Annotated in this window: 96 protein-coding genes, 1 tRNA gene and 1 pseudogene (1 of these 98 running past the window's edge); 45 read left to right on the top strand and 53 right to left on the bottom strand. The window is 62.7% G+C overall.

Going from position 1 to position 115,343, the window contains the following annotated elements:
• Positions 1-77: 77 nt before the first annotated feature.
• The 4 genes from IC762_RS09575 to IC762_RS09590 all read right to left on the bottom strand — a co-directional run bounded on the left by IC762_RS09575 (position 78) and on the right by IC762_RS09590 (position 3,963).
• Positions 78-329, bottom strand: a complete 252-nt coding sequence (locus IC762_RS09575; protein WP_195788558.1) for an exodeoxyribonuclease VII small subunit — start codon at positions 327-329, stop codon at positions 78-80.
• 129 nt (positions 330-458) lie between these two features.
• The gene (locus IC762_RS09580) at positions 459-1,385 is read right to left on the bottom strand and encodes a histone deacetylase family protein (protein WP_195788559.1); all 927 of its coding nucleotides are present in this window, start codon (positions 1,383-1,385) and stop codon (positions 459-461) included.
• Positions 1,386-1,466: 81 nt separating this feature from the next.
• A complete protein-coding gene (locus IC762_RS09585; protein WP_195788560.1) occupies positions 1,467-3,140 on the bottom strand; it encodes a bifunctional metallophosphatase/5'-nucleotidase in 1,674 nt (557 codons plus the stop codon).
• A 61-nt stretch (positions 3,141-3,201) separates the two neighbouring features.
• Entirely contained in the window at positions 3,202-3,963 is a 762-nt protein-coding gene (locus IC762_RS09590; protein ID WP_195790069.1) for an enoyl-CoA hydratase-related protein, read from the bottom strand.
• A gap of 459 nt (positions 3,964-4,422) precedes the next feature.
• Here IC762_RS09590 and paoA point away from each other — a divergent pair, with 459 nt between their 5' ends.
• The 4 genes from paoA to IC762_RS35575 all read left to right on the top strand — a co-directional run bounded on the left by paoA (position 4,423) and on the right by IC762_RS35575 (position 8,461).
• Positions 4,423-5,025 carry an aldehyde dehydrogenase iron-sulfur subunit PaoA gene (paoA, locus tag IC762_RS09595; protein WP_433995903.1) on the top strand — a complete coding sequence of 201 codons (603 nt, stop codon included), beginning with the start codon at positions 4,423-4,425 and terminating at the stop codon, positions 5,023-5,025.
• On the top strand, positions 5,022-5,972 hold the full coding sequence (locus IC762_RS09600) for an FAD binding domain-containing protein (RefSeq protein ID WP_195788562.1): 951 nt from the start codon (positions 5,022-5,024) through the stop codon (positions 5,970-5,972). Before paoA ends, IC762_RS09600 begins: the two co-directional genes overlap by 4 nt.
• A 3-nt stretch (positions 5,973-5,975) precedes the next feature.
• Positions 5,976-8,183, top strand: a complete 2,208-nt coding sequence (paoC, locus tag IC762_RS09605) for an aldehyde oxidoreductase molybdenum-binding subunit PaoC (protein ID WP_195788563.1) — start codon at positions 5,976-5,978, stop codon at positions 8,181-8,183.
• A gap of 146 nt (positions 8,184-8,329) precedes the next feature.
• Positions 8,330-8,461 (top strand): hypothetical protein, encoded by a 132-nt coding sequence (locus tag IC762_RS35575; RefSeq protein ID WP_283816354.1) that lies wholly within the window; start codon positions 8,330-8,332, stop codon positions 8,459-8,461.
• A 9-nt stretch (positions 8,462-8,470) separates the two neighbouring features.
• Here IC762_RS35575 and IC762_RS09610 read toward each other — a convergent pair whose 3' ends face one another.
• Positions 8,471-9,361 carry a LysR family transcriptional regulator gene (locus IC762_RS09610; RefSeq protein ID WP_195788564.1) on the bottom strand — a complete coding sequence of 297 codons (891 nt, stop codon included), beginning with the start codon at positions 9,359-9,361 and terminating at the stop codon, positions 8,471-8,473.
• A 174-nt stretch (positions 9,362-9,535) separates the two neighbouring features.
• Here IC762_RS09610 and IC762_RS09615 point away from each other — a divergent pair, with 174 nt between their 5' ends.
• Positions 9,536-10,201: a hypothetical protein gene (locus IC762_RS09615; protein WP_210338432.1), complete on the top strand. Its 666-nt coding sequence runs from the start codon at positions 9,536-9,538 to the stop codon at positions 10,199-10,201.
• A 113-nt stretch (positions 10,202-10,314) separates the two neighbouring features.
• Here IC762_RS09615 and bamA read toward each other — a convergent pair whose 3' ends face one another.
• Positions 10,315-12,750, bottom strand: coding sequence for an outer membrane protein assembly factor BamA (gene bamA, locus IC762_RS09620; protein WP_246801631.1), 2,436 nt, complete (start codon positions 12,748-12,750; stop codon positions 10,315-10,317).
• Positions 12,751-13,526: 776 nt separating this feature from the next.
• Here bamA and IC762_RS09625 point away from each other — a divergent pair.
• Both IC762_RS09625 and IC762_RS09630 read left to right on the top strand, forming a co-directional pair.
• Positions 13,527-14,234, top strand: a complete 708-nt coding sequence (locus IC762_RS09625) for a response regulator (protein ID WP_195790071.1) — start codon at positions 13,527-13,529, stop codon at positions 14,232-14,234.
• Positions 14,231-15,544 carry an ATP-binding protein gene (locus IC762_RS09630; RefSeq protein ID WP_246801500.1) on the top strand — a complete coding sequence of 438 codons (1,314 nt, stop codon included), beginning with the start codon at positions 14,231-14,233 and terminating at the stop codon, positions 15,542-15,544. Before IC762_RS09625 ends, IC762_RS09630 begins: the two co-directional genes overlap by 4 nt.
• A 231-nt stretch (positions 15,545-15,775) precedes the next feature.
• On the opposite strand, the gene IC762_RS09635 is transcribed toward IC762_RS09630, so the two are convergent.
• Complete coding sequence (locus IC762_RS09635) at positions 15,776-17,554, bottom strand: acyl-CoA dehydrogenase (protein ID WP_195788566.1); 1,779 nt, start codon at positions 17,552-17,554, stop codon at positions 15,776-15,778.
• 216 nt (positions 17,555-17,770) lie between these two features.
• On the opposite strand from IC762_RS09635, the gene IC762_RS09640 reads away from it, so the two are divergent.
• Positions 17,771-17,845, top strand: a tRNA-Gln gene (locus IC762_RS09640).
• 1,419 nt (positions 17,846-19,264) lie between these two features.
• Here the strand turns inward: IC762_RS09640 and IC762_RS09645 are convergent.
• Positions 19,265-19,540 (bottom strand): hypothetical protein, encoded by a 276-nt coding sequence (locus IC762_RS09645; RefSeq protein ID WP_195788567.1) that lies wholly within the window; start codon positions 19,538-19,540, stop codon positions 19,265-19,267.
• Between the two features lie 640 nt (positions 19,541-20,180).
• Here IC762_RS09645 and IC762_RS09650 point away from each other — a divergent pair.
• Positions 20,181-20,552 carry an H-NS family nucleoid-associated regulatory protein gene (locus IC762_RS09650; protein WP_195788568.1) on the top strand — a complete coding sequence of 124 codons (372 nt, stop codon included), beginning with the start codon at positions 20,181-20,183 and terminating at the stop codon, positions 20,550-20,552.
• Positions 20,553-20,632: 80 nt separating this feature from the next.
• On the opposite strand, the gene IC762_RS09655 is transcribed toward IC762_RS09650, so the two are convergent.
• From IC762_RS09655 to IC762_RS09670, 4 genes are all read right to left on the bottom strand, one after another.
• A complete protein-coding gene (locus IC762_RS09655; protein WP_195788569.1) occupies positions 20,633-21,184 on the bottom strand; it encodes an acyltransferase in 552 nt (183 codons plus the stop codon).
• A 552-nt stretch (positions 21,185-21,736) separates the two neighbouring features.
• On the bottom strand, positions 21,737-22,024 hold the full coding sequence (locus tag IC762_RS09660) for a hypothetical protein (protein ID WP_195788570.1): 288 nt from the start codon (positions 22,022-22,024) through the stop codon (positions 21,737-21,739).
• A gap of 354 nt (positions 22,025-22,378) precedes the next feature.
• A complete protein-coding gene (locus IC762_RS09665) occupies positions 22,379-23,725 on the bottom strand; it encodes an O-antigen ligase family protein (RefSeq protein ID WP_195788571.1) in 1,347 nt (448 codons plus the stop codon).
• 40 nt (positions 23,726-23,765) lie between these two features.
• A complete protein-coding gene (locus IC762_RS09670) occupies positions 23,766-24,857 on the bottom strand; it encodes an acyltransferase family protein (protein ID WP_195788572.1) in 1,092 nt (363 codons plus the stop codon).
• A gap of 138 nt (positions 24,858-24,995) precedes the next feature.
• Between IC762_RS09670 and IC762_RS09675 the strand changes: the two genes are divergently transcribed.
• The 4 genes from IC762_RS09675 (at position 24,996) to IC762_RS09690 (ending at position 33,669) form a co-directional block, all read left to right on the top strand.
• On the top strand, positions 24,996-26,339 hold the full coding sequence (locus IC762_RS09675) for a right-handed parallel beta-helix repeat-containing protein (protein WP_195788573.1): 1,344 nt from the start codon (positions 24,996-24,998) through the stop codon (positions 26,337-26,339).
• A 344-nt stretch (positions 26,340-26,683) separates the two neighbouring features.
• Positions 26,684-30,268 carry an Ig-like domain-containing protein gene (locus IC762_RS09680; protein WP_195788574.1) on the top strand — a complete coding sequence of 1,195 codons (3,585 nt, stop codon included), beginning with the start codon at positions 26,684-26,686 and terminating at the stop codon, positions 30,266-30,268.
• 324 nt (positions 30,269-30,592) lie between these two features.
• Positions 30,593-32,359 carry a type I secretion system permease/ATPase gene (locus IC762_RS09685; protein WP_195790073.1) on the top strand — a complete coding sequence of 589 codons (1,767 nt, stop codon included), beginning with the start codon at positions 30,593-30,595 and terminating at the stop codon, positions 32,357-32,359.
• The gene (locus tag IC762_RS09690; protein ID WP_195788575.1) at positions 32,356-33,669 is read left to right on the top strand and encodes an HlyD family type I secretion periplasmic adaptor subunit; all 1,314 of its coding nucleotides are present in this window, start codon (positions 32,356-32,358) and stop codon (positions 33,667-33,669) included. Before IC762_RS09685 ends, IC762_RS09690 begins: the two co-directional genes overlap by 4 nt.
• 7 nt (positions 33,670-33,676) lie before the next feature.
• On the opposite strand, the gene IC762_RS09695 is transcribed toward IC762_RS09690, so the two are convergent.
• Both IC762_RS09695 and IC762_RS09700 read right to left on the bottom strand, forming a co-directional pair.
• Positions 33,677-34,645 (bottom strand): nucleotidyltransferase family protein, encoded by a 969-nt coding sequence (locus IC762_RS09695; RefSeq protein ID WP_246801501.1) that lies wholly within the window; start codon positions 34,643-34,645, stop codon positions 33,677-33,679.
• Positions 34,646-34,880: 235 nt separating this feature from the next.
• Positions 34,881-36,062 (bottom strand): PqqD family peptide modification chaperone, encoded by a 1,182-nt coding sequence (locus tag IC762_RS09700; RefSeq protein WP_195788577.1) that lies wholly within the window; start codon positions 36,060-36,062, stop codon positions 34,881-34,883.
• Between the two features lie 125 nt (positions 36,063-36,187).
• On the opposite strand from IC762_RS09700, the gene IC762_RS09705 reads away from it, so the two are divergent.
• On the top strand, positions 36,188-36,424 hold the full coding sequence (locus IC762_RS09705; protein WP_195790447.1) for a hypothetical protein: 237 nt from the start codon (positions 36,188-36,190) through the stop codon (positions 36,422-36,424).
• Positions 36,425-36,487: 63 nt separating this feature from the next.
• On the opposite strand, the gene IC762_RS09710 is transcribed toward IC762_RS09705, so the two are convergent.
• Positions 36,488-37,006 carry a hypothetical protein gene (locus IC762_RS09710; protein ID WP_195788578.1) on the bottom strand — a complete coding sequence of 173 codons (519 nt, stop codon included), beginning with the start codon at positions 37,004-37,006 and terminating at the stop codon, positions 36,488-36,490.
• A 239-nt stretch (positions 37,007-37,245) separates the two neighbouring features.
• On the opposite strand from IC762_RS09710, the gene IC762_RS09715 reads away from it, so the two are divergent.
• Positions 37,246-37,608, top strand: a complete 363-nt coding sequence (locus tag IC762_RS09715) for an H-NS family nucleoid-associated regulatory protein (protein WP_195788579.1) — start codon at positions 37,246-37,248, stop codon at positions 37,606-37,608.
• Positions 37,609-37,773: 165 nt separating this feature from the next.
• Here the strand turns inward: IC762_RS09715 and IC762_RS09720 are convergent, their stop codons facing one another.
• Both IC762_RS09720 and IC762_RS09725 read right to left on the bottom strand, forming a co-directional pair.
• A complete protein-coding gene (locus IC762_RS09720; protein WP_195788580.1) occupies positions 37,774-39,240 on the bottom strand; it encodes an undecaprenyl-phosphate glucose phosphotransferase in 1,467 nt (488 codons plus the stop codon).
• Positions 39,241-39,506: 266 nt separating this feature from the next.
• Positions 39,507-41,855 (bottom strand): polysaccharide biosynthesis tyrosine autokinase, encoded by a 2,349-nt coding sequence (locus IC762_RS09725; protein ID WP_195788581.1) that lies wholly within the window; start codon positions 41,853-41,855, stop codon positions 39,507-39,509.
• 261 nt (positions 41,856-42,116) lie between these two features.
• Here IC762_RS09725 and rfbC point away from each other — a divergent pair, with 261 nt between their 5' ends.
• From rfbC to rfbA, 4 genes are read left to right on the top strand one after another with little or no spacing between them, the layout of a single operon-like run.
• Positions 42,117-42,677, top strand: a complete 561-nt coding sequence (gene rfbC, locus IC762_RS09730; RefSeq protein ID WP_195788582.1) for a dTDP-4-dehydrorhamnose 3,5-epimerase — start codon at positions 42,117-42,119, stop codon at positions 42,675-42,677.
• A 15-nt stretch (positions 42,678-42,692) separates the two neighbouring features.
• Positions 42,693-43,748, top strand: coding sequence for a dTDP-glucose 4,6-dehydratase (gene rfbB, locus IC762_RS09735; RefSeq protein ID WP_195788583.1), 1,056 nt, complete (start codon positions 42,693-42,695; stop codon positions 43,746-43,748).
• Positions 43,749-43,757: 9 nt separating this feature from the next.
• Positions 43,758-44,660, top strand: a complete 903-nt coding sequence (gene rfbD, locus IC762_RS09740) for a dTDP-4-dehydrorhamnose reductase (RefSeq protein WP_195788584.1) — start codon at positions 43,758-43,760, stop codon at positions 44,658-44,660.
• Positions 44,657-45,526: a glucose-1-phosphate thymidylyltransferase RfbA gene (gene rfbA / locus IC762_RS09745; RefSeq protein ID WP_195788585.1), complete on the top strand. Its 870-nt coding sequence runs from the start codon at positions 44,657-44,659 to the stop codon at positions 45,524-45,526. Before rfbD ends, rfbA begins: the two co-directional genes overlap by 4 nt.
• Before the next feature lie 148 nt (positions 45,527-45,674).
• Here rfbA and IC762_RS09750 read toward each other — a convergent pair whose 3' ends face one another.
• The 11 genes from IC762_RS09750 to IC762_RS09800 all read right to left on the bottom strand — a co-directional run bounded on the left by IC762_RS09750 (position 45,675) and on the right by IC762_RS09800 (position 57,881).
• The gene (locus IC762_RS09750) at positions 45,675-46,865 is read right to left on the bottom strand and encodes a DegT/DnrJ/EryC1/StrS family aminotransferase (RefSeq protein ID WP_195788586.1); all 1,191 of its coding nucleotides are present in this window, start codon (positions 46,863-46,865) and stop codon (positions 45,675-45,677) included.
• Entirely contained in the window at positions 46,862-47,854 is a 993-nt protein-coding gene (locus IC762_RS09755; RefSeq protein ID WP_195790074.1) for an NAD-dependent epimerase/dehydratase family protein, read from the bottom strand. The genes IC762_RS09750 and IC762_RS09755 overlap by 4 nt, the downstream gene beginning before the upstream one ends.
• Before the next feature lie 59 nt (positions 47,855-47,913).
• On the bottom strand, positions 47,914-49,023 hold the full coding sequence (locus tag IC762_RS09760; RefSeq protein WP_195788587.1) for a DegT/DnrJ/EryC1/StrS family aminotransferase: 1,110 nt from the start codon (positions 49,021-49,023) through the stop codon (positions 47,914-47,916).
• A 128-nt stretch (positions 49,024-49,151) separates the two neighbouring features.
• A complete protein-coding gene (locus tag IC762_RS09765) occupies positions 49,152-49,685 on the bottom strand; it encodes an acyltransferase (RefSeq protein ID WP_195788588.1) in 534 nt (177 codons plus the stop codon).
• A gap of 25 nt (positions 49,686-49,710) precedes the next feature.
• Positions 49,711-51,180, bottom strand: coding sequence for an oligosaccharide flippase family protein (locus IC762_RS09770; RefSeq protein ID WP_195788589.1), 1,470 nt, complete (start codon positions 51,178-51,180; stop codon positions 49,711-49,713).
• Positions 51,177-52,178: a glycosyltransferase family 2 protein gene (locus IC762_RS09775; protein ID WP_195788590.1), complete on the bottom strand. Its 1,002-nt coding sequence runs from the start codon at positions 52,176-52,178 to the stop codon at positions 51,177-51,179. Before IC762_RS09775 ends, IC762_RS09770 begins: the two co-directional genes overlap by 4 nt.
• A 139-nt stretch (positions 52,179-52,317) precedes the next feature.
• Positions 52,318-53,370 (bottom strand): Gfo/Idh/MocA family protein, encoded by a 1,053-nt coding sequence (locus tag IC762_RS09780; RefSeq protein ID WP_195790075.1) that lies wholly within the window; start codon positions 53,368-53,370, stop codon positions 52,318-52,320.
• Positions 53,371-53,477: 107 nt separating this feature from the next.
• Positions 53,478-54,650, bottom strand: coding sequence for an aminotransferase class V-fold PLP-dependent enzyme (locus tag IC762_RS09785; RefSeq protein WP_195788591.1), 1,173 nt, complete (start codon positions 54,648-54,650; stop codon positions 53,478-53,480).
• Positions 54,651-55,895, bottom strand: coding sequence for a GNAT family N-acetyltransferase (locus IC762_RS09790; RefSeq protein WP_195788592.1), 1,245 nt, complete (start codon positions 55,893-55,895; stop codon positions 54,651-54,653). It abuts the gene before it with no gap.
• Positions 55,892-56,830, bottom strand: a complete 939-nt coding sequence (locus IC762_RS09795) for a glycosyltransferase family 2 protein (RefSeq protein ID WP_195788593.1) — start codon at positions 56,828-56,830, stop codon at positions 55,892-55,894. Before IC762_RS09795 ends, IC762_RS09790 begins: the two co-directional genes overlap by 4 nt.
• 1 nt (position 56,831) lies before the next feature.
• Positions 56,832-57,881: a lipid II:glycine glycyltransferase FemX gene (locus IC762_RS09800; protein ID WP_195788594.1), complete on the bottom strand. Its 1,050-nt coding sequence runs from the start codon at positions 57,879-57,881 to the stop codon at positions 56,832-56,834.
• A gap of 208 nt (positions 57,882-58,089) precedes the next feature.
• Here IC762_RS09800 and IC762_RS09805 point away from each other — a divergent pair, with 208 nt between their 5' ends.
• Positions 58,090-58,833: a polysaccharide deacetylase family protein gene (locus IC762_RS09805; RefSeq protein WP_195788595.1), complete on the top strand. Its 744-nt coding sequence runs from the start codon at positions 58,090-58,092 to the stop codon at positions 58,831-58,833.
• Here IC762_RS09805 and IC762_RS09810 read toward each other — a convergent pair.
• Genes IC762_RS09810 through IC762_RS09825 form a run of 4 tightly spaced genes read right to left on the bottom strand, consistent with a single transcriptional unit; the run spans position 58,830 to position 62,117 of the window.
• A complete protein-coding gene (locus IC762_RS09810; RefSeq protein WP_195788596.1) occupies positions 58,830-59,669 on the bottom strand; it encodes a glycosyltransferase in 840 nt (279 codons plus the stop codon). The genes IC762_RS09805 and IC762_RS09810 overlap by 4 nt on opposite strands.
• A 58-nt stretch (positions 59,670-59,727) precedes the next feature.
• The gene (locus IC762_RS09815; RefSeq protein WP_195788597.1) at positions 59,728-60,978 is read right to left on the bottom strand and encodes a glycosyltransferase family 4 protein; all 1,251 of its coding nucleotides are present in this window, start codon (positions 60,976-60,978) and stop codon (positions 59,728-59,730) included.
• Between the two features lie 45 nt (positions 60,979-61,023).
• Complete coding sequence (locus IC762_RS09820; RefSeq protein ID WP_195788598.1) at positions 61,024-61,596, bottom strand: glycosyltransferase; 573 nt, start codon at positions 61,594-61,596, stop codon at positions 61,024-61,026.
• Positions 61,593-62,117, bottom strand: a complete 525-nt coding sequence (locus IC762_RS09825; protein WP_246801502.1) for a glycosyltransferase — start codon at positions 62,115-62,117, stop codon at positions 61,593-61,595. Before IC762_RS09825 ends, IC762_RS09820 begins: the two co-directional genes overlap by 4 nt.
• 148 nt (positions 62,118-62,265) lie before the next feature.
• Here IC762_RS09825 and IC762_RS09830 point away from each other — a divergent pair, with 148 nt between their 5' ends.
• From IC762_RS09830 to IC762_RS09840, 3 genes are all read left to right on the top strand, one after another.
• Entirely contained in the window at positions 62,266-63,699 is a 1,434-nt protein-coding gene (locus IC762_RS09830; protein WP_195788599.1) for a glycosyltransferase, read from the top strand.
• 75 nt (positions 63,700-63,774) lie between these two features.
• Positions 63,775-64,629: a hypothetical protein gene (locus IC762_RS09835; protein ID WP_195788600.1), complete on the top strand. Its 855-nt coding sequence runs from the start codon at positions 63,775-63,777 to the stop codon at positions 64,627-64,629.
• A 14-nt stretch (positions 64,630-64,643) separates the two neighbouring features.
• Entirely contained in the window at positions 64,644-65,090 is a 447-nt protein-coding gene (locus IC762_RS09840; protein WP_195788601.1) for a hypothetical protein, read from the top strand.
• 513 nt (positions 65,091-65,603) lie between these two features.
• On the opposite strand, the gene IC762_RS35225 is transcribed toward IC762_RS09840, so the two are convergent.
• Complete coding sequence (locus IC762_RS35225) at positions 65,604-65,855, bottom strand: hypothetical protein (RefSeq protein ID WP_246801504.1); 252 nt, start codon at positions 65,853-65,855, stop codon at positions 65,604-65,606.
• 277 nt (positions 65,856-66,132) lie between these two features.
• On the opposite strand from IC762_RS35225, the gene IC762_RS09845 reads away from it, so the two are divergent.
• From IC762_RS09845 to IC762_RS09865, 5 genes are all read left to right on the top strand, one after another.
• The gene (locus IC762_RS09845; protein ID WP_246801505.1) at positions 66,133-71,646 is read left to right on the top strand and encodes a DUF4082 domain-containing protein; all 5,514 of its coding nucleotides are present in this window, start codon (positions 66,133-66,135) and stop codon (positions 71,644-71,646) included.
• Between the two features lie 38 nt (positions 71,647-71,684).
• Positions 71,685-72,017, top strand: a complete 333-nt coding sequence (locus tag IC762_RS09850) for a hypothetical protein (protein ID WP_246801506.1) — start codon at positions 71,685-71,687, stop codon at positions 72,015-72,017.
• Positions 71,995-74,223 carry a peptidase domain-containing ABC transporter gene (locus IC762_RS09855; protein ID WP_195788603.1) on the top strand — a complete coding sequence of 743 codons (2,229 nt, stop codon included), beginning with the start codon at positions 71,995-71,997 and terminating at the stop codon, positions 74,221-74,223. Before IC762_RS09850 ends, IC762_RS09855 begins: the two co-directional genes overlap by 23 nt.
• The gene (locus IC762_RS09860; protein ID WP_195788604.1) at positions 74,220-75,644 is read left to right on the top strand and encodes an HlyD family type I secretion periplasmic adaptor subunit; all 1,425 of its coding nucleotides are present in this window, start codon (positions 74,220-74,222) and stop codon (positions 75,642-75,644) included. Before IC762_RS09855 ends, IC762_RS09860 begins: the two co-directional genes overlap by 4 nt.
• Before the next feature lie 885 nt (positions 75,645-76,529).
• Positions 76,530-78,110 carry a porin gene (locus IC762_RS09865; RefSeq protein ID WP_195788605.1) on the top strand — a complete coding sequence of 527 codons (1,581 nt, stop codon included), beginning with the start codon at positions 76,530-76,532 and terminating at the stop codon, positions 78,108-78,110.
• Between the two features lie 82 nt (positions 78,111-78,192).
• On the opposite strand, the gene IC762_RS09870 is transcribed toward IC762_RS09865, so the two are convergent.
• The 3 genes from IC762_RS09870 to IC762_RS09880 form a co-directional block, all read right to left on the bottom strand.
• On the bottom strand, positions 78,193-79,227 hold the full coding sequence (locus IC762_RS09870) for an LLM class flavin-dependent oxidoreductase (RefSeq protein WP_195788606.1): 1,035 nt from the start codon (positions 79,225-79,227) through the stop codon (positions 78,193-78,195).
• A gap of 222 nt (positions 79,228-79,449) precedes the next feature.
• Positions 79,450-80,208: an SDR family NAD(P)-dependent oxidoreductase gene (locus IC762_RS09875; protein WP_195788607.1), complete on the bottom strand. Its 759-nt coding sequence runs from the start codon at positions 80,206-80,208 to the stop codon at positions 79,450-79,452.
• Positions 80,209-80,251: 43 nt separating this feature from the next.
• Positions 80,252-80,821 (bottom strand): TetR/AcrR family transcriptional regulator, encoded by a 570-nt coding sequence (locus IC762_RS09880; RefSeq protein ID WP_195788608.1) that lies wholly within the window; start codon positions 80,819-80,821, stop codon positions 80,252-80,254.
• A gap of 101 nt (positions 80,822-80,922) precedes the next feature.
• Between IC762_RS09880 and IC762_RS09885 the strand changes: the two genes are divergently transcribed.
• Positions 80,923-81,711, top strand: coding sequence for a crotonase/enoyl-CoA hydratase family protein (locus tag IC762_RS09885; protein WP_195788609.1), 789 nt, complete (start codon positions 80,923-80,925; stop codon positions 81,709-81,711).
• A gap of 299 nt (positions 81,712-82,010) precedes the next feature.
• A complete protein-coding gene (locus IC762_RS09890) occupies positions 82,011-82,796 on the top strand; it encodes a division plane positioning ATPase MipZ (RefSeq protein WP_246801507.1) in 786 nt (261 codons plus the stop codon).
• A 12-nt stretch (positions 82,797-82,808) separates the two neighbouring features.
• Here IC762_RS09890 and IC762_RS09895 read toward each other — a convergent pair whose 3' ends face one another.
• The 3 genes from IC762_RS09895 to IC762_RS09905 all read right to left on the bottom strand — a co-directional run bounded on the left by IC762_RS09895 (position 82,809) and on the right by IC762_RS09905 (position 86,850).
• Positions 82,809-84,191 (bottom strand): hypothetical protein, encoded by a 1,383-nt coding sequence (locus IC762_RS09895; protein ID WP_246801508.1) that lies wholly within the window; start codon positions 84,189-84,191, stop codon positions 82,809-82,811.
• A gap of 308 nt (positions 84,192-84,499) precedes the next feature.
• Positions 84,500-85,840 (bottom strand): MFS transporter, encoded by a 1,341-nt coding sequence (locus IC762_RS09900; protein WP_195788612.1) that lies wholly within the window; start codon positions 85,838-85,840, stop codon positions 84,500-84,502.
• A gap of 137 nt (positions 85,841-85,977) precedes the next feature.
• Complete coding sequence (locus tag IC762_RS09905; protein WP_195788613.1) at positions 85,978-86,850, bottom strand: phytanoyl-CoA dioxygenase family protein; 873 nt, start codon at positions 86,848-86,850, stop codon at positions 85,978-85,980.
• A gap of 123 nt (positions 86,851-86,973) precedes the next feature.
• Here IC762_RS09905 and IC762_RS09910 point away from each other — a divergent pair, with 123 nt between their 5' ends.
• On the top strand, positions 86,974-87,972 hold the full coding sequence (locus tag IC762_RS09910; protein ID WP_195788614.1) for a LacI family DNA-binding transcriptional regulator: 999 nt from the start codon (positions 86,974-86,976) through the stop codon (positions 87,970-87,972).
• A gap of 133 nt (positions 87,973-88,105) precedes the next feature.
• On the opposite strand, the pseudogene IC762_RS09915 reads toward IC762_RS09910, so the two are convergent.
• The 3 genes and pseudogenes from IC762_RS09915 to IC762_RS09925 form a co-directional block, all read right to left on the bottom strand.
• A pseudogene (locus IC762_RS09915) lies at positions 88,106-89,347 on the bottom strand (SulP family inorganic anion transporter); the annotation flags it as partial.
• Positions 89,348-89,434: 87 nt separating this feature from the next.
• Complete coding sequence (locus IC762_RS09920) at positions 89,435-90,262, bottom strand: CHAD domain-containing protein (RefSeq protein WP_195788616.1); 828 nt, start codon at positions 90,260-90,262, stop codon at positions 89,435-89,437.
• Positions 90,263-90,589: 327 nt separating this feature from the next.
• Positions 90,590-91,348, bottom strand: coding sequence for a FadR/GntR family transcriptional regulator (locus IC762_RS09925; protein ID WP_195788617.1), 759 nt, complete (start codon positions 91,346-91,348; stop codon positions 90,590-90,592).
• A 156-nt stretch (positions 91,349-91,504) separates the two neighbouring features.
• Between IC762_RS09925 and IC762_RS09930 the strand changes: the two genes are divergently transcribed.
• Genes IC762_RS09930 through IC762_RS09945 form a run of 4 tightly spaced genes read left to right on the top strand, consistent with a single transcriptional unit; the run spans position 91,505 to position 95,480 of the window.
• Positions 91,505-92,863 carry an ABC transporter substrate-binding protein gene (locus IC762_RS09930; RefSeq protein WP_195788618.1) on the top strand — a complete coding sequence of 453 codons (1,359 nt, stop codon included), beginning with the start codon at positions 91,505-91,507 and terminating at the stop codon, positions 92,861-92,863.
• Positions 92,860-93,756: a carbohydrate ABC transporter permease gene (locus IC762_RS09935; protein WP_195788619.1), complete on the top strand. Its 897-nt coding sequence runs from the start codon at positions 92,860-92,862 to the stop codon at positions 93,754-93,756. The genes IC762_RS09930 and IC762_RS09935 overlap by 4 nt, the downstream gene beginning before the upstream one ends.
• Positions 93,753-94,580 carry a carbohydrate ABC transporter permease gene (locus IC762_RS09940; protein ID WP_195788620.1) on the top strand — a complete coding sequence of 276 codons (828 nt, stop codon included), beginning with the start codon at positions 93,753-93,755 and terminating at the stop codon, positions 94,578-94,580. Before IC762_RS09935 ends, IC762_RS09940 begins: the two co-directional genes overlap by 4 nt.
• A gap of 30 nt (positions 94,581-94,610) precedes the next feature.
• Positions 94,611-95,480, top strand: coding sequence for an aldose 1-epimerase family protein (locus IC762_RS09945; RefSeq protein WP_195788621.1), 870 nt, complete (start codon positions 94,611-94,613; stop codon positions 95,478-95,480).
• A 21-nt stretch (positions 95,481-95,501) separates the two neighbouring features.
• Here IC762_RS09945 and IC762_RS09950 read toward each other — a convergent pair whose 3' ends face one another.
• Together IC762_RS09950 and IC762_RS09955 are read right to left on the bottom strand one after the other, a co-directional pair.
• Positions 95,502-95,705, bottom strand: a complete 204-nt coding sequence (locus IC762_RS09950) for a hypothetical protein (protein ID WP_195788622.1) — start codon at positions 95,703-95,705, stop codon at positions 95,502-95,504.
• 105 nt (positions 95,706-95,810) lie between these two features.
• Positions 95,811-96,545, bottom strand: coding sequence for an SDR family NAD(P)-dependent oxidoreductase (locus IC762_RS09955; protein ID WP_195788623.1), 735 nt, complete (start codon positions 96,543-96,545; stop codon positions 95,811-95,813).
• Between the two features lie 203 nt (positions 96,546-96,748).
• On the opposite strand from IC762_RS09955, the gene IC762_RS09960 reads away from it, so the two are divergent.
• The 3 genes from IC762_RS09960 to IC762_RS09970 all read left to right on the top strand — a co-directional run bounded on the left by IC762_RS09960 (position 96,749) and on the right by IC762_RS09970 (position 99,378).
• Positions 96,749-97,162, top strand: a complete 414-nt coding sequence (locus tag IC762_RS09960) for a DUF3830 family protein (protein WP_195788624.1) — start codon at positions 96,749-96,751, stop codon at positions 97,160-97,162.
• Position 97,163: 1 nt separating this feature from the next.
• Positions 97,164-98,102, top strand: a complete 939-nt coding sequence (gene puuE / locus IC762_RS09965; protein ID WP_195788625.1) for an allantoinase PuuE — start codon at positions 97,164-97,166, stop codon at positions 98,100-98,102.
• Between the two features lie 133 nt (positions 98,103-98,235).
• Positions 98,236-99,378, top strand: a complete 1,143-nt coding sequence (locus tag IC762_RS09970) for a mechanosensitive ion channel family protein (RefSeq protein ID WP_195788626.1) — start codon at positions 98,236-98,238, stop codon at positions 99,376-99,378.
• A gap of 12 nt (positions 99,379-99,390) precedes the next feature.
• Here the strand turns inward: IC762_RS09970 and IC762_RS09975 are convergent, their stop codons facing one another.
• The 5 genes from IC762_RS09975 to IC762_RS09995 are packed head-to-tail and all read right to left on the bottom strand — an operon-like array spanning position 99,391 to position 104,763.
• Positions 99,391-100,923, bottom strand: coding sequence for an ABC transporter ATP-binding protein (locus IC762_RS09975; RefSeq protein WP_195788627.1), 1,533 nt, complete (start codon positions 100,921-100,923; stop codon positions 99,391-99,393).
• Positions 100,920-101,603, bottom strand: coding sequence for a biuret amidohydrolase (gene biuH, locus IC762_RS09980; RefSeq protein ID WP_195788628.1), 684 nt, complete (start codon positions 101,601-101,603; stop codon positions 100,920-100,922). The genes IC762_RS09975 and biuH overlap by 4 nt, the downstream gene beginning before the upstream one ends.
• Before the next feature lie 16 nt (positions 101,604-101,619).
• Positions 101,620-102,546, bottom strand: coding sequence for an ABC transporter permease (locus IC762_RS09985; RefSeq protein ID WP_195788629.1), 927 nt, complete (start codon positions 102,544-102,546; stop codon positions 101,620-101,622).
• Position 102,547: 1 nt separating this feature from the next.
• Positions 102,548-103,657, bottom strand: coding sequence for an ABC transporter permease (locus IC762_RS09990; protein WP_195788630.1), 1,110 nt, complete (start codon positions 103,655-103,657; stop codon positions 102,548-102,550).
• Positions 103,654-104,763 carry a BMP family ABC transporter substrate-binding protein gene (locus IC762_RS09995; protein ID WP_195788631.1) on the bottom strand — a complete coding sequence of 370 codons (1,110 nt, stop codon included), beginning with the start codon at positions 104,761-104,763 and terminating at the stop codon, positions 103,654-103,656. Before IC762_RS09995 ends, IC762_RS09990 begins: the two co-directional genes overlap by 4 nt.
• Positions 104,764-105,134: 371 nt before the next feature.
• Between IC762_RS09995 and IC762_RS10000 the strand changes: the two genes are divergently transcribed.
• Both IC762_RS10000 and IC762_RS10005 read left to right on the top strand, forming a co-directional pair.
• A complete protein-coding gene (locus tag IC762_RS10000; RefSeq protein WP_433995885.1) occupies positions 105,135-106,403 on the top strand; it encodes an allantoate amidohydrolase in 1,269 nt (422 codons plus the stop codon).
• A gap of 388 nt (positions 106,404-106,791) precedes the next feature.
• Positions 106,792-107,013, top strand: a complete 222-nt coding sequence (locus tag IC762_RS10005; protein WP_195788632.1) for a hypothetical protein — start codon at positions 106,792-106,794, stop codon at positions 107,011-107,013.
• Here the strand turns inward: IC762_RS10005 and IC762_RS10010 are convergent.
• Positions 106,961-107,914, bottom strand: a complete 954-nt coding sequence (locus IC762_RS10010; protein WP_195788633.1) for a LysR family transcriptional regulator — start codon at positions 107,912-107,914, stop codon at positions 106,961-106,963. The two genes, IC762_RS10005 and IC762_RS10010, sit on opposite strands and share 53 nt — an antisense overlap.
• 86 nt (positions 107,915-108,000) lie before the next feature.
• Between IC762_RS10010 and IC762_RS10015 the strand changes: the two genes are divergently transcribed.
• The 3 genes from IC762_RS10015 to IC762_RS10025 all read left to right on the top strand — a co-directional run bounded on the left by IC762_RS10015 (position 108,001) and on the right by IC762_RS10025 (position 111,375).
• Positions 108,001-109,071: a YeiH family protein gene (locus IC762_RS10015; RefSeq protein ID WP_433995886.1), complete on the top strand. Its 1,071-nt coding sequence runs from the start codon at positions 108,001-108,003 to the stop codon at positions 109,069-109,071.
• Between the two features lie 239 nt (positions 109,072-109,310).
• Positions 109,311-111,095 (top strand): CHAT domain-containing protein, encoded by a 1,785-nt coding sequence (locus IC762_RS10020; RefSeq protein ID WP_195788634.1) that lies wholly within the window; start codon positions 109,311-109,313, stop codon positions 111,093-111,095.
• Complete coding sequence (locus IC762_RS10025; protein WP_195788635.1) at positions 111,082-111,375, top strand: Pepco domain-containing protein; 294 nt, start codon at positions 111,082-111,084, stop codon at positions 111,373-111,375. Before IC762_RS10020 ends, IC762_RS10025 begins: the two co-directional genes overlap by 14 nt.
• A 45-nt stretch (positions 111,376-111,420) precedes the next feature.
• On the opposite strand, the gene IC762_RS10030 is transcribed toward IC762_RS10025, so the two are convergent.
• Positions 111,421-112,434 carry a formamidase gene (locus IC762_RS10030; protein ID WP_195788636.1) on the bottom strand — a complete coding sequence of 338 codons (1,014 nt, stop codon included), beginning with the start codon at positions 112,432-112,434 and terminating at the stop codon, positions 111,421-111,423.
• A 159-nt stretch (positions 112,435-112,593) separates the two neighbouring features.
• Between IC762_RS10030 and IC762_RS10035 the strand changes: the two genes are divergently transcribed.
• Positions 112,594-113,271, top strand: coding sequence for a cysteine hydrolase family protein (locus IC762_RS10035; protein ID WP_195788637.1), 678 nt, complete (start codon positions 112,594-112,596; stop codon positions 113,269-113,271).
• Between the two features lie 56 nt (positions 113,272-113,327).
• On the opposite strand, the gene IC762_RS10040 is transcribed toward IC762_RS10035, so the two are convergent.
• Together IC762_RS10040 and IC762_RS10045 are read right to left on the bottom strand one after the other, a co-directional pair.
• On the bottom strand, positions 113,328-113,855 hold the full coding sequence (locus IC762_RS10040; protein WP_195788638.1) for a hypothetical protein: 528 nt from the start codon (positions 113,853-113,855) through the stop codon (positions 113,328-113,330).
• 142 nt (positions 113,856-113,997) lie between these two features.
• On the bottom strand, positions 113,998-114,768 hold the full coding sequence (locus IC762_RS10045; protein ID WP_195788639.1) for an alpha/beta fold hydrolase: 771 nt from the start codon (positions 114,766-114,768) through the stop codon (positions 113,998-114,000).
• 214 nt (positions 114,769-114,982) lie between these two features.
• On the opposite strand from IC762_RS10045, the gene IC762_RS10050 reads away from it, so the two are divergent.
• Positions 114,983-115,343, top strand: the 5' portion of a protein-coding gene (locus IC762_RS10050) for an AraC family transcriptional regulator (RefSeq protein ID WP_195788640.1). 602 nt of this gene lie beyond the right edge of the window; 361 of the gene's 963 nt are visible here — the first part of the coding sequence; its start codon is at positions 114,983-114,985; its stop codon lies off the right edge, out of view.

The following is a 115,343-nucleotide window of genomic DNA, read 5'->3' on the forward strand; positions in this document are numbered from 1 at the left end:
CGATCGACACCGGTCCGCGTCTCCGGTGGAAACGCGCAGCAATAATTGCCGGCTTCGCGGCGGCCGCCGCGCCCTCGCTACTGCACGTCGAGCGGTTCGGTGCCGGTCGGCTGGCCGGAGGCGTCGGTGGTGATCTTGTCGACGCGGGCTTCGGCCTGACGCAGCAGTTCCTCGCAGCGCCGCTTCAAGGCTTCGCCGCGCTCATAGATCGTGACCGATTCCTCGAGCGGGACCTTGCCGTCCTCGAGCCGCTTGACGATCGATTCGAGTTCCTCGATCGCGCGCTCGAAGGAGAGTTTCTTGACGTCCGCTGCAGTGTTTTCGGCCATTCTTTGCGTTCCCGGTTGCGCCGATCAGATCGTGATCCGGTCTTGTCGTCCGCGCGCGGCCCGTCGCAGGCCCACGCTCGTCCCGGCGCAGAATCAATCGAAGTTTTGCGGGGGTATTGTGGCGGGGATTCAGGCGCCCATCAATGCGGTGACGTGGGAAGCCACCGACTCTTTCAGGCCCTGCAGGTCGTAGCCGCCCTCCAGCACCGAGACCACGCGGCCGCCGGCGCTCTTGTCGGCGAGATCCATCAGCTTCTGCGTCACCCAGCCGAAATCGTCGCCCGTCAGGTTGATCGAGGCCAGGGGATCGCGGTGATGCGCGTCGAAGCCGGCCGAGATGATGACGAGTTCCGGCGAGAACTTCGCGAGTTGCGGCAGGATCAGGTTCTCGAACGCGGAACGGAATTTGGCGCTGCCGTCGCCGGGGGCGAGCGGCGCGTTGACGACCGTGTCGTGCTCGCCGCGTTCGCTCATCGCGCCGGTGCCGGGAAACAGCGGCATCTGATGGGTCGAGCAGTACATCACGGTCGGATCGGCCCAGAAGATGTCCTGGGTGCCGTTGCCGTGATGGACGTCGAAATCGATTACTGCGGCGCGCTTGATGCCGTATTTGCGCTGCGCGTGGCGCGCGGCGATCGCGGCATTGTCGAAGAAGCAAAAGCCCATCGGCGTCGATTTCTCGGCGTGGTGGCCAGGCGGACGCACCGCGACGAAGGCGTTGTTGTGCTTGCCCTCCATCACCGCATCGGTCGCGGCCACCGCGCCGCCGACGCCGCGCATCACCGCTTCCCAGGTGCCGGGCGACATCGAGGTATCGCCGTCGATGTAGATCATGCCCGACGATGGCGCGATGTGGCGGAGCTCGCCGACATAATGCTCGCCGTGACACAGCATGACGCTCTCGAGGTCGCCTTCCGGCGCGAGATCGCGCGCCAGCGCCTTGAAGCGGTCCTCGCCCAGCACCTCGGCGACAGCGCGCAGCCGATCGGGGCGTTCGGGATGTCCGGGCGGGGTCAGATGGTCGAGGCAGGCGGAATGCGTCAGAAGCAGTGTCATGCGAATTCCCGGCGCAACGGATGCGCGTAACGAGGAGGGCTCAATCTAGGCCGTTACCCGCGGTCCGGAAAGGGCTGGCCCTCAATTCAGCCGCTCGATCCGCTTGCCGGCGGTTGGGCCGACCGGACTGTTGGCCTTGAAATAGGCGTAGAGCGCATCGACGTCGTAGGCGCCGAATTGCTGCGCCGTGCCGGCCTTGAACACGGTGAAGCCGTCGCCGCCGTCCGCAAGATAGTTGTTTACGGTGACGCGATAGCTCGCCGCCGGGTCGATCGGCTTGCCGTCGAGCGACATCCGCGCGGCGATGATGCGCGCACCGTCGGGCTTGCTGTTGTCCCACGCATAGGCAAACCCCTTGGAGACCTGCAGCGCGCGCGGCCGCTTCGGGTCGGCCCATTGCTGCTCGAGCACGTCCTTGAGCTGCTTGCCGGTCAACGTCATGGTCACGAGCTGGTTGCGGAACGGCTGGCTCGCGAAAATATCCGCATAGGACACCGCGCCGTCCTCGCGCTTGACGATGTCGGTGCGGACGCCGCCGGGATTGGTGAAGGCGATCACCGCGCCGCCATTCGGCTCCGCGGCGGTCGCGGCGAGCTGCGCGTCGGCGACAATGTCGCCAAGCACGCTTTCGCCGGTCTCGATCGGCGTGCGCGACAGCGTCTCGGTGACCGAGCCCGCGGCGCGGTTAGCGATCGGCGCGGCGAGGCGGTCATAGGCCTCGAGCAGCGCAGTTTGCTCGGGATCGCGATGATAGCTGCCGATCCGTACGATGGTGTTGTCGGCCTTGGCGCTGATCACGTCGTGGGTCTTCGGATCGAGCTGGAGGTCGATCGCGGTGATCAGCGTGCCGTATTTGTCGCCTGATGTGACGAGCCGTCCGTCGATCTCGCAGACATAAGCCTGGTGGGTGTGTCCGGAGATCACGACGTCGACCGCCTTGTCGAACTTCTTGACGATGTCGACGATTGGCCCGGAGATGCCGGGGCATTCATTATAGTCGCCGGTCGGGAAGCCGCCTTCGTGGATCAGCACCACGATCGCCGCGACGCCCTTCGCCTTCAACTCCGGCACCAGCGCGTTGACGGTGTCGGCTTCGTCGCGGAATTCCAGATTGGCGACGCCGGACGGCGACACCAGGTTCGGCGTGTTCTTCAGCGCCAGCCCGACGAAGGCGACCGGGATGCCGTCGAACTCCCTGATCTCGTAGGGCGGAAACACCGGCTTGCCGGTGGTCTTGTCGATCGTGCTGGCGGCGAGATAGTGGAACTTGGCGCCGGTGAACGGGTGCGGCCCCTGGCAATTGTCGACCGGATGGCAGCCGCCATTCTGCATCCGCAGCAGCTCGTCCTTGCCCTCGTCGAATTCGTGGTTGCCGACCGAGGAGATCGCAAGCCCCATCATCGACAGCGACTCGATGGTCGGCTCGTCGTGGAACATCGCCGACAGGAACGGGCTCGCGCCGATCAGGTCGCCGGCGGCGACGAAGATGTTGTTCTTGTGGCCTTCGCGCAACTGCTTGATCGCGGTCGACATCCGCTCGGCGCCGCCGGCTCCCACCATGATCTTCTTGGTCGGATCGGCCGGATCGGTGATGCGGATGCCGCCGGGCGGCGGCCTGAGATAGCCGTGGAAGTCGTTGATGGCGAGAATGCGCAAATCCACCGGCGCTGCGCTCTGCGCGAGGCAGGGGCCGGCTGCGCCAACGGCAAGCGCGAGAAGCGCGGAGGTGAGGGGCGAAAAGGGGAAGCGTCTCATGACCCGTCCATGGAGCACGCGATCATGACGCGGCGCCACTACAATTTTGCGACGAGGTCGTTCAATCCTTCGTGCGCCCGATGAATGCCTCGAAGGCGGCGACGGCTTCCTTCGAGCGCATGCGCTCGGTGAACAGATGGTTTTCCTGATCAATCCGGCGGGTGACGTCCTCCGGCGGCAGGCGGATCAGCCGCCGCGAAATCGCCACCGCCTCGGCCGGCAACGCGCAGATCTCGCGCGCCACCTTGTGCGCCTCGACCTCGGCGTGGCCGGGCGCCACCACGATGTTGACGAAGCCGGCGACGCGCGCGTCGTCGGCGGTCATGGTGCGCCCCATCACCAGCATCGCGAACGCCCGATGATGGCCCATGCTGCGCGGCATCAGCAGGCTGGAGGCGCCCTCCGGCACCAGGCCGAAACTCGAGAATGGGGTCGAGAACAGCGCGGACTTGCTGGCCAGCACATAGTCGCAGTGGAACAGCATGGTGGTGCCGATGCCCATCGCAACGCCGTCGACCGCGGCGATGATCGGCTTGACGTTGTGGGCCAGTGAATACAGGAACTTGACCAGGTTGGAGGCCACCGGGGGATCGGAATTCGCGGTGCCCTGGTTCAACAGGTCCTCGATGTCGTTGCCCGCGGTGAACACGCCGGAGCCGCCTGTGATGATCAGGCAGCGGATCTTCGGATTGTTCTGCGCCTTGTCGATGGCGTCGCTGACCGCGCGAAACATGTCCTGGGTCATCGCGTTCTTCTTCTCGGGCCGACGCAGCTTGATCAGGCGCGTAGCGCCTTCGTCGGTCACGATCACATGCGCGGTCATCACGCGGTCCCTTGCATCGGTGGGCAGCGCCATCGCCGCCGCGCGGTCCTGCCCATCGCCAGTCCTTACACAGACCTTACACGATCCGCTGTGGGCCCCAAGGGCTCTCAAGCGTTTCCGCGCGCTTTTCCCCGCTGCGCGAGCATGAGGCTGGCGCAATGCAGTTAACCGGAATTCACCATGCAGGAGCCAGGCTGCGCCGCGGGTCCGACGGACGACGCCGGCTGCATACCTGACGTCGCATCGTTCGGTCCGGCGGGCGCCGGCGGAGTACGCACCGCGCTCGCGACGCATTTAGCCGTCGTCGGCCAGAAACATTCCGCCACCCGACGCATTCACTCTCCTGCAGTCGACAGACGCGGCCCGAAGGAGTTCGGTTCCGCTGCCTGTGTGGCTGAGCGCGAGGAGAGTGACGTGCAAATCTCCGGCCGATTGGAACTATCGCGGCGCCATTTGTTGATTGCCGGAGCTGCCTCGCTGGCGGCCTCCTCCACGGCGTTGCCCACGCCTTCGGCAGCGGCGCCGCGAATTCCCCCGACAGGAGCACCTGTGATGACACGCGTGGCCTTTGACGTGAACGGCGAAACCCATCAGCTCGAGCTCGATACCAGGACCACGCTGCTCGATGCGTTGCGCGAGCATCTGCATCTGACGGGCACCAAGAAGGGTTGCGACCACGGCCAGTGCGGTGCCTGCACGGTGATCGTCGACGGACGGCGCATCAACTCCTGCCTGACGCTCGCGGTGATGCATGAGGGCGACGAGATCACGACGATCGAGGGGCTGGGCACGCCGGACGGGCTGCATCCGATGCAGGCGGCGTTTGTCAAGCACGACGGCTATCAATGCGGTTACTGCACGCCGGGACAGATCTGCTCGGCGGTCGCCGTGCTCGCCGAGATCAGGGCCGGCGTTCCGAGCCACGTCACGGACGATCTCAACGCGCCGATGCGGCTGAGCAATGCCGAGCTGCGCGAGCGGATGAGTGGCAACATCTGCCGCTGCGGTGCCTATTCCAACATTGCGGAAGCGATCGAAGAGGTCGCCGGGAGGAGCGCATGAGAGCCTTCAGTTACGAGCGGGCTCATTCGCCCGCGGAGGCGGCGAGCGCGGCGGCGCGCACGACGAATGCAAAATTCATCGCCGGCGGCACCAATCTGCTCGACCTGATGAAACTCGAGATCGAGACGCCGGCGCATCTGATCGACGTCAACGGCCTGGCGCTGGACAAGATCAAGCCGACCGGGCAAGGCGGCCTGTGGATCGGCGCGCTGGTGCGCAATACCGATCTCGCGGCCGATACGCGCATTCGGCGAGACTACGGCGTGCTGTCCCGTGCGCTACTCGCCGGCGCCTCCGGCCAGTTGCGCAACAAGGCGACGACCGCCGGCAATCTCTTGCAGCGAACCCGCTGTCCTTATTTCTACGACACCAATTTGCCCTGCAACAAACGCAAGCCCGGCAGCGGCTGTGCCGCGATTGGCGGCTTCAGCCGACAGCATGCGGTGGTCGGCGCGAGCGAGGCCTGTATCGCGACCCATCCGAGCGACATGGCAGTGGCGATGCGCGCGCTCGACGCGGTGGTCGAGACCGTGCGGCCCGACGGCACCACGCGATCGATCCCGATCGCCGAGTTGCATCGACTGCCCGGCGACAGCCCCGAGCTCGAGACCACGCTCGCGTCCGGCGAACTGATCACCGCGGTGACGTTACCGAAGCCGGTCGGTGGCACCCAGGCCTATCGAAAAGTCCGTGATCGCGCCTCCTATGCGTTTGCTCTCGTGTCGGTCGCCGCGATCGTGCAGCGCGACGGCACCGGCCGCGTCGCGCTCGGCGGCGTGGCGCACAAACCCTGGCGGGTCGAGACGGCGGAGGCGGAACTGCCTGATGGCGCCAAGGCCGTCGCTGCGCGCCTGTTCGCCGATGCGCGGCCGACAAAAGACAACGCATTCAAGCTGCCGCTCGCCGAGCGAACGCTCGCAGCGGTGCTGCGCGAGGCAAGGGTCTAGATCATGCGATTTGAACATCCCGCGACCTTCAATCCGATCGACCAGCTCAAGGTGGTCGGCCGTCCGACCAGCCGGATCGAAGGTCCGTTGAAGACGACGGGCACTGCGCCCTACGCCTATGAGCGGCACGATGTGGTGGCGAACCAGGCCTATGGCTATGTGGTTGGGGCCGCGGTCGGCAAGGGACGGATCGACGCCATCGAGCTCGCTGCCGCGAAGGCGGCGCCCGGCGTGCTTGCCATCGTCACCGCGGAGAATGCGGGAAAGCTCGGCAAGGGCGCGCTCAATATCGCGCCGCTGCTCGGCGGCCCGGAGATCGCTCATTATCATCAGGCCGTCGCCGTTGTGGTTGCCGAGACGTTCGAGCAGGCGCGCGCTGCCGCGCAGCTGGTTCGGATCGACTACGCCCAACAGGACGGCCGCTTCGATCTTGCTGCGTCGAAGGACGAGGCCACGAAACCCGATCCCAAGATCGGTGGCCCGGCCGATACGTCTGCTGGCGACTTCGCCGCGGCCTTTGCCAAGGCGGCGGTGCAGTTCGACGCCACCTACACCACGCCCGATCAGGCGCATGCGATGATGGAGCCGCACGCTTCGATCGCGGCCTGGGACGGCGACCGAGTCACGATCTGGACCTCGAACCAGATGATCGCCTGGGGTGCGGAGAACATGGCGGTGACGCTTGGCATCCCGAAGGAGCATGTTCGGCTGGTGTCGCCCTATGTCGGCGGCGGCTTTGGCGGAAAGCTGTTCCTGCGCGCCGATGCATTGCTGGCCGCGCTCGGCGCTCGCGCCGCCGGCCGCCCGGTGAAAGTCGCGCTGCAGCGTCCATTGATCTTCAACAATACCACGCACCGGCCGGCCACGATCCAGCGCATCCGGATCGGCGCCGAGCGCGACGGCAAAATCACCGCGATCGGCCATGAGAGTTGGTCCGGCAACCTCAAGGGTGGCGAACCGGAGACCGCAGTCGGGCAGACGCGACTGCTCTATGCCGGAGCCAACCGGATGACCGCGATGCGGCTGTCGGAACTCGATTTGCCGGAAGGCAATGCGATGCGCGCGCCGGGCGAAGCTTCCGGCATGATGGCGCTGGAGATCGCGATCGACGAACTAGCCGAGAAGCTCGACATCGATCCGATCGCGCTGCGCATCAAGAACGACACTCGGGTCGATCCAGAGCATCCGGAGCGGAAATTCTCGCAGCGCCAGTTCGTGCAGTGCCTCGACGAGGGCGCCGCGCGGTTCGGCTGGAGCAAGCGCAATGCCGAGCCTGGCAAGGTCCGCGACGGGCGCTGGCTGGTCGGCATGGGCGTCGCCGCCGCCTTCCGCAACAATCTTCTGACCAAATCGGCCGCGCGTGTGCGGCTCGATACCCGCGGTATGGTGACGGTTGAGACTGACATGACCGATATCGGCACCGGCTCCTACACCATCATCGCGCAGACCGCGGCCGAGATGATGGGTGTGCCGCTGGACAAGGTCGCGGTCCGGCTCGGCGACTCCGACTTTCCGGTCTCCTGTGGCTCGGGCGGGCAGTGGGGCGGCAACAACTCCACCGCCGGAGTCTATGCCGCCTGCGTCAAGCTGCGCGAGGCGATCGCGCAGAAGCTCGGCTTCAATTCCGACGAGGCGGAGTTTACCGACGGCATGGTCCACGCTGGCAATCGCAGCGTGCCGCTGGCGCAAGCGGCCGGCGACGGCGGCTTGACGGCCGAGGACGCCATCGAATATGGCGACCTTGCCAAGACCTACCAGCAGTCGACCTTCGGTGCGCATTTCGTCGAAGTCGGCGTCGATGCCGACACCGCGGAGATCCGGGTGCGGCGGATGCTCGCGGTCTGCGCGGCGGGCCGCATCCTCAATCCGACCGCGGCACGCAGCCAGGTGATCGGCGCCATGACGATGGGCGTCGGCGCGGCGCTGATGGAGGACCTGGTGGTCGACAAGCGCCACGGCCTTTTCGTCAACCACGACCTCGCCGGCTACGAGGTGCCCGTGCATGCCGACATCCCGCACCAGGACATGATCTTCCTCGAAGAGACCGATCCGATGTCGTCGCCGATGAAGGCCAAGGGCGTCGCCGAGCTCGGCATCTGCGGCGTCGCCGCCGCGGTCGCCAACGCAGTCCATAACGCGACCGGCATCCGCGTGCGCGACTATCCGATCACGCTGGACAAGCTGCTCGATCGGATGCCAGACGTCAGCTGAACGGGCTATGTGCCCAATATCGGGCTTAGGCTCCGTGCAAATCCGTGATACCGCGTGATCGCTGACGCCTTGATTTGGGCGCGGCGGAGAGGGAAACTGCGGTGGAACGCTGGGATACCAGGCGGCCACTGCAGGGGGGCCCGCGATTGGCGGACCGATTCTACGAGACCTTCCAGGACGTGGACCTGCGCAACCTCGTGCGGATCATTTCCGCCTGCACGCTCGGGCTCTGGGCCTTCGCCGCGGGCCTTCTGATCGGCACCTTCCTGTTCTCCTGACCGGGCGCGTCAGCCAGCCGCGGCGCCCAGCCTGCCGACGCGCGAGAGCAAGAGCTTCAGGATCGGCGACTTGTTGGCCTTGTGGTAGGCGATCACGAGGTCGAGCGTCGGGGCCTCGCCCTTGACCGGCCGGGTGATGATCGTCTCGGGCAGATAGCGGCTGGTGTAGGCCGGCAGCATCATCACCGCGCGCCGCGAGCTGATCATCGAGATGGCGTGGACGACATTGTGCACCTCATGCTCCGGCTTGAGATCGACCCCGGCGCGACCGAGATAGGCGAGCACGGCGCGGCGCACCGCGGGCGCCGACTTCGACGGCAGATAGAACGTCTCGTTCGCGATGTCCTGCGGCGCGATCGCAGCGTGTGACGCCAGGCGATGGTCGCTCGGAAACACGAAGACCAGCGGATCGCTGCGCACCCGTGTGCAGGCCAGCTCGTCCATCTGCTCTTCCGGCCGCATGAAGGCCGCATCGAGCTTGCGCCGCATCAGGGCCTTGGCGAGCACCGGCGAATAGTCGCTCGACAGGCGGATATCGATGCCGGGAAACTCGGCGCGCAGCACGCGCTCGACCTCGGGCAATAGATCGATCTCGGCGCCCGACAAAAAACCGAGCGCAAAACTCGGCTTCGGCGGCTGCGCCGCGCGGAGCGCCGCTTCCTTGGCGGCCTCGGCTTGCAACAGCGCCATGCGGGCGTGGTCGAGAAAGGCCTTGCCCGCCGCGGTCAGCTCGATGCCCTGCGCGCCGCGGCTCATCAAGGGCACGCCGACCTCCTGCTCGAGATCGCGGATTTGCCGGCTCAGTGAAGGCTGCGAGGTATGCAGCTTCTGCTCGGCGGCGACCGTTAGGCTGCCGGCATCGGCCACCGCGACGAAGTAGCGGAGATGCCGAAGCTCCATCACGGCCTCCCATATCTCACGAGCATGGGGCCAGCCTACAAAGTCTTTTTCAAGCTCGCCAGCGTTCTCTATAGCGAGGCGCATTCGATAACGACTCCGCCTGGCGGGCAGAGCGCATCGACGCCGTGGTCTGTCCGGCTCGGCACAGCGATGGCCATTTCTGGGATCATGCAAATGTCGAAGGGGATCGGAGCCGCGCTGTTGGTCCTGCTGATGACAGGGCTCGGCAGCGCTGCGGCGCAGTCTCCCGGCGATCAATCAAGGGCAAGCGCCATGGCACAGGACGTCGCGACCATCAAGCAGGCCTTGCTCGGAGACTGGGAGAGCATCGCGCCCGAGATCCGGCCGAGCAAAAATCCGGACGGCTCGATCAAACCGTTCTATCTCAAGCGCGCCTTCAAATATCTGCCATCCGACCGCTTCGAGCTCGAAATCGTCAACTCGGCCGATCCGTACGGCAAGGTGCCGCTCGCGAAGATCAGGATCGTCGGCCACGTGACCTGGGAAGGCGCGCATCCGATCGCGCCCGGCGCGCAAAAGGTCAATTTCACCGCGGATGAGGCCTACGAGGTCACGCCGCTGGTGCAAGGCTTCGCCGATATCCTCAACAAGGTCGCCTCCGCGGGTTACGCGCCCTGGGCGGTCAACGCGTCGCAGAGCGTCTTCGGCAAGTCGTTCGCGCCCTTTGCGCTGAAGGAGGGGACCAACTTCATGGAATACGACCTGGTCTATCTCCGCGGCGATCTGTTGTTCTGGGGCGCCCGCAACGTCGACGGCCGCGGCTTCGATACCGAGCAGAACCGCCCGACCAATCTGCAGATCCCGTTGGCCCGGAAATAGCGCAACGTCATTGCGAGCGAAGCGAAGCAATCCATTCCTCCGCACACGCGGAGCGATGGATTGCTTCGTTGCTTCGCTTCTCGCAATGACGGAAGACATGCATTCTCATTCTCTCAGAACGACGTCCCGCCCCCGAACCTGAACTCCTGCACGATGTCGTATTTACCCTTGGTCAGCGGCACCGCGTAGTCGAATCGCAGCGGTCCGAACGGCGAGGCCCAGATCAGGCCGACGCCGACCGACGAGCGGATCACGCTGCTGTCGTCATATTGCAGGCCGCAATTCGGGCAGGCCGCCGTATTGACCTCGCCGGTCGCAGCCCACGAGGTCGGGCCCTTGTAGTCCCACAGCGAGCCGGCATCGGCGTAGACCGAGCCCTTCAGGCCGACTTCAGGCGGCAGGAACCAGAACGGCATCTGCAGCTCGAACGACGCGCCCCAATATTTGGTGCCGCCGAGCGCATCGCCGGCCGCGCCGAAGTCGATATAGGTGATGTCGCGCGGACCGATGCCGTTGGTGGCGAAGCCGCGCACCAGGTTGGGACCCATCTGGAAGTTGTCCAGCATGCGCAGATCGTGGTCGCCGACCTGGTTCAGGATGCCGCCCTGCAAATGCACCAGCCCGACCAGATCGGACACCAGCGGCGTGTAGTATTTCGCATCGACCGTGCTCTTGAGATAGCTGACATTGCCGCCGACGCCGGCAAAATCCTGCTTGAAATCGATCAGGAGGCCGTCGGTCGGATTCTTGGTGTTGTCGAGCGTGTTGTAGGTCAGCGTGTAGCCGACCGCCGAGGTCCACGCCGTGCCGTCGGCGAGCTCCTCGCGCACCGGAAGCGTCGTTTCGCCGTCGGCATAGCAGCCATAGCCGTAGTAGCCGGAGCTGGTGGAGTTGGTGGGATCGACGCCGCCGAGCACGTTCTTGATGTAGTTCGGCGTCGGATTGAACGCCAGCGAGGCGTTGTTCGCATTGTTGTTGCAGTTGTTGTAGGCGCTCGCCAACGTGATGTTCTGCTCATAGAGCGAATAGCGCAGCTGCAGCGTCAGGTCCTCGCGCAGCGCAATGCCGATGCGCGGCGAGAATCCCAGCGTGGTCACGCCGTAGCTCGCATAATCGCTTTGCAATTGCTGCCGGTAATACACGTCCAGCCCGAGCGCGAGCCGCTGCCCGAACAGGTAGGGCTCGACAAAGGACAGCGAGGCGCCGCGGGTGTATTGGCCATAGGTGACGGAGGCCTTCGCGTAGAGGCCGCGGCCGAGCAAATTGCGTTCGGAAATCGAGACCTCGGCCAGCGCGCCGTCGGTCGTGGAATAGCCGCCCGAGATCGAGAAGTCGCCGGTCGATTTCTCCTCGAGATCGACGTTGAGGATGACGCGGTCGCTGGACGAGCCCCGCTCGGTCGTCAGCTTGACCGATTTGAAGAAGTCGAGGTTCTTCAGCCGCCGCTCGGCCCGGTCGACCAGCGCGCGGTTGTAGGCATCGCCCTCGGAGATGTCGAACTCGCGCAGGATCACGTAATCCCGCGTCCTGGTGTTACCGCGCAGATTGATGCGCTCGATATAGGTGTGCGGGCCGTCGTCGATATTGAAGACGATGGAGACGGTATGCGCCTCGAAATTGCGGTCGCCGTTCGGACGCACCACGGCAAAGGCGAAGCCGCGGCGCGACGCCTCGATCTGCATGTCCTCGACCGACTTCTCGACTTGCTCGACATTGTACATCGCGCCGACGCCGATACGGGAATAGGGGCGCAGCACGGCGGCGTCGAAGTTCGGCACGCTCGATCGGAAATCGACCGACGTGACGCGGTATTGCTGGCCTTCCTCGATCTTGAAGGTGACCAGGAAGCCTTTGTTCCCGGGATCATATTCGGTCAGCGCCGCCACTACGACGGCGTCGGCATAGCCATGCTTCAGATAGAAGCGCCGGATCAGGTCGCGATCGGCCTCGACGCGATCGGGATCGTAGACGTCGCCGTCGCCGAGGAAGCTCAGCAAATTGTGCTGATGGGTCTTGATGGCGTCGCGCAGCCGCGCGGCGGAGAACGCGCTGTTGCCGGTGAACTCGACGGTCCTGACCACGGTTTTGGCGCCCTCATCGATGTTGAAGACGAGGTCGACGCGGCTGTTCGGCTGCTCGATGACTTCTGGCGTGACATGCACGTCGTAGCGGCCGGAGTGGCGGTAGATCTCGGCGATCCGCAGCGTGTCGGACTGCACCAGCGCGCGCGAGAAGGTGCCGCGCGGCTTGGACTGGATCTCGGCGGACAATTGCTCGTCCTTGATCTTCTTGTTGCCCTCGAAGGCGAGGCGGCCGATCACGGGGTTCTCGATCACGTTCACGACGATCTGGTTGCCGTTGCGGCTGATCCTGACGTCCTGGAACAGCCCGGTCTCGATCAGCGCCTTCAGCCCGTCATCGACCGCCGCCTGGTCGAGCCGCCCGTCGCGGTCGGTCTTGAAGTAGGAGCGCACGGTCTCCGCCTCGATGCGGCGGTTGCCATTGACGACGATGCCCTGCGCGGTCTGGGCTGTGGCCCGCGCCGGCATCAGCGTCGCAACGCATGCAGCCAACAACACGATCCCGGCAATCGCCGCGGCGAACCTCGCGCCCCGCATAAGCTCAAATCCTTCCCGACCAGTCACCCTCAGCTCTGAAGACGGGAGCGCGGTGGCGGCGGTGTGGCTTGCAGATTGCGGGCTTGTTTCAAGTGGTTCGGAATTGTCATTGCCGCTGCGGTTGGTGCAGGGCGGACGGATCTATGGCCGTGCTCAATCAACCGGTTTGCCGGCTGCGGAACGCGCGGCGTGCCGTCGTGCAAATGATTGCTGACGCAAAGTTCGGCAATCAACGCGGCGTTTACTTCGCCCCAGGGCGACGCGAGAGGCGCGATAGCACAGCTCCGCTCCTCGCCGGCGGCCCAAACCCCCTTGAAAAGGGGAGGTCACTTTGCTCGCAGAGCAAAGCGGGTGGGGATCTGGTCTATCCATGCGTACCTACGCCTGCGGCTGACCCCCATCCCGACCTTCCCCCTTTCAGGGGAACGAGAAACCGCCGGTCGGTCCCACCTGCGGCATTTTGCCCGGGCGCCCGCCCGACACGCCCCTCAGCAACGTCTGTTTACAGCCAGCAATATTCGGCTCGGCGAGTTGCCACGATCGGCATGCAAACGGCACCTGATCCGGCCTGCCGGATGCGAACCGAATTCGCCCGCCGCGCGCAAATGCCGTTCGGGCATCCCCGACCCAAGGGCGCCCGGACGATGAACCTCGACCATATCGATGCAGATCAATCCGTCGGATTAACGCATGGCCTCGACCGCGCCATGAGCCTGCAGACCATCCTCATCGTCGAGGACGATCAGGAGACCCGCAATCTGATCGCGCGCTATCTGCGCGAGAACGGATTTGCGGCCGGCATGGTGGCGAACGGCCGAGAGATGGATCGTTATCTGGCGCAGAACCGCGTCGACCTGGTCGTGCTCGACATGATGCTGCCCGGCGAGGACGGCCTCAGCCTGTGCCGCCGCATCCGCAACGAGCGCTCGACGCCGATCATCTTCCTCACGGCGAAGGGTGACGAAGTCGATCGCATCCTCGGGCTCGAGATGGGCGCGGACGATTATCTGCCGAAGCCGTTCAATCCGCGCGAGCTCCTGGCCCGCATCAACGCCGTGCTGCGACGCCAGCAGGCTGGACATTCCGAAGTCGGCAACACCTGGAAGCGGCTGAAGTTCGAGGGCTGGGCGATCGACTTCCGGATGCGCGAATTGCGCGACCCCGACGGCGCCCTGATTCCGCTGACCAGCGCCGAGTTCGACCTGCTGCAGGCCTTCTGCGAGCGGCACGGCCGCATCCTCAGCCGCGACAGCCTGCTCAATCTGACCGGGCGGCCAGGCGGTCCGTTCGGCCGCAGCGTCGACGTGCTGGTCAGCCGCCTGCGCGGCAAGCTCGACCGGACGGAAGGCGCCTCGATGATCCGGACGGTGCGGACCGGCGGCTATATCTTCACGCCGCATGTAGAAGAAGCGTGAGCTGGTTCGCCAGGCTCGCGCAGCTGTTCAGCTTCAGGCGCATCAGCGGCCAGATCGCGGCGCTGATCCTGGTTTCGCTGGTGCTGATGCATGTGCTGATGGCGGGCTACTTCCTGCTCCGGCACCGCGAGCCGCGGCTGTTGGCGGACGAACCGGTGCAGCAGTTCGTCATGATCGCCCGGATTGTCGCGCGGACGCCCGTCGCCGATCGCGCCGCACTGGTGCGCGATATCGCGCACGCACTCCCGCATCTGCAACTGCGCCTGACGGAGGCCGCCGCGGTCATCCCGGCGGTCCAGGCCGGGCCAACCCGCGTCATCGTTCGGTCGCTGGTCGAGGGCCCGCTCGAACTGGTCGAGCGGCCGCCGCCCGAGAAGACCGGCGTGCAGTTTCATCTTGCCGACGGCAGCCTGCTCGAGGCTGTCGCCGGGACGCTGCATTTGCCGCCGTTCATCACCGGCTTCTGGGCGAGCACGCTGCTGTTCCTGTTCATGAGCGTGACGCTGCTCGGGCTCTGGGCCGGCCGCGCACTGAGCCGGCCGCTCTCCGCATTCGCCCGTGCCGCGGAGAACTTCGACGTCGACCGCATTTCACCGCCGTTTCCGGAAAGCGGCCCCGAGGAGGTCAGGTCTGCCGCGCGGGCGCTGAACGCGATGCGCGAGCGGATCGCCGCGCTGATGAAGGACCGGATGCGGATGCTGGCCGCGATCAGCCACGATCTGCGCACGCCGATCACCCGGCTTCGGCTGCGCTCCGAATTCATCGCGGAGGAGGCGCAGCGAACGCAGACCCTGCGCGACCTCGACCAGATGCAATCGATGCTGGAATCGGTGCTGACGCTGCTGCGCAGCGGCAATGTCGTGGAGCCGACGCTGGTCGACGTCGCAGCCCTGGTCCAATTGGTGTGCGAGCAGTTCTCGGACTGCGGTCATGCGGTGGCCTATCTCGGCCCGAAGCGGCTCAAGCTCACCGTCAGGTCCGACGAGATCAGGCGCGCCGTCACCAATCTGGTCGAGAACGCGGCGCGCTTCGGCAACCAGGTACAGGTGTCGCTGATCGTAAGCGACGCCACCGCGACCATCGAGGTCGCGGACAATGGGCCGGGAATTCCCGAGCACAAGAAGTCCGTCATGCTCGAACCCTTTGTGCGCGGCGACGAAGCCCGCACCATGGACGAAAGCAGCGGCTTCGGCCTCGGCCTGTCGATCACGCAGACCATCGCGCAGACCCATGGCGGCTCGCTGTCGCTGCTCGACAACGTCCCGCACGGCCTGCGCGCCGTCATGCGGCTTCCGTGCGTGGCGGGGTGAGCAGTTGACCTCCAGCGTCACGGTATCCCGCGTGCGGGGGTGACGACACCGCGTGCTTGATTGCGCGACAGCGCCACAAATTCACTGCCGTCCCGGCGAAGGCCGGGACCCATAACCACCAAATGTCATTGCTGCCCGACGCCGGGACGCCGCGTCCCGATCACGGCATTCGCCGCGGAGTATGGGTCCCGGCCTTCGCCGGGACGACATGTGGAGAGAGCAGCGAACGCGTCACCCCGCCAGCACCGCATCCGCGCCGGTGACGCCCTCCGCGCTTTCCGTCACCGTTTTCTCCAGCGATGGGGCCTGCACGGAGATGTTCTCGGCAAAGAACCGCGCCAGCGCGACGTAGCGCTGCGGCTCGGCGTCGCCATTGGCCTTGGCGGCGAGCGCCGCGCCAGCCAGCATGCAGCCGCCGAGCGTGGCGCCGAACAGGCGCAGATACGGGGTGGCGCCGGCGAGCGCATCGTTCGGCGCGGAGGCGAGGCGCTCGAGCAGCCATTTGCTCGCGCGCTCCAGCGCGGCATGCGCGTCGCGCAGTTTGGTCCCCGTGGTGCCGAACGCCGGATCGTTCGAGGCCTCGACCTGCTTGATGGTGGCGGCGAGCTCGTCGAGCAGCGCCCACACCGAGGCGCCGCCATTGGCGCCGAGCTTGCGGGTGACGAGGTCGATCGACTGGATGCCGTTGGTGCCTTCATAGATCGAGGTGATGCGGGCGTCGCGATAGTGCTGAGCCGCGCCGGTCTCCTCGATAAAACCCATGCCGCCATGGATCTGGACGCCGAGATAGGCGACCTCGTTGCCGATGTCGGTGGAGAACGCTTTTGCGATCGGCGTCAGCAGCGCGCCGCGTGCGGCGGCGTCCGCGCGCACCTTGGCATCCTTGGCGCGCACGGAAACGTCGAGTGCGACCGCGGTGGCGTAGCAGATCGAGCGCGCCGCCGCCGTCATGCTGCGCATCTGCATCAGCATGCGCTTGACGTCGGGATGCACGATGATCGGATCCATGCCGTCGGCCTTGCGGCCGATCGCCTTGCCCTGCTTGCGCTCCTGCGCATAGGCCAACGCCTGCTGATAGGCGCGGTCGGCAATGCCGACGCCTTCGAGGCCGACGCCGAGCCGGGCCTGGTTCATCATCGTGAACATGCAGCGCATGCCCTGGTTCTCTTCGCCGATCAGATAGCCGATCGCGCCGCCTTGATCGCCCATGGTCATGGTGCAGGTCGGCGAAGCGTGCATGCCGAGCTTGTGCTCGACGCCGCTGGCATGGATGTCGTTGCGCGCGCCAAGCGCGCCGTCGGCATTGACCAGGAATTTCGGAACGAGAAACAGCGAGATCCCCTTGGTCCCGGCAGGCGCATCGGGCAATCGTGCGAGCACGAAATGCACGATATTGTCGGTCATGTCGTGCTCGCCATAGGTGATGAATATCTTGGTGCCCTTGATGCGGTAGGTGCCGTCGGCCTGCTTTTCCGCGCGGGTGCGCAGCGCGCCGACATCGGAGCCGGCATTGGGCTCGGTGAGTTGCATCGTGCCGGTCCATTCGCCGGTGACGAGCTTCTCCAGATAGATTTGCTTCAACTCTGCACTGCCATGGGCGTCGAGCGCCTCGATCGCCGACAGTGTCAGGAGCGGGCAGAGGCCGAACGCGACGTTCGAGGCGCTCCAGATCTCGGTGCAGGCGGCATTGATCGCCAGCGGCAGCCCCTGGCCGCCGAACGCTTCCGGTCCCGACACCGCGTTCCATCCGGCGGCGGTCCAACGCTGATAGGCGTCGGGCCAGCCGGGCGCCGTCGTCACCTTGCCGTCATCGAGCTTGATGCCGTGCTCGTCGCCGATTTTGTTCAGCGGCGCCAGCACGTCGGACGCGAACTTGCCGGCTTCTTCCAAGACCGCGGCGGTGATGTCGCCGTCGAAATCGCCGTAATGACCGGCCGCGACGGCGGCTGCGAGGCCCGCGCCATGATTGAGGGACAACAGGATGTCGTTGATCGGCGCGCGATAGGTCATGGCGATTACTCCCGAGAACGTGTTTGGAAATTGTCTTCCCATGAAACCGGCGGCCTCTCAACAGGCCGAACGGACATCACCTGGTCCGCTTCGGTCACCGCGGCGTTGCCTTAGGGGTGTCGACATTGGCCGGCGGCTTTCGCCTGAATTCGCTCGTTAGGCTGTTGAAATGGCCGTTCTCACTCTATAGACCGGCGTTGCCCTCGATCGGCGCGTTGGGGCGTAGCCAAGCGGTAAGGCAGCGGATTTTGATTCCGCCATTCGGAGGTTCGATCCCTCCCGCCCCAGCCATTGATATTACTACAGAAATCCCATTTCTGGGATCATTTGGAAATGACGGAGTTCGCTGCCCGTTGAGGAAAAGGCCGCAGTTTCATAGGAGCGTCCGGAGACCAAGCCGGAAGATCGGGGACGGCCAGATCGGTTCTGCAGGCCCAACGAGCCTAACGTCGGTTTACCTTGGTTACCCTGGCTCATAAACGCAGTTCACCAAGCGACCCGGCTGGCTCGCATGAGCGCAAGGACTACCTCGAGGAACCCGTCTTGCCGGGGGTCCGCAATCTCGATGACGAAAGATATTCCTCCATTTGCGATGTGGCCCGAAGCTGTCCAATTTTGTCCAACAGCAACTCCAGGTTCGCAATCTGCGCCTCGATAGAGGCCTTCTCGGTGGCGATTTCGGATTCTGATAAAGGAGATTTCGGTCGACGACGACGCTGCATGCTAGACGTGCTCGCGATTGCGGCTTTCGCCGTTGGGTAAACAGAGATTACCTATTTAATACGCCAGCGCGTCATTATCGGTTTCAGATCGAGCAAAAATAGCGGGTCTGCCTTAAACGCATAAGAAATCATCCAAATTTTATGTTCTGATTAAAATCTATGGGTCCATAGAACAATATTATGTGTAACGCGGCCCGGGCCAATGCAAAATGGCTGCCCGCCGATTGACGTGGTTTCCGGCGGACGCGCATCGGGCAATGACTTCAGATGCCAGATATGGCTTTCCGGCCGAGCGTCAACGCAGGAACGATGCCGGTCATCGGCTTGAGCGCGGGGCTCCGGGATATCGATCGACCGCTGCGGAGCAGGCGTCTTGTGGCCTACCGCATGATGCGACCTTTTCATCCAACTCGCCGCCGCATCCCGTTGCAGAACCGTGCTACCAGATCGAGAGTGTTGTGCGCTTCAACGAGTACCTGATTGGCCCGTGCTCGTTCGCTTGACCCTTCTTGAAAGCCATTTCGCCAGGCGCGGAGCTCTTCAACGCGACGTCGATATCTCGCCAACACGTCCTCTGCGAAGGCTACCTGCTCGGAGCTTCGGTCCAGCTTGCCCTGTTCTTCGATCAGGAGTTGATTGAGAGCCGTTCTTCTCTCGAAAGGGAGATCGCGGTCTTGCAGCCTGTCCAGGAGGTTCCGAATATTCTCGCGTGCGATCGACTGTTGCTGTTCAGGCGCCGGTCCATGCGATGAAGCTCTCTCGTCAAGGGAAGCGACTTGAAGCCGACCTATCGCGTCCAACGCCACGTCGAGGTTTGCAATCCTGGTTTCGAGCTTAATCCTTTCTGCTTGTTTCCGAGCCTTCGACTTTCCGGAATGCGGCATCCTTGCCCTCGAGTTCTGAATCAACCTCAGTTGTTTTGGTTCAAAAGGATAAACCCTGCTGTTGGAGAAAATTCCCGCGGCAACAAAGATATCTGGTTCTACAATCAGTCAATAATGCACGGACGAGCAGCCATATAATTTAGTGCAAGTAATTCCGCTGAAGATATCCGGCCTTCTACGGCGTAGGTGCCATGAAAGTACGTGGAACTACGGACAACATACTGTCCTTCGCCGCGCGTCATCCGACGGCCACCGGTCGAAGGTGCCACAATCCGCAAGTGCCCTTTTTGCTGAAGCTCGAGCACCGCCGCGTTGCCGGCCTTGGAAGTCGCGGTCGCGGTCGAGTTGGGCGCTGCATTCGCGAAATTGACGATATTCATTGTCCTGCAAATATATGGCATTGAATAATAATTAAAACCGACATAATGTTTAAATTACGAATTAAATGTTAAGTTTGTTATTTTGGCGTTTGTGTGAGGGCCATATTATGGTGTGCATTGATGATTCGCTCGATAGAATTCGAGCTGAAGTCACCAACCTGACCCCCTTTTCGCGGGTTGCGTCGAACCCCCGTGCATTGGAAACGCAGATCAGGGCCCGCAAGAATATCCTAAATGAAATAGAGGCGATCCATCGCCGATTCAATTCTTGGCTGTCCCAACGGGAGGTCTCATCAGCGATGGCGACCACGGGAGAGTCAGGGCGGCGCCGCTCTCCAGGCGTGAGGGGGCGTCGGAATGCGTCGCGCCGCAAACGGCAGCGAAACGGGGGCGTCTCATGACAGTTGGATGTGGTCATGATTGATCTGACGCCTCACTATCGCATATTTGAGGCCGAAAAGAATGCGCGGGAATGTCAGGCGTCAACGTTGAGCCAAATGAGCGCCGTCATAATAAGCAACAAAATATCCGAATATATGGTGTTTAAATGTCTGTGCGATGACGCCGGGTCACTTGTGCGCCGACTGCCGGAATAGTATGTGTTGAGATAGCGAAGCAACGGGAATGCCGAAGGCGAACGATGTCTCTAAAGAAACTCGACCTGGAAAGCATGGCAGTAGATGAGCTGTGGTCTCTGCATGAGCAGGTCACGAGAGTCCTGTCGGCGAGGATCAACGCAGAGAAGATCGAACTCGAAAAGCGCCTTGTGATCCTCAATCGGGGCAGGGATGCCGTCGAGGGAGGCGATGACTGGCAGGCAACGAGCGGTAGCGGGAAGGCGAGGCGCAAATATCCGAGAGTGCTTCCGAAGTACCGCAATCCAGACGTGCCTTCGGAGACTTGGTCGGGGCGCGGGAAGTTGCCGCGCTGGCTGGCTGCTGCAATGAAGTCTGGGCATAAGATCGAAGAGTTTCGCATCGGCGAGACGGGCCGTGCGAAGGGCCGGCGCTAAAACAGCGATCTAACGGCAATTCCTGGTTGGCGCGTCGGGCCGATTTCAGGCTGCAAGCAGCTAAATCTCGCGTCTCCGGGTCATTTTTGGATCCGGGCGGGCGATCCGTAGGCTTTGGATCGCGCAGGGATATCCCGGTTTACCAGAGAGTTTGCGCCAATAATGGCTCCGTCACCGATGGTGACCCCCATCTGCACGATCGCGTTCGGTCCGATGTATACGCCGTGTCCGATCTTTGTCGGCGCGTAGTCAATCGGCTCGACGCCCAGCGAGACCGAGCGCCTGACAGTGTTGTGCGTGTAGATCTGGGTGCCGGCCGAGATCGAGCACCAATCCCCGATATCGAGACCTTGTCCTGAGCCGTCCAGGATGCAGCCGGGGCCAATCCACGTGTTGCGTCCCACCCGGACGTTGCCCAAAACGAGGACGCTGTCATACATTGTCGTTCCCTCGCCGAAGCCGCATTCGGCTGCGTTTTCGGACCGTTCCGTAAGAAGGTCGGCCAGGGAAACTCTGCGGTTAAATTGCTGCTTCTTTCGCTTTGCCAGTATTTTTAGGAAATGGCGAATAATGCCCAACCAGCGCGCCGATCGGTCAAATTCGAGCGTTTCGGCATCGCGCATTGGTGCCATGGGCAGGGGCCTCGTGCGCCGGTCATAGCGATGCGCAGCCGGTCTCTGCCGGCAAACTCGCAACAAATCAGATCCTCGCGGCTCGGCTCAGTGATAAGCTTTCCGGCTGGCCCTCGACCGCCTGTCGCCCGGCATCGCGGCATTGCAGGGCTGCAGTCTTCCCCGGCATTGTCCTCGCCGTGATTGCTCTACAAGAAGAGTGGCGGCCCGGAGCTCCGCGCGCAACTGGCTTACGCTCCTTAGCTGCGCGATGAAATCATCCAGGAATTCCAGGCGCCGGTCAAAAACGGTCGTCCCTTGAATATCCGATACTTTAATTGTCGACCTCGAACCCACGGAGTTGGTCATTAACCTGCCCTCGCAAAATCCGTTAAACAACACACTTGCCGCCGTCGTCGCTGCAATGGGCTGACGGTGATAATCTAACGTACCTCGCGGACGGCAAAGTCGCCAGTAAATTCGATTCGGCTGCGTCGAAATGCCCATAAAGATAAATGGGTTAAATGGAACTTGGTATCCCAGGCTCCGTCAAGTCCACACCGCGGAATGACGTCAGCGTGGAGTTCCTTCGGCGCCCTTGGGGTGGTTTCTCGGCCACCCATTGCAATGGGCCTCCTCATGCTCCCGCAACAGCTGTTGAGTTCTCGGGGCGACTCCGCCCTTTCCGACGACGGGCAAGTAGATGAAGCATTTGTCGCCGGCATGGGCGGGATAAAACAGCGTGCAGGCGAGTGCATCCTTGTTTCTGCAGTACTTCTGGACGTCCGCCGCCGTCATGACCGTCTCGATGACCGGGCCGTCATAGGGATGAAGATAGGCTTGCGGAGGGGTTTCAATCATTAATGCAATCTCCGTCTCGATTAAATAATACAATATTTAATACCGGACTTTAAATCAGATTTAAATAACTAATTTAATTCGCGTCGGGCAAGCGGGCTTGGGCGAGCGAAAGCCCGGCCCCACCAGCGCATGCTCGCGGCGCGCCGGGAGCCATGCCGACGCGACGATGGCGCGTTCAGCCTCGTTTCAGCGTGGTGTCTGGTCGGTGAGTGATGAGGTCCGGGCGGCGGGCTGTTGACCGCGCTTGCGATGCTGATTTGGTAGCGCAATGGCGCTTGCAGCAGGGCGGCATGTCAGGAGCGCCGCCGTCGTTCGTGATGAGGCATGCTCGTCAGCGTCGGTCGTAAAGCGACCTCAGGCAATCTCGTAAAGTTCACGGCGTCCTAACAGGCACCTCTCCTTGAGAGATGCCCTTACGCCGATGCATAAGGCGAAGAACAGCCATACGGTATTCCAGAACGTGACCGTGATCGAAATGAACATGATCGCGCCAAGAATGATCGAAAATGATGTGCACATGCGATCGAGAAATGGTTGCCCCTCACGAATGATGGCCTGATGCCTGATCGGCGTCATCGCACCGATCGCCGACAGGTAGAGCAGAGTCGTCATCGGAATGCCGAAAATGATCGACTTCGCGAGCCAGAGACTGTCTGTCGAAAAATCGAGGATACGGCTACCGCTGGGATTGAATCCGATCCCGAGAAGCAGATTCTTCCCGATGACGTCGAGGCCCGCCTCCCAGATCAGAAGCCGGAAATAGGCGGTTTGCGGATCGAGAGTTAGATTGCGAAATAGAAAGCCGAGCGGATTGTCGGACGCGAGGCTAAAGGCCGCGACGCAGGCGAACATCGCCGACAAGATAAACTTCCAGCGCCAGGCATATTTCCGCATGAGCATATCGTATGCGCAGAGCGACGTTGCCATGGTTAGCGCGAGCAAAGGTGCTGACGACAATGCTATCAGGCTGCCAAGGATGCACGTCAGGACCAGCAACACGCGACGTCCCCGGCTTTCCGGCGCGTACAGATGCAAGGGAAGAACCGTCGCGCAAAAGGTTCCGAACAGGATGGGATGGTCGAATGTTGACACGGCTCTCAGGCTGCTGAATCCCATCACGATTCGATGAAGCTGCGGATCGCTGGTATCGAACTCGCGCCCGGATGTGGTGAAGACGCTCCAAACGGCTTCCTGCGCGACGTAGCGCTGAAAGACGATATCGAGAAGACCCAGGGCCACGACCACGATGGTCATGATCTGCAGGCCCTTTGCCAAGCTTCGCAGCGAGCCGTCGTCGAACACAAGTGCCCGGGTGATGACATACATGCCGAAGAACTCAAACGCCTGAGAGAGGGCCGACACGAAGTCTCGCGTCCCCGATATCGCGACCGGTCCTGCGAACATCAATATGAAGACGCCCAATACGCAGGCGTCCGAGAGCAACAGGCGGCGTTGCCCTCTGCTTGCTGCACCGATCAGCTTGGCGGTTGCCGGGAAAATCAGGCAGACAATCAGAAATTTTATGGGCGTAAGCTTGAGAGTTCCGAGGTAGAACGCCGTTGAGTAGGGAATAAAAAGCGCGCCCACGATGAGATAGAGCAGCGCATTGCGGTTGGTTCCGCCGGCGTACGGGAGCGCGGCGATTTCCGAGTGATCAAGCGACAGAGCAGCGCTGCGCAAGGATAGTTGATCTGACGTCATTATCCGATCCGTCTCGCATCGAGAATTATGAACATGCCAACTAATCGCCGGAATTAACTGTACGCCGGCGCGCGAGGGCAGGCCGTCGGGCGCTCGGCACGTGGCCGCTCTTCAGAGACAGAGCTGGGTGCTCCACAAACATCCAGCTAAGGAAGGCCAAAGCGCACGCGCTTGCCGCGGCGACGACGATCAACGCAGGGGGAGTAATTGCCGGAAAATATCGGATCGCGAGCATCTGAACGGGCCACGCGTAGAGATACACTCCATACGAGATGTCGGTTGTTGAGTTCACTGCGTTCAGTCGTGGGGTGCTCGGCAAGAAGGCAAACCAGAAGATCAGATATGATCCAAAAATCGCCACGCCCGCGCCGGCGGTCAGATCGGTGAAAAGGCTGAAGGCGAGGGCGACGGCCGCGAACACCGCGTAGTCTGCCCGGTAGACGATGCGATCCCGGTACAGGAAGAACGAGGCTCCCGTCATGAAGAAGACGGTGAGCCTGAGCGTCTCGTGGAGGTTGCCGAATGCGGCTTCGAATCCAGGCCTCGGCCAGTCAGGCGTTGTGAGGACGGAGCCGATCCACGACAGCATAGCGAGCGAAGGGATTGTGATGCGGCGGATGAGCCCGATCGTTCCGAGGAGCATCACGACGAGATAGCAACGGAATTCGTAGGCAATCGTCCACATCGATCCGTTAAGCGACGGATAGGGCTGCCCTTCGAAGATATTTGAAAGCTTGGGGATTTGAAGGGTCACCATCCGGATGAGGATGCGGACCCAATCTGTGATCGATAGTCCGGCGAGATTTGCTCCCGCGAGCGGACCCACCAACAAGATGCAAAACAGGGACGCTGCGATAAACGCCGGATAGATCCGCAATAGCCGCTTCGAGATGTAGGAAAGGTTCGATCTGGATCCCACGTAGCTCTGGGTTACCAGGTAGCCGCTCACGATGAAGAAGCCGGCTACCGCGAGCTCCGCCACAGAGAGCGTGCCGAAGATGCGGGTCAACGGCTCACGTATGCGATTTCCGTCGATCAGCTCGAACGAATGCGAGATGATAACCAGCGACGCAAGCACCAGGCGCAGGATACCGAAGTTGTTGTGGTGCACCGCGCTATGTGAATAGGACAATCGTGTCCCCAATGTCAGTAAACTCAAAAATCGACAGCCGCAGCCTGCGACCGTCGAACATGACTATAAATAATATCTTTTATATCCGAGTTATTATACGGTGACAATTAAATATTTTATTTAAATCGAGGTCTAAAAATGCCCGATCTGATTTCGGAGTTCCGTGGGGTTTGCCTCGCCGCGAAGGCGGCTACGTGTGTCGGTTTAACGCTGGCGCTCGCGGCGCTGCCCAGTTGGCCCGCGACGGCCGGCGATGGTTCAGCCGGTGCTCAAGCCGGCGTGGCGCAGTTTTCAGGCATCCTGGACCGGTATGCGGTTCGTCCGGACTGGAAGGTCGCCGGGGTTGATTATTATGTGGGGACGCCGGGCGGGACGGCCCTGAAAGATCCGGCGTCGATCTCGATGGCTGGGGTGTCGGTGGACAGATCGGGCCACACCGTCACCGTAAGTCGTTCGGGCATCACGCTGAGCGGATACGATTTCGGGCTCAATGGGGGCTGGAAAGTCGACGTCGTCAACGACGCCAACGATGTCACGATCACGAATAGCCAGTTTAAGGTGGGCGCAAATAACCTGATGCCGGTCGAGGCTCATTATGGCGGCACCATCAACGTGTTGAATTGCACCTTTGACGGCGGAGCATCAGAGGGCAGCAGCGTCAAGGCGATGGTGTTTGCAGGCGCGGGTGGTGCGACCATCGAATACAACAGGTTCGCCAATTTTCCGGACGACGGCATCGATATCACACACGATGGCGATTATGTCATCCGCTACAACGTGTTCGACGCGATGGGCGCCGGCAATTTTCACACTGACGCGATCCAGACCTATTTCAGCGCCATCTCGAGCCTGTCGATCCAGTACAACACGATGTACGAGCCGCCGAGCATGTCGAACGGCGGGATAAATTCCTTCGTGCGGATCGGCGACCAGCGGGGCAATGTCGTGCACCACCCGGTTGCGGCCTACAACACCATCATCATGGCGAGCACGAGCGCCAACGCGGCGAATGTCTTTCAGTGGGACTCGGGCGGCACGGGCACGCTGGTCAACCCCGAGATCCATGACAATTTCATCGACCCGAGGGGCGTTCTCTACGCGGTGATTTCGCCGACCCTCCATCATTTGGATGGGGTTGTTAATCCAACAAGTTACGGCAACTACAACCTGCGGACGGCCAAGCTCATTCTGTCGGGTCCATATAACAGCCTGTCATCGGTGCCAATGCGGCCGCCCATGCCGCCAGCCATCATCGGCGCAGAGGTCGGATCTGGCGCCACCGTCAGTGGCAGATCGGTGCCGCACCTCCGGGTCGACATCTATGACGGTCGCAATTTGATGGGCTCGCTGCGAGCGAGTGCGTCTGGCGAGTGGTCGCTGCCCGCGCCCTGGGCTCTGAAAGAATCCGTAATCAGTGCAAGGGTTACCGATGCATATGCGAATTCAAGTTCGCCGTCGCCAAGCTTCATTCCGATAAAATAGCCCGAATCAATCAAAAAATGATATTTATCCATTGAATCTTGAAAATGGCGGGACATAAATCGCCGCAGGCCGATGTTTTTGTTCGCATTATTCTGTCTGCGATCCACACGGTGACTTGAGTAGGGCGCGTCAAACCAAGAAAGACCCCGGCCGAGCCAATAAATGGTCGCAAAAAAGACGCCGCTGGCCGGCCAAGTCCGGCGCGTTGGGGGTAGGCAGGGCAAACTGCCGATGCGGGTGGGTAAATTGTCCCATTTAAATGGGGGATTACCCCGGATGGCGTGACATGTGCGTGGCCCGGTTGGCCGCACAATTCGGTGGAAAATAAGATAAGGGGATCGGAATTGGCGCAGCTATTGAATGACGGCTCTGCGAATGCTCCTGCCGGAGTGGCGCAGTTTTCAAGCATCCTGAACGGGTATGCGGTTCGTCCGGACTGGAAAGTCGCCGGGGTCGACTATTACGTGGGGACGCCCAGCGGGACGGCCCTGAAGGACCCGGCAACGATTTCGATGGCCGGAGTGTCGGTCGACAAATCGAACCATATCGTCACCGTGAGCAACTCGAACGTCACGTTGAACGGTTACGATTTCGGGCTCAGCGGCGGCTGGCAGGTCAACGTCGTCAACAACGCCAACAACGTCACGATCGAGAACAGTTCGTTCAAGGTCGGCGCGAACAATTTGATGCCGATCCAGGCCTATTATGGCGGCACCATCAACGTGTTGAATAACACGTTCGACGGCGGTGCGTCGGGGGGCAGCAGCGTCAATGCGATGGTGTTTACCGGTAACGGCGGTGCGACCATCGAGTACAACAGGTTCACGAACTTTCCGGACGACGGCGTCGATATCACGCACGACGGCAACTACGTGGTGCAGTACAACGTGTTCGACTCGATGGGCGCCGGCAGTTTCCACACCGACGCGATCCAGACATATTTCAGCGCCGTCTCCAGCCTGTCGATCCAGTACAACACGATGTACGAGCCGCCGAGCATGTCGAACGGCGGGATGAATTCCTTCGTTCGGATCGGCGACCAGCAGGGCAACGTCGTCCACAACCCGGTTGCTGCCTACAACACCGTCATCATGGCAAGCACGAACGCCGAGACGGCGAATGTCTTTCAGTGGGACCAGGGTGGTGCGGGTACTCTGGTCAATCCCTCGATCCACGACAATTTCATCGATCCCAAGGGCGTCATGTATGCGGTGGTTTCGCCGACGCTCCAGAATGCAAGTGGGATCATCAATCCGGTCACGTACAACAACGTGGATTTGACGACCGGAAAGCCGCTGCTGTCCGGGCTTTACAACAACAACACGTCGGGCGTCCCGACGAAGGCGCCTGCCGCTCCGGCCATTACGGGCGAGAGCGCGCTCAGCGCGACGCAAGTGAAGCTGAGCGGCACCGCCGCTGCAGGGACCACGGTCGATATCTATGATCAGGGATCTCTGCTGGGCTCCGTCAAGGCGGGGACGACGGGCAGCTGGACGTTCTCGACACCTCAGCTCACCAGCGGCGATCACTCGTTCACCGCGCGAGCGACGGATTCCTACGCCAACAGCAGCGCTGCCTCTGCGGCCTTCTTGCTCAGCGTGACCGGATCGGGTCCAACCACTCCGACCGGACCGGGCACCCCGACGATCGCGTCCTACACCAACGACAGCGGCGTCGTTGGCGACGGAATCACAAATGACAATACCCTGACCCTCACGGGATCGGCTGCAGCCAATAGTACGGTGAAGGTGTTCGACGGCGCTTCCCAGATCGGGACTGCGACCGCGAGCAGCACCGGCACCTGGAGCTATACAACGACAGCTCTGGCCGACGGCGTACACAGCCTCACCGTTAAGGTTACCGATACGTCAGGACAGACCAGCGCGGCGTCGACGGTCCTTGCCGTCAAGATCGATACCGTGGCGCCGAGCGCGCCGTCGATTGCCGGGTCGACCGTCAACGCGAATGCCGAGGCCACTCTGACGGGTACGGCCGAAGCCAACAGCACTGTGAAGGTGTTCGACGGCGCAACCCAGATCGGAGTTGCGACAGCGAACGGAAGCGGAGCCTGGAGTTTGGTCACCCCTGGACTGGCAACGGGGACCCATACTCTCACCGCCAAGGCCACCGACGCAGCCGGCAACACCAGCGCCGCGTCCGGGCCGGTCTACGTGTCGTCCACAAATAACGCGCCCACCGCGCCAAAGATCGTTTCGTTCTCGAACGACAGCGGCGTGGCAAATGACGGCATCACCAACGACAGTACGTTGGCCATTTCGGGCACGGCGGCGGCGAACGCCACCGTCAAGGTGTTCGATGGCACGACCCAGATTGGGACGGCAACTACGGGTTCGAGCGGGACCTGGACGTTCACCACCGGCGTCCTCGCCGACGGCAACCACAGCTTCACGGCGAAAGCCACCAACGCATCCGGGAGCACCAGTACGGCGTCTGCCGCGTTGGCGGTCAAGATCGACACGACGCCTCCGGCGGCTCCGACCATGACGGAGTCGGCGAACGCGGCCGCGTCTGCGGCAGCGAGCACGAAGACCGTTTCGCTGACAGGACATGCCGAGGCCGACAGCACGGTGAAGGTGTTCGACGGGACGACCCAGATCGGGACCGTGATCGCGAACAGCAGCGGAGCGTGGACCTTCACGACCGGCACTCTGGCTAGCGGCAATCACTCATTTACGTCCAAGGCGATGGACGTCGCTGGCAATACCAGCGCGGCATCTTCCGCGCTCGTGGTCAACGTGCCTCCGTCAACGTCCGATCTGTCCGCCCCCAAGATCGTCAAGTTCTCCAATGACAGTGGGGTCGTTGGTGACGGTGTCACGAACGACAACACGTTGGCGATCTCGGGTACCGCCGCGGCCTATGCGACGGTCAAGCTGTTCGACGGTACGACCCAGGTCGGGACCGCGAAGGCCAATGGTAGTGGCGCGTGGAGCATCACGACGCAGGCTCTGAAGGACGGCTCCCACGACTTCACCGCGAAGGCGAGCGATTCGGCTGGGCACACCAGTGCCGCGTCGTCCGTGCTCGCCGTCAAAATCGACACGACCGCGCCGATCGCCCCGAAAATCTCGGCGTTCTCCGCTGACCACGACGCGGCAAACGGCGGCGCCACGCATGCGAACCACGGCATCCTGACCGGGACCGCCGAGGCCAGCAGCACGGTCAGTCTGTTTGACGGTGCAAAGCAGATCGGCACGGCCGTAACGAACGATAAGGGTGTGTGGAGCTACGCGACCAGCACGCTGCTGGACGGCAATCACACGTTCACGGCCAAGGCGATGGACGCGGCTGGCAACATCAGTGCCGCGTCATCAGCCATGGCACTCAAGGTCGACACGCTCGCCCCAAAGGCCGCGTTCTCCCAGGTTACGCAAAACTGGAACGACACGGTGACCTTCAAGGGAGTGGGCGAGCCGAACAGCTCGATATCGATCTACGACAACGGCAGCACGAAGCCGATTGGAATCACCAAGGTCGGAAGTGACGGCACCTGGAGCTTCAAAACCTCTTCGCCGGTTTCAGACGTGGCCCACAATTTCACGGCCAGCGTTACGGACAGCGCGGGCAATAGCAGCCCGCTTTCCGGGCGTGCCTCGTTGGGTACCAACGGCAACGATGTTCTGAAGGCGACGTCGGGCAATGACGTGTTCAATGGCAACGGAGGCCACGACACCTTTCAATTTGCCTCGAACTTCGGCGCAGACGTCATCAAGAACTTCGGGGCTTCCGGCCGTAGCCATGATGTCGTGGAATTCAGCAAAAGTGTCTTCGACAGTTTTGCCGAGGTGTTATCGCACGCGAGCCAACACGGGAATGATGTCGTCATCGACGCGGGCGCCGGCAACTCGCTGACGCTGAAGAACATAAAGTTGGGAGCGCTGGACAAAACTGACTTCCATTTCGTCTAGCATCATCGAGTAACACGTTCGATACCAGCACATTCAAGAGGTGAAGAATTCAGCTCTTGAGTGTGGCTACGTTCTAATCGCGGGGCCAAAATGACAGAAGTCAAACGGCGGGATTCGCTCCCGCCGCAGAAACGCGAGCGGGGAGTACCGAACACCGGAGCTGCGACGGACTCTCGGCAACAGGTCGATTCCGGGGCCAGATATCGTCGGCCTCCTCGTTCCCTTACAGTGGCGCCGCGCGCGTTGTTCGATGCGATCACGTCAGGCGGTGCTTTTTTCCGGGCCCGCCGCGGCTTGGACCATGCAGTCGATCGCGCCAGGTCGATGGCCTTTCCAACGGCGTCTCGATCCGCTTTTGCAGGTTTCGGAGAGACTCAGTCCGAGATCCGCGACTTTCTCGCTTCGTGCCGCCGTGCCTTCTGGGGCGTGGCGCTTTTCAGCGGCTTGAGCAACATCCTGATGTTGACCGGGTCGTTCTTCATGCTGCAAGTCTATGATCGCGTCCTGCCGAGCCGCAGCATTCCGACCCTGATCGCGCTGCTATTGCTGGCGACGATCCTCTACACTTTCCAGGGCGCGCTCGATCTGGTTCGGACGCGGATCAGCGGCCGTATCGGACGCTATCTCGAGGAGACGCTGGGCCTTCGGGTATATGACGCCGTGGTGCGGCTTCCCTTGAAGACCCGGGGAGATGGCGACGGTCTCCAACCGCTCCGTGACAGCGACGCGGTGCGCGGCTTCCTGACCAGCGGCGGTCCAGCCGCGCTGTTCGACCTGCCGTGGATGCCGCTTTATCTGGGCATCTGCTTTTACTTCCATTTCTGGATCGGTGTAACGGCGTTGGCCGGCGCTTGCGTGCTGGTACTCTTCACGCTGTTGACCGAGATACGAACGCGGGGACCGTCAAAGGCTTCGGCGAACTTCGCAAAGGCGCGCCATGCGCTCGCGGCTGAGGCGCGGCGCAATGCGGAAGTGCTGCACGCGATGGGCATGAGGCGTCGGGCCGCAGAACGGTGGTACCACGTCAACAAGCACTACCTGGCTGCCACCGAGGCAGCCAACGACGTCGGTACCGGCCTCGGCGGAGCATCGAAGGTGTTCCGCATGATCCTGCAATCGGGAGTTCTGGCGGTCGGGGCCTATCTGGTCATTCATCAGGAGGCGACCGCGGGCATCATCATCGCAAGTTCGATTCTGACGGCACGTGCCCTTGCCCCGGTGGAGCTTGCCATCGCCAACTGGAAAGGCTTTGTGAGCGCGCGGCAGGCCGGGCGGCGGCTTGACCAACTGCTCGGGCTCCTTCCCAAGGAGGAGGAGCCGCTGGCGCTCCCGCCGCCGGAGCGGTCCCTGACCGTCGATCGGGTGCATGTGGTGCCCCCAGGCGGCGAAAGGCCGGTACTGCGCGACATAACGTTCACGCTCGCGAGCGGGCAGGGCTTGGGAATCATAGGCCCGAGCGGATCAGGCAAGTCGTCGCTTGCACGCGCGCTTGTCGGGGTCTGGCCTCAGCTGCACGGCAAGATCCGCATGGATGGAGCTGCGCTCGACCAATGGTCTCCCGAGCAATTGGGCCGACACATCGGCTACCTTCCGCAGGACGTGGAGCTATTCGACGGCAGCGTGGCGGTGAACATTGCCCGCTTCGACCCGAAGGCGACCGCCGGTTCGGTCCTGGCCGCCGCTCGTGCGGCCGGCGTGCATGAGCTGATCCTGTCGTTCCCCGAGGGATACGGGACCAGGATTGGCGAAGGTGGGCTGGCTCTATCGGCCGGCCAGCGGCAACGCATAGCGCTCGCTCGCGCATTCTACGGCGATCCATTTCTTATCGTGCTCGATGAGCCGAGTTCGAATTTGGATGCCGATGGTGAAGCCGCTCTGGCCCAGGCTGTGCTCAACGCACGGCAGCGCGGCGCGATCATCGTCGTCGTCACGCACCGGCCAAAATCGCTCGACGGCGTGGACCACGTTCTCGTGATTGCCGACGGAGCAATAAAGGCGTTTGGCGACAAGGATGAAGTATTGAACGCCGTGCTGCGCAAATCGTCGCCGGTTCCGCTGCGGGTTGCCGCCGATGGAGGAAGGTCCCGATGAACGCCGAGCTGGAGCAGGCGGACCGCGCGATTGGGCGCTATCTGGCCGTCGGAATGGCGCTGGTTGCGCTCGTTGTCTTCGGGATCGGCGGCTGGGCCACCACCGCCGAACTGTCCAGCGCGGTGATCGCGCCCGGCGTGATTGTTGTCGATTCCAGCGTCAAGAAGGTTCAGCACCTGACAGGCGGCGTCGTCGGCGAACTGCGCGTCCGCGACGGCGATCGAGTCCGAGCCGGAGATATTCTGGTTCGCCTGGATGAAACTCAAACCCGCGCGGCAGCAAGCATCGTCACGAAGAACGTCGATGAGCTGCTTGCGCGCCAAGCACGTCTCGAGACAGAGCGCGACAACCTGACCGAGATCTCCTTTCCATCCAATCTGCTCGACCGGGCGCGCGATCCAAGCTCGGACGCCGGGCGTGCCGTCGCGGCAGAACGCAGCCTTTTCGATTTGCGGCGCCAATCCAGAGACGGACAGAAATCGCAGTTGAAGGAGCGCAGCGTCCAACTCCAGGAAGAAATCAAGGGTTATCAGGGACAGCTCGAGGCCAAAGCCAAAGAAGTTGATTTTGTGCAAAAGGAGCTCGGAGGCGTACGCAGCCTTTGGGAAAAGAACCTGGTGCCCATCAGTCGATTGACGGCGCTCGAACGCGATGCGGCGCGGATCGAAGGCGAGCGCAGCCAGCTCACCGGGATGATCGCGCAGGCAAGAGGCAAGATCGCCGAAATCCAGCTTCAGATCATCCAGATCGAACAGGATCTCCGTACCGAAGTGGGCAAGGATCTCGTGGAGACGCGCTCGAAGATTTCAGAGCTGTCCGATCGAAAGGTCGCCGCGGTTGATCAGCTCAATCGCACCGAGATCCGGGCGCCCCAGAATGGAATCGTGCACCAGCTCTCGGTACATACGGTTGGCGGGGTGATCGCTCCGGGCGAGCAAATCATGTTGATTGTGCCCGACGCCGACGTGCTGGCGGTGGAAGTCAAGATTGCACCGCAGGACATCGATCATGTACATGTCGGCCAGCCTGCCATCCTGAGGCTGTCAGCGTTCAACCAGCGCACGACGCCGGAAATTACGGGTGGGGTGAGTGTCGTTTCCCCGGATCTCACGCAGGATCAACGTACGGGCACGAGTTTCTACATGGCTCGCATCGCTCTCAGGCCCGAAGAGCTTGAAAAGCTCGGCGGCGCCAAGCTGATTCCTGGAATGCCCGCCGACGCGTTCATTCAAACGGGCGGCCGGACGGCCCTTTCGTACCTGATCAAGCCGCTCCGCGATCAGGCTGCGCGGGCGCTCAAGGAGCCTTGATAGACGTTCAAATCTTCCCCACCCGAGGGTGTCTCGACAGGGCCAGAACGGCGCGCAACCTTTCCCATCCGGGAAACATCGGTAGATCTCGGCTGATTGACGCGGCTGGGTCTTTCCGTATCGACGCTGCTGACGCGCGTCGATACGCCCGGAAATTCCGGCAATCGAGCAAAGCAGAGGGCAAGAGGACGTAGCGAAGCCCGGGGAAGCGAGCCTGCAGCAGTCGCCGGCGAAGCTGCAGTTTGGGGATCACGCGCGCGGACGCAGGAGGCGGGATTTTTACCTTCAGCAGAGTGGTCAGCGTAAGAAACTGGGTCTCGATGGCATTTTTCGTCAGGTCATGAGGAGCGAGAGCCTCCAACGTGTCCCAGTCGATGGACTCAGGTGCTGCGACAAGCATGCTGAGATCGAGCAGGTGACGCAAATCCACATTGCCAAGCCAGTAGTCAGAGTCCTGAAACTGGTCATGGATCGTCAAGATGAAGGCTTGGTAGGTCGGCGTCGGGACATACGCTTCGCCTGGCCCAACTTTGATCAATCGCCAAATCTCGCTTGAATCCACCGGTGTGCGGTAAAAGAAGGCCGGTCCCGGCAGTGTCCGATGCAGGTCGATCATGCCAGCATCGTCCGCTCGTCCCAGATCCACATGCCATTTTTCGGCATCCGCGGGCGTCTGATTGTGGACGATATAATCTGACGCAAGAAGCGCTTCCAACGCAGCGCTCACTTCGGACGGAGACACCATGATATCCAAATCGGTCAGAATCCGGCTGCCGCGAAACGCCGGGATCGTCGCGAGCATCGCAGTTCCCTTGAGCAACCGCGGTGTTATGCCTCGCTTGTTCAACGCCACGATCGCGTCGATCAATTGGCTAGAAAGCCGTTCATTGCGCAACAGATTGCGGTTGAACGTCTCCCGGATCAGAATGCTCACGTCCTCTGGAATGCGGTCGCTGAACCGATTTGCAAAGTCCATCAGCGCCGGGGTCGTAAGCGTTTGGTTGGCGAGGCCGACGAACGGCAGCCAGTTGATCTGCTCGGGCAGGGAGCCTTGGAGGCATTGGCACAATTGAAGGAATGATTGGCTCCGGCCAGTGGCTCGCCTGAGCAAACGGTTCAGTCGGGTTCGAGGCGTGTCGTCTCTGCGCCCCGCCGGCGGCGGACTTCGCGAACCTATGCTCGATTCCAGCCTCATGGGAGATGTCTGCTCATCAGTTTCGGGCGTCACATAGCTGACGCAGGACGTTGCTGGCGTCGGCTGCATCTGAATATTGCAACTCGAATGATTGAGCGAGGGCCGTTGATCGGCTTAGCGACGCGAAGGTCTGGCTGGTCATCCGGCCATCTGACGAGCACGAGCTGTCAATCAGTCTCCGCATCGTCTCGAGCTGGCCGAGCGGATTCAATTGAGTGGGCGTATCGGGCGATCGATTGATGAAGACAATCCATCCCAAGGGCAGGTCGGGGCTGTCCTTGCAATCGGGAATTGGTAGATACCGTACATCCTGGCCATCCGGACGCCGGCTGATTTGCGACTTGGCGAAATCAGGGAAAAGTCGCTCAATGATTGGCCACGCCCCCGTCTTGATCGACGGTGGGAAAGCGACCCCCGTTGCCCGGCCGTCGGGTGCGATCAGAACGATGTCGTCGCCGGCGTACTGGAAGCCGGCTTTCATCAGATGGACCGCCAGCGTGGACTTGCCGGAGCCAGGCATACCGCTCACGACGAGATACTTTCCATTCAAGGCGAGACAGCCTGCGTGAAGCGCGATGTCGTTTGGATTTGCCCGCATCACCAACTCGGTGACGCGTGCCTTGAACACTGGAGCAAGCTCCGCAGGCACGCAATGATCGACACAAGCTCCATTTCTGAAGATGTGAACGTCGCCGTCGATCTCGATGACCTGGAAGCGATGGGCAACATCGAGCAACGGCCCCATGCGTTCGAATAGCGGAGCCAATATGCCGGCGATGCGTGCACTCGACGTCTGAACATCGAAAGCCACGCGGCCTAGCTCGACAGAGAACGCGTGGGCAGCGTTCAGCGTCCAGTCTACGTCCAGCAGTTCGAGGTCAAGCCAGGCTTGCAGGGCCTGATTCAGATGACGTCGAGCCGTCGCGTAGTCCAGCCCGGAATCCGTCAATTCGCGACAGATCGTTCCAACCGACTTGTTGTCCAGGATGCTGCACCAAATGTACGCGGCGGTTTGGTTGAGCTCGTAGATCTTCTGCAAGTGTTCGCTAAAAAGGACCGGCCGCTCATCGAGCAACGAGAATGACACTCCCTTTGCCGGACGCAGCGAACCGGTCAGGTCCCAGATGCGAGCGCTTGCGGAGTCCGTGGTCTCCATAAGATGCCGATGCTGAAATCGTGCCAAAACAGTATCTGCCACTAAACAATCGTCGCGCTCGGCCGATCTGTCCACATTTTATTTACCGGAGATTGCCCGTTCAACGTTTGACGATTTAATTTATTTTAACTAAGGTGTTTAAATGCAGTTAATCTATAGGTGATATAATGGAAAAATCACAACAAAACCAGACGCCTGACGAGGCTGCGGTGGAAGATCGCCGGAAATTCCTCGCTGCATGCGGCAAGTTTGCTGTCGTCACACCGCCCGCCATTACAATGCTCCTGTCGACATCGCTGACGTCCGATGCGATCGCTCGCTCCGGTGGGTCGGAGCCCGGACCAAAGCCGCCCCCCGATGGCATCGTGGGGTGGCTTGAATCGCTGCTCGATCGATTATTTTGACAGGCGCGAAGACCGTCGCGACGTTCAGGGCCTGTCTGTTCGATTTCAGATCGAGGCCGGCCCCTATTTCGCGTTCGGATCGAGCCCCTGGTGGCCTCCCGTCTCCGTCTGCAAGGCCTGACTGATATGATCCAGGACCTCGACGTCCGGATCGTCACTCGGGAGCGGAGATGGATCGGGGTCGCGGCGAGGGGATGCATCATTTCTTCCGCCGATGGCTCTGATGGCGTCTACAATCTGCTCGCGAGGATGCGTGCCGGCTGCGAGCAGGCCTTTCGCATAGATCATCCAAAGATGCGCGCCTCCTGCCGTCTCCAGCACCGGGTGATTGCCGGCGATGGTCGCGATGGCGGTCTCGCTGAACGTGGCGATCTGCTGATCCAGTGTATCTGCGGCAATTTCCCTGGCGGATCGCCATCGGTGAAGCAGCCAGATGACGGCGACTTCGGTCATGCTGGCCTGAACCGCCGTTGGTAAGTCTGTCGCAACCAATGTGGGGCGTGGCCGATCAGGCTCCTCGATAAGCTTGCGTTCACCAAGCCTCTTGAAGATGTCCTGGGGGCGGTCGTCGTCCGTACTCACCTCGTGACCTCCAGGGCGCAATACCCGTGGTCGGATGCCGAACCGGCCGGCGGCCGCCTCTGGGAAGCCCATATACCCGGATGCGTCGGTGGGATAATCGTGGCGCAGCACACCTATCTACCTCGTCCTGCAATTGTTTTTCTCAAATCATTATTTGTTCTGGCTCGACTTGAGCTGGATGCATTTAATGTGATACAACTAGAGAGGGTGATCATTTAACTGGGATTTATGGGCGAGCGATGGAAAAGCTTGAATTGGAAAGAATGTCGATCGATGCGCTCTGGCACCTGCACGAAGAGGCCAGCAGAATACTTGCCGCGCGAATTGCCGCCGAAATGCACGAATTGGAGAAGCGGCTGACATACCTCAACAGGGATACGAGCAGACTCGCGGGAGAAATGCCGCCGGAGGATGGATATAAGCTCCGTCGCGCATATCCCGTCGTTCTGCCCAAATATCAAAATCCATCGTCTCCCTCCGAGACCTGGTCGGGTCGCGGAAAGCGACCACGTTGGCTGGCAACTGCCATCACTTCCGGCCACACGATCGAGGAGTTCAGAATCGACGGGGATGCACGTCGAAAATCGCTTCGCAAGGGCTGAGCTGCTGCGAACTGCCGTCGCCGCTGAAAGTATTGAACCACGCCTGTTTCCCTCCTCTATCGCGGCCTGCCTGAATTCCAGCGGTTGGTCTCCCGATCGACCAAGCCCCACCGACGGAATCTCATCTCCCCTTGTTCAAGGTCGGCAAATTCAACAACGAACCGCTCAGTACGCATTTCGACAGCGCAGGACCTCGACAATCGTTCGAAGCAAGATGGTGAGGTCGAGACGAAGGCTCCAATTGTCGATGTACCAGAGATCGTATTCGACCCTGCGCTGAACGTCTGACGAAGTCGGGGTTGGCCCGCGGCATCCGTGCACTTGCGCCCAACCGGTCAGGCCGGGTTTCATGCGATGCCGGGACGCGTAATTGCTGACAGCCTGGTCGAACTGCTGGTCGTGAGCAATTGCATGGGGCCGGGGTCCGACGATCGACATGCTGCCATTCAGCACGTTGAGGAGCTGAGGCAACTCGTCGATGCTGGTCATGCGGAGAATGCGGCCAAGGCGCGTGACCCTGGGATCCCGACGTGTCGCCTGCGCAATCGTCGTGCCGTTTTCCTGAACGGACATTGTCCGGAATTTGTAGATATCGAAGCGTCTGCCGTTGAATCCGCAGCGTGCTTGTCGAAAGAAGATCGGGCCGGGCGAGTCGAGTTTGATCGCAAGTGCGACCACCGCAAGCGGGATCGAAAGCACGATCAGGGATACCAGCGCGATCGCAACGTCGAGGGCTCGCTTGGTGCCGCACTCGAACGGTGTCAGCGGTCCACGCTGAAGCTCGATGGTGACGGAGTTTCCGATCTGCTCGACGGGTTGGCTAAAGATCGCCGCCGTTGGCCCTAGCGGAATCAGCTTGACGGGGAGGGGCAGCACCCGGAGGCCCATAACTAGCTCGCGGATGCTCGACAGACGCGTCATATCGGTTCCGACGATGATTTCCTCGATGTCGGAGCCGCGAACGCGCCGTATCGTGCTGGCGACGATTTCCTCTCTGCTCGGCGATCCTTCTTGCGAGGTGACCGCGAGATGCCAGCCCACCGAAAATCCGAGGCCGTCCAGGGTGCGCGTGAGGTTGTCTGCGGCCGCTGGCGGGCAATCGGTGATCAGGACAATCTTGCGGCGCAGGCGGCCCGACGACAAGCCGCTGCGAATAGCGTTCGTCCAGCTCATCCGACGGGCGACCAGTGCTCCAACGCCGATCACCGCAAACGAGATATTCGCGTCGCGTAACAAGTCTGCGTCAGCCTTGAGAGCGAACATCGCACCCGCTAGCAGCAGAAAGATCGCAATCCAAATCAACAAAATGGTTCGGATCTGACCTGACAGCCCGGCCGTCGCGTTCGAGCCGTACATCCCGCAATTCTTCATCAACGAAACGAAGAGAGCTGCCACCAGGATGCCCGATCCTGCATGTTGGACGATGTCGCCCGCGGTCCCGTATTCGCGCACGTGATGGATCGCTCCGGTGAGGATGCTCGCCAACAGGATCACCGCCGCATCACCCGCAACGGACAGCGGCTCGGTAGATCCGTATCCCAGTGGCCATCTCAGCCCTCGGCTGGGGCCGGAATGGTCGAGCAATTCAGCTGTGTGACGAGCTGCCGCGGCGTGACGCTTGCCAAAAGCCATCGAAAACTCCAGCAGGTCGCAAAATGAAATGATTTGAATTAATCGAATTAAATTGCATTAACCAAGTATTAATCAATTTAAATATTAAATCAACATTTAAATCGCCATGGAGCGCGGGTCTCGCGTCAGGCGAGTAGGGCACGGCCGCTCTCGCGGCCAGACAGGCCGGCCCAGGCCCGCCGCTGGCTCCACGCAACGTCGACCGCCCCCGGCGTACATAGACGAAGGACGTTGCTCGGAATCTCGGTGGCAGAAATCGAAGCGGCTTATTCTCCGGCTGCGTGACCGTAACGCGTGTAGTTCTCATTGCAGTAGTAGTCGCTGTGGTAGCTTTGGTACCGCTTCATCGCGTTCATGTCGGTCTTGTTCAGGATCGTGCCGAGCAGGGTCTCATGTACGTTCGGCGAATCCCGCAAAGCCTGCTGAATGACGCTGATATTCGTTCGGCCCCACTCAACGACGAGGACAAACGTGTCGACGAGTTGAGTTGTCGCTCGAGCATCGATGATGGGGGCGAGCGGTGGAAGATCTACGATGACATAGTCGTAGGTGGCCCGGAGCTGATCGAATAGCGTCCTGGTCCGGTCCGCCATGAGAAGCTCGCTCGACTGGTGAATGGGGAGATTGCTGGCGGCCGGCAGGACAGCCATTTTCGTCTTTGGATCGATCCAGACCGCGTCTTCGAGCGTCTTCGATCCCGACAGGATATCGACGATGCCGAGACCTGCATTCGGGGTCAGGTTGGCCGACAAGGACGGGTTCCGCAGGTCGCAGTCGACGACAATGACGCGCTTGCCGCCGTAGGCGATTAGTTGAGCCAGGGAGGCCGCGATCGTGGATTTGCCTTCGTTCGGGAGCGCCGAGGTGATGCCGATGACCTTGTTGGAGGTCTTGGTGGGATTGTGGTCGATTGCAAGCCTTATCGCACGGATCGACTCTGCAAAACGTGACAAGGGTGCTGCGCTGGCGGCCCAGTAGATTCCGGAGTTTCTCGCGATCGTTCGCTGATCGAATAATGCCGTTGTTTTCACCGCGGTCTGACGGATCGCGGGAGCATTCCATTTCGGCGTCCGTAGCAGCGGGACCAGCGAAAGGCACGGCAATTTCAGCGCCGCTTCGATCTGTGCCGTGGTGCGGAAGGCCCGGTCCATCAGGTCCCGGAATACCCCGAGAGCCGTCCCAAACGCGATCCCCCCGAACAATCCCATCGCCAGAATCAGCAGCGACTTGGGTTTGCTCTTGGAGTGCGGGGGTGAGGCCGGTGAGACAATTCGAGCTTCTGCGATCGGGAACGATTCCTGCTGAACCGATCCCATGTAGCGCTGCAGGAACACCTCATGGAGATTGCGGTACTCCTTGGCGTTGGTCTCCAGTTCCCTCATGGTGACCTCGGCGGAATTCGTCGAGCGCGACTGTGAGATGGCGGTAGCCAGCTGTTTCTCGATGGCTTCCTGACGCTGTTTGGCGACGCCCAATTCCGATCGGCTGGTTTCTGCGAGTCGACGCGCTTCATCGAGGATCGAGGCTCGCAGCCCCTTCATCTTCGTGCGCAGCTCGATCACCGCCATATGGTCCTTGCCGAAACGTACCGACCAGTCGGCCTCGCGACGTGCATTCTCCAGATATTGGCTGCGAAGGCTGTTGATGATGGGATTGCTCAACGCGTCCGATCCCGTCGCATCGAGATTCCCGATCGCCATCGAACTCGCGGAATTTTCATCGACAATCGACTGCAACTGCCTGTATCGCGCAAGAGTTTCGGCGGTCTGGGCTCGGGCTGCGACGAGGCGGCTGTTGATCTCGCTGACCTGCTGGTCGTCCATCAACTTGCCGCTGGCCGCGACGATATTGTTCTTGGATTTGTACTCGTCGACGGCGCGTTCGGCCGAAAGCGCCTGCTGGCCGAGTTCGTTGAGCCGTTCCCGCAGCCAGTTTGTCGCCACGCGATTTGCTTCGTATTTGGCGCCGATCTGATCGGCAATGTAGGCTTTGGCAACCGCGTTCGCGATTTCGGCCGCCTTTATCGGATTACTGGCATTGAAGCTGATCTCGATCATATTGCTGTAACCGAGGCGCGACGACGAAAGCCGTGCCAGGAAAGCGGTCACGGGTTCGTCGTTCTGATGATCCTTCGGCTCCGCCTCCTGGTCCGTCGGAGCTTCAGGGGCCGGCAGGCCAAGCCATGCGCGAATGGCGCGCAGTCGCGCACCGAGCCGCCGCTCCGGCGCCTTGAAGTCCGGATCGTCGGACAATTGAAGCTTGTCAATCACCGTCGTCGCGATGGCCTTGGATCGAAGCATCTGCATCTGCGTTTCGATCTGTGAATTGTCGATCGGAATTTCCGCGAGCACGGATTGCTGCTGCAGGGCCTGGCTCTTCGGATTGCCGAACAGGACGGTGACCTGGCCCGTGTAGGTCGGGGGAGTGATCCGCAGGTAGGCCAGGCTGCCGGTCGTTGCGAGAACGGTCATCAGGAGGATGATCTTGTACCGCCGCTTCACAAAGCCGAATGCGGCTTCGATAATCTGGGCGATGCCCCCGTCGGCCGATCCCTGTAACCGCGCGCTATCGAGAAGTGCCCGAGTTCGATCATTCGGCAAATTGCTGTGCAGCATCAGATGTCCATCAATTGAGCAGAAAGCCAGCGGTCGGCTTCGACCGTGAAAAGGGTTAATTAATTATCCCGATTATTATGCACGGAATAAATCGATTGCGCAAATTAAATAGCTATGATTTAATTTTGAATAATCGGTATTTAAGTCGGATAATTGTTTCTGTCGAGCAGAGGCTCAGGATTTCTCGCATTTGCAGGCGTTGCCGTTCCGGCATTCGCGCGAGGGCGCCAGGGCGAGCCGACCAAATTTACGAGGGCTGTAATGGGAATCGACGTATGTTCGTTGGCTCTGTCGAGCGTGAAGTTGATCAACATTCCCCGATTTGGCGACGGCCGAGGGTATTTCTCCGAAACATTCAAGCGGTCCGAGTTCGCAGCGATGGGCATCGACTGCGACTTCATCCAGGACAACCAGTCCAGTTCGACATCGGCCGGCACCGTCCGCGGCCTGCACTTCCAGCGTCCTCCATACGCCCAGGCCAAGCTGGTGCGCGTGCTTCGCGGGAGCATCCTGGACGTCGCCGTCGATCTCCGGTGGTCTTCGCCGAGCTTTGGACGGTCCGTCGCGGTGACGCTGACCGCCGACGGGGGTGAGCAGGCATTCATCCCAGCCGGCTTTGCGCATGGCTTCTGTACTCTCGAGCCCGATACCGTCGTGCTCTACAAGGTCGACCAGGTCTATTCGCCGAAGCACGAAGGCGGGATCAAATGGGACGATCCCAGTCTGCGGATCGAGTGGCCGAGCGTCGTGGACACGCCGGTCCTGTCGGAGAAGGATCAGCGCCTTCCACGGCTTTCCGAAGTCGGCCAGATCTTCGAATAGTCGGGGCGATCAGTCATGCGCGTATTGGTCACGGGTGGCGCCGGATTCATCGGCTCGGCGGTGTGTCGTCGCCTCGTCCTGAACGCCGGGGTGCCGGTCGTCAACATCGACAAGTTGACCTATGCGGCCAATCGGCGCGCATTGGAGCCTCTTGTCCATCATCCGGCCTATGCATTCGAGCAGGTCGATATCTGTGACCGGGCGGCGCTCGACGAGATCTATGCGAAATATCGGCCCGATGCGACCATTCACCTGGCAGCGGAGAGCCACGTCGATCGCTCGATTACCGGACCGGCGGACTTCATCAATACGAATATCGTCGGGACCTATAATCTGCTCGAGGCGACACGCAGCTATCTCGACGAATTGTCGATCCAGCGACGCAGGGCATTCCGCTTCGTCCACGTTTCGACCGACGAAGTGTATGGCTCTCTCGGACCAACTGGTCTGTTCACCGAGCGGACGTCGTACGATCCGAGTTCACCGTATTCCGCCAGCAAGGCTGCGTCCGACCATTTGGCGCTGGCATGGCACACGACCTACGATTTGCCGGTCATCGTGTCGAACTGCTCCAACAATTACGGTCCGTTCCAGTTTCCCGAGAAGCTCATTCCGTTGACGATCCTCAATGCGATCGATGGGCTGCCGATCTCGGTGTATGGCGACGGTTCCAACATCCGGGACTGGCTCCACGTCGATGACCACGCGGACGGGTTGATCAGCCTTCTCACCAAGGGAAGACCTGGAGAGAAGTACAATTTCGGCGGCAGTAGCGAGCGAAGCAACATCGAGGTCGTGTGTGCGATCTGCGACGTCGTCGACGAGATACTGCCGGGGCGCCGGAGCGGTTCACTGATCAAGTTTGTGAAGGACCGGCCGGGACATGATCTTCGCTATGCGATCGACGCGTCGAAGGCTCGGTTGGAATTGGGATGGGTGCCCCTAAGGAGCTTCGAGACCGGGATTGCCGACACCGTACGCTGGTATTTCCAAACGCGCGCCTGGTGGAGAGATACCAGAGAGAACGTTTATGACGGAGCTCGGCTCGGATTGCTTGAAACGCAGGCGTGAGGTCAATCCATGTCAAATTCAATCCTTGTCGCTGGTCGGAACGGCCAGTTGGCGCAATGCCTGCGGGATACCGCAACTGCCTGGACGGTGCCGTTGGTGACGGTGGGACGTCCCGAGCTCGACTTCGAATCCGCCGGGAGTGTCGAGCGCCTGGTTGATCGGCTGAAGCCATCGGCGATCATCAATGCCGCCGCTTACACGGCCGTCGATCGTGCCGAGGCGGAGCAAGAGCGCGCTTTCAAGGTCAACAGCGACGGCGCAATGCGGCTTGCCGTCGCGGCTGCACGTCGCGGCATACCGTTCATCCACACGTCAACAGACTACGTCTTCGACGGCAGCAAGCCTCACGCCTATCTGGAAGATGACCTGCCGGCGCCGATCAACGTCTATGGCGCCTCGAAGCTGTCTTCCGAAATCGATGTGCTCAGAGCCTGTCCGTGGGCCGTGATTATCCGGACATCCTGGGTCTACAGTCCGTACGGCGCCAACTTCGTGCGCACGATGGTACGTCTCGCGCAGACCCAGCCGGTCGTCAACGTCGTCGACGATCAGCGCGGTAGACCGACATCGGCCGCGGATTTGTCCGAGGCGATGCTCGTGATCGCCATGCGGTCGATGTCGGAAAATGGTTTCGACAATGCTGGAATATACCACCTTGCAGGAGGGGGAGAGGCAACTTGGTACGAGTTCGCTTCCGCGATCTTTGCAAGCGTCGCCCGGACCGGACGGCGGGTCGCGAAACTCAACCCGACGACAACGGCGAACTACCCGACTCCAGCTCGTCGCCCGATGAATTCATGTCTGGATTCGTCGAAGGCGGAGCGCGTGTTTAATCTGAGGTTGCCACCATGGCGCCGGTCGCTTGAGGACTGCATGGCCCGGCTCGACGAAATGAAGGAAATGGTCGCATGAAGGGGATTGTGCTCGCCGGCGGAAGCGGAACGCGGCTCCATCCGATCACGCGGGGCGTCAGCAAGCAGCTGCTGCCCATCTACGACAAGCCAATGATCTATTACCCGCTCTCGACGCTGATGCTCGCCGGGATCCGCGATATCCTGATCATCACCACGCCCGAGGACCAACGCGCGTTCGAGCGCCTGCTGGGGAATGGTGCGCAATGGGGCATCCGGCTCAGCTACGCGGTGCAGCCCAAGCCGGCCGGCCTGGCCGAGGCGTTCATCATCGGCGCTGATTTCATCGGCCCCGATCGCGTGGCCCTGGTGCTCGGCGATAATATTTTCTTCGGCCATGGATTGTCGGAGCTGCTCTCAAGAGCGGTCGAGCGCCCGAATGGCGCGACCGTTTTTGCGTATCATGTGCGGGACCCGGAGCGCTATGGAGTGGTGTCGTTCGACGAGCACGATCGCCCCGTCAGCATCGAAGAGAAGCCCGCACGCCCTGCGTCGAACTGGGCCGTTACAGGCCTGTACTTCTTCGACAATGAAGTCGTACGCCTTGCCTCTCAGGTCAAGCCGTCGGCTCGGGGCGAGCTCGAAATAACCGATCTGCAGCTGGCCTACCTCATGGCCGGCACCTTGCATGTCGAAAAGATGGGCCGCGGCTTCGCCTGGCTCGACACCGGAACGTTTGAGTCGCTGATCAGCGCGGCGAATTTCGTTCAGACCGTCGAAATGCGCCAGGGCATGAAGATCGCCTGTCTGGAAGAAATCGCCTTCCGGCAGGGATTCATCAATCGCGAATGCGCCGCTCTGCTTGCCAAGTCGATGGAGAAGAGCGGATACGGCAATTACGTGGGCAACGCGATCCGCTCGCTATAGGTGCTGAGGCAGCCGGAAGCTGCCTCGCGAGCGGATCACCGATTAGGGTGCAGGAAACGTCAAGACCGTCCGTTCCGAGTTTAACGTCAAGACCGTCCGTTCCGAGTTTACCGGAACGGAGACGCTTAAGACCAAAAGTCGTCAATCCTCATCGTACGCTCGAAAGCTCGACGTCGCTCATGGCCGCCATGTCCAGCCGTCGCGGCGGGCGGGTGAGCTGTTTCAAGGCTGTCACAACCGTGTTTTGGTCGGCTTCGGTCATTTGCGCATAGATGGGCAACAGAATGCAGTGATCCTGCGCGTGCTCCGATTGCGGCAGTGACCGGACGTGCGCCTCGAGATAGGGAGCCTCGCGATGCGCGCACATGATACCGCGCCTGGTCGAGATGCCGAGGTCGAGCAGGGCCTGCATCAGCGAGGCCTGGTCGACATGCCCAGGCAGCCTGACGCAGTAGCTCTGCCAATTGGATCTTGCCCAGTCGGGCTCGACCGGTAGCTCCAGGCCCGCGACGTCGGCCAGCATCGCATGATAGCGGGCGGCAATCGCGCGACGTCGGGCGACCAACGCCGGAAGCTTCTCCAATTGCTTGCGGCCGATCGCGGCCTGGATATCGGTCATCCGATAATTGAAGCCAACAGTGACGTATTCCTCGAACAGAACCTTCGACGAGCCATGCCGCACGGTATCGGGAATACTCATGCCATGTTGCCGAAGCAGGCGAAACTTCCGATCGAGCTCCGGATCGTTCGTCGTCAGCATGCCGCCTTCGCCGGTCGTGATGACTTTGCGGGGATGAAAGGAGAAGCAGCTCACGTGTCCGCGCGGCCGTCCGATCGGTTCCCAGCCGCCGTCGATCGAGATGGTGCTGCCTGCCGCGCAGGCGGCATCTTCGATCAGGATCAGATCGTGCCGGCGTGCCAGTTCGCAGAGACGCGAAAGATCGCAGGGCATTCCCATCTGATGGACAACGATAATTGCGCGGGTACGCGGCGTGATGGCGGCCGCCACGCTCTCGGGATCGAGGTTGTAGGTCGCCAGATCGATATCCGCGAACACGGGCGTGGCGCCGCAATAGCGGATGCAATTCGCCGTGGCGATGAAGGAATGGCTGGCCGTGATGACCTCATCGCCGGCGCCGATGCCGGTGCCCACCAGCGCGAGGTGAAGGGCCGTCGTGCAATTCGAAACGGCGCACCCATGCGCCGCTCCGACGAACGACGCGAACTCGCGCTCGAAGGCGGCGACTTGCGGACCTTGCGAGACCCATCCGGAGAGCACCGCCTCACGCGCGGCATCCGCGTCGGCCGCCTCGAGCACCGGCAGGGCGATCGGGATCATGACGCCACCGATGCGGCTGATGGCTGCGAGAGGACGCGCAATTCCCGGCGCCACCATTCAACCAGATCGCGCAGGCCGTCCTGCAGGGAGATGGTCGTCTGGAATGCCAGCAGACGCTCGGCCTTCTCCGTCGAAGCCAATCGACGCGGAACCGGATTGACGGCTCGTTCGGGAGCGAATTCCGGCGTCAGCTGTTCATGTCCCATCGCATCGGCAGTCAGGGCGGCGAGTTCGGCCAGGCTCGTCTCGATGCCGCTTGCGACGTTGAAGACCTCGTCAGTGACGTCGGCCTTGGCGCCGAGAATGTTGGCCCTCGCGACGTCCCGCACATGGACGAAGTCCATCGTCTGCTTTCCATCGCCGAAAATGATCGGCGGCTGGCCGGCTTCGAGGCGCTCCATCCACCGGATCAGGACTTCGGTATACTTTCCGTGGAGGTCCATGCGGTCGCCATAGACGTTGAAATATCTGAACGCGACATAGTCGAGACCGTGCATGTCATTGAACGTGCGGAACAGGCCCTCGTTGAAAGCCTTGGCTGCGCCGTAGAGCGTGCGGTTATCATAGGGATTCTGATGTTCCGTCGTCGGGAACGTATCGGCCATCCCGTACACCGATGCGGACGAGGCCGCGATGACCTTTTCGACGTCGTATTTGACACAGGCCTCGAGGAGGTCGAAGGTCGATTGCACCATGACCTCCATGGCTAGTCGCGGTTCGGCGGCGCAGTGCGTGATCCGCAGCGCCGCCTGATGAAACACGATGTCCGCTTCACGCACGAGCGACGTAACGAGCTTCTGGTCGCGAATGTCGCCGGTGACCAGGCGAACGGGATGGGACGACAGTGCGTGGCGCAGGTTTTCGGGCCTGCCACGCACCAGATTGTCCAACGCAACGATCTCTGCGCAATCCTCCTGGCATAGCAGGTCGATGATGTGAGAGCCGATAAAGCCGGCACCGCCGGTTACAAGAATTCGCTTTCCCTTCAACTCGGTCACTGCGACCTCCGGGCTTTGGGTTGAAAACTGTCAAATGAGTTGGACGACGATCAGGCCGTCTCGAGCGCGTTCGCCATCTCCAGGGCGTCGACGACTTCCTTCACCTGCGCCGGCTGCAACTCGGCGTACATCGGAAGAGAGAGCAGGCGCTTCGCCAGCAGCTCCGTTACCGGGAGGGGCGCGGGCCGATCGCCAAGTCCGGCATAGGCCTTCTGGAGATGGACCGGGATGGGGTAGTGGATTCCGGTGCCAATTCCGGCCGCCGTCAGGGTCTTCTGGACCTCCTCGCGGCGCTCCAGTGCGACCGCGTAGACGTGGAAGACGTGCCGGCCGTCCGGGGACGGGGCGGGGCGCTGATAGCCGGCGTTCGACAGGAGTTCATCGTAGAGCACGGCATTGGCTCGGCGTGCCTCGGTCCAGTCCTCGATGTACTTCATCTTGACGTTCAGCACGGCCGCCTGGATTCCGTCCATGCGATAATTGTAGCCGGGAAGCACGTGATTGTACTTCGATTGCTGTCCCCAATCCCGCAGCATGGCGATGCGTTCGGCAAGGTGATCGTTGCTGCAAACGACGGCACCGCCTTCGCCGTAGGCGCCGAGATTCTTGCCGGGGTAGAAGCTGAAGCACCCGAGATCTCCGATCGACCCTGCGCGGCGCCCCTTATACTCGGCCCCGTGCGCCTGTGCGGCATCCTCGATCACCACTAGGCCGTGCCGGCGGGCGATCTCCATGATCGGATCCATGTCGGCCATGCGCCCATGCAGGTGTACCGGCACGATAGCTTTCGTGCGCGGCGTGATCGCTGCCTCGATGAGGCCGGGATCCATTGTCCAGCGCTTGGCGTCGACGTCGACGAATACCGGCCTGGCGCCTGAGTAGAGGATGGCGGCCGTCGTTGCGACGAACGTCATCGATACGGTGATGACCTCGTCGCCCGCGCCGATGCCCGCCGCCAGCAGCGCCAAATGCAGCGCGGACGTCCCGCTGTTGACGGCAAGACAGTGTTTGGACTGGGCATACGCGGCGAACCGCGTTTCGAAAGCCGAAACTTCCGGCCCGAGAACGAATTGTGTGCTCTCGATGACCCGGGCCACCGCAGCACCAACCTCGGACTTGATCTGCGCGTGCTGGGCCTTCAAATCGATAAAGGGGATCAAATCAGTTCCTTTCAAATTATCCGGCCGCAGCAATGGTGTCCGGCGGCTGCATAAGTTATTTAATTCTAGCGACGCAATATTTAAATCGCAATGGATTTAAATTATTAATATTGAGCGGCCTCCGGGTGCTAACGCCGGGAAAACTGCCGTCGGTCATGGGCCTTCCCGCGGAAGTCGGATGCCGAGACATCCCCGGCGCATTTCGCCACCACGCGGGCCGGCACTCCGGCGACGACGGTGTGGGGAGCCACGTCTTTCGTGACGACCGAGCCGGCACCGATCGTGGCGCCTTCGCCGATCGTGATGCCGCAGAGGATGGTGGCGTTGGATCCGATCGATGCCCTTCGGCCGACCCGGGTCAACTCGACCTTCCAGTCGTCGGATGTTTGCAGTTCGCCGGCTTCGGTGGTCGCGCGCGGAAACTTGTCGTTGGTGAACATCACGCCGTGACCGAGGAACACTTCGTCTTCGATCGTGACACCCTCGCAGATGAAGCTGTGCGAGGATATCTTGCAGCGCGATCCGATGGCCGCTCCGGCCTGAATCTCGACGAAGGCGCCTATCCGCGTTTGCGCGCCGATCGAGCAGCCGTAGAGGTTGACGAGATCGGGCTGGAAGATCTTGACGTCCGGACCGAGTTCGACGTCGTTCTTGATCGGCATAAACTGCTCCTGCAATGATTGAAGTTTAGGTCAACGGATTGTGGGCGGCCCGGGATGCGGGCCGCAGGGCGTTGGTCAGGGACTTGGTGTGCTCGAGAAGAGGGTGTCGGCTCACCAGGAGGCTCGCGATCCAGGCCACGGCGCAGAGCGCTGCTGAGATCCCGACGACAACCGGTGCGGTACAGTGGCCGGCCTCGGCCAATGCCATGCCGCCGGCTGCCGCGACCGTGCTGCAGATCGTAACTGCGGCGCTTTTCCAGAGCGCTCTGGCGAAATCCCACGGCTTCAGCCCGATTTGACGTGCCACGAGATAGTTGGCGACGGCGGCTTGAAACGGAAACGTCAGCAGGGTCGACGCCGCAACGGCGTTCACACCATGAAAGGAGGCAATGAATACAACGAGGAGGGAGGGGGGAAGCGAGATGACCGACGCCAGAAGGCCGTCCTTGATGCGCCCAACGGCAACCAGCGTCGGGTAGATCAGCGTGGCCGAAAAAAGGGCCATCGAAGCGATGCAGAGCAGCCGGATCAGCGGAGCGACATCAGTCCAGGATGGACCCAGCCAGACCAGAATGATAGGGCCGGCAAGCAAGGCCAGGAATGCAAGAAACGGCCACTGCAGGGCTGTGATCAATTCGATCGTGCGGAGGAAAGGACGCCTTAAATCGCCGCCGGCGCGGGCGTGCGCAAAAATTGCGGGCCCCACCACCGGAGTCGTGACCTGGAGGATCAGGCGGTCAAAGACCTGCGTCATGCTCACGGCGCGGCTGTAAATGCCGACCGAGGTGAAATCCAGCACGCGCGCCAGAATGAGCGAGGGCGATAGATTGTAGACGACGTTGATCAGCGCCCCAGCACTGGAATACGCACCAAAATGCAGCACGTCTCGAAATCCCGACAGCGAGGGACGAAAAATCCGCATGTCACCGCGGGTCAGCAGCAGCGAGGTGGTCGTTGCGATGTTGCCCGCGATGATGCCGATGACCGGCGCCATAAAGCTGTAACCGCGGGCAGCGAGCCCGATCGACGTGGCCGCGGTCGTGAAGCTGCCGACCAGGTTGCTTCGGGTCAACGCGCCGAACGAGAGATCCCGCCGCAGGAGCGCTGCTATCGTGAGCGAAAACGGTGAGAGCAGGAAGTTGAAACAGGAGACGGCGAGTGCGGTTTGCAGTCCGTCCTGAGAGAAGAAACTGGCGACCTCACCGCGGAGCAGAAAGATCGTTGCGGTAAAGACGGCAGATATTCCGAAGATGACCGTGAAGGCCGTCCGGATACTCTGTTCCGATAGCGACGGCTTCTGTAGAAGATAATTGGAGCCGCCGAACTCCTGGAACGACGTCGACACGATTGTGGTCAGCGCGTTCGCCACGGCATAGATACCGAACTCGGCGGGCGTGAGGAGGCGTGCGAGTATTGCCGTCGAGACGACGAAGAACAACAGGCTGCCGTAGCGGTCGATCGCCGAAAGCAGGATTGAACGATACACGCTCTTCACTTGCGATCGAGCCCCAGTGGCCGCTTGCTCTCGAACAGGCGCGACGTCGCGTCGCTCGCGATCGCGCTCATGACCCTCCCGAGCCGAGGGGTCCGCAACAATTGCCCGAGGGGCGGGAGATAGTAGAGCGTGGTGTCGAGGTTGGTCGCGAACCGCAACAGCGCCGTCGCGTTGACGGTGTGTCCGCGCAGCAATTGACCCACACCCGACCAATACGCCAGCCGTGCCAGCTTCTGATCGGCCTTGACGCGCAAGGCATCGGAATCGGAGGATAAGCCGTCGGTGGTCAGGAAGAAACTGTCGAATGCGGCCTTGCGCTGCTGATAATCGAGAAGCTTTCTGGCGTAGTACGCTTCCGACATGTTCGACGCATGACGTCGGTAGATTGCCTGCGCGGCGTGAATTTTCGCGATAGCGCCGTGAGCCGCAAACTTCAGCCACAGCGCCATATCTGCGCTGTGCGGCAACGCGATGTCATAGTCACCGACGGCAAGCTGGGCCGACGTTCGCACGACAGCCGTAGCCGTCACGACCAGATTGGCGCCGCAGCCGCACATGTCTCGCAGGAGGTCCTGACGAACCCAGTTGCCCTCGCTGGGGAGGATGGCCGGAAGCGGGAACGCATCGTTCCACTCGATCCCGTCACCGTAAGTCATGACCACATCCGGATTGTCATCCATGATGCGGATCGCGCGTTCGAGCGTTCCCGGTACCAGGAGGTCGTCGGCGGACAGCAACAAGAAGTAGTCGGATTCCAGCCAGGCGATGCCCTCGTTGTAGGTCTTGATGTGTCCCATGTTCTGTGGATGGGCCAGGAGGGACACGCGCCGGTCGCATGCCGCAATGGATTCGGCAACAGCCTGCGAATTATCGGTCGAGGCGTCGTCGATGATCAGAATGCGGACGTCGGCGATCGATTGCGACAAGACGCTGTTGACGCAACTCTCGAGGTATCGGCCATAATTGTAGCACGGTATGACGACGTCGACGGTGGCCACTAGTCTGTCTCTCGCGCTGTTGAGGGCTGATATGCAACGAACCAGGACATCATCGACCTACCGCCGTCGTCATCGGCATCAGACAATCTCGGCGTCGCCGAGCGTTGGGAGCGGGCGTTCGCGCAAGAGCCCGCCCGAGCTAGCCGGCGAGCTTCTGGAGCGGTGGGTGTCCGTCCAGGTAGATTGGCTTGCCCTGGGTTGCGATCGAGCGGGAGGCCGCCTCGAGAACTTGCACGGCCTTCAACCCCGTCAATCCGCTGGTCCTCGGCTCGGTGCCGTTCACGATGCAATCGCAGAAGTGCCGGGCTTCTGCACTGAGGGCCTCGCTTGCCGGCAGGTGCGGTGCCCACATATCCCCGGCTCGATATCCGACACGGAGCTGATGGGCTTTCTCGCCGGACACATCGACCACGATGCCCTTGTCGTAGACCTTGACCTTCTCGGTCGGCTCCATGTCGTCGTAGACGATCATCTTGCGGCTGCCGCCGATAAATGTCTGGCGGACCTTGATCGGCGATAGCCAGCTGACGCTGATATGGGCCACGCGGCTGCCGGCGAAAAACAGCGTCAGATGCGCCATGTTTTCCGGTGTTCCCGGCACATGGGTGGCCGCTGTCGCCGAAACCGCGACCGGCATTTCGTCCAGGATATACTGGATGATCGAGATGTCGTGGACCGCGAGATCCCAGATGACGTTGACGTCTTTCTGGAACAATCCGAGGCTCGCACGCGTGCTGTTATAGTAGAAGATGTCGCCCAGCGCGCCTTCCGTGACGAGCTGGCGGATTTTCTGAACCGCCGGCGTATAGACGAAGGTGTGGTCGACCATGATCGTGAGCTTGCGCAACGCCGCCTCGTCGATCAGCCGGCGAACCTGGTCCGACGTCTGCGCAAGCGGTTTTTCGACCAGGACATGCTTGCCCGCCCGCAGCGCGGCCATTGCAAGTTCAAAATGGCTATGCGCCGGCGTTGCAATTGCAACGGCGCTCACGCTTCGGTCCTCGATGACGTCGTGAAAGTTCGAGGTCACCGCCGTCGTCGGGTACGCCCGGGCGCAGGCTGCAAGATTGGCAGGGGAGAGGTCGCAAACCTGGCCGACCCGGCAGCCCTCGAGATTGGAGAAGTTCCTGACGAGGTTGGGGCCCCAATAGCCATATCCAACCACTGCGATATTCAAATTTTCGCTCAACATACCCTGCGCCTGTTTCAATATTAACGTGCAGACAATTCTGCTTATATTTGGACGATATATTTAATTATTAAATCAAGCAACATTTAATTTAGATAATTAGGTTGGGATTAACCGGCGGCCCGATCCGTGGCGCCAAGCGATCGTTTGGTGCCCGTGCCGAACGAGCGCACGACACGCGCGATGTGCTGCATATGGCGCTGCTCGAGATCCTGATGGACTGGCAACAGAATGAGCTCTTTCTTGAGTTTGAGGGCTTCGGGATACTGGTTCCAGTCCAGTCCCTTGTGGCAGCCCCACCACCAAGGCGACACGGGGACGCCGGACGCGTTCAGCTTGGCGCACCATTGCGGCTTGTCCCGCACAAGGATCGGCAGCCCGAGCGGGCAGGTCTTGCGATTCTCGATCGGCCTGTCCCAGAGCAAGGTGTAGTCTCCACCGTCTGACAAGAGGCGATGCAGATCGTTATAATTGTTCCGGCGTTTACTCGCGACGTCAGCGGCGTTGGTTCGCCGCACCGCGCCCAACGTTGCCCGGAATGCCTGGGTCGCGCTCGTGCCAGCTCTGCAATAATAGGAGGCCGGGATATCGGGCAGCGACTGCGCGTCATGGGCGGCTTCTTGGCTCGCAATGGTGGAGAGGGTTCGCGGCGGCAGTCCGAGCGACGTTCCGACCCATTTCTTGACCAGCGAGAGCGTTTCGCGGGAATTGCGCTTCCATTCGGACGGCGCGAGAGAATGGACATTGGACTGCGGCGCATCGCGAAGAACGAGGGCGCCGCCGGTGCAGACCGGCAATGTCTTGTAAAAGCTGTAGACCGCCGCATCGCCCGTTTCGCCGGTACCGCCGCTGAACAGCGAAAGTGCGCAGTCCTCTAGCAGCCGGATCTGCCGCTCGCGACACAACGCCGCCAGTTCCTCGAGGTCAGTGGGCCGGCCGAAATAGTGCGTGACATGAATAAGCCGGGTCCGCGGGGTTAGCCTGCGGCGCAGGTCGGCCATATCGATCTGGGCCCGGCTGTCGATGCGATACATCGAAACCCGGGCGCCGGCTGCAATGAGCGGGCTTATTTCCGATCCGCAATTATATGCAGGTACGAGCACGTCGTCGGCTTCGGAGATGTTCCACAACCGTGCGGCCAGTTGGACCGCCGCGCGCCCCGACTGAGTGAAGATCGACGTGGCGCTGCGGTTCTGGAACCACGAGGGGGGATGGCCGCCAGCGAACCAATCGGCACATAGCTGGACGGGGCTGCGGACCATCTCGGCGCATTGCATGGCCATTCACATCCGAGCGCGAATCCAGGTTCGCCAAAGTGAGCCGTAGCGAAGTGGCTGGCGCGGCGCGAGCTTCAATCGCCAGATGCGATAGTAAAGCAGATGAACGAGGTCGGACAACGCAAGGAACAGGCTGACGCGCCGCGACGAGCCAGCGCGTGTGCTTTTGACCAGGATCGAGAGGAAATCGCTCTCCTCGCCGCCATACTGAACTTTGTAGTCGTAGCGGCCGGGACCGGCGTCGACATAGCGAATGCCTTCGCCGGTCATCTGCTCGAGCAACTGCATCAGCCCTAGCACGCCCAGGCCGTAGCGGCCCATTTCTCGTTCTGTGGACCGGGCAGGGAGCCGCCAATGGCAGTTCGGCCCGAAGGTGAGGGCATACTGACTGGCAACGGAGCGCCCGTCAGCATTCAACGTCATCAAGCGCACCTGTCCGGTTTGCGCGAGACGTGAGACGAGATCGCGGTTGAACGCGCGGGAGCCAGGCCAATCACCAAAATAGCCTGGCCTTCGATCGGCCAGCCACTGCTCGGTGTGCGCCTCCTCGAAGGTCAGGAACGCGGCGGCTGCGTCGTCCGGCTCACTGACGAGACATGACTCGACGGTGAACGACTTGTTCAAAAGATTAAGTTGGCGCCGGTAATTCTGGCGGGCGCGCTTCTCCAGCCCTGCAACATATGTGTCGAAACGGTCGGGTAATTGAAAGGAAACCTCGACGCCCGTCGCCATGTCGCGAGCCAAGGCGACTGACCCGCCAGGGTGGCCGGCGACGGCTCGTAGTGCCGCAAGTGTGGGGTCTCCCGCGGGCAGGTAGCCGAACCAAACCGCGTCGCATTGCTCGACATCGACGAAGTTCGTCAAGATCTGCCGGTAGATGATGCCGGCCCATTGTGGAGACACAGGCAGCGCGAACACGGCCGATACAAAGTCGGCACTCAGCCGTTTGGCAATGCGAATGGTGACAGGCCCGAGCCAAAGGCGTTCGATGAACATCGGGGCCAGGCCGACGAGCCGCTCTCCCTTTCTGAAAACGAAGAGACGGAGCTCGCGACCCCGTCCGTAGTGATGCCACCAGATGCGGCACCAGTCGTAGCTCGAGTACAGGCGCCCACCGACGCTTAGGACGAAGCTGTCCCATTCTTCCGGCGAGATCCCCGCCTGTTCGAACGAGTTCGCCACGGAAGCGACGATCGGTGTGTCTTCCCTTGCGGAAGACCTCGCCGCGACTGCGAAATCAAGCATGGTCATGTCGGGTCAACACCAAAGATATGAAAGCGCAACGCCGCCGTCGCCGCGGCGGCCTTGCTGCGTGCAACGGGGTCTCGCGTGACGACGGACGGAAGCAGCCAGCCGACCAATCTTGCCGCATTCGAAAACAGGAAGAGTGTCTTCGCCGCGATCCACTGACCGAGCCCGAGGTTCTTCCTGAAATAGATCAGCATGCTCTTCTGTAGCTGGACCAGCATCTTGACGTTGACCTGCCCGGTGCTCTTTCCTCCGCCGTCGACGTGGATGATCTGCGCGCCGGGGAAAAAAACGCGGCGCCAGCCGGCCTTGCTGAAGCGGAAGCACCAATCGGCCTCCTCGGCGTAGATGAAATAGCTCTCGTCCATCACACCGACCTGCTTGATCGCCTCGTGACGGACCAGCATGAACATGCCGGAGATGACGTCGATGTCCTCCAGGGTGTCGCGTCGCCACCAGCCGAGTTGGGGCTTCGCGAATATCGAGGAGTGCGGGAACAGGCGAGGCAGCCCGGTGAGGGTGAGAAAGAGGATCCAGGCCGAGGGAAACGAGAAGCCGGTCTGCTGAATCTGGCCGTCGCGTTCCAGGACCTGGCAGCCCACCACGCCGATGTCGGGATGGGAATCGGCGTATGCCACGCATCGGTCTATTGCGGTGTCCAGCACCACCGTATCCGGGTTCAGCAGCAGGTAATAACGCCCGGATGCGACCTGCATCGCCTGGTTGTTCGCCGCGGCGAAGCCGCGGTTGCGATCGTTGGCGATCAGCTTCACCGTAGGGAAATCCCGCTCGCACATGCTGACCGAACCATCGTGGCTGGCATTGTCCACCACGATGATTTCGTAAGACGTGTCGCGGCTTTGGCTGATGACCGAAGCCAGGCAGTTGCGCAGAAGTTCTCGCGTGTTCCAATTGACGATGATGACAGAGACGTCCATGTCAGTTGCTTTTCACCTTCTGTTTGACAACGTTCCTGGCCCGCTCGGCGAGGCTGATGATTTGCTTGCGAAGGAAGCTCGGGGCGAGTTCATAGGGGCCGACTTCAGTGACAATCCGGCCGCTCATCCTTTGCTTGAAGCGATAAACATCGGGATTTCGCTCCTGATCGACGCCTCCGAGGTCGTAGTGGAGGTTGCCGACGGACTTGGCGTGCACGATCGCGTTCCATTGCAGTAGATAGGACGCACGTAAATCACGTCCCTGTGCGGTGGTGGCTCCAAGCAGGTAAACGCTGGTGTCGCCCACGTAACTGCCAAGATGTCCGGCGATGAGCTCTCCATCGTGCCAGGCGAGATGGAGGACGAGCTTCTGCTCTTTCGGGCTTGCGGTCTGGACGCGCTTGAAGAAACGCACGTCCTGGCTCGGCATGAAGCCTTTCTTTTCGGTCAGCGTCAGGAATATCCGCTCGAAGGCATCGAAATCGTTCAACTCGACCGAGCGAGTGACTTCGACGCCAGCGCTCTGTGCCCTTTTGAGGTCGCTACGCCACTTGGCGTGGAGACGGCGATGGACGTCGTCGAGGGGGTCGGCGAGGTCGACGACCATGGTCTTCCGGGACGACTGGTGCTGACTCGGGCGGAATCCTCGCGACTCCAGGCAGGAGGTCTGATCCTCCTGATGCAATCCAGCATCAAGCGCGGGAGTAATGCGCAGCATCAGGCGTCGGCGATCGACATACTCTTCCTTCAGGGCATCCAGGCAATGACCGAATTGCTCTTTGCAGAAGCTTTCGTCGTGCCTGATCATGGGCGCGTGATTGAGATACGCAATCCCCATCGACGTCATGGGAAGCTTCTTGACCCTGATGTCGGCGAGGCCAATGAGGCGCTGGTTCTGCGCCAGACCCCTCAGTTCCGATTTTGCTCCGACGTGAGCCGCTGCCGCGACGGCGTAACTGCTGCATTGACGATAGGACGCATCCCGGAATGTGGATGTCAGTTCGTCCCACGTCTCGCTCGCGAGAGGATTAACCGATAGTCCGGTCGTCATGGATGCATCAAGCCTTCAATAGGGACCTGCAAAGCACAAAGCCGCGCTTCCACAAGCGGCGGCGCGGGCATCCGCGTTACGCAGAAAATTACGTTCAGCTCATGCTTTGATTATTTTAATTCCTGTGCAATATAAGCATACTATTTAATACGAGAATATGTGCAAGCATTAAATATAGAAGATATTTAATCCGATGGTCGGAGGCGTCTTGACGCAGCGGAAATTCATTCTGAATCTGCACGGCGTGGGAACCGCGTCGCGGGCATATGAGCCTGGTGAGCAGCCCTATTGGCTCAGCCAGCAGGAGTTGGACGGGGTTCTCGACCTCGTTCGAGCGAAAGCGGGCGGGGCCGCGATCGCGGTGACCGTCGACGACGGGAACAGTTCCGATTACGACATCCTTGCTCCGGCGCTTCGCGAGCGGGGAATCAGTGCTACCTTTTTCGTTTTGGCTGCAAAGCTCGGCGAGCGCGGATATTTGACCGAATGGCAGGTTCGGGCTCTCGCTAACGAGGGCTTCGGGATCGGTTCGCATGGGCTTGACCATGTCGATTGGAGCCGCGCTGACGACACGTGCCTGGCTCGTGAGCTGAAGGAATCGAAGACAATCCTCGAGGCGGTGACGGACCGACCGGTCATCGCAGCCGCAGCACCGTTTGGGCGATATGACCGTCGCGTGCTGCGTGCGCTCGCCAAGGCCGGGTATCGCCGGGTGTTCAGCAGCGACGGAGGACCCCGGCTGACCGCGGCGTGGCCGACGCCGCGACTATCGCTCCAGTCGGGTGTCGATATTGGTGCGTTGGCGGGCCAGATCGATGCGTGGTCTTTGACGGACCAAACGCGCGCGGAGTTGCGCGGTTTGCTCAAATCGTCGGTTCCGGGCTCCGCCCTTCGGCTGCGACGGAGTGTCCGGCGCCTGGTCCAGCCGCGTGCGGCAACATCGGCGCGTTAGGCTCGCCGCAATCGGGAACTCTGGTCGTGCGTCCATTTCGGAGATTTCCGATAGGCTCTCGCTTTGGCGAGGCAGCGGGCCGCCGCGTTGACGCCGAAATAGATCGCGATCGCCGGCCACATCGTTGGCCGCTTCAGCAACCTCATCAATGCGCGATTGTTGCTGGCATCGGCATTCGCCATCATGGCTGGAAACCGGCGCGCAAGCTCGTCAGTGCCGTAGTAAACGCGTGTGCGTATTGCCGTAAGGCTCTTGAGGGTCCGCGGCGCGTAAACGGTTGACGTCACGGTCGGCAGCGTTGCGCGTTCGCCGGGTGAAAACTGCAGGCGGACGAAGGCATCGTCGGCCGTGATCGCCGGAAACTTGGCAAATCGCGAGCGGCCTGCGCTCGACAGCGCATAAACACCGGAACCGCCGATGCCTTGCCGGGACGAGGGCAGTCGCGAACGGATCATGTAATAGGCGCGGACCGGAATTGAGCAGCCATCGACGTCGATGCGCGGTGTCGGAGCGACGGCCAAAACCTCGCCCTTGGCAAGAGATCCCGCGAGACTGCGAGCCGTATCGGCCGTGATGATGACGTCGGCATCGAGGTAGATGCGGGGAAACGCCCGCACGACGGCATCGCCCAAATTCAATGCGTTCGCTTTTCCTGGCACGTCGGTCTCGAGGACGCGGACAGGGAAACGTCTCGCGATGTCGACCGTGTCGTCCGAGCAGGCATTGCAAACGACGGCGATCTCAAGTTCTCCGGGGGCTGTTCCGGCCAGCAACGTCTCGAGGCTACGCCCGATCACGGCGGCTTCGTTGTGCGCTGGAATGATAATGGAGATCATCGTCGCTCTGTCCGTCTTGCGTGAAGCATGTTGATGCCGTATTCGTTGGGCATGAAAGTTAGGCTGCACCGATCGGGCGTTCTGCCACGGTGGTCTCATGCGATGAGATGAGGCCTGCAAGAGCCTGTGAAAGGTCCGATGACTCGGCATGCGGCTCCAGCCGGTCCACGATCTGCGTCTTTCTGCGCGCGCTGACGGCCTCCCAGCGATAGTCGTCCGCGCTGGCGAGCGCGGCTTCGGCCATGAGGCTGCGCTTGGAAACGTCAGTCGCCAGCTCCTGGATCGCCGCGACCCAGCCTGCCGCGTCATAGGGATCCAGCACATAACCTTCGCGGCCATCGTTGACGACGCGACCTGCGCCCATCGGGCTGGTGATGACGGGAAGCCCGCAGCCGCAAGCTTCGTAGGTGACCTGGGGACCACCTTCCTCGATCGTGGGAAACGCGAAGATGTCTGCCGAGCGGTAAAGCGCTCCAGCGTCCGAAACGTAGTCGAGCACGGTGACGTCGGGACGTGCAAGCAAGCTGCCGCACTGCTCCTTGATCGCAGCTTCCATCGCGCCGGCCAATACGAGCTCGCCACGTACCTTGCTGCGCGCCCAGTAGTCCAGAATGAGATGGGCTCCCTTGCGGACACCAATTGTGCCGACAAAAGCGATCCTGACTCCGTCGATCGGGGGCAGCAGCCGTGTGGCTCCGGCGAAGCGCTGCGGGTCCCAGCCGTAGCTTGCCTCGAGGATCTTTGTCGGAGGCAGCCCCGTCTCCTGCAATGATTTCGTCACCATGCCGTTCGGGGAAAACACGTAGTCCGCGGCGTGTAGTGCGTCACGCTCGACCTCGGCGGAGGTGTCGTCCAGGCCGTGCGTCGGGCGCGCTGCAAGACGCTTGTAAGCGTCGTCGAGCAGTTGCTTGGCTCTCCAGCGAGGGCCGTTAATCATTTCGCGAAAGACCGTGATGCCCCTGGACTTCAGCTCGTTGATGGTCGAGACGGATGCATTGGGCCAGATATAGGCGCCGCGATTGTCAGCGGTAACCTCGCGAACGATCCGCAAGAATGCGGTGTCGATCGTGGCAAGGGCGAGCGGCCGAGACACCCGATAGGGCAATCGTCGCGCCCAGATCGGCAGTGCCTCGGTTACGCCGACCGACGGAATCGTAAACGAGCTTGCCCGGGGCGTGACAATGTTTACGTTCAGCGGCCTATCGTCGATCTCGCGGCTCACCAATCCCTTCGCAATCATGCCGCACGTGTAGCTCGGACCACGCGCGATAAATTCCGAAGGCAAGAATATATCCAGGCGGCTGGTCAAGAATGCTCCTTGATGTGGCGACAGGGCCCCCCGCCGGGGATGCGGCTATATCTGTGCGCGCCATCGGCTGTCTGTGGGACCGGCCGGCCGTGCGTGTAATGGGTCAGCGATGGTTCGCGTGGTTCTCGTCACCGGCGAGGTGCCCGTATCGATGAAGCGTCGCAATGTTGCAATCAGGGCAGGCGATGCCGACGTGCTGATCGGATCGACATTGTTGGGGCCGGCCAGTTGCGAAAGTTTGTCGAAGAGTTGCTGCCGGTCTTCGGCGACCAGGATGCGGCCCTGGCCGGAGAAGTACTGCGCCGTGCCCAACTGATGATCGTTGCGATGTTCTCCGAGGTCGCTCCTGCGCGGCATGACGATCATGCGCTTGCCGAACTCGAGCGCGGTCAGGATCGAGCCCATCCCCGCGTGACCGATGATGACCCGCGCCTTGAGCGCACGCTCACGGAACTCTTGCGGCGTGATGAAGCGTTCCGTCTGGATATGCTTTGCAACATACGCCGAAGGGCCGACTTGGGCGAACACGTCCGTTTCATTCGTTGTGCCCGCCCAGTCGTCGAGCGCGGCGATGAGACGGTCGAAGTGAATCTGTGTGCCCACGGTGGCAAAAATCATAACACCGACCCTCCAAAATGCGGGCCCTGCGGCCTCACGAGATGTGGCCACTGGGTCAGCCACAGATCCACATGACGGCCGATCTTCGCGCCGGAGAGGGACAGCTGGTCGACATTGGCGATGCTGTCCAGCCAGACGGTCCTGGCGCCGGTCAGCCTGGCCAGCCGCAACGCGATATATCCCGGCGCCGCGCCCGTCGAGACGACGACATCGGGCCTTTCGGCCCAGATGATACGCGCGAGCTGCAGTGTCGTCTTGATCAGGCCGAGCTTGGTCGACCGGCTGGCATCGTTGACGGAATAGAATTTGTAATCCGCAACCTGGGGCCGGTACGAGGCGTGCGTGCTGACAAAGGTCACGTCGCAATCCCTGAACGCCTCCATGACGCGCAGCAGCTGGATCCAGTGGCCGCCTCCCGAGGCGACCGCCAACACTTTCTTGCGACGCTGCCGGGGTCTGTCGTGATTTTCGATTTGAGAGCGCTTCGCCGAAGCTTCTGCCATGCGGGCAATCCCTCCCATTCTTCAAATTAATAGCGGAAATAATATTAATTAAAGCGATTTAAATATCAAATTAACAGATAGTCAATATTAAATGTTGATTTATCGGCCCGGCGATTTAATGTCGCGGTGCTGGAAGCGTTCCGGTTGCCTCAAGCGGGGGAAGTGCGTGGGCTATTCGCCTGTAAGGACTGCGACGCGGCCGAAGATCGCGGTCTGCTGCTTCATTCCCGATTACGGCCATCTGCAGCCGTTGCTGAAGATCGCGGACGCGCTGCGGGAGCAGGGTTTCGAGATCAAATGTTATATTGCCGAGGAATGCAGACCTCTCCTGCAGCGATTCCAGTTCGACTGTTTCACGTTGAACAGCACGGATCGGTTGAAGCGGCGGAAGGAAATGACCCGGGCGTTCGGCCGCTCGACATTCTTCAACAGCGTCTGCCTCTATCTGCATTATCTCATGATGTATCCGCGGATCGTCGCCGAGGTCGGCAACTCCGCGGCAAGCCTCAGCGACGAATTGACCCGACAGCAGCCGGATCTGATCATCTGCGATACGCTCTGGTTCACCGATTGGTACGCGCGGATCGCCCAGTCGCTGGGCATCAACATCGTCCTGAACAGCTTCGACGGCAGCCTGGCCTATAACCAGCGGCCTTTCGTCCAGACCTACGGCATCACCGATGCCCCGCAGTTCGTTCAGTCGGCCTTTGAGGTGGTTTCGGCTATCTCGACGAAGCTGTGTGCGTCCTATTATCGGCTCCGCTTCCTCCGGACCTGGCTCGGAGTACGCCGGCGCCGGCGGGCGGCGAAGGCCCAATTCGACGCGGCCTTTCCGCTTGACGGAGCGCCGCCGATAAAAACGCCGGACTGGCTGGTTGTTGGGACGGCGAGCACTGAACGGCAGCGGCTCGGTACGGTTCTACGCCTCGATGGTGCCGATCGGAGTGAGATCCCGGCGCTGCGGTTTCGGTCTTCCGCTCCTATCCCCCCTGAACTCGAGGGTTGGATCGACTCCGGCGATCATCCTGTCGTTTACGTATCCTTTGGCTCTGCCGTCGACCTCGACGCGACTTTTGTCAGGGCGATCTACCAAGGCCTTCGCGGCTTGGACGCGAGGGTCTTGTGGAGCCTGCCCGACAGTCAGCGAGGCTTTCTGTCCGGCGTTCCTGAAGCAGACAACATACGGATTGAGCGCTTCGTGCCTCAGCCGGAGATCCTGGCGATGGCCAAGGTTCGATGCTTTGTCACACAGGGGGGGCCGCATAGCATTCAGGAGGCGCTGTTCGGTGCCACGCCGATGCTGTGCATCCCGTTCTTCGTCGACCAGGCCTACAACAGCTCCGTCGTGGAGCGGCTGGGGGTCGGAAGGCGGCTTTGGCGCAAGGACGTGTCCGCGAAAACTATAGGCGATGCAGTCAAAGGCATTCTGGCGGACGCGAGCTGCAGCAGGAATATCATCGAGATAAGTGAAGATCTCAGTCGCCATGAAGGCGGTGAGGCCGTCGCAACATACGTCGCACAATTCATTAAGAGGCAGCCGACGCTCCGGCAAACACCAATTGAGGTGTTCGACGCAAGCCGCAACATTGCCTGGACCTAGTATTATTTCGATGAAGCGAGGTGGCTGCCTCGACGTAATGAAGACGGATCGAGAATTTCGAGGGGGAGATTGCCGATGAACATTGCAGGAATCGCCAACAGAATTCGCAAAGGTGATCTCGAATACGCGCTCGGGCGCTTCAAGACGGTGCGCGTTGCTTATGGCGCGATGCGACGCGTGATTGATCCGCCGGCGCCGATCTTAGCAGAGGACGATATGCGCCGAACTTTGTTCCCTGGTTCAGATGTCGGCGAGATCGTCCGGACCATTCGGCAAGAGGCTGTCTTCGTCGGCTTGACGCTTCCGGCGGATACTGTCGCCGAGATCGACGCGTTCGGTCGTTCGGAGCCACTCTTCGCGGGGTACGATCCCAACGGCCCGACCTTTCGATATGGCGATGTTGTTCGAGGCAAGGCGCCCGACGGGAGAGCCGTCCCGATCGGCGGCATCCGCAATCCGGCGCGCTGCCCGGCGATCCAGGCTGTGATCGATGATCCGATGCTTCGGGCAATCGTGCGCGGTTATCTCGGTCACGAACCGCATCGGATCATGACCATTCTGGATTGGAGTTTTGCATCCGACTTCTCAGACGAAGAGCGCCGGCGGCTGCGGCACCACGTCATCGACTATCATTACGACGTCGGCGGCTACAACTTCCTCTATGCGAGCTTTTATATCACGCCGACGGATCGGAATTCCGGCGCGCACAGGATGATGAAGCGCTCACACGATCGGAAGCCAATGCGAATGCTGCTGGGCTCGGCGGTCGCGTCGGAAACCACCGTCAGGCAGCTCTATGGAATTGAAAACGAGATCACGATCGAAGGTCCGGCCGGAATGGGGTTCGTGCAAGATACGTCCTGCTATCATCGCGCGACGCCTCCGACACACGGCGACCGGCTGATGCTGGCGGTTCGATTCATCAATTGAGGCGGTATCAATCCATGACGCAGAGATCACAGAATAGACATTCCCGCGCCTGTGAATTGCCATCGGCATCGGTAACTGCTTTCGATTTGGTGCGCGGGAGCGTCGATGACGGCGCCTCCCAAAGTCGCCGAGCGATTGGAACCCAATATCGCTCGGACGTTATGGTGCTTATGCCTACAACTCCAAAAGACCAGCTCGAACGCCTCGAGCGCGACATCGAGGCCCATTTGCAAGCCGACGAGGCCGCGCTGGCGCGGCGCGACCGTGAGCTCTATCTGTGGACGGCCGAGGACAGGCTTGAATGGCAGGAGACCCGTGCTGGCAACCTGGAGCGCCTTAACGAGCTGTTCGAAGAGCGTGACGCGCTTCAGCGAAAGCTTGGGATAGCCTCTAGCGAAGCGGGGCAATCGAGGAAGCAGTCGACCGGCACCGCGTTTGCCGCGGCGCTTTCGCTCAAGTGAGCCGAGGCGATCTCTGCTCGAGTTCTGGAGTTCGGCCCGCAGCTCAGCCGCTGCTTGTGCAGGGTATTCACGATGGCCGGATGCATGAATTCCGGGCACTCCCGTGTTAATACCGGTTTATATATTTAATATTTAATTGACGTGCAATTAAACTTTAAATAGCGTGTCGACGAGCAGGCCGCATTTTTTATCTCTCGAGATTTTCTGACGGAGTTGCATTATGCAAGATGACAACTCGCTTTTCGATGTCGCACCGTCGCGAACCGATACGACAAGCAAGAAGAGAAACCGCAATCAGGCACCGACAACCGGCAGCCCCCCGAGCGAACTGGCCCCTCAACGCCTGAATGCCTCGCTATTGGCGCGGCTGCCGGCCGACATCAATCTCGCGGACGTTCCCTGCGGCGGAGCCGGGGCGCTCGGTGATGGGGCTTCGCAGGACGGTTCGGGAGAACCGCTGCCGCAGAACGGCCGAACCGGTATCGAATTCGTAAAGGTGGCTTCGGCCGTTGATCAGCCGATATTGGTGTCCGATACGGAGAATCCCGACAGCGGCGCAAAGCCGATCGCGCCGAGCAGCACGCAGAACAATTCGCCACTCGCCGCCGACCCGTCGAATCCGAGCGACCCTGTCGGCAGCAGGCAGGCGTCAATCGTCGTTTCGGATGCAGGATCGATTACACCGGTATCTGCGACCCCGCTATCGACGACCTCGCTTTCCGCATCGCTGCCGATGACTTCGAATGCCAGCGCTTGCTGCGGCACCTGCGGTTATGTCAATTGCCCCCTGCAGCCGCTCGCGCTCAAATCCAGCCAGCACAGTGCGCTGGCTGGACAGGGTTCCGGCACCGGGACACCCGGGACGGCCGATTATATCGTCACCAGCGCGTTAGGCCTGCCGAAGGCCTCGATCAGCGATCAATTGTCGGTCAAAAATATTGTGCCGTTGGCGAATTGGGATCGCGCGTCGTCGGTGGGGACCACGAACGGCTCCCTGCCGGGCGGCGGCAACGCGCCTCAAGTTGGAGGCCGGGTCGGGATTTTGTCCGGACCTGTTTCGACCACGACGACGGCCGCGCCCCCGGTCACGCCCACGGCGATCAATCCGATCGTGCTGGAGAACGAGAAGCCCGGTAATCCCGAAAGCGAGTGGGGCATCGACGGCGACGGTGACGACAACATCGAAGGCTTTGCGACCGACATCAGCGTCAATGTCGGCACAACGGTCAGCTTCAAGATCAATACGGATTCCAGTCACTACAGGATCGATATCTATCGCCTCGGCTATTACGGCGGACTCGGCGCCCGGAAAGTAGCGACCATCGACCATACGGGCGTCCAAGATCAGCCGGCCCCCCTCACTGACCCGACGACCGGCCTGGTCGATGCAGGGAATTGGTCCGTCTCTGCATCATGGGACGTCCCTGCCGACGCGGTTTCCGGCGTCTACTTCGCCAAGCTGACGCGCGAGGATGGTACGTCGGGTGAAAATCAGATTCCGTTCATCGTGCGCGACGACAGCAGTCACAGCGACGTCGTGTTCCAGACATCGGATGAAACCTGGCAGGCCTATAATGGCTGGGGCGGCGCCAATCTCTACGGCGGCGATGGACCCGCGACGGGGCAGGGTGCCGGACGCGCCTATGCCGTGAGCTATAATCGTCCCATCGACACGCGTGGCGACGTCGGCACCTACGCAGGGCCGCAAGACTATCTGTTCGGTGCCGAATATTCCGCAATCTCATGGCTCGAAGAGAACGGCTACGACGTCTCCTACATGGCGGGCGTCGACACCGATCGTTACGGCAGCCTCCTGCTGAACCACAAGGTGTTCCTGGACGCCGGTCACGATGAGTATTGGTCGGGGCAGCAGCGCGCGAATGTCGAGGCTGCACGCGATGCCGGCGTCAATCTGGAGTTCTGGAGCGGCAACGAAGTCTATTGGCGGACACGCTGGGGCGACAGCATCAGCAGCGATTCGACGGCGTATCGCACGCTGATCACCTACAAGGACACCTGGGCCGGCGCACAGATCGACCCATCCGGTCAATGGACCGGGACGTTCCGCGACCCTCGTTTCGGCGCGACCGCCGATGGCGGCGGCATTCCGGAAAATTCGCTGACCGGCCAGCTATTCCAGGTCGACGACGTCGGCGCAAACCTGGGCACGATCCAAATTCCCTATTCTGACGCCGATTTGCGTTTCTGGAGAAACACCAGCGTCGCCAACCTGCAGCCGGGTCAGACCGCGTCGTTGACGACGAACTATCTCGGCTATGAATGGGACGAGGCGCCCGACAATGGCTTCGATCCAGCCGGGCTGGTCAAGCTCTCGTCGACGACAGTCAATGTCGACTCCTACCTGCTCGATTACGGAAACACCACCGGCGCGGGGACGGCAACGCACAACCTGACACTGTATCGCGCGCCCAGCGGTGCCTTGGTGTTTGGCGCGGGCACGGTCTATTGGCCTTGGGCCTTGAGTGCCAACCACGACAACGAAGCGACGCCATCGGATCCCACGGTCCAGCAGGCGATGGTCAATCTGTTCGCCGACATGGGCGTTCAGCCAGGAACGCTCCAATCAGGATTGATCAAGGGGCAGGCTTCGACCGATCACACAGCGCCGGTTTCGATCATCAGCAATCCCGGCACCGTAACGGCCGGCAGCCCCGTCACGATTACGGGCACCGCGAGCGATGTGGGTGGCGTCGTCGCCGGCGTCGAGATTTCGACAGACGACGGCGCGAGCTGGCATCCGGTCACCGGCGACAATACATGGAGCTATACTTGGTCCCCGCAGGTCGCCGGCAGTTACACGATTCTCTCGCGTGCCGTCGACGACAGCATCAACCTGGAAACCCCGTCTTCCGGACTGACGATCAACGTCGCTCCGGCCCCTTATCTCACCCTGTTTTCCGGAAGTGCGACGCCGGCGACCCTCAACACGCTCGACGCCGGCGCGGTCGAGCTCGGCGTGAAGTTCGTTGCCTCGGTGTCGGGCACCGTGACCGGTGTTCGCTTTTACAAGAGCAGCCAGGACACCGGAGTACATACCGGGGAACTGTGGTCGAGCACCGGCACGCAACTGGCGACCGTCACTTTCACCAACGAAACAGCCAGCGGATGGCAATCCGCCATCTTCTCCAACCCCGTAACGATCACGCCAGGCGCGACCTACACCGTCTCGTATCACACCAATGTTGGCCATTATTCCAATACGGGCGAATACTTCACCTCCGACGTCGTCAACGGTCCGCTGACGGCACCAGCCACCGGCAACGGCGTCTTCGTCTACGGCAATGGAGGTGTTGCCCCGACCAATACCTACCAATCCACCAACTTCTGGGTGGATGTCGAGTTCAAGCCTTCGGGCGGAACGACCAATGTTGCGCCGGTCGCCGTCGATGATTCCGGCCTGGTGGCCACGCAGAACACCGCCGCGGTCATCGCGGCCGCGGCGCTGATCGCCAACGATAGCGATGCCAACGGTGACGCACTTACGGTCACCGCGGTGAGCGCGGCGGTTCACGGCACGGTCGTGCTCAACACACAAGCCAATCCAGCCAATAATACGATCACGTTCACGCCCGACGCGGGCTATACGGGGCCAGCTTCCTTCAAGTACACGATCTCGGACGGCCGGGGCGGCACTGCGACCGCGAATGTCAGCTTGAATGTTGCGGCGCCGGGAACACAGCCGGTGAGCTTGTTCAACGCTAGCAATACACCGCAGCAAGTTGGCTTGAACGACGGCACCCCGCTCGAAGTCGGTGTCAAGTTCAGCTCGTCGGCGGCGGGCAGCATCACCGCGTTGAAGTTCTACCGCAGCGCCGGCGATACCGGGTCGGACCTGCTCGATCTCTGGAGTTCGACCGGTACCAAGCTTGCCAGCGTCACATTCTCCAACACCTCGGCGACCGGCTGGCAGACGGTGCAATTGACGACACCGGTCGCGATCACGGCCAACACCACCTACGTCGCCTCGTACCACACCAATGGTACCTATGTGGCGACCAACAATTACTTCACATCAGCGGTGACCAGCGGCAGCCTGACCGCGCCTTCCGGAACGAACGGCGTCTACGCCTATGGCGGCACCAGCACGGCCGGCATCTTCCCGACCAGTACCTACAGCTCGGGGAATTATTTCGCCGACGTTGTCTTCACCCCGTCGGGCGGCAGCTCGCCCGGCAACACGCCGCCGACGGCGGTCGCCGACACCGGCAATGCGACCGAGAAGGGCGGCATTGCCAACGGATCGGGTGGCTCGCCTGCGAGCGGCAACGTGCTGACCAACGATACCGATCCCGACACCGGCGACACCAAGGCGGTGTCCGCGGTGAGCTTCGGCAGCACCAACGGCACGTTGGGCACGGCCCTGGCCGGCGCGCATGGCAGCCTCGTCCTCAATGCCGACGGCACCTATACCTACACGGTCAATGAGAACGACGCGACCGTGCAAGCTTTGCGGCTATCGACCGACACGGTGTCCGACGTCTTCAACTACACCATGCGGGATACCGCCGGCGCCACGTCGTCGACGACGCTGACGATCGCGATCCACGGCGCCAACGACGCGCCGGTGCTGGCAAGCCAGACCGCCACGCAGAATGCGGTAGTCGGATCGCCGTTCTCGCTGGCGCTGCCGGCCGGCACCTTCACCGATGTCGATACCGGCGACAGCCTGACCTATGCGGCAACGAAAGCCGACGGCACGGCGCTTCCGGCCTGGCTGACGTTCAACCCGACCACGCGGACCTTCAGCGGCACCCCCGGCTCGACCAACGTCGGCACACTGAGCGTCAAGACGACTGTGACGGATCTCGGCGGTCTGACCGCCGGCGAGACCTTCAACATCGGGGTCACGACGACGGCGCAGGTGAGCCTGTTCAACAGCACGAGCACGCCGCAGCTGACCGGCTTGAACGATGGCACACCGCTCGAAGTCGGTGTCAAGTTCAGCTCGTCGGCGGCGGGCAGCATCACCGCGTTGAAGTTCTACCGCAGCGCCGGCGATACCGGGTCGGACCTGCTCGATCTCTGGAGTTCGACCGGTACCAAGCTTGCCAGCGTCACATTCTCCAACACCTCGGCGACCGGCTGGCAGACGGTGCAATTGACGACACCGGTCGCGATCACGGCCAACACCACCTACGTCGCCTCGTACCACACCAATGGTACCTATGTGGCGACCAACAATTACTTCACATCAGCGGTGACCAGCGGCAGCCTGACCGCGCCTTCCGGAACGAACGGCGTCTACGCCTATGGCGGCACCAGCACGGCCGGCATCTTCCCGACCAGTACCTACAGCTCGGGGAATTATTTCGCCGACGTTGTCTTCACCCCGTCGGGCGGCAGCTCGCCCGGCAACACGCCGCCGACGGCGGTCGCCGACACCGGCAATGCGACCGAGAAGGGCGGCATTGCCAATGGATCGGGTGGCTCGCCTGCGAGCGGCAACGTGCTGACCAACGACACCGATCCTGACACCGGAGATACCAAGGCGGTGGCCGCGGTGAGCTTCGGCAGCACCAACGGCACGTTGGGCACGGCCCTGGCCGGTGCGCATGGCAGCCTCGTTCTCAATGCCGACGGAACCTATACCTACACGGTCAATGAGAACGACGCGACCGTGCAAGCTTTGCGGCTATCGACCGACACGGTGTCCGACGTCTTCAACTACACCATGCGCGACACGGCCGGCGCCACCTCGTCGACGACGCTGACGATCGCGATCCATGGCGCCAACGACGCGCCGGTGCTGGCGAGCCAGACCGCCACGCAGAATGCGGTAGTCGGATCGCCGTTCTCGCTCGCGCTGCCGGCCGGCACCTTCACCGATGTCGATGCCGGCGACAGCCTGACCTATGCCGCAACGAAAGCCGACGGCACGGCGCTTCCGGCCTGGCTGACGTTCAATCCGACCACGCGGACCTTCAGCGGCACCCCAGGCTCGACCGATGTCGGCACCCTGAGCTTGAAGACCTCCGTGACCGATCTCGGCGGCCTGACGACCAGCGAAACCTTCAACGTCGGCGTCACGGCGACAGCGCAGGTGAGCTTGTTCAACAGCACGAGCACGCCGCAGCTCGTCGGATTGAACGACGGCACGCCGCTTGAGGTCGGCGTCAAGTTCAGCTCGTCGACGGCAGGCGACATCATCGCGCTGAAGTTCTACCGCAGCACGGGCGACACGGGCCCGGACCTGCTCGATCTCTGGAGCTCGACCGGTACCAAGCTTGCCAGCGCCACGTTCACCAACACCTCGGCGACCGGCTGGCAGACGGTACAGCTTGCGACACCGGTGACGATTGCGGCCAACACGACCTACGTCGCCTCCTATCACACCAACGGTGCCTACGCTGCGACCAGCAACTTCTTCAACTCCGCGGTGACCAGCGGCAGCTTGACCGCGCCGTCTTCCGCATCCGCCGGTGGCAATGGCGTCTACGCCTATGGTGGCACCGGTACCGACGGGTTGTTCCCAACGAACAGTTTCAACGCAGGAAATTACTGGGCTGACGTCGTGTTCCGGCCGGCACTTGCCTAGGCCGTCTTAAACGCAACTCGAAGCATAGGAAAAAGACGATGCATACCGAAATATATACTGACGGCATCGATGAAATCACGGTGGGTGGCTCGATCGTCCGGGTCGATCTGGTCAGTCTTTCGCCGACCGAGCGCGACGCCAATAACGCACCTGTAAAAGTGTTCCGCCAGAGACTGATCTTTTCGCTCGAAGCGTTCGCGAATTCGGTGGACGTCATGCAGAAGGCGCTGCAGGGATTGGTCGACGCCGGCGCGGTCACGCGCTCGCAGCCGAGGGCAACGGTCAATGCGTCGCCTGTCGCCGGCGAACGCGGCGTCGTCAAAACTCTGGATTCTGCACGGTCTCCGAATGTCTCTGCAAACTTCGGTTGAGGCGGACGAGGTCCGGAGCGAACTCGTCGAGCCGGCGCGTGCTGCACCGGAACCGTCAGGCACTGAAACACAGACCGCGCTCGAATGCCTGTCCCGGGTGGCCGTCCTTCACGGGGTGGACCTGCCGGTCGAGCGGCTCAGGCACGCCTACGCCCTGGATAACACACCGGTTTCGCAAGCCTTGCTGCTTCGCATGATGCAGGAAGCGGGGCTTCGGGCGCAGCAATTGCACCTCGATTGGAATACGCTCTGCGGCCTGGGCGAGGCATACCCCGCGCTGGTCCGCCTCGCGAACGGCAACTGGATCCTCGTCCTGGGTGCAGAAGACGGAATGGACGGTGAGGGCGCCGTCAGAATGATCGATCCGCTTGCCGAGCGGTGGGACGAGCCGCTGATTGTTGCCAAGGCGCGGTTCTGCGCCAATTGGGATGGCGAAACCGTCCTGGTGAAGCGCGGTCAGGCTTCATCGAGCGCGCAAACGCCTTTTGGATTCCGATGGTTCTTCCCCGAACTGCGGCGGGAGTGGCGGCTGTTCGCGGACGTGGCCATGGCCGCGCTCCTGCTCTACGCATTGGGGTTGGCGATCCCGATGTTTTTCCAGCTCGTGATCGACAAGGTTCTCGTTCACGAAAGTTTCACGACGCTCTACGTGCTGGCCGGATGTGCCGCCGTCGCGCTGATCTTCGATGCGACCTTCAATTTCCTGCGCCGGTTCCTGCTGCTGTATGCAACCAACAAGATCGACATCCGTGTTGCCACGAAGACGTTTGGCCACCTTCTGGGCTTGCCCATCACGTTCTTCGAACACATGTCGGCGGGTGTGCTCATCAAGCACATGCAGCAGGCGACCCGTGTCCGCGAGTTCTTGACCGGCCGGCTGTTCCTGACCGCGCTTGATGGATTGTCGCTGTTCGTCTTTCTGCCGGTTCTGGCGCTCTACAGCATCAAGCTGACCGGCCTCGTGCTGGCGTTCACGGCGCTGAGCGGCATCGTGATCCTGCTCCTGATCGGACCATTTCGGCGTCGGCTGTACGACCTCTACCAGGCGGAGGGAGCTCGCCAGGCTTTGCTCGTCGAGACCGTTCACGGGATGCGAACCGTGAAGGCGTTGGCGATGGAGCCGATGCAGGGGCGGACATGGGACGATCGTTGCGCACAATCGGTCTCAACGCGTTTCAGCGTGGAGAAGATCTCGGCCATGGCGCAATCCGTGACCGGGCTGCTCGAAAAGGCCATGACCGTCGGGATCATCGCGCTCGGTGCCCTCGATGTGTTCTCCGGCGAGATGACCATCGGAGTGCTCGTTGCGTTCAACATGCTGGCGGGACGCGTCTCGGGACCGCTGGTCCAGATCGTGACGACGGTGCACGAGTATCAGGAAGTCGCGCTGGCGGTAAAAATGCTCGGCGAGGTGATGAACCAGACGCCGGAGAGTCGCGGCAATACTGGCGGATTGCGGCCTGAGATCACCGGCAAGATCGAATTCGAGAACGTCTCGTTTCGTTACGGTCCCGACGGTGCGCCCGCACTGGACAACGTGTCTCTCGCGATCGAGCCGGGCAAGGTGTTCGGCGTCGTGGGTCGAAGCGGATCGGGCAAATCGACGCTGACGCGCCTCATTGCAGGCCTGTACCCGATACAACAAGGGTTGCTGCGGATCGATGGATACGATTCGCGCGAGCTCGATCTGGCTCACCTGCGCAAAAGCCTCGGGCTTGTCCTGCAGGACAACTTCCTGTTCCGCGGCACCGTGCGCGAGAACATTGCCTGCGCCAAGCGCGACGCGACCTTTGCCGAGGTGGTACAGGCGGCTCAATTGGCGGGCGCAGACGAGTTCATCGAGCGGCTGCCGCGCGGCTTCGACACGATGCTCGAGGAAGATGCCTCGAACCTGTCGGGTGGCCAGAAGCAGCGTCTGGCCATCGCAAGGGCGCTCATTGTCAAGCCGCGCGTGCTGATTTTCGACGAGGCGACCAGCGCGCTCGACGCCGAAAGCGAAATGATCATCCGGCGCAATTTGCGCAGATTGGCGCAAGGCCGGACGGTGATCATCGTGTCGCACCGGCTGTCGATGCTGACGGAAGCCAACGCAATTGCGGTGATCGATCAGGGGCGCGTGGTGGACGTCGATCGTCACGACCAGCTCCTGGGCCGGTGCCACATCTATCGCTATCTTTGGAACCAGCAGACGAAGCAGGTCGCATGAGCGTCTCTGAAAGTCGATCGCGCCGCCTGGCCGCGCGATTATTCCCCGCGCGGCGAAATGCGCGTCGCTCGTCATCGCTCCGCTCGGCGCCTCCGTCGCGTCCCGCAGCGGTCACCCAATTCCAATCCGACGCAATGGAGGTTGGCGGCCGTACGCCACCGCACATTGCGCGTCTTACCCTGTACGGCATTGCGGCGTTGATCGTGACGGCCGTGACCTTGGCATCCGTGTCGCATGTCGACACCATCGTCATGGCGCAGGGAAGGGTGACCACGGTCAGCCCCAACCTGGTGGTCCAGCCGCTGGAGACGTCGGTCATTCGAGAGATTCATGTGAAGGTCGGCGACGTTGTCGCAAAGGGCGCTCCTTTGGCAACGCTCGATCCGACTTTCTCGCAGGCCGATCTGGATGCGTCGCGCATCCGTGTTCGGGCGTTTGACGCGACGATCGATCGCCTCAAGGCCGAACTGGGCGGACACGATTTCGTGGCTGCGAGCGGCGCAAATGCCGATGAGGTGCTGCAGGGAAATCTGTTCGCCCAGCGCCAGAGATTCTACCAATCTCAGATGCGCAATTTCGATGCCCAGATCGCGAGCGCGCAGGCCAATCTCAAGACCAGCCAGGAGGAAGAGGCCGTCCTGGTCGAGCGTCTCGATACGATGGCCGCGATCGAGAAGATGCGCAGCAATCTGATGGCAAAGGAGGTCGGCTCGCAGCTGAATCTCCTGTTGTCGCGCGACGCACGGCTCGACGTTCAAACCAGCCTGGCGAGGGTTCGCGGCAGCATTGCCGATTACGAACACAAGGTTGATAAGGCTCAGGCGGATCGCGACGTCTTTGCCGAGGACTTCCGCAAGACCGCCTACCAGGAGCTTGTCGAGACGGTAGCGAAACGCAACGGCGCTGCAGAGGATCTGAAAAAGGTCGAACTTCGCCGGGAGCTGATCATGTTGACGGCGCCCGCGGATGCCATTGTGCTCGAGATCGCCAATCGAACCGTAGGTTCGGTCGTCCGGGAGGCGGAAACGCTTTTCATCCTGGTGCCGCGAGATGTTCCGCTGCAAGCCGAAGTCAATGTCGAGGGCAAGGATATCGGGCGATTGGAGGTCGGTCAGCCGGTCCGGATCAAGTTCGAGGCGTTTCCCTTCCAGAAATTCGGAACGGCAGCGGGCACGGTCCGCGTCGTGAGCAATGACGCGTTCGCGCCGGATCAAAAAGCCGAAACCTCGCACCGGACGCAGGTTCCTTATTTCCGGGTGCTCGTGGACATTGTCGACCTGAAGCACCTTCGCTCCGATCGAATTCAGATTACGCCCGGAATGGCAGTCACAGCTGAACTGAAAACGGGCACACGCAGCGTCATCTCGTATTTCCTGTACCCCATCCTTCGCGGATTGGATGAAAGCATTCGCGAGCCCTAGCGAAAATCCGCGGACGCGAGGCAGAGGTCGTCGACCCCCGCATCGGTTTCCGGACGGAAGCTGGTGGCCAAAGGTGCGCTTGCTAGATCATGCGCGCGCTGGACAATGCCTGTTGAGCTTCCGCGCGATTTCGGGCGGGGGTCAAAGCCAGTAACCCGCCCCCCAGCCAACGATTCCAGCGTGCGGGATCATTCGCCTCGGCGGAGGTTGGAATCTGTCGTCATCGAGCGCTTGCGGAGAATAAAGCAATCGTGCGCGCGCCTGGCGCGGGGTCAACATTAGGGGCGCGAGCTTTGCCCGAATCCCTGCAACAGAATCGCGCACAGCGTGTGGTCGACAAACCACGACGGATCGCGCAATCGCTGCGTCGAACGCCGCTATGTCGTTCATGCGGCGGTATTTTTTGCATGGAAACGGGAATTGCCGATCGGAATCGCCAGGACCGGAATCGGTGCCGGCGGCTCATCTCCTCCGTAGGATTACGCGTTTTGCACACCGTTCCGGCCCCTGTTGCCCAATTCCACATCGGTCGCCGGTATTGTAAATATTACGCTTATATTTCAATTGGTTGCCGAGGGTCCAGGTCTCACGCGCCCGTGATATTTGTGCAACATTTGCCCGAAAACAGCCGTATGTGGGCCGAAACGGAGCGGTCTTTTGTTGCGTGATCGGGGGCCTTCTGTCTCTTATGGAACTGCGACGGAGGGGGGCATCCCGAGGTCGTCCCGTTCTAGGTGGTTCGCTTAAGTCCCTCGCGTTCATGCGGGTGTGTCCGAAGGCGCGAAGCGACTAAGCGGGGTTAAGGGATAAAGGGAACCAACCTGAGGGTGTCTCACCCGGCGGATCCGGAACCTTCCCAGAGATAGAGCAACTTGGAGGTTTAACATGAAGATGGTTAAGAGCCTTATCCTCGGCTCGGCGGCGGCTCTGGTCGCGGTCGGCGGAGCTCAGGCAGCCGATCTTCCCGTCAAGGCCAAAGCGGTCGAGTACGTGAAGGTTTGCTCCCTGTATGGTCCCGGATTCTACTACATCCCGGGCACCGACACCTGTATCAAGCTGGGCGGCTACCTGCGCGTTGACGTTCTCGCGAACACCAACAACGACGCCGGCGGCAACATGTACGGCGCTGGTGGCGCCAACAACCGCTTCACCAACGGCTACACCTGGCGCTCGCGCGAAGACCTGAACCTCGATACGCGCACCGCGACCGAGTACGGCGTGGTCCGCACATTCTTCGACGCGACCTTCTCCTGGACGTCGGACAACTACTCCGCCAACGGCGCAGCGCCTGGCACGACCATCTACAACGCACTCGGCGGTGGCGGCACCGTTGCTCCGGGCAGCGTGGGTGCCAACGGCGGCGGCGGCAACATCGCTTACGGCGGCGTCGGCGTGTACTACGCCTTCATCCAGTTCGCCGGTTTCACCATCGGTAAGGCGGTCTCGCAGTTCTCGACCCCCTGGACCAACTATCCGGGCAACAGCTCGGACATGCTCGTCGGCGGCGGCGGCACGGTCACTGGTGTGAACCAGTTCACCTACACCGCTCAGTTCGGCAACGGCGTATCGCTGTCTCTGTCGGCTCAAGACCAGACGCAGTACTACCAGTCGGGCGTCAACAACCTGGGTGCTCTCGGCACCGCTTCCGGTACCAACGGCGCCAGCGACTATGCCGGCACGATCGCGCCGGACCTCGTCGCCATGCTGCGCGTCGACCAGGCTTGGGGTCTGTTCCAGGCGTCGTTCGCGGCGCATGACAACCACGCTGCCTACTACGGCGCCACCGAAGTCACCGGTCATCCGGACGACAAGTGGGGCTGGGCTGGTCAGCTGGCCTTGTCGATCAAGAACATCCCGACCGGACCTGGCGACACCATCAACGTCCAGGGCGTCTACACCAACGGTGCGACCCGCTACAACATCCAGGACCTCGCCGCCTCGAGCAGCGCTGGTGCGGCGGTGTTCAGCGGCACCAACGTGGCCGGTGCCTACCAGAGCGTCGGCTTCGGCTTCGCGCCTGACTCGGTGTTCGTCACCGGCGGTCAGCAGCAGCTGATCACGACCTACGGTATGCGCGGTGCGTATGTCCACAACTGGAACCCGAACTGGAACACCAGCATCTACGGTGCTTGGGCTGCAGTTAGCTACAACGGCACGGCCAAGTCCTACATCTGCGGTCCGACCGGTACCGGAGCGGGTGGTTCGTTCGGCGCTGCCTTCGGCACCGCTGGCCTGACCTCCTGCAACCCCGACTACCAGGTTGCGCAGATCGGTACCCAGACCCAGTGGACCCCGGTCAAGAACCTGACCTTCTCGGCCGATCTGACCTACATGCTTCTCGATCAGAAGTATGCCGGTACGATTACGTTCCCCGGCTCCGGCAGCATCGGCAAGCCGGCTGCGGTGTACGAGCTCAAGGATCAGGGCCAGGTCTCGCTGCTGCTCCGCGCTCAGCGCAACTGGTAATCCGGTTGATCTGACCACGACTAACAGAACCCCCGGCGGTCACCCGTCGGGGGTTTTGCTTTTCAGCACATCCGGTAGCGCGTCAGGCCGCCAGCATCTCCCGCACCATCGGCACCACCTTGCTGCCGTAGAGCTCGATGCTCTTCATCAGCCTGTCGTGCGGCAGCGGCCCGGCCGAGTATTTCAGCTGGAAGCGCGCCAGTCCGAGCGCCTGCACCGTCGCCGCGATCTTGCGCGCCACGGTTTCCGGGCTGCCGACATAGAGCGAGCCGTGCTCGGCCTCGGCCACGAATTCGTCGCGGCCCATCGGCGGCCAGCCGCGCTCCTTGCCGATGCGGTCGCGCATCACCTTGTAGTCGGGCCACAGCTCCTCCCGCGCCTGGGTGTCGGTCTCGGCGACATAGCCGGGCGAGTGCACGCCGATCGGCTGCGGCTCGCGGCCGAGCTGGTCGTAGGCGCGCTGATGCAGCTCGACATAGGGCGCAAACCGCCTGGGATCGCCGCCGATGATCGCGAGCATCAGCGGCAGGTCGTAATGCGCCGCCCGCACCACCGATTCGGGGCTGCCACCGACGCCGATCCAGGTTTTCAGCCGGCCATGCTCGACCGGCGGATAGACCGACTGATCGGTGAGCGGCGGCCGCAGCTTGCCCTGCCAGCTCACCGGCTCCTGCTTCAAGAGCGCGGTGAACAAATCGAGCTTTTCCTCGAACAGCTCGCTGTATTGCCGCAAGTCGAAGCCGAACAGCGGGAACGATTCGGTAAACGAGCCGCGGCCGAGAATCACCTCGGCGCGGCCGCCTGAGACAGCGTCGACGGTGGCAAAGCGCTGAAACACCCGGATCGGATCGTCCGAGCTCAGCACGGTGACCGCCGAGCCGAGGCGGATGTTGCTGGTGCGCGCGGCGATCGCCGCCAGCACGGTCTCGGGCGAGGAGATCGCGAAGTCGGCGCGGTGGTGCTCGCCGAGCCCGATGAAATCGATGCCGAGCGCATCGGCCAGCACCGCCTCGTCGACGACGTTGCGGATCACCTGGGCATGCGGCAGCGGGGCGCCGGCAGCGTCTTTGGTGACATCGCCAAAAGTATCGAGCCCGAATTCGAGGGAAGTCGTCATCAGTCAGTCCGGTTGTCGGCGCAGCGGAGGGATCCGCCGCGGGCTACCCATCGCACGCAGGCCGCGAAATGCGTGTTGCCGCGGAGTTACCGGCAAAACCTGCGCTGTGGAGCCTTCGGTTGGAGATACCGAGCAATTGGCTGCGGTTCGCGGCCGGACAAGGCCGTGCCGCGAAACGCTGGGTTTCCATCCCGATCAATCGCTGGATGGGGCAGGGCGCCCTCAGAACTGCTCCGCCCAGGGCCGCAAATCGAGCTCGAGCGTCCAGGCGCTGCGATGCTGGTGGTGCAGCACCCAATAGGCCTCCGCGATCGCCGCGATGTTGAGCAGCCCGTCCGGTCCGCGCTCGTCCTTCAGTTGCGGGCGCAGGCTCAACAGACGATCGCCCCCGATGCCGCCATCGACCACGACGTGACCGACATGAATGCCCTGCGGCCCGAACTCACGCGCCACGCTCTGCGCCAGCGCGCGCAGCGCCGCCTTGGCCGCGGCGAACGGCGCGTAATTGGCCTTGCCGCGCAGCGAGCCGGAGGCGCCCGTGAACACCAGCGTGCCGCCGCCGCGCGCAAGCAGCGCAGGGATCGCGGCCTGTGCCAGCTGGAAGCCGCCGAGCGCGTGCTCGCGCCAGTGCTCCTCGAAGCGCTGCTCGCTCACCTTCAGGAACGGTGCGGGCCGGTTTGAGCCGGCATTGTGCACGGCCATCGCGAGCGGCGCGAGCGTCTCGGCCGCGGCGACGAAGCGCGCAACGTCCGCGGCGATGGAGGCGTCGCCAACGACATGCGTGACCTGCGCGCCCGTTGCGCCGAGTTCGGCCGCGGTGGCGGCGAGCTTGTCGGCATTACGGCCGGCGATCGCTACCGGATAGCCACCTGCCACGAACCGTCGCGCGATCGCGGCGCCGAGGCCGTTCGATGCGCCGACGCCTGATATCAGCACGCTGCCCTGCACGGCGGTCGGCTCGAGCGTGGATCGATCGTTCATCGCTTGCTCCATCAACGGCATGGGCCCGCATCGCAGGCAGAGATCATTGGTCCGACGCCATCGCGATGATGCCGTCGTGCACGGTGCGCAGCACCGCATCCGACCTTCTCGAGTCGGTCAGCACCCGCGAGATCGCGAGCGCGCCGACCATGGCGCTGACCACCACCATGGCGCGGCCATCGTCATCGTCGCCGAAGGTCTCGGCGACGTTGGCGATGAAGGCTTCGATGTGCGGCTCCATCACCGCACGGCATTCGGCATCGGCGCGGCCGACGTCCGAGATCAGCGCGGCGATCGCGCAGCCGGTCTTGCGGGAATCGCGATGGGTGCGGCTGAGATAGCTTCGCGCCATCGCATTGACGCTGACCGGCTTGCCGGGGTCGCGCGCCGCGTGCGCGGCTGCTTCGCCCGCGGTCAGCGCCTGCGCGAGCGCCGCGGCGATCAGGTCCGAACGGGAGGCGAAGTGCCCGTAGAAGCCGCCATGGGTGAGATTCACGCGCTGCATCAGGCCGCCGATGCTGACCGCGTCGATCCCCTTGTCGCGGATCTCGGCCGCAGCTTCGTTCAGAATGCGTTCGCGGCTCCTGGCCTTGTCGGCCTGAGAATGGCCCATGTCATGCAGCCCCTGTTTGACTCTCGTTCAGGATTATGACCATCATTTCTGGATGACAAGTATCATCCACAAAATAACGGTCACAAGGATGGGAGAAACAGATGTCCGGCAGCGCGAGCGAGGGGCGGGTCCGTCACGAACGCCATGACCGCATCCTGAAGGTCGTCATCGACAATCCCGCGAAGAAGAACGCGTTCAGTCCCGACATGATGGAGCAGCTGTCGGACGCGCTGACGCTGCTCGACGACGACGACAGCCTCTGGGTCGGCGTGCTCTGCGCCGCCGGCGACAGTTTTACGGCGGGCCTCGACATGCCGAAATTCTTCGGCCCGACCGCAACGCGCAAGCCGCTGCCGGAGGGCAATGTCGATCCGTTCGGGTTGGCGAAGCGGTGCCGGAAGCCGATCGTCACCGCCGTGCAGGGCATCGTGTTCACGGTCGGCATCGAGATGATGCTGGCCGGCGACATCGTCGTTGCCGCGGATAACTCCCGCTTCTGCCAGATGGAAGCCAAGCGCGGCATCGCACCGCTGGCCGGTGCGCATTTCCGCTACATCAGCCGCGCCGGCTGGGGCGATGCGATGTACCACCTGCTGCTGTGCGACGAGTTCTCGGCGGCGGAGGCGCACCGGATCGGTCTCGTGCAGGAGGTCGTGCCGGCAGGGCAGCAGATCGAGCGCGCGATGGCGCTGGCCGCGATCATCGCAGGCAACGCGCCACTCGGCATCCAGGTCACCAAGGAGGCGGGTCGCAAGTTCATCGAACCCGGCGAGCAGGCCGCGATCGCGGTCATTCCAGAGATCCGTAAGCGCGTGCTCAACACCGCCGACGCGGCCGAGGGCATCAAATCGTTCGTCGAGCGCCGCGCCGCCGTCTTCCAGGGCCGCTGATCGAAACGGCACTGCGCGCGGCGCGCTCGTCGCGCTGCAACGGCGTTCACGATACGTGCACCTGCGGTTGTGGCCATGATGTCGCAACCACTCAATTTAGATCGCGACGATGCCGTGATGACTCTTGTCGAGATTCGTCGAATCAGGGAGATTCGATTCCATTCCACGTCAAGCCAACTTTCACTTAGTCAATTTTCGTCCTGCTTTGACTCAAGCGTCCGGTCTGGAATCGCATGACAAACGCACGTGTAATTGTCGTAGGAAACAACAAGGGCGGCTCGGGCAAATCGACAATTGCCATGCATGTCGCCATCGCATTGATCAAGGCGGGTCAGCGTGTCGCCACCATTGATCTCGACAACAAGCAGAAGACGCTGACCCACTACGTCGACAACCGGCGGGACTGGGCGCGAGAGACTTCGCAGGAGCTCGGCATCCCGACGCATATGTGCTTCGAGACGCTGGGCGGCAGGGGCAGCGAGGTCGAGACGCTCGGACGCAGCGCGCTCGCCGAGATTGTCGAGCGGCTCAGCCGCTCCCACGATTTTGTCGTCATCGACTGCCCCGGTCACGATACCTATCTGACCTCGTTCACGCATTCGCTGGCGAATACGCTGATCACGCCGCTCAACGACAGCTTCCTCGATTTCGACGTGCTCGGCACCGTCGATCCGAGCGACTTCAGGGTGACCGGCATCAGCCATTATTCGAGCATGGTGGAGACGGCGCGCCGCGAGCGCAGCGGCCACGACCAGCCGGCGTTCGAGTGGGTGGTGCTGCGCAATCGCCTGTCGATGCTCGGCTCGCGCAACAAGCGTCTGGTCGGCGAGGCCCTCAGCGAGCTGTCGAAGACGCTGAACTTCCGCCTGGTCGACGGATTGGCCGAGCGGGTGATCTTCCGCGAATTCTATCCGCGCGGGCTCACGGCCCTCGATGACATCAGCCAGCTCGCGCCGGCTGCGCGACCGACCATGTCGCATGTCACCGCGCGCCTCGAGATGGAGCGGCTGATGACCGCGATCATGCTCGGCCATCTGGTTGCGCGGCCGGCCGAGCCATCCGACGCCAGCCGCGACGCGGCGTAAGATACCCGAGCGCTACCGGCAATTGGCGTTGCCGGCGTCGGCAACGACCAGGAAGGTGATCGTTGCCGGCGCGAAGGTGATCGTTCCGGCTGCGGACGCCTTGCCTGCGACCTCAGGGATCTGGTCTGCGTCCGCAAGCGCCAGCGTCTTGCCATTGAGCTGAACCGTGCCGTCCTCGGGCGCTGCGCTCGCGAGCGTGTAGCGTTGCGCAGCGGCCGGCAGCGCGAAAGCGCGCGGCGCCTCGCGATCATTGTTGATGACGAGCAGGGTAACCGCGCCCGGCACGCCCCGCGCGCAATGGGCATAGACATGGAGATTGGGCCGCGGCGCGAGGCCCGCATCCAGCACGGTCGTTCCCATCAAGCGCCGCCACAGCAGCGCGGCCCAATAGTTCGGCCGCGGCAAATGGGTTCGCTCGTCGAGCAGGCCATAGTCGCTGGCGGCGAGCGTGTTGTGCATCACCACCGCGACGCCCGTCTTTGCCAGCCGTCCGAGCTGGTCGAGATAACGGAACGTATCGACGAAGCTCGCGGCCCAGCGATTGCCGCCGCAGGCGGTCTCCGCAGTCTCCGTCAGCCAGATCGGCTTGCCCGGCGCGAGGCGATCGCGCAGCGCCTGATAGAAGGCGAGGGTCTTGTCGGTTCGGGCCAACCATTCGTCCGATAGCGCGATCGCCGGCGTGCGATCGCCGTCGCAGCGCGCCGAGAGCGCGCCGTAGTGATGATAGGAGATCGCATCGACGCCTCGCGCCGTCGCGGTGAGAAGGGCTGCGGCATCCGCGCCGGTGCTGGCCGTGCTCGGGCCGAGGATCATCACGCTGGGCGCCGCGCGCTGCATGAAGGCGCGAAACGCGGCGGTGTCGCGGCCATAGGCCGCAGCGTCGTAGCCCTCCGGCGCGCTGCCGATCGCCGGAAGATCAGGCTCGTTCATGAATTCGGCTGCGGCGATATCCCCACCGATCGATTGCGTGAAGGCGAGCAGGCGTTCGGCCTGCTGCGGCGTCCAGCGCCCAGCCGCGTCACGCGTGCCGGCGCTGATCGCAAATGACGTCACGATTGGCGCGTCGACGGCGTGTGAGAAGTCGATCACGCTTCGCCATTGTTGCCGGCTCAGGACGCCCTTGAATCCCGCCGGCGGTGTGGCTGGGGGCGTATCGGAATCCGCAAAGAAGGTGCTGTTGGCCCAGGTCCCGCTGACGCGCAAATAGGCCGGCGCGAGGGCCGCGGCGAGCTTGCGCAGCCTGCCATCGCCGAGATCGATCGGGGCGCGCATCGCGAAGCGGTCGGCTTTTGTATCGGTTGCGGCATAGGGCTTCCAGAAACGGCCGCCGGTCACCTCGACCATCTCGATGTTGTAGGACTGGAAGCGCGGGTCGATGGTCGCAACACGCGGCATGGTGTTAAGCGCGAGCTCTGCAGCGGGCGCGTTAGTGCAAACGAAAATCGACGTCGTTGAGGCAACGACCCATGCGAGGCAACGTAAGGTGAGCACGCGGCTCAGGCTCCCTCCCCCCTTGCGGGGGAGGGTTGGGGAGAGGGGTGAGCCCCGGGCGAGATGAGTGACGGGACCGTCACCTTGGCAATCCTGATGCATCACTGAAATCATATCGAGAGAGCACGTCGTGTGGCACCCCTCTCCCTAACCCTCCCCCGCAAGGGGGGAGGGAACCCTTCCGTCTGTGCCTTCCTTACGTGTCGTGCGGCTCACGCCCGCGCCGGCATCACCGCAGGCAGTTCATCCGCCGTCGTGTTGTCGGCCGCGATATTCTCTTGATAGGTCTCCGGGCCGATCCAGATCGCGACGACGGTGCAGGCGGAGAGGAACATCGCGTAGCAGGCGACCGGCCACCAGGTGCCGTAGGCTGCGACCAGCGCAGTCGCGACGAACGGGGCCGGGCCGCCCGAGAGCAGCGAGCCGAGCTCGCGCGCGAAGGCGAAGCCGGCGAAGCGGCGCTGCGGCGGGAACAGCTCGGCGAAATAAGCCGCTTGCGGCCCGAACATCGCCGCCGTCACCACCGCGCGGGCGAGGATGAAGGCGAGCGCGATCATGATCCACTGCTTGGTGCCGACCATCCAGAAGAACGGGAACGACAGCGCCACGCCGGCCAGCGCGCCGAACATGTAGACCGGCCGCCGCCCGATCCGATCCGATAGCGCCGCGAAGCCGAGGATCGCGAACAGCTCGACCGTGAACGCCAGCATCAGCGCGCTGAGCGCATCGGCCTTTGGCACGCCCAGCGTGGTGATGATGTAGCTCAGGCCGAACACCGGGAAGAAATAGCCGAGCCCGTTCTCGGCCATCCGCGCCCCGAGCACGACGAAGAAATTGCGCGGATGCCGCCGCAACGCTTCCATCGCGGGGTTGCTCTCGATCTTGCCGCGCTTGACCACCGCTTCGGTATAGACGGGCGTCTCGGTGACGCGCAGGCGGACGAGGATACCGACCACGATCAGCAGGAAGCTCGCCAGGAAGGGCAGGCGCCAGCCCCAGTCCATCAGATCCTCGCGCGGCAGCGTCGTCACCAGCGCGAAGGCGCCGGCCGCGAGCAGGTTGCCGACGGAGACGCCGAGCGGCGCGAAGCCGCCCCAGAAGCCGCGATGCTTCGGCGGGGCATTCTCGACCAGATAGATCACCGCGCCGCCATATTCGGCACCGGCGCCGAGGCCCTGGATGACGCGCATCGCAACGAGCAGGACCGGCGCCCAGATGCCGATCTGCGCGTAGGTCGGCAGCACGCCGATCGCGGTGGTGCCGATGCCGATCATCAGCAATGTTGCGACCAGCACCGGCTTGCGGCCATAGCGATCGCCGAGGATGCCGAACAGGAGGCCGCCGAACGGCCGCACCACGAAGCCGACCCCGAAAGTCAGGAACGACAGCAGCGTGCCGACGACCGGATCGCTCTTCGGGAAGAACAGCTCGCCGAACACCAGCGCCGCGGCGGTGCCGTAGAGGAAGAAGTCATACCATTCGAGCGCGGAGCCGACGCTTGCGGCCAGGATCACGCGCAGGCGCGCCCTGGCGCCATTTGCCATCTCGGTCATTCGTTTCCCCGTTATGTATGTTTTTATGGTCGTTTTGTTTGAGCATGATCTATTCGGAAAACCGGTGCCCACTTTTCCGGATCATGCTCGAAGCTGCGATGCCCGCTGGCGTTGGCCGCGGGTATCGTCGTCGGTGGTTACGCAGCGCGCGTAAAATAGGATTTCTTCGACGCCGACTGGGTCTCGTAGATCGAGCCCTGCCGCTTCGCCGGCGGCAGCGGCATCCGCACCGGCACGTCGGTGAGCCGCGGCGTGAGGACCGGCGGCCCCGCCAGCAGGCGGCTGTTGAACTCGTCAAAATCCTTGACGCCCATCAGCGGCCAGGCGTCGCTGGCGGCGACTTCGTAGAGCAAGAGGTTGCGCGGCCGGTTCGAGGTGTTGGTCGCAGAGCCGTGCAGCGCGCGCACATGGTGGAACGACATGCTGCCGGCCTTGCCCATGCAGGGCACCGCGCGCTCGATCTCGGGCTGGATCTGATCGGGGTCGATCAGGCCGGCGAAGTGGCCGTCGTCGCCGTGATGGTCCCACATCGTGTCGCCGGTGTGCGAGCGCGGCGTCACCAGCATCGGGCCGTTCTCGAGATCGCAGTCGTCGAGCAGCACGCCGATGGCAAGGATGTCGTCATTGGTGTGCGGATAGAACGCCCAGTCCTGATGCCACTCGACCGGCGAGCCGTACTGCGCCGACTTCATGTTGAGTTTCGAGCCGTGCAGGCGAAGGCTGGGGCCGATCAGCCTGGTGAGGATCGAGATCACGGCCTCGCTGCGCACGATCTCGTCGAAGATCGGATGCACTTTTTGCGGCGCCTTGATGCGGCGGACGCGCGGGGTCTCCGGCGTATGGCCGGGCTCGAGATCGTAGACGTCGTTATGTTCGGTCACGTTGGCCGCGCCGGCGACCAGCTCCGCGAGCACCGTGCGCACCGTCGCGAGCGTCTCCTGGTCGAGCACCTCGGGGACCACGATCACCCCGTCGCGCTTGTAGGCCTCCACCTGCTGGTCCGAAATCATGCTGTTTTTCTCCCTTCCATTGATCGCATTGGCGCTATGTTAGCGCTAACATTCGGTCATGCTAGCGCTAACATCATGGCTTGGCAACCCGGAATCGTGCACCCTCCGTCCATGAGCTCCGAATTGCCCGCCCCCCAAACCGGCCCGGCCGAGGCCGTGCCGACGCTGTCGGCGGTGGCCAAGCGCGCCGGGGTCTCCTCGATCACGGTGAGCCGAGTGGTGCGGATGCCCGACCTGGTCGCGCCGGAGACCCGCGCCCGGGTCGAGCTCGCGATGCGCGAGCTCGGCTATGTGCCGAACCTGGTGGCCGGCGCGCTGGCCAGCGCACGGACCAATTCGGTCGGCGTGCTGGTGCCGACCATCGCCAATTCGATCTTCGCCGACACCGTGCAGGGGCTGTCCGACAAGCTCGAGCCGCTCGGGTTCTCCGTGATCCTGGCGCAGTCGCGCTACGACGCTGTACGCGAGGATCGCATGCTGGCGGCGCTGCTGTCGCGGCGGCCGGAGGCGATCATCATGGTCGGCTCGCCCGCGACCGAGGAGGGCAGCCGCCTGTTGCGCAATGCGCGGATCCCGATCGTCGAGACCTGGGAGCTGCCTGCGATGCCGGTCGACGCGGTTGCGGGGTTCGACAATTACAAGGCCGGCACCGCGGTCGCCAAACATCTCGTCGCGCAGGGACGCCGGCAGCTCGCCTTCATCGGCGGCGACGATCCGCGCGCGACGCGGCGCTGGCTCGGTTTCAGGGAAGAGATTGTGGCCAGCGGCCTTGCCGAGCCGCGCCGGCTGATCCTCGACCGCAATGCCTCGGGCAGCGTCGTGGCGCATGCGCGTCTGCCGGGCGTCGATGCGGTGTTCGCCGCCAACGATGCGCATGCGATCGGCTTCATGGCGGGGCTGCGCAACGCCGGCCTGCTGCGCGACGGGCCGGCGTCAGCCCAACCGGTCGCCGTGATCGGGCTCGGCGATCTCGAGATGGGCCGGCTGATCTCGCCGACGCTGAGCACGATCAGCGTGCATGGCGACGCGATCGGCCGTACCGCGGCGACGCTGACCCTGGAGCGCGGCGGCGAGCGCCGCATCGATCTCGGCTTCGAGCTGGTGCTGCGCGACAGCGGCTAGCGCATGATCCGGAAAAGTGTGAAGCGGTTTTCCGAAAAGATCATGCTCAAACAAAGAGCTAAAGCGCGATGACGATTCAACCCAATCTCATCGCGCTTTAGCGTGCGCCTCGCCGCCACCGGTCGACGCCGGCCAACAGCGCGGCGACCAGACATCCAGTGACGATGCCGAACGTCAGGTCCTCGAATACGGTCAGGCCAAACGTCGGGATCAGCACCGCGGCGCTGCGCCAATCCGTGATCAGATGCAGGAACGCCTCTTTCTCCGCCATGTACCAGCAGACCACGACCAGCACGCCGGCCAGCGCCGAGAGCGGGATGTAGCTCGCAAGCGGTGCGGCAAGGATCATGAACGACAGCAGGAAGGCCGAATGCATCATGCCCGAGAGCGGGCTGCGCGCTCCGGCGCGGATGTTGGTCGCGGTGCGCGCGATCGTGCCGGTGACGCTGATTCCGCCGAACAGGGCGGACGCGATATTGGCGATGCCTTGCGCCACCAGCTCCATGTTGGAGCGGTGCTTGCGGCCGGTCATGCCGTCGGCGACCTTGGCCGAGAGCAGGCTTTCGACGCCGCCGAGCAGCGTGAAGGAAAGTGCCGACGGCAGGATCTGCAGCAGCAGACCTGACGAGATCCCGGGTAGATGCGGCACCGGCAGGCCGCGGGGAATCTCGCCGAAGCGGCTGCCGATGGTTTCGACCGGCAGATGCAGGGCGAGCGCTGCGATCGCGGCCAGCACGATCGCGATCAGCATCGCCGGCCATGCCGGCCGCCAGGCGCGCAGCGCGAAGATCAGCGCGGCCGAGCCGGCACCGACCGCGAGCGCCGGCCAGTTCAGCGTCGGCAGCGCATGGCCGAGGGCTGCAAGCTTGGGCAGAAACGGGCCGGGCTCTGCGCCTGCCAGGGTCAGTCCGCCGAGGTCGCGCAGCTGGCTCGCCAGGATGGTCACCGCGATGCCGCAGGTGAAGCCGACGGTCACCGGATGCGGGATGTAGCGGATCAGCGATCCCAGTCCCGACGCGCCGATCAGCGTCAGCAGCAGGCCGGACACCAGCACGGCGAGCACCAGGCCCTCGATCCCGAACTGCGCGACGGTTGCCGCGACCAGCACGATGAACGCGCCGGCCGGTCCGCCGATCTGAAACCGGCTGCCGCCGAGCGCCGAGACCAGGAAGCCGCCGACGATCGCCGTGAACAGTCCGCGCTCCGGCGTCACGCCCGAGGCCACCGCGATCGCCATCGACAGCGGCAGCGCCACCACCGCGACCGTCAACCCGGCGATGACATCGTGCCGGAACGCGGCGAGGCCGTAACCTTCGGTCAGCGTGGTGACGAGCTTGGGGCGATAGAGATGTGCCGTGGAAGAACCGTCAGGCATGCGTGTCACCGCGTGGACAGATTTTGAAGCGAGGCCGGCCCGCGCTGCGGGCTGCGGGACGAGGATGCAAAGGTGGGCGGCTGGAGGTCATCCGGCGATCTTCCGGTAGACCGCCGCGGCCTGGCGCAGCAGCTGGCTCTTGCGCTTGCGCTCATGCTCCTTGCGGCGCTTCGCCTTGCGGCGGCGCTTCTGCAGCTCGCGCTCGTCGGCGTTCTCGACGAGCTCGCGGCGAACCTCGTCGTCGTTCAACTCGCCGAGCAGCTGCTGTCCCTTGCGCAGATGCTTCAGCACGGTCCGCCACGACGCGTAGACATCTTCGGGCAGGCCGCCTTCGGAGAATTCGATGGCATAGCGCAACCGCTTGCTGGCGAGCCTGACGCGGTGCCGCTTGGTCTTGCCCATGCCCTGCAGCCCGCGGCTCTTGCGGCGCAGCTTCTCGTGCCAGCGCGCCAGTCGCTGCGCATGAAACGCCGCCACCGGCACGGCCCGCCGCTGCGCGGCGTGGCGGTCCTGGCGCGCGGTCCAGGGGCCGCTGCCGACCCAGTCCCACATGCCCTCGAACCATTGCCGGTAACGCTCGCTCTGCAGCGCCTCCTTCAGCGCCTCGAAGGCATCGGCCCGCGCCGTCCTGAACATCGGCTCTTCGGGCGAGCCCTTGCTGTTGTCGATCGCGACGTCGAGATCGCGCGTTGCGCCGAGATGGGCGCTCAGCCATTTCAGCTCGGTGCGCAGCCGCGTCCATTCGGTATCCGCCACCATCGGGCCGTAGAAGGCGATCGTGGCCTTCAGCCGCGTCAGCGCGATGCGGGTGTGGTGGAGCGCGGTGGGGTCGCCGGCCTGGACACCCGGATGATTGGTCGCGACCTCCTCGAGACAGTCCGACAGGATCAGCCGAAACGCGGTTTCGCAACGCATGGCCTGGCTCAGTTGGCGCGGCCGTTTCGGGCGGACAGCACGCTCCTTGGCCGGACTTGCCGCTAACGTCATCACTCTCTCTTGAACCTAAATCGGTAAGCCAAGTCGGGTAAGCCAAGTCGGTAAGCAAGTCGGCACCGCAGCGCAACACGCGGCATCCCAGGCGGGAACATTTCCCGTTTGATCGATCCGGATCAAGCGCTTTCTGACATCGATCCGCTCAACGCCAGTGCAGCGGCCAAAATCTCGCAACCGGGACGAGCAGTTGCGGCGAAAACCTGGCGAGTGCACAGGGCGCGATGGCGTTGGCGCCCATCGTCGCATCGGCTATTTCGGCGGTCGGTCCGCGCCCGCCTGTGTCAGCGCCTCGCTGCTCCTGCGTCGCGGCAGTGCTGCGGCGATATTGCGTTCGGTCAAGTCGATCAGCCGGTGCATGGCCGCGCGTGCGCCGGCGGGATTGCGCGCCCAGATCTCGTCGAGCACGGCGCGGTGATAGGGCAGGCCGCGGCGCGGCGCGGCGGGATTGTGCATCGACAGTTCCAGCGACACCCGGATGCCGGCTTCCATCGTTGCGGCGAACGCCACCAGGAAGTCGTTTCCGGTCGCCATCAGGATGGCACGGTGAAAGCGCAGGTCCGGCTCGGCATAGGCCGAGCGGTCCATTCCGGCGGCTTCCATCTCGCGATAGGCGCGCTCGATCCGCGCGAGATCGGAATCGGTCGCGCGCTCGGCGGAGATTGCGGACGCCTCGGGCTCGACGATGCGGCGCATCTGCATCAACTGCCGGGCGAACTCCTCGCGCGGCTGGTCCGCCCAGGTCCATTCCAGCAGCTCGGCATCCATCATGTTCCAGTTGAGCCGCTCGCGCACATGCGTGCCGGCCTTCTGCCGCGCGGCGATCAGGCCCTTGGCCTTCAGCACCGACAATGACTCGCGGATCGAGGTGCGGCTGACATCGAATTGCGCGGCGAGCTCGATTTCGCGCGGCAGCGTCCAGCCTTCCCGCCAGGTGCCCGTCACGATCAGCCGCGCGATCTCGCGGGCGACATGGGGGTTGGACGGGCGCGCTTCAGCCGCTTTGGGCAAATCGGGGTCCTCAGCTTTGAGGCAATATTGTCTGCTTTATTGTGATGCGATGTCAATTATCCATTGAAACAAGCTTCAAAACGTATCGCACGTGCTTTTGACAGATGATTTTATGTCGGTCATATTCTCCAAAAATCTTATCGGGAGGGCGTACCCATGACCGGCCTGAAACCGCGCCAAGCCTCGACCGTCAGCCGCCGGACGCTGCTGCAGGCTGGCGCCGCCTCACTCGGCGCTGCGGCTTTTCCGGCGCCGCTGATCGCCCAGAGCAAGCCGTTCGCCGGGATCACACTGCATGGCGCCTCGTTCCAGCATCGCTTCTTCACGCTGCTGCAGGACTACATTCCCGAATTCGAGGCGCAGACCGGCATGAAGGTCGATCTTCAGCTCTCGGCCTTTCCGGTCTACAACCAGCAGGCCAATCTCGAATTGTCGTCGGGCGGATCGGCGTTCGATTTCGTCAACGTCACCTTCATCCTCGCCGCGCGCTGGGTGGCGGCCGGGCTGCTCGCCAATCTCGACGAGTTCACCGGCGATCCGAACCTGACGCCGGCGGAGTGGAATCCGAAGGATTTCGTCGACGGCGCGCAGGTGCCGTATCGCGACGCCAAGGGCGCGACCTACGGCTATTCCTGGGAAGGCGGCGCCATGCTGATGGGCCTGTCGCGCATGGACCTGATGGAGAAGAAGGGGCTCAAGATCCCGAAGACTTTCGCCGAGCTGCAACAGGTGACCAGCGAGATCAACGGCACCGACGGGGTCAACGGCATCGTCTCGTTCCAGCTCCATCACTGGTGCTTGCCGCCCTACATCCAGGGTTTTGGCGGCAACATCTTCAAGAACCCGCCGGCCGACATCATGCCGACGCTGAACACGCCGGAGACGATCCAGGGCATCGAATATTACGCCAACCTCCTGAAGAACGCGCCGCGCGGCGTGCTGACCTACACCGAGGACCAGGCCCGGCAGTCGCTGCTGACCGGGCGCTCCAACATCTTCATCCATTCCAGCGCGTGGGTGACGCCGATCCTGCTGTCCGACGAGAGCAAGGTGAAGGACACCTCGCGCGTGGTGCGGATGCCGGCCGGGCCCGTGCACGACCATCCGGCGTCGAACAGCCAGGGGCTCGGCATTCCCAGGAACGCCAAGAACAAGAAGGCCGCCTGGGAATTCATCAAATGGGCGCTCAGCCCCGAAATATCGCTGCGCATCGTCAAGGAACACGGCCATTCGTCGGTGTGCCGGCGCTCAATCATCACCAGCGAGGCCTATCGCAAGCTCAACACCGTCAACGGCCAGGATCTCGGCGCGCTCTATCTCGATGTACTGGAGCTGCCGGCGAAGGGCGACAATTACATGGCCTATCGCACGGTGAAGGAGTTTCCGATCGTCGGCGACGTCCTCAACAAGGCGTTCGAACAGGTCGCGACCGGCCAGGCCAGCGCGCCTGACGCGATGAATGCAGCGCAGGAGCAGGCAATCGCCAATCTGCGCCGCGGCGGAGCCAAACTTTGAGGAGCGTCGGGATCGACGCCGAGCGCCGCAGCTTCCAGCGCTGGGCGCTGGCGCCGAGCCTGATCGTGCTGTTCGTCGTGGCGGTGTTGCCGGCGCTGTATCTGCTGATCACGAGTCTGACGCCATTCCAACTCGCCGAGCCCGGAACGGCTACGGACTTCAGCGCGCCATTCCGCAATTATGCCCTGCTGCCCGGCGATCCGCGCTTCGTCAATTCGCTGTGGGTGCAGGCCAAGCTGTCGTTCTGGAGCGTGCTGTTCCAGGTCGTGCTCGGCATGTTGCTGGCGCTGCTGCTCAATGCGCAGTCACGCTTCGTCGAACTCGCGCGCAGCTTGTTCCTGATTCCGATGGTGTTGCCGCCGATCGTGGTCGCCGTGATCTGGAAGCTGATCTACTCCCCCGACATCAGCCCGCTTTATTATGCGGCAAGCCTCCTCAATTTTGCGATGCCGTCGCTGACCTCGAGCGTCCGGTTCGCGCTGACGTCGATCGTCATTGCCGACAGCTGGGAATGGCTGCCCTTCACCTTCCTGATGGTGTTGGCGGCGCTGCAAACCATCCCGGACGAATATTCCGAAGCCGCGCTGGTCGATGGCGCCAACCGGCTGCAGGTCTTCTGGTACGTCACGCTGCCCTTCATCACGCCGATCCTGGTGATCTCGGGCATGTTCCGCCTGATCGACAGCGTGAAGGCGTTTCCGCTGATCTTCCTGTTGACCGGCGGCGGGCCGGGCACCGTCACCGAGGTGACGAACTACTATGCCTATCTGCTGGCATTCGATAGCAACGAGATCGGCTATTCGAGCGCGGTGACGATCGTCATGCTGCTGCTGGTGGCCTCGATCAGCCTCGGCCTGGTCTGGATGGGCCGCCGCCGCGAGGCGATGGCATGAGCGGAGTGGCCGGACGTAAGCCGGGCGCGGCACGGCTGGTCGCGATCGGCGTCACGCTGCTGGTGATGCTGTTGCCGTTCCTGTGGCTGTTGCAGATGAGCTTGAAGTCCAACGACCAGATCCTCGAATTCCCGCCGCCTCTGATCTTTACGCCGACGCTTTCGAATTACAGCTCGCTGTGGCACAGTACGTTCCCGGCGTCGTTCCTCAACAGCCTGCTCAGCGCATCGTTCTCGACCGCACTGGCGCTGCTGCTCGGGGTTCCTGCGGCCTACGCGCTGTCGCGCTGGGCCGGGCGCGGCAAGCACGCGCTCGGTTTTGCGATCCTGGTGACGCGGATGGCGCCGCCGATCGCGTTCACGATTCCGTTCTTCCTGTTCTATCGCTGGATCGGCCTGCTCGACACCGTGACCGGGCTGGTGCTGGTTTACACCAGCTTCAACCTGCCGCTGACGATCTGGATGATGCAGCCGTTCTTCGACACCGTGCCATCGTCGCTGGAGGAGGCGGCCCTTGTGGACGGGGCGCGGACCCGCGTGGTGTTCACCAAAATCGTGCTGCCGATGGTCGCGCCCGGGATCGCGGCGACCGCGATCCTGTGCTTTCTCTATGCCTGGAACGATTTCTTCTTTGCGCTGATCCTGACCCGCACCCATGCGCGCACCGCGCCGGTGGCGGTCGTCAATTTCATGAACTATGAAGGCTGGGAATGGGGCAAGATCGCCGCCGGCGGATCGCTGGTGATGGCACCGGTGCTGATCTTCTCGCTCGCGGTGCGCCGCTATCTCGTCAGCGGGCTGACGGCGGGCGCGGTGAAAGGATGAGATGATGAACGCATTTTGGCGAGGCCGGCCATGAGCGACAGTCACACGCTGCGCGGTGAGGCGATCGCCGCCACGATTTCGGCGCAGGGTGCAGAACTGGTGTCACTGCGCAATGTCGAGGGCGTGGAGCTGTTGTGGCAGGCCGGTCCGCAATGGCCGCGCCACGCGCCGATCCTGTTCCCGATCGTCGGCAAGTTGAAGAACGACACACTGCGCCACAACGGCAAGACCTATCCGATGATGCAGCACGGCTTTGCGCGCGACCGCCGCTTCGCGTGGCTGGAGCAGGGACCGCGTTCCTGCAAGCTTGCTCTGTCCGACGACGGCGAGACCCGCGCGCGCTATCCATTCGCGTTCCGGCTCGAGGTCACCTACAGCGTCGATGGCCCCGATCTCGACGTCGCCTTCGACATCATCAACAGCGGCGATGAGATGCTGCCGGCGTCGCTCGGTGGACATCCCGCCTTCAACTGGCCGCTGCACGCGGGCGTGCCGAAGGACGCCTACGCGCTGGCCTTCGCGCATGATGAGCCCGCGCCGATCCGGCGGCTTGAGGGTGGACTGATGCGGCGGCAAGGCGAACCGAGCCCCGTCAGGGGCCGGACGCTCGCATTGTCGGAGGCGCTGTTCGATGCCGACGCGATCATCCTCGATCATGTCGCCAGCAGATCGGTCCGCTTCGCGGCCGCCGATGACCCGGCGATCGAGATGTCCTGGAGCGGCTTTCGCGAGCTCGGCATCTGGTCGAAGCCCGGCGGCGCGCCGTTCCTCTGCATCGAGCCATGGCACGGCTTTGCCAGTCCGATCGAATTCGATGGCGAGTTTGCCGACAAGCCCGGCCTGATGCACATCGCTCCCGGCGCGCGGCAGTCGCTCAACTATCGTATACGGGTGCGCTGACCGGTCGCGGCCGCGAGTAGGTCAATGCGCCCCGCGCGTGCTCAGCACGCTGGTGATCCCGCTCATTGAGGGCGGGTTCTCATGTGCCCAGGCTTCATGCGCGGCCAGATCGCGGTAGTGCTCGGCCATGCGCAGCAGCCGCTCGCGGATGCCGGGTTCTTCCTCGCCCTTGGCCTGCTCGGCCAGTTGCGCGGCGCGTTCGAGCAGCACTTTCGGATCGATCACGACAAGCTCCAAATCGGGTTTTCGCCTGACGGATAACGGCCGCAGGCAAGCACAGTTCCCCGCACGGTTTGATGACAGCGCCGGAATATGCCGCGCTTGTCGCGATCAGTTGAACGCCATGCCGCCGCTCATCGCGATGGTCTGCCCGGTCATGTAGGGATTGCCGACCAGGAGCATCACGGCCTGCGCGACCTCGTCGGCGGTGCCGAAGCGTCCGATCGGGATCCGGCTGACCAGCGAGCTTTGTCCCTTCATCATGTCGGTCTCGATCAGCGACGGCGCCACCGCGTTCACCGTGATGCCCTCCTTGACGAGACGCGCGGCATAGCCGCGGGTCAGGCCCTCGATGCCGGCTTTCGAGGCATTATAATGCGGCCCGATCGAGCCGGCGCCGCGCGCAGCACCGGAGGAGATGTTGACGATGCGGCCCCATTGCTTGGTGCGCATCATCGGCAGCACGGCCTGCGTGCACAGGAACGCCGATTTGAGATTGACGGTGATGGTGCGGTCGAAATCGTCTTCGGTGAGATCGTCGACGCCCTTGACGATCGCGATCCCGGCGTTGTTGACGAGGATGTCGATCGGGCCGAGCTCGGACTTTGCGCGCTCGACCAGATCGGCGACAGCGGCGGTCTCTGAGACGTCGGCCGTGATCGCGATCGCCCGGCCGCCGGCTGCGATGATGCCCTTCGCCAGCGTCTCGGCCTCTGCGGCGCGCTCGCGATAATTGATCGCGACGGCGGCGCCGGCTTCCGCGAGCATCTTGACGATGGCGGCGCCAATGCCGCGCGAGCCTCCGGTCACCAGGGCGACATGTCCGTGCAGGCTGCTTGTCGTCATCGCGATCTCCTTCTTTCTGTCAGGTTCGCAAAGGGCGGCGCGCGACGCAACGCAACCCCGCTCAAATCTGCGTTGCCGGGGACGCCCGGCGACGAAAACCGGTCGAAAAACCGCAAGTAATCGCCGAAATCGGCCTTGCGTCCGGCGCGGGCCGGCGGCAATGGTGGGGTATCATTCCTGCCAAGCCCACCCACGAGAGATCGATGAGCAAACTGATTGTCCATGCCGGCGACTTCACCTTTGACGCCCGTTTCGAGGAGCAGCTGGCGCCGAAGACGGTCGCCGCGTTCCGCAAGGCGATGCCGTTCGAGAGCCAGGCGATCCATGTGCGCTGGAGCGGCGAGGGCGTCTGGATGCCGCTCGGCGATCTCGATTTCGGCGTCTCCTACGAGAACCACACCAGCTATCCGGCGCCGGGCCAGATCATCCTCTATCCCGGCGGCATCAGCGAGACCGAGATCCTGCTCGCCTATGGCGGCGTGCATTTTGCCAGCAAGATGGGCCAGCTCGCCGGCAACCATTTCATCACCCTGACGTCGGGGCTGGAGAACCTCACCGCGTTCGGCAAGGCCGTGCTGTGGAAGGGCGCGCAAAAAATCCGCTTCGAGGAAGTCTGATGTGAGCGAGAACGGCTACCCGCGCGATCTCCGCGGCTACGGCCGCAATCCGCCCGACCCGAAATGGCCGGGGCAGGCGCGTGTCGCGGTGCAGTTCGTGGTCAATTTCGAGGAAGGCGGCGAGAACAACATCCTGCACGGCGACCGTGCCTCGGAGGCGTTTCTGTCGGACGTGCTGGGCGCGCAGCCCTGGGTCGGCAAGCGTCACGCCAATATCGAATCGATGTTCGAATATGGCTCGCGCGCCGGCTTCTGGCGGCTGTGGCGGATATTCACCGAACGCAAGCTGCCGACGACGGTGTTCGGCGTCGCGATGGCGCTGAAGCGCAATCCGGACGTGGTCGCCGCGATGCAGGAGGCGGGCTGGGATATCGCCAGCCACAGCTTGCGTTGGGTCGAGCACAAGGACATGACGGAGGCCGAGGAGCGCGAGGAGATCGCGCGCGCCATCGCCGTCCATACCGAGGCGACCGGCGCGCGGCCGCTCGGCTGGTACACCGGCCGCTCCTCGATCAACACGCTGAGGCTTTTGATGGAGGCCGGCGGCCTGCGCTATCTCTGCGACTCCTATGCCGACGATCTGCCATATTGGATCAAGTCTGCCGGCACCGAGCCGCATCTCGTGATCCCCTATACGCTCGATGCCAACGACATGCGCTTCATCAACCCGCAAGGTTTTCCCGGCGGCGACGAGTTCTACACCTATCTGAAGGACAGCTTTGACGTTCTGTACGCCGAGGGCGCGACGCGGCCTGCGATGATGTCGGTCGGCCTGCATTGCCGCGTGGTCGGCCGTCCCGGCCGCGCCGCCGCGCTGATGCGGTTCCTCGATTACATCCAGAAGCACGAGCACGTCTGGATCCCGACGCGCCTCGCGATCGCCGAGCACTGGCACGCCAATCTGAAGCATCTCGCGGAACAGGCGTTCGAGATCGGCTGACCTTGGACCCATTTGTGTCGCCCGCACGGTTCCACTGCATCTCGGGATGCGCCGGCTGAATTGCTGCGTTGCACAGACGTCAGAAGCGATCCCGGACTCCACGCGTTAGCAGCGCTGGAGCAGGCGGGATCGCATGCAAGACATCATTGCCGAATTGGAACATACCTTTCGCTGGGTGCCGGACTGGGTTGTCGGCCTCGGCCTGATCACGGGCGCGATCGTCGTCGCGCTCGTCATCCACTCGATCGCGCAGCGCCTGGGACGCCGCATGTTCAGCCCGAGCAACGCGGTGGCGCCGCTGCTGCTCGACCGGATATCCGGCCCGTCGCGGCTGGCGCTGTGTCTTGCGGCCGTCGCACTGGTGCTGCCATTGGCGCCGCTCAATGACATGCTGCGTCAGGCGTTGAGCCATTTCTTCGGCATCGCCGTCATCGCGCTGGTCGGCTGGATCTCGATCCGCGTCACCGAAATGGTGTCTGCCCGATATCTGGATAAATTCCGTCTCGACGTCGCCGAGAATTTCCTGGCGCGCAAGCACGTCACCCAGGTCCGTGTCTTCAAGCGGGTCGCCGACACGTTGATTGTCGTCATCGCAGTCTCCACCGCGCTGATGACGTTCGATTCTGTGAAGCAATATGGCGTCAGCCTGTTCGCCTCTGCCGGCGCTGCCGGCTTGATCGTCGGTCTTGCGGCAAGGCCATTGCTCAGCAATCTGATCGCCGGCGTGCAGATCGCGGTGACGCAGCCGATCCGGATCGAGGATGCCGTGATCATCGAGAACGAATGGGGCTGGGTCGAGGACATCGCCTCGACCTATGTCGTGATCCGTCTGTGGGATTGGCGGCGCATGGTGGTGCCGCTGTCCTACTTCATCGAGCGACCGTTCCAGAACTGGACCCGCGACGCGCAGTCGCTGATCGGCGCCATCGCGCTGCATGTCGACTACAGCGCCGACGTGCCGGGAATCCGGAAACGGCTGGAGCAGGTGGCGAAGGAATCCCGGCTGTGGGACGGCGCGGTGGTCAATCTGCAGGTGATCGATACGCATCCGCGCACCATCGAGCTGCGCGCGCTGGTCAGTGCACGCAACGCGCCGCAATCCTGGGACCTGCGCTGTGAAATCCGCGAAAAGCTGCTGGCGTTCATCCGCGACGAGATGCCCGATGCGCTGCCGCGCGACCGCGCCATTCTTGCGCCGGCCGCCGACGGCTTTGGCAAAGCATTCCTGCGCGGCGGTCCACCGCGCGAACGGGCAGCCGCATCGTCGCCGAATTGATCAGCGCCTTGCCTAATGCCCCGCCATGTGCCGGCCGATCTCGGTAAGGTCGGCCTCGCTGGCGCGGGCTTCGTGGACGAACTGGCCGTGGAACATCACCACCAGCCGATCCGATAGTTCCAGCAGCTCGTCGAGGTCCTCGCTGACCAAGAGCACCGCGGCGCCGCGATTGCGTGCGGCCATGACCTCGGCGTGGATCTGCGCCACCGCGGCGAAGTCGAGGCCGAAGCAGGGGTTGGCGGCGATCAAGACCTCGACGTCGCCGGAGAGCTCGCGCGCCAGCACCGCACGCTGCACATTGCCGCCCGATAGCGCCGCGATCGGCGTCTCCGGCGTGCGGGTCTTGATCTTGTAGCGGCCGATCTTTCGTTCGGCATCCCTGCGAAACGCGGATCTATTCAGCCACCAGCCGCCGCGCGCGAACGGGGCGCGGTCGAATTCGCGGAACGCGATGTTGTCGGCAACGCTCATGCCGCCGACGCAGGCATTTTTCAGCGGCTCCTCCGGCAACAGTGACATCTTGTGTCGCCGCATCTCCTCGCGGCGGGCCGAATAGGCCTCGCCTTGGACGCGGATGACGCCGCTCTCGGCCTCGCGCTGGCCGGCCAGCACCTCGACCAGCTGGCGCTGGCCGTTGCCGGAGACGCCGGCGATGCCGACGATCTCGCCGCTCTTCACCGTCAGCGACACGCCATGCACCGCGATCGCGCCGGCATCGTCGAGCGCGGTCAGCTTGTCGAGCTCGAGCCGTGGCGCGCCGGCGTCACCGGTGCGCGGCGGCTGCACCGTCAGTTGCTCGGCGCCGATCATGGTGCGCGCCATTTCGTCCGGCGTCAGCTCTGAGACCTTGCCGGTGCCGGCAAGCTTGCCGCGGCGCAGGATCGTGACCTCGTCGGCAAACGCCATCACCTCGCGGAACTTGTGGGTGATCATCAGAATGGTCAATTCGCCCGCCACCACCATGGCGCGCAGCATGCCGAGCACCTCGTCGGCTTCGCCCGGCGTCAGCACCGAGGTCGGCTCGTCCAGGATCAGGAAGCGGCGCTTCAGATAGAGCTGCTTGAGGATCTCGCATTTCTGCCGCTCGCCGGCCGAGATGTCGGAGACCCTTGCGTCGAGCGGCACCTTGAACGGCATCCGCGCCAGGAACGCTTCGAGCTCCTGCTTCTCCTTGCGCCAGTCGACCATGGCGGGCACGTCGTCGCGCGCCAGCACCAGGTTCTCGGCGACCGTCATCGCCGGCACCAAAGTGAAATGCTGGTAGACCATGCCGAGCCCGAGCGCATGCGCGTCCTTCGGGTTGGCGATGGTCTGCTGGCGATCGCCGACGATGATCTCGCCTTCGGTGGCGTGGTAATAGCCCATGATGCATTTCACGAGCGTGCTTTTGCCGGCGCCGTTCTCGCCGAGCAGGGCATGGAACGAACCGGGGCGCACCTTCAGTTCGACATTGTCGAGCGCTGCGAAATCACCGAATTTCATCGTCATGGCGATAGCGTCGACGCCGAACGCGCCAGACGGGGCGGGCGGCTCGCCGACGATCACGACAGCGCCCCGATCAGGTCGGCCGACGTCGCCACCGCGCCGAACACGCCGCCCTGCATCTTGATCATCTTCAGCGCGTGGTCGTGGTTGCTGCGATCGGTCGCGCCGCAGCAATCCTCGATCAGCACGCATTCGAAGCCGCGGTCGTTGGCCTCGCGCATCGTGGTGTGGACGCAGACGTCGGTGGTGATGCCGGTCAACACGATGTTCTCGATGCCGCGCAGCCGCAGCATCAGCTCGAGATCGGTGGCGCAGAACGAGCCCTTGCCGGGCTTGTCGATGATGGGCTCGCCCGGGAGCGGCGCCAGTTCGGAGATGATCTCCCAGCCGGGCTCGCCGCGCACCAGGATGCGGCCGCACGGCCCGGGATCGCCGATCCCGGCGCCGATCTGCCGCGAGCGCCAGCGCTTGTTGTCGGGCAGGTCGGCGAGGTCCGGCCGGTGGCCCTCGCGGGTGTGGATGATGTGGAAGCCCTGCGCGCGCATCACGGCAAGCAGCTTCTTGATCGGCTCGATCGGCGCTCGGGTCAGCGACAAATCGTAGCCCATCTTGTCGACATAGCCGCCGACGCCGCAGAAATCGGTCTGCATGTCGATGATGATCAACGCGGTGTTTTGCGGACGCAGGTCGCCATTGTAGGGCCAGGCGTAGGGTTCGGACTTGAGGGTGCGCTCGGGCATGGACGATCTCGCAAACCTATCGGGTGATGGACAATTCGGCCGGCGCGCCGGTCAGCGTGCGCTTCGGCGAGCAGGTGATGATCATGATCGCCAGGGTCAGGATGTAGGGCGCGGCGTTGAACAGGTGATAACCGGAGGTGATGCCGACTGATTGCAGGGCAGGGCCGAGTGCCGCGGCGCCGCCGAAGGCGAGCGAGGCCCACAGGCAGAGCATCGGATTCCAGCGCGCGAAGATCACCAGCGCCACCGCGGTGATGCCCTGTCCTGAGGAGAGGCCCTCGTTCCAGCTGCCGGGATAGAACAGCGACAGGAACGAGCCGCCGATGCCGGCGAGGAAGCCGCCGACCATGGTGGCGCGCAAGCGAATCAGCAGCACCGAATGGCCCATCGCGCGCGCCGCGTCGGCGCTTTCGCCGGCGGTGCGGATCAAGAGGCCCCAGCGCGTAGTCCGGAACGCCCAGGTGAGCAGCGGCGCGATCGCGACGCCGATCAGGAACAGCACGTTGATGCGCAGCGCCGCGCGCACCTGCGGGATGTCGCTCCACCAGCCGAAATCGATCGCCGGCAATCTTGCCGCGGTCGGCTCGATCAGCGGCTTGCCGAGGAAGAAGGCCAGCCCGGTGCCGAGCAGCATCAACGCGATGCCGACTGCGATATCGTTGACCCGCGGCAGCGAGCAGATGCCGGCATGCAGCGCGCCGAACAGCGCACCGGTGATGCCGGCGGCAAGCACGCCGAGCCACGGCGAGCCGGACAGGTAGGAGATGCCATAGGCGCTCATCGCGCCCATCACCAGCGTGCCTTCGAGGCCGAGATTGATGCGGCCGCTTCGCTCTGTGATGCATTCGCCGAGGCTGACGAACAAAAACGGCGTCGAGACGCGGATGGCGCCGCCGAACACGGCGAGCGGAACGGTCCAGAGCCCGAGCGATGCATCCGCCATGTCAGCTCTTTCCCTTCAGGAAGCCGATCCGCCCGTAGAGTGCATCGCTTGCGAGCACGAACACGAAGATGATGCCTTGCAGCACCAGCACCGAGGCGTCGGGCAGGCCGAGCCGGCGCTGCAGCAGCCCGCCGGAGGCTGAGATGCCGCCGAGCAGGATCGCCACCGGAATGATCGCGAGCGGATTGTGCCGCGCCAGGAAGGCGACGAGGATGCCGGTGAAGCCGTAACCCGCCGCAAGGTTGGCATTGGTGCGGCCCTGTACGGCCGCGACCTCGATCATGCCGGCGAGCCCGGCGCAGCCGCCGGCGAGGAAGCAGATCGTCAGGATCAGTTTGCTGACGCCGAGGCCCACGATCTTCGCGGCGCGGATGTTGCCGCCGGCGACGCGCGCGGCGAAGCCGAAGGTGGTGTGGAAGATCAGGATGTAGGCTGCGATCGCGGCGACCAGGCCGAACACCAGGCCCCAATGCACGTCGGTGCCGGGAATGCTGCCGATCATATTGGCGGCGCCGATCTCCCGCGTCGACGGCTTGTTGAGGCTCGCCGGATCGCGCATCGGCCCCTCGACCAGATGGTTGAGGATCGCGAGCGCGATGTAGACCAGCAGCAGGCTCGAGATCGTCTCGTTGACGCCGCGATACTGTCGCAGGCCTCCTGACAGCGCGATCCAGAGCCCGCCGCCGATTACGCCCGCGACCACCATCGCGATCTGCACCACGATCGGCGCCGCGCCTTGCACGGCCAGCGCTGCCGCGGTTGCCGACAGCGCGCCGATCAGCAGCGCGCCTTCGCCGCCGATGATCACCATGCCGAGCTGCGCCGGCAGCGCGGTGCACAGTGCGGTCAGGATCAAGGGTGCAGCCCGGGTCAGCGTGTTCTGCCAGGAGAACCAGGTGCCGAACGCGCCGTAATACATGTAGAAATACAGATCGAGCGGGTTCTTGCCATAGACAGCGACGAACGCCCCGAACACCGCGAGCGCGCCGACCAGCGCCGCGCCCGGGATCAGGATGTATTCGATACCAGCGCCGTAGCGCTGGAGGAATCCGGGATCGGCGGCCGGCGCGACGGCGACTGCGTCGACCGATTCCGCCGTGTCCGTGGTCACGCGGTGGCTCCGATCACGCCCTCGACCAGATAGTCCATCTTCTCGAGTTCGGGATCCTGCTGGCCGCGGTCGGTGCCGGCCGCGATCACGGTCTTGCCCTTGTTATCGACCAGCGGCCCCTTGAAGATCGTGTAGCCGTTGGCCATGAACTTGGCCTTGACCTCGTCGGCGTGCTTGCGCGCCTCCGCCGAGACCATGTCGCCATAGGGCGAGACCTTGACGATCTCCTCCTTGAGGCCGCCGCGATAGAAGTTCGGGATCGGTTCTCCCGCGGTGATCATCTTGACGAACTTCGGATAGAGCGCTTCCCAATTCCATTCGGCGCCGGTGAGATAGGCCTTCGGCGCCAGCGGCGACTGGTTGACGTGATAGCCGCACACCATCGCGCCGCGGCGCGCGGCGTTCTCGACCATGGTCTTGGGGCCGTCGACATGGCAGGTCAGCACGTCGATGCCCTGGTCGATCAGGCTGTTGGTGGCTTCGGCCTCCTTGACCGGCATCGACCAGTCGCCGGTGAAGATCACCTGCGTGGTGGCCTTCGGATTGGCGAGCTTGGCCCCTAACGTGAAGGCGTTGATGTTGCGCAGCACCTGCGGGATCGGCTTGGCCGCGACGAAACCGAGCTTGCCGCTCTTGGTCGAATAGCCGGCGACGATGCCGGAGATGAATTGCGCCTCGTCGATGTAGCCGAAATAGCTGCCGGCGTTCTTCGGGTCCTTGTCGGACCACAGGCCGCCGCAATGCTCGAAATGCATCTTGGGAAACTTGGCCGCCATCTTGAGGACGTGCGGATTGTAGTAGCCGAAAGAGGTCGGAAACAGCAGCGAGGCGCCGTCGAGGTTGATCATGGACTCGATGGTCTTCTCGACCGCATCGGTCTCCGCCACCTTCTCTTCCTCGACCACCTTGATGCCGGGCAGCTTCTTCACGGCAGCCGCGCCCTGCGCGTGCGCCTGGTTGTAGCCGTAGTCGTCGCGCGAGCCGACATAGATGAAGCCGACCGTGGTCTCCGCCGCGGCCGCGCCGCGGATCCCGAGCCCGCTGCCCAATGCCAGCGCCGCGCTTCCCTGCAACAAATGCCTTCGTGAAATCCTGCCGAAATCCATCGCCTGCTCCCCTCCGGCGGTCCAGCCGCCTGTCGTTTTCGCCAGCCGCCGCAACGGCGGCGCGAATAGGGATGTCGCAAGCTTCGTGCCAAAGCGCATTCGGTGGTCATGGGGACCTAATGGGCTGGAGAATAACGACAATCTCGACTGCTCGGAATTGGGGCAAGAAGTAATTGCTTAAATATTAGGCGATCAAGCGCCGTTGTATGCAATGCCGTTAAGCAGCCGCTAACCGGCGGCTGGGCGAGCGCTGGCCGGTTGCGCGCGACCCGCGACGGCGTGATTTGCCGGCTGGTGAATCGGGGTGGGCCTGCTACGAGTGAGGGGCGTTGCGGGACCGTATTTGCAAGCGGCCCACGCACTGGAAGAGCATGAGCGAGATGGAAACAGCAGCCGGCCCCAAGCAACCGTCGCTCGGCCATGAGATCGTGGCGCGGATCAACGAGCTGGCCGCGATCTCCGAGACGCCGGAGCATCTGGCGCGCGTGTTCCTCACGACGGAGCATCGCAGGGCCGCCGATCTCATCCTGTCCTGGATGCGCGAGGCCGGCATGAGCGCGCATCTCGATGCGATCGGCAATGTCTGTGGCCGCTACGAGGGCGAGCGGCCGGGCCTGCCGGCGCTGATGCTCGGCTCGCATTACGACACCGTGCGCGATGCCGGCAGATGGGACGGCCCGCTCGGCGTCCTCACCGCGATCGCCTGCGTCGCCGATCTCAATCGGCGCGGCAAGCGATTGCCGTTCGCGATCGAGATCGCGGGCTTTGCCGACGAGGAGGGCGTCCGCTTCGCCTCGACCCTGCTCGGCAGCCGCGCCATCGCCGGCACCTTTGACGAAAGCGTGCTCGCGACCCGCGACCGCCAGGGCATCTCGATGCGCGGCGCGCTGCTCGCCTTCGGGCTCGATCCCGATCATATCGGCAAAGCCGCGCGCGCCCGCCGCGAGCTCTCCGGCTATGTCGAGCTGCACATCGAACAGGGCCCGGTGCTCGAGGAAAAGGGCCTGCCGGTCGGCGTCGTCAGCGCGATCGCCGGCGCGACGCGGCTTGCGGCCAATCTCACCGGCATGGCCGGCCATGCCGGCACCGTGCCGATGCCGCTGCGGCGCGACGCGCTCGCGGGCGCCGCCGAATGCATCGTGGCGATCGAGGCGTTCTGCAAGACCGATGAAGCGGGCCTTGTCGGCACCGTCGGCTACATCACCGCGATGCCCGGCGCCACCAATGTGATCCCGGGCAAGGTCTCGTTCACGATGGACATCCGCTCGCAGAGCGACATGCATCGCAAGCGCGCGGTCGCCGACATCGTGCGGCGGATCGAGGCGATCGCCAGGCGCCGCGAGCTCGCGTTGCAGATCGACGTCACCCACGAGAACCGCAGCGTGCCTTGCGCGCCCTGGCTGAAAGCGCAGATCGCGGACGCCGTCGCGGGCGAGGGATTCCCCGTCTTCGAGCTGCCGAGCGGGGCCGGGCATGATGGCATGGCGATGGTCGACGTCGCCGACATCGGCATGATCTTCGTGCGCTGCCGCGGCGGGATCAGCCACAATCCGGCCGAGCATGTCGAGCTCGCCGACGCCGACACCGGCGCGCGGGTGCTGTTGCGGTTTGTCGAGAATTTCCGGCCGCAGGCGGCCTGAGCGGCGTGGCGATTCCGCCATCCGTCATTGCGAGGAGCGAAGCGACGAAGCAATCCATCCATCCGCGTGTGCGGGGCGATGGATTGCTTCGCTTCGCTCGCAATGACGGGAGAGGCAGGGATTCAGGCCCTGTAGGATGGGTAGAGCGAAGCGAAACCCATCACCGCACGGCCGCAAAATGATAGGTTTCGCTACGCTCTACCCATCCGACCGACGATCGAGATTTTCGCGCTCGGGTGAGTTGCTGTCCGGGCAAAAGAAGAAAACTCTCCCCCGACCGCCTACCGGAAAATGCCGTTCCAATCCGGCGTTACAAAAGGCAGTCCGCTACCCTTGCTTCCGGCCCCCGCATCGCGACATCTTGGACACGTTCCAAAAGGTCCCCACGATGAGCCAATCCGCCTACGATCCCTTCGGTGAGCCGGTCCCCGCGGCCGAGCCTTCGGGTGCGAACGCGCGCGCGTCGCAATGGCTGAAGACGGCGGGCACCAGCGTGTTCTGGGTGCTGGTCGTGGGCATCGTGCTGGCGCGGGCGGTTTATTTCGAGCCCGGCGTGTTCAGCTTCGAGCGTGCCGTTGCCTGGGCGCAGGGTCTGTTCGCCGCGATCTAGCCGCGGGCTTCGTGCCGCGCGTCTCCCGGATAATCCCCTCGAATGCAACCGCGGCCGGAACGTCCAGTCGTCCCGGCGATTTCAGTTGCCAGAGCGTGCGCTCGATCTGCACGTTCTTGATCGGGATCACCTTCAATTTCCCCAGGCTGACCTGATCATCGATCGTCGCGATCGACACGATCGCGACCCCGACGCCGGCGGCCACCGCCTGCTTGATCGCCTCGGTGCTGCCGATCTCGAGTGTGCGCTGCGGCTCGACGCGGTGGCTGGCGAGTGCCTGCGCGACCACCTCGCGGGTGCCCGAGCCGGGCTCGCGCACGATCAGGATCTCGTCGGCCAGCAGTCGGATGTCGATCGGGCCGGCCGCCGCAAAACGATGATCGGGAGCCGCGATCAGCGCCATCACGTCGGTGCGCCAGGCGGTGCTGACCAGATTCTCGTCCTCCACCGGCCCCTCGACCAGCGCGATTTCGATCTCGTGCCCCAGCATCAGGCTGGCGATATCGCTGGTGTTGGCGCTGACCACATGGAGATCGATGCCGGGAAAGGCGCGATGAAACACGCCGAGATATTCCGGGATCATGTAGGTCGCGATGGTCGTGCTGGCGCCGATCCGCAGCGAGCCGCTGTCGAGATTGCGCAATGCCTGCAATTCGTCCTCGGCAGCGCGTTCGGCCGCGAACAGCGCCTCGGCGTGGCGAGCGAGCGCGGCGCCTTCCCGCGTCGGCCGCACTCCCTTCGACGTGCGGTCGAGCAGGCGGCAGCCGACCTGCAGCTCGAAATCCCGCACGCCCTTGGAGATCGCCGGCTGGCTGATGTGCAACAGCTCGGCGGCGCGGGAGAAGCTTCCAGTCCGCGCCACGGCAGCGAACAGGCGGAGCAGATGCAGGTTGAGGGACATAACTTCTCTTCATTGGGGCAGTTCGAAAAGATATTAGCCAATCGGGCCGGTCTGGCGCATAAAATCTTCTCTGAAAAGAGGATTTCGTGCCGGAACCAGCCAAAGGCCAAGGGGGCAAGCAAGCGCAGAAGCAGGGGGCGCTGAAGCGCGCCTTTCTGCTCATTCCAGGCATCCTGCTCTGCGGGGTGATCACGGTCATCGCGCTCGGCATCCAGGCCGCCGAGGAGCGCGTCTTCGACCACCCCTACATCGAGGCGCTGGTGGTCGCGATCCTGCTCGGCATGGCCGTGCGCACCGCCTGGCAGCCGTCGGAGCGCTGGCGCTCCGGGATCGCGTTCAGCGCCAAGCAGCTGCTCGAGGTCGCCGTGATGCTGCTCGGCGCCTCGATCAGCTTTGCGGCGATCGTGGCGTCGGGCGGGCTCCTGATCGGCGCAATTGTGGTGACGGTCGTGATCATGCTGGCGGTAAGCTATGGTCTCAGCCGGATGCTCGGGCTGAAGGCAAAACTCTCGATCCTGATCGCGTGCGGCAATTCGATCTGCGGCAACTCGGCGATCGCAGCCGTGGCGCCGGTGATCGACGCCGACGGCGACGACATCGTCTCGTCGATCTCGTTCACCGCGATCCTGGGTGTGCTGATGGTGCTCGGCCTGCCGCTGCTGATCCCGTTGCTCAAACTGACGGCGACGCAATACGGCATCCTCGCCGGCCTTACGGTTTATGCCGTGCCGCAGGTGCTGGCAGCGACGGTGCCGGCCGGCATCGTCTCGACTCAGATCGGCACGCTGGTGAAGCTGGTGCGGGTCCTGATGCTGGGCCCGATCGTGCTCGGCCTCTCGCTGTTCGTGGCACGCCGCAAGCGCGAGGCCGGCACCGCGAAGGCCGCGCCCATCAGCCCGTTCAAGCTGGTGCCCTGGTTCATCATCGGCTTCCTGCTGCTGGCCGCGCTGCGCTCGTTCCAGCTCGTGCCTGACGTGGCGATCACGCCGGTGACGAAGATTGCCGCTGTTCTCACCGTGGTCTCGATGGCGGCGCTCGGACTCGGCGTCGACGTGCGGGTTCTGTCGACGGTCGGAGGGCGCGTGACGGCGGCCGTCACGCTGTCGCTCATGTTGCTGCTGGGCTTGAGCATCGGACTGGTGCACGTCTTCAAATAGCAGTGACGATTTGCAGGGTAGGCATTGGCGCGCCAGTGCCCGCCGCATCTTGTATTCGTCGTGATGGCGGGTTCGCTGCGCCTTACCAAAATTGCGCAACCGGCCTCACTCCACAACCTTTGCCATCTTGACGACATTCTGTCCGATCGCGCTCGAAGGGACTATGTAATCGAAACAACCTGTGATAGAATGATCCCGTTGATGTATTCCGCCGATTTGGCTTTCGTCGGAGTGGCACCGTGTCGCTTGAATGGATAGCACTTACAGTTGTCGGGCTCTTGGTTTCCCACACGTCGGCCGCCTTGCTCGGATCGACGATCAAGGATTTCTTCCGGAACCGCTTGCAAAAGAAACCGACCGTTGTCCTCCGGAGCAAGATTGGCGGTCGGGACACGTTTAAGTTCGACCACTGGGTTTCCGATCTGCCGCACGACCTCGCCAAACAGCTTGAAACGCTCGGCACAGATTTTCTCATCAAGAAGGACGGACCGGATCCCGATCTCCTTGATGGCGCTCCCCCGAAGGCTCCGGTCGTGCCCAAGCTCAAGCCCCGTACGATCGACGCGAATTTCGTGACGGAGAAGTTCGAGCCGGGCGCCGTCGGGACGTTGACCATTACCATTCGACTTCCAACCAGCGCCGTGAAGGGGAAGTGGCAGGGGCAGGCGTTGCTGCAGCCGGATGGCGGCGCGATCGATGTCATCCTGGAGACCCAGGGTTTCACGCTGGTGTCGGAGCGTCCGCCGCCGGTCGAGGTGTCCGATGAGCGGGATACTCCGCCGATGGCTTTCGAACTGCGCATCGAAGAGAGCAATCCGCGCTGGATACATGTTCTTCTGGTGCAAGGCGGTTCGCCGGTCGGTGAACTGACGATCAACGATTTCTCCCAATTGGGGGCGGACGCGGCCCACCGGGCCAGCACAGACTTTCGGCCGAGCAGCGAAGCCGACCTGACCCTCGTCATACGCTCGACGGACGGTCGGATCGAAGTTTCGAGTCCTCGCGGGAGAGCGTCTCTCGACCACGTCACCATTTCCGGCTTTCGGTATCCTCAAATGCCGTTCCGCAAGTTGCTGGCCGGGCGCCTCAAGGACCTCTACGATTCGAAATCAAATCCCGAAGACACCGAGCGCGAGATGAAACTCGTCGGTGCCGAGCTTGCAGGGTGCCTGCCGCCGGATTTGATCAAGCTGTTGCGCCGTGACGACATCAAATCGATCATGCTGCGTCACGAGGAGGATTTTGATTTCCCCCTCGAGCTGGTGTTCCTGGACGACGCGAAGGATCCGTTCTTCATTGGCGATCGAATCGCGATCTGCCGGTGGTTCCTTGGGGTGACGAATCCACCGGATATCGTGGCAAAGAAACTTGCGAGGGTTGCCTTCCTCAAGGGCACCGACGCGGCGTTCGCCGCCGACGAACGGCTTCTGCAAGGCTTGTTCGGTCAGCAGGCTGAGACGTTCGGCGCGCGAGGAGAGGTCGTCGAAAAGATCTTCAAGACCGCGAATTTCGACCTGATTCACTTCACCGGCCATTGCCGCCAGAAGGACGATACCCAGGGCGGCCTTGAATTGGCCGATGGCTCGTTCCTGCGTCTCGGCGACGTCGGGCAACTCGAGGCCGAGCGCAAATTTGCCGCGTCGTATCCTTTCGTGCTCTTGAATGCCTGCGCCAGCGCCACGCCCTTTTTGGGGCTGACGCAGCGCGACAGCTTCGGACACCGCTTCGTCATGAGCCAGGCCTGCGCCGTCGTCGGGACGCTGTGGCCGGTCTCGGGACCGATTGCCAATGATTTCGCCCAGCGCTTCTACGCGGCGCTTTCGGCCGAGACGATTGGCCGCGCACTACTCACGGCGAAAAAGGCGCTGGCGGATGGCACCGATGCAGGCGGCGCCGACGAGCGACAGAAGGCCTTGCGCAAGCTCGCGCGGCAGGTTGCGGCGCGCAGCTATTGCCTGTTTGCAAATCCCGATCTTCGTGTGTCTGGTCTCAAGCAGTTGGAGAAAATCAATGTCGTCAGCTGACAAAGTCATCATCTTCACCAAGAACGCCGACGAATTCGAGCTTCTTGGCGAGAAGAGCAAGGTGGAGCTTCCGGTCGATGATCTTCGTCGAAACCTCGAAGAGTTCATGAGCGCCTTCAAGGATATCCTGCCAGCGGCCGAGAAGCCTGCGGCGGGGCTTGGCCTCAAGACGATCTCCGTTGCGCTCGGCATCAACGGCAAAGGCCAGGTCGGTTTTCTCGGAACCGGTGTCGAAGTCGGCGGCAGCGCGACGTTGACGCTGACCTTCGATCGCAGTTGATGCAGTCGCGACGTCGGTCCGGCGTCCGGGCGCAAACCGCCGACCTCACTCCGCCGCCTTCGCCGTCGTGCCGAACATCCGCGTCGGCGCGGCAAAGCCGCAAGATGTGCCGTCGGTGATTTTGACCTGATCCTCCCACGGCAGGCGGAAGCGGCCGGACACCATGTCCTGCATGAAGGTGTAGGGGCAGTCCATCGCGCCGCCCTTCACCGCGACGTAGCCGCGGTGCCAGAGCTGATAGATGTTGTTCTCGACGCCCCAGTTGATCCGCGCCTCGCGCACGAGGTCGGGCCGGACCTCGGCGGTGATGATCTCGTCGACGCGCCCCGTGGTGCCGTGCGCCATGATGCTGCCGTCGAAATTGACGATCATGCCTTCGCCCATCGAGTCGAACGAGCCGTCGGAGCCGCACATGCAGACATTGGCCGTCACCATCAGGTTCTGGAATGCATTGGCCTGGTTGGTGAAGCGCCAGCTCTCGCGGATCGGCGCGGTGTAGCCGGCGGTGCGGATCATGATCTCCGCGCCCTTGTAGGCGCATTCGCGCGCCATCTCCGGGAACATGCCGTCGTGGCAGATGATCAGCGCGATCTTGGCGCCCTTCGGGCCCTCGATCACGGGAATGCCGACGTCGCCTGGCTCCCACGGTTCGACCGGAATCCAGGGATGGAATTTGCGGTAGTAGAGCTTGATCTCGCCGTGATCGTCGATGATCAGGCCGGAATTGTAGGGATTGCCGTGCGGGTTGAACTCCATGATGGAGAAGCAGCCCCAGATCCTGTTGTCGACGCATGCCTTCTTGAACGCTGCGACCTCCGGCCCGTCGAGCCGGCACATGATTTCCGGATTGGTGTCCATCGACAGCCCGTGCAGGGCGTATTCGGGGAACACAACGAGGTCCATGGTGCCGAGATTGCGCCGGGCCTTGCCGACCATCCAGACGATGCGTTCGGTCTGCCGCGCCAGATCGGCCTTGGTCGCGACCACGGGCAATTGCAGCTGCACCAGCCCGATCACCACCCCATTGGGTGATTTGTTGAGACCACCAAGCCCGTTCATGCCTTCCTCCCGATTGTCTGACGCGCGGTGATGCGCGAGTTCTTGCTGTGCGATCGTCGACGCAGCAATCATCATGCCAAGACGGCCGAAAATCCATTGTGTACAATGGCACGTCAATTGCTTGCCATGCATGACAATGTTTCGTTGGGTGGGGGTGTCATGATGACCTCAAGCGGCACGATCGCGGCGGAGCCGGAACCGATCACGCTCGACTGGAGCGGGACCGCGCTCGTCATCATCGACATGCAGCGCGATTTCCTCGAGCCCGGCGGGTTCGGCGAGACGCTCGGCAATGACGTGAGCCAGCTCGCCCGCGCGGTCGAGCCGATTGCCGCCGTGCTGCAGGCGGCGCGCGATGCCGGATTGCTGGTGATCCACACCCGCGAAGGCCATCTGCCCGATCTCTCCGACGCGCCGCCGGCGAAGCTCGAGCGCGGCGCGCCGTCATTGCGGATCGGCGATCCTGGCCCGATGGGCCGGATCCTGATCCGCGGCGAGGAGGGGCACGACATCATTGCCGAGCTCTATCCGCGCACCGACGAGATCGTGATCGACAAGCCCGGCAAGGGCGCGTTCTACGCCACCGAGCTCGGCGATATCCTGCAGAAATACGGCATCGAGAATCTCCTGGTGTGCGGCGTCACCACCGAGGTCTGCGTCAACACCACGGTGCGCGAGGCGAACGATCGCGGCTACCGCTGCGTCGTGATCTCCGACGGCTGCGCGTCCTATTTCCCTGAATTCCACGAGATGGGCCTGAAGATGATCAAGGCCCAGGGCGGCATCTTCGGCTGGGTTGCCGATTCCGCCGCGGTGCTGGAGGCGCTCGCTGGCTAGAGCAAGATGAGATTGGGACGCGGACTCATCGCGCAGCCATAGCCGGATCGAAATGCCTAGCCCCTCGCCGCGGGCACGGGCGGCACCGGCAGAATGATTTCGGAAGCGACCTTCCAGTCCTTTCCGACGCGAAGCCAATTGATGATCATGAGAAACGGCCTGGCTGTTCCATCCTGCCCCGCATAAGAGACCGTGATGTTCATCGGCACGTAGGACTCGGCGACGTCACGTGTCAGGCCGACAACCCTGAGCTTCGAATAATCTGGCTCGAGCACGACCGGACCGGAGCTGCCGATATCATGCAGCTTTTGATCAATTGCCTCGTTGCCCCAAAAACCGGCCCAGTTCCCCTCGGACTGGATCGCGCTCTTGGCCACCAACAGTGTCGAGGACGATTGCCAGAACATCCCATGCAGAGCCTTGAAATCGTGCTTGTTGGCCAATTCCATCAACCTGCCGAACTTCGATCTTATCGCGCTGAGCGTGGCAGCATCCAGCGGCTCTTCCTTGACGGCGGGAGCAGCCGCGACGGCCCCGATGGCAAGAGCCGAGGCAGCGAGAGTGGCAAGAAGCGTCTTGTACATGCTGGAGTTTCCCTTCGAACGTCTGGCTCGCGCCATGACAAGACCCGTTGCGTTCCGCGATTGGCCATCGCGGTCCGAGGCGCTCCGCATTCCCTGAGTGAGCGTGCGTGCTCCCGGCGCGAAAGCGCCGGGAGCGGTACCGTCACTTCACGAGCGCCGCCTTTTCGATGACTTCAGCGACTTGCTTCGCATGAACGACGAGCGAGGCGTGGCTGCCGGCGACTTCCGTCGTCTGAGCCTTGATCCTGGCTGCGAACGACTTCTGCGCCTCGGGCGCGAGGACTTTGTCTTTGGTGCTGATGACATAGAACGTCGGCTTGTCACGCCAGGCCGCGATGTCGACGGGAGCTTCGAACGCAACGTGGTTTAGCGGAAGCTGCGAGTTGGCCAGGTGCTCGGCGATTTCCGGAGGAAGGTCAGCCGCGACGGCTGACGGAAACACCTTGGGGTCGATGTACAGATTGCCCTTCGCATCGGGATGGATCGCATTGCCGCCTTCGGTCGGCGGGCCTGCTTTGGCCAGCGACGCCAGGGATTCACCGATATCCGGCGCGAAAGCGGAAACATAGACCAGCGCCGACACCTTTGGATCGCTGCCGGCTTGCGTGATCACCACGCCGCCCCAGGAGTGGCCGACCAGAACGGTCTTGCCGTTCTGCTTCGCGAGCGCCTGTTTGGCGGCGTCGACGTCAGCGGCAAGGGAGGTGAGCGGATTTTCGACGAGCGTAACGTTGTAGCCCTTCTTCGTGAGAATATCGGCAACGGGCTGCCAGCTCGTCTGGTCCACGAAAGCGCCGTGCACGAGTACGATGTTGTGGGCCGCTCCGTTGGGCAGCTCGGCGGAATGGACGGAGCCGGCCAATGTCGTTCCGGCCAGAAGTACGGTGGCGGCTGAGAGCAAGATATTTCGCATCGATTGTTCCTGTTGGCGTATCGGACGAACACGGTCCGGGGAATGGACAGGCGTTTCCAGCAAGGTCGCGGTTCTTCCATGTGCCATCGGCGAAATGGTTGCCGTACGTGACGTCGGCCCGCCGCGGCATGACCTAGTGCGCGGACCTTTTGGACGATAGGGAGCAATCGTCCGGATGTTGTGTCCGATCGTCCGCCGGCCTAGTCTCGGCGACATGGACATACTCGCCCAGGTGCTCGATCGCGTTCGTCTCGGCGGGACGCTGCTCTTTCATTTCGAGCTCGGCCATCCCTGGAATCTGGAGTTGCCGGCGCGCCCTTACGCCCTGTTTCACTATCTCAGCCGTGGCTCGGCGACCCTTGCGCTCGGACAGGGACCGGAGATCCAGATGACGGAGGGCGATTTTGTCGTCATCACGCGCGGCGAGCCCCATGTGTTTTATTCGGATCGCCGGGCCAAGCCTTTGCAGATCATCGATATCGATCGATCGTCGCCGCGGCTTGGCGTTGTTCGTCACGGCAGTCGTGCAAAACCGCTCTCGACCATGATCTGCGGCAATTTCACCGTCTCACGGC

It is taken from the genome of Bradyrhizobium genosp. L (genome assembly GCF_015624485.1).
In the GTDB taxonomy this organism is placed as follows: Bacteria; Pseudomonadota; Alphaproteobacteria; order Rhizobiales; family Xanthobacteraceae; genus Bradyrhizobium.

Excerpts from the sequence above, each read along its gene's own strand:
- IC762_RS09890 (WP_246801507.1), top strand. The coding sequence starts at position 82,011 with ATGCATGTCGCCATCGCATTGATCAAGGCGGGTCAGCGTGTCGCCACC.
- IC762_RS09720 (WP_195788580.1), bottom strand. The coding sequence starts at position 39,240 with ATGGCTTTTGGCAAGCGTCACGCCGCGGCAGCTCGTCACACAGCTGAA.
- biuH (WP_195788628.1), bottom strand. The coding sequence starts at position 101,603 with ATGCCCGAGCGCACCCTCAAGTCCGAACCCTACGCCTGGCCCTACAAT.
- IC762_RS09810 (WP_195788596.1), bottom strand. The coding sequence starts at position 59,669 with ATGATCTCCATTATCATTCCAGCGCACAACGAAGCCGCCGTGATCGGG.
- IC762_RS09840 (WP_195788601.1), top strand. The coding sequence starts at position 64,644 with ATGACGCAGAGATCACAGAATAGACATTCCCGCGCCTGTGAATTGCCA.
- IC762_RS09855 (WP_195788603.1), top strand. The coding sequence starts at position 71,995 with ATGTCTCTGCAAACTTCGGTTGAGGCGGACGAGGTCCGGAGCGAACTC.
- IC762_RS09575 (WP_195788558.1), bottom strand. The coding sequence starts at position 329 with ATGGCCGAAAACACTGCAGCGGACGTCAAGAAACTCTCCTTCGAGCGC.
- IC762_RS09580 (WP_195788559.1), bottom strand. The coding sequence starts at position 1,385 with ATGACACTGCTTCTGACGCATTCCGCCTGCCTCGACCATCTGACCCCG.
- IC762_RS10040 (WP_195788638.1), bottom strand. The coding sequence starts at position 113,855 with ATGTACAAGACGCTTCTTGCCACTCTCGCTGCCTCGGCTCTTGCCATC.
- IC762_RS09835 (WP_195788600.1), top strand. The coding sequence starts at position 63,775 with ATGAACATTGCAGGAATCGCCAACAGAATTCGCAAAGGTGATCTCGAA.
- IC762_RS09985 (WP_195788629.1), bottom strand. The coding sequence starts at position 102,546 with ATGGCGGATGCATCGCTCGGGCTCTGGACCGTTCCGCTCGCCGTGTTC.
- IC762_RS09685 (WP_195790073.1), top strand. The coding sequence starts at position 30,593 with ATGGCCTTTCCAACGGCGTCTCGATCCGCTTTTGCAGGTTTCGGAGAG.
- IC762_RS09780 (WP_195790075.1), bottom strand. The coding sequence starts at position 53,370 with ATGTTGAGCGAAAATTTGAATATCGCAGTGGTTGGATATGGCTATTGG.
- IC762_RS09675 (WP_195788573.1), top strand. The coding sequence starts at position 24,996 with ATGCCCGATCTGATTTCGGAGTTCCGTGGGGTTTGCCTCGCCGCGAAG.
- IC762_RS09725 (WP_195788581.1), bottom strand. The coding sequence starts at position 41,855 with ATGCTGCACAGCAATTTGCCGAATGATCGAACTCGGGCACTTCTCGAT.
- bamA (WP_246801631.1), bottom strand. The coding sequence starts at position 12,750 with ATGCCGGCGCGGGCCACAGCCCAGACCGCGCAGGGCATCGTCGTCAAT.
- IC762_RS10030 (WP_195788636.1), bottom strand. The coding sequence starts at position 112,434 with ATGAACGGGCTTGGTGGTCTCAACAAATCACCCAATGGGGTGGTGATC.
- IC762_RS09885 (WP_195788609.1), top strand. The coding sequence starts at position 80,923 with ATGTCCGGCAGCGCGAGCGAGGGGCGGGTCCGTCACGAACGCCATGAC.
- rfbB (WP_195788583.1), top strand. The coding sequence starts at position 42,693 with ATGCGCGTATTGGTCACGGGTGGCGCCGGATTCATCGGCTCGGCGGTG.
- IC762_RS10035 (WP_195788637.1), top strand. The coding sequence starts at position 112,594 with ATGATGACCTCAAGCGGCACGATCGCGGCGGAGCCGGAACCGATCACG.
- IC762_RS09945 (WP_195788621.1), top strand. The coding sequence starts at position 94,611 with ATGAGCGACAGTCACACGCTGCGCGGTGAGGCGATCGCCGCCACGATT.
- IC762_RS09645 (WP_195788567.1), bottom strand. The coding sequence starts at position 19,540 with ATGAATATCGTCAATTTCGCGAATGCAGCGCCCAACTCGACCGCGACC.
- IC762_RS09930 (WP_195788618.1), top strand. The coding sequence starts at position 91,505 with ATGACCGGCCTGAAACCGCGCCAAGCCTCGACCGTCAGCCGCCGGACG.
- IC762_RS09870 (WP_195788606.1), bottom strand. The coding sequence starts at position 79,227 with ATGACGACTTCCCTCGAATTCGGGCTCGATACTTTTGGCGATGTCACC.
- rfbA (WP_195788585.1), top strand. The coding sequence starts at position 44,657 with ATGAAGGGGATTGTGCTCGCCGGCGGAAGCGGAACGCGGCTCCATCCG.
- IC762_RS09715 (WP_195788579.1), top strand. The coding sequence starts at position 37,246 with ATGGAAAAGCTTGAATTGGAAAGAATGTCGATCGATGCGCTCTGGCAC.
- IC762_RS09655 (WP_195788569.1), bottom strand. The coding sequence starts at position 21,184 with ATGGCACCAATGCGCGATGCCGAAACGCTCGAATTTGACCGATCGGCG.
- IC762_RS09865 (WP_195788605.1), top strand. The coding sequence starts at position 76,530 with ATGAAGATGGTTAAGAGCCTTATCCTCGGCTCGGCGGCGGCTCTGGTC.
- IC762_RS09970 (WP_195788626.1), top strand. The coding sequence starts at position 98,236 with ATGCAAGACATCATTGCCGAATTGGAACATACCTTTCGCTGGGTGCCG.
- IC762_RS09705 (WP_195790447.1), top strand. The coding sequence starts at position 36,188 with ATGGAAAAATCACAACAAAACCAGACGCCTGACGAGGCTGCGGTGGAA.
- IC762_RS09820 (WP_195788598.1), bottom strand. The coding sequence starts at position 61,596 with ATGATTTTTGCCACCGTGGGCACACAGATTCACTTCGACCGTCTCATC.
- IC762_RS09795 (WP_195788593.1), bottom strand. The coding sequence starts at position 56,830 with ATGGACGTCTCTGTCATCATCGTCAATTGGAACACGCGAGAACTTCTG.
- IC762_RS09920 (WP_195788616.1), bottom strand. The coding sequence starts at position 90,262 with ATGCGTTGCGAAACCGCGTTTCGGCTGATCCTGTCGGACTGTCTCGAG.
- IC762_RS09955 (WP_195788623.1), bottom strand. The coding sequence starts at position 96,545 with ATGACGACAAGCAGCCTGCACGGACATGTCGCCCTGGTGACCGGAGGC.
- IC762_RS10045 (WP_195788639.1), bottom strand. The coding sequence starts at position 114,768 with ATGCGAAATATCTTGCTCTCAGCCGCCACCGTACTTCTGGCCGGAACG.
- IC762_RS09790 (WP_195788592.1), bottom strand. The coding sequence starts at position 55,895 with ATGACCATGCTTGATTTCGCAGTCGCGGCGAGGTCTTCCGCAAGGGAA.
- IC762_RS09610 (WP_195788564.1), bottom strand. The coding sequence starts at position 9,361 with ATGGAGCTTCGGCATCTCCGCTACTTCGTCGCGGTGGCCGATGCCGGC.
- IC762_RS09750 (WP_195788586.1), bottom strand. The coding sequence starts at position 46,865 with ATGATCCCGATCGCCCTGCCGGTGCTCGAGGCGGCCGACGCGGATGCC.
- IC762_RS10005 (WP_195788632.1), top strand. The coding sequence starts at position 106,792 with ATGAGCCAATCCGCCTACGATCCCTTCGGTGAGCCGGTCCCCGCGGCC.
- rfbC (WP_195788582.1), top strand. The coding sequence starts at position 42,117 with ATGGGAATCGACGTATGTTCGTTGGCTCTGTCGAGCGTGAAGTTGATC.
- IC762_RS09600 (WP_195788562.1), top strand. The coding sequence starts at position 5,022 with ATGAGAGCCTTCAGTTACGAGCGGGCTCATTCGCCCGCGGAGGCGGCG.
- IC762_RS09800 (WP_195788594.1), bottom strand. The coding sequence starts at position 57,881 with ATGACGACCGGACTATCGGTTAATCCTCTCGCGAGCGAGACGTGGGAC.
- IC762_RS09825 (WP_246801502.1), bottom strand. The coding sequence starts at position 62,117 with ATGGGAGGGATTGCCCGCATGGCAGAAGCTTCGGCGAAGCGCTCTCAA.
- IC762_RS10010 (WP_195788633.1), bottom strand. The coding sequence starts at position 107,914 with ATGTCCCTCAACCTGCATCTGCTCCGCCTGTTCGCTGCCGTGGCGCGG.
- IC762_RS09960 (WP_195788624.1), top strand. The coding sequence starts at position 96,749 with ATGAGCAAACTGATTGTCCATGCCGGCGACTTCACCTTTGACGCCCGT.
- IC762_RS09585 (WP_195788560.1), bottom strand. The coding sequence starts at position 3,140 with ATGAGACGCTTCCCCTTTTCGCCCCTCACCTCCGCGCTTCTCGCGCTT.
- IC762_RS09690 (WP_195788575.1), top strand. The coding sequence starts at position 32,356 with ATGAACGCCGAGCTGGAGCAGGCGGACCGCGCGATTGGGCGCTATCTG.
- IC762_RS09895 (WP_246801508.1), bottom strand. The coding sequence starts at position 84,191 with ATGCCGCGTGTTGCGACCATCGACCCGCGCTTCCAGTCCTACAACATC.
- IC762_RS09900 (WP_195788612.1), bottom strand. The coding sequence starts at position 85,840 with ATGACCGAGATGGCAAATGGCGCCAGGGCGCGCCTGCGCGTGATCCTG.
- IC762_RS09695 (WP_246801501.1), bottom strand. The coding sequence starts at position 34,645 with ATGGACTTTGCAAATCGGTTCAGCGACCGCATTCCAGAGGACGTGAGC.
- IC762_RS09940 (WP_195788620.1), top strand. The coding sequence starts at position 93,753 with ATGAGCGGAGTGGCCGGACGTAAGCCGGGCGCGGCACGGCTGGTCGCG.
- IC762_RS09650 (WP_195788568.1), top strand. The coding sequence starts at position 20,181 with ATGTCTCTAAAGAAACTCGACCTGGAAAGCATGGCAGTAGATGAGCTG.
- IC762_RS09785 (WP_195788591.1), bottom strand. The coding sequence starts at position 54,650 with ATGGCCATGCAATGCGCCGAGATGGTCCGCAGCCCCGTCCAGCTATGT.
- paoC (WP_195788563.1), top strand. The coding sequence starts at position 5,976 with ATGCGATTTGAACATCCCGCGACCTTCAATCCGATCGACCAGCTCAAG.
- IC762_RS10025 (WP_195788635.1), top strand. The coding sequence starts at position 111,082 with ATGTCGTCAGCTGACAAAGTCATCATCTTCACCAAGAACGCCGACGAA.
- IC762_RS09880 (WP_195788608.1), bottom strand. The coding sequence starts at position 80,821 with ATGGGCCATTCTCAGGCCGACAAGGCCAGGAGCCGCGAACGCATTCTG.
- IC762_RS09860 (WP_195788604.1), top strand. The coding sequence starts at position 74,220 with ATGAGCGTCTCTGAAAGTCGATCGCGCCGCCTGGCCGCGCGATTATTC.
- rfbD (WP_195788584.1), top strand. The coding sequence starts at position 43,758 with ATGTCAAATTCAATCCTTGTCGCTGGTCGGAACGGCCAGTTGGCGCAA.
- IC762_RS09995 (WP_195788631.1), bottom strand. The coding sequence starts at position 104,763 with ATGGATTTCGGCAGGATTTCACGAAGGCATTTGTTGCAGGGAAGCGCG.
- IC762_RS10000 (WP_433995885.1), top strand. The coding sequence starts at position 105,135 with ATGAGCGAGATGGAAACAGCAGCCGGCCCCAAGCAACCGTCGCTCGGC.
- IC762_RS09905 (WP_195788613.1), bottom strand. The coding sequence starts at position 86,850 with ATGATTTCGGACCAGCAGGTGGAGGCCTACAAGCGCGACGGGGTGATC.
- IC762_RS09625 (WP_195790071.1), top strand. The coding sequence starts at position 13,527 with ATGAGCCTGCAGACCATCCTCATCGTCGAGGACGATCAGGAGACCCGC.
- IC762_RS09665 (WP_195788571.1), bottom strand. The coding sequence starts at position 23,725 with ATGACGTCAGATCAACTATCCTTGCGCAGCGCTGCTCTGTCGCTTGAT.
- IC762_RS09850 (WP_246801506.1), top strand. The coding sequence starts at position 71,685 with ATGCATACCGAAATATATACTGACGGCATCGATGAAATCACGGTGGGT.
- IC762_RS09875 (WP_195788607.1), bottom strand. The coding sequence starts at position 80,208 with ATGAACGATCGATCCACGCTCGAGCCGACCGCCGTGCAGGGCAGCGTG.
- IC762_RS09660 (WP_195788570.1), bottom strand. The coding sequence starts at position 22,024 with ATGATTGAAACCCCTCCGCAAGCCTATCTTCATCCCTATGACGGCCCG.
- IC762_RS09765 (WP_195788588.1), bottom strand. The coding sequence starts at position 49,685 with ATGCCGATCAAGAACGACGTCGAACTCGGTCCGGACGTCAAGATCTTC.
- IC762_RS09615 (WP_210338432.1), top strand. The coding sequence starts at position 9,536 with ATGTCGAAGGGGATCGGAGCCGCGCTGTTGGTCCTGCTGATGACAGGG.
- IC762_RS09590 (WP_195790069.1), bottom strand. The coding sequence starts at position 3,963 with ATGACCGCGCATGTGATCGTGACCGACGAAGGCGCTACGCGCCTGATC.
- IC762_RS09635 (WP_195788566.1), bottom strand. The coding sequence starts at position 17,554 with ATGACCTATCGCGCGCCGATCAACGACATCCTGTTGTCCCTCAATCAT.